The sequence below is a fragment of the Bacillus sp. ES1-5 genome (assembly GCF_022487605.1).
Taxonomy (GTDB): Bacteria; Bacillota; Bacilli; order Bacillales; family Bacillaceae_G; genus Bacillus_A; species Bacillus_A wiedmannii.
Genome location: NZ_JAKVPU010000001.1, coordinates 402,676 through 518,018 on the forward strand (window position 1 = coordinate 402,676; position 115,343 = coordinate 518,018).

The window sequence follows — 115,343 nt, forward strand, 5'->3', positions numbered from 1 at the left end:
CTGTGCTTACTGCTTAGATTTACATACATCTGATGCGCGAAAAATGGGAGAAACTGAACAAAGGATTTATTGCTTAAGTACTTGGGATGAATGTACTTTTTATACAGCAGAAGAAAAGGTCGCTATTGAACTAGCTGAACATATTACATTAATTCCTACTAAAAGAGTTCCTAATTCCCTATACAAACGAGTATGTGAACATTATGATGAAAAACAATATATTGACCTTGTCTTGATTATTAATCAAATTAATAGTTGGAATAGAGTTTCTATCGCGATGGGAAATACACCTGCTAAAAAATAAAACTGTAAGCAAAAATCTTACTTACTCTATACGTTATTTCTATATTACATACGCTCCAAAAGGTTGATTTTTATATATTACAAAAATCAACCTTTTGGATTTACATTTAACTTTACCGATGTTTTCTTATTTCTTCTACTATAACTTTCGGATAATCCCAATGTTTCGTCCTTATGCATACCTCTTACAATATTAATCGTTGTTGTACCTCTCGCATGCCAACATACTTTATTATTTATTTCTATACCAAGGCCCTTAACTCCAATCTCTAGTAATGAAGACCATCTTGTATAACCTTCTTTTCCACACAAAAAGCTGCTTTTTTGAAAGAAAAGCAACTTTTAATCTATAACATATTATAATTTAACAGCAATAATCATAAACCTTTTTGAATTCGTACGAATCCCTTTTTCAGAAGTATTTGCATCAATGAACTTTTGTAAAATAGTAAAATCCTCTTCCTCTTCCCCAAATCTAGGAATAATGGGTGTATGTTTTAACAAGAAAATAAGATTTTCAGACGTACTGTAATAATCAGTAACATCATATTCACGTACTTGCACGAGTTCAAATCCTGCATTAATAAGTTCACCCATATACTTTTCTTTTAAAGTCCCATCTCTTTCGCCTAAACATTGTCCTCTTCCAAATGCCTCTTTCAGGTTCAATTTATCATGTTCGCTAACTTGTTGTGTTAAAAACAAAGCACCTTTTTTCATTACTTTTGCTAATTCGGATGCTATAAACGGTGCGTGACAACTAGAAGCGATATCAAAATGCGCATGTGGAAACGTTAAAGCTTCAGAATCCATTTGAAGAAACTCAACATTTTGTACATCTGATTTTCTCAAATTGGAATGTGCTTTTTCAATCATTCCGTTAGAATTATCTATTCCAACTAATAATTTAACTGAAGATGCTATGTTAAGTACATTTTCTCCTCCACCTGTACCAACATCTAGTAAAATATGTGATGGTTTGCATCTTTCTTTTACCTCTCTATAAAAGTCCCATGAATCTCCTACAGTTTCACATTTTATTTTACTAAAATCCCATCCATTTAATCTTCCTACTTTATCATAAAAGTTTTTGTACTCTAATTCGTTCATTTTATTATTTCCCCTTTGTTAATATGCATAAAATGTTTAATCCTGATCATCCCCGAAATAGACTCATAGTTTATATATTCGTAAATCTCCTTTTATATCAAGTACGCATTTCTCAATCCCAAACAACTACTTACTTCGAGCTATACATAAATTCACCCCACCACAATTAAAAGATATATGTACGATAACATCATTTAATTCAGTATATTATAAAATACAAATTATCGAAATAGTAGCTTTATACATTTCAGTTTACATAATATATTTATAGTTCATCTTCATTAATATATTCTAAATGTCTTCTTCCCCAACCACACATGCTATCTAACACAGTACTTACTGTTTTTCCATGCTCAGATAAACTATATTCCACTTTAGGTGGTATTTCTTGATAAATTTCTCGTTCTATTAGTTGATCTTGCTCTAATTCCCGCAATTGCTTTGCTAACGTCCCTTGAGATATATCTGGTATTAATCGCTTTATTTCACCAAACCGTTTTGTTCCATCTGTTAATAATATAAACAAAATGAGTGGTTTCCATTTCCCACCGATTATTTGTAATGTTGCTATTACTCCTTTTAACTTCGGTTCTTGTAAATCCATTCTTCACACCTCTCCTCTGACATCACAAATCTTTTTTCACATTGCATATCCGCATGAATAGTGATTAGTACGAAATATGCGACTATGTACATAAAAAGTGCGTACTTTTCACTTGCTATCTTTTAGCGAATAATAAAGGCATAACAACTTTATTTTAACGTTTTTATTAAAGGAGTGGCTTAAATATGTCTATTACTACATTAAAAGGTAGCCGTATCGTTATCATTGGTGGGAGTTCTGGTATTGGGTTTGCAACAGCACAACAAGCAATTGAACAAGGCGCACATGTTATTATTGCAGGAAAATCCAAAGAAAAATTAATGATTGCTCAAGAAGTAATTAATAACAATCATCTTCAGACTTATGTATTGGATAACCAAGATAAAAACCAATTACAAGCGTTTTTCAAGAACATTGGGGATTTTAATCATTTGTTCACACCAGGAGCTTCTTACACACTCGGACCAATAACCACTACAGATGATATTGCCGAAAGTAGCTTTATCGGAAAGTTTTGGCCACAATATTATGCCGTAAAATATGCAATTCCTTTTCTTGTAAACTCTGGATCTATCGTATTAATGTCCGGTGCATTTAGTCAAAGACCACTTAAAGGAGCGCCTGCTTACGGAGCATGTAATGGCGCTATTGAAAGTTTAGGGAAAGCTTTAGCTGTTGAGCTAGCTCCAATTAGAGTTAATGTTGTTTCTCCCGGAACGATACAAAGAGAGAATGAACAAAATGAAAATAGACTAGCTGCTTATGAAACTTATAAATCTCTTTCTCTTGTACAGCGAGCTGGGCATAATGATGAAATTGCGCATACTGTACTATATTTAATGCAAAATAGTTTTTCTACAGGTAATGTATTGTTTCCTGATGGAGGATACACTTACCATTAAATTATGTAAAACAAAAGCCACTTATTAAGGTGGCTTTTGTTACTAATTTAGAAACTGCTGAAGCAATACAGGATCCTCTTTTAAAAGTTCCGCTAAAAACATAAGTTGCGGAAAAGGTTGTAAGATTAACTCTTTATTCATTTTTTCTTTCAGTATAGCCATTCCACCTTGTTTAATATAATCGTTTAGTGTTATTTCCTTACTACAAACAAGCCTAATATCACTTACTGAAAGCAATAATAACCCGTTCGTTTCAGAGCATGGAGTTGGTTCATTTTCTGAATGTACCATATACATAATAGATAAAGTTTCATCTGGGCTATCAATAATTAATATTGGATTGATTTCATTTTCTACTTTTACTTTCTTTGATTGTGCCTTCCAATTCTCTTTATAATATGTACTTGGTGAACTCAAAATGGTAATATCGATAGCAGCTTCTTCTTTCACCTCTCTTTTAGCAGTTTCTACTGCTGTTTCATCCCCTTCTTTATGTCCTCCGAGCCTTACTACACCTAATGTATCACCTTTATTCGTTGGACCAACTTGAAAAACAAATAAATTCTTATATATTACATACGCACCAGCTGTTCGCACATTCTTATCTATATGTATCAATATTTTCCCTCCTAACGACCTTTGAACAAAATAGTTTACTATAATTTTATTATGTATTTAAATTATCTTCAATCTAACACGCAGCATCAAGTAGGTTTTGCGCTATATACTCAGATACTATTTCTTTCCACGAATGTCTATACTTTGTTAATGAATTTTCTCCTCCTCCTGTTCGCACTTAAATCTTTTTCATAATACTGCCTTCATTTTTATTTCCTCCTTTAGATTTTAAAATACCTCTAAAAAGTAGGATTCATCTAAAAATTACAGAATTCTATATATAACAAGTATTGGACGGATGATTTTCAAATTCCTCTATAATAAAGGTGGTTCAAACAGTTGTGAAATTTATACTAGAACGCAAGCTTACCAATAAGACAACTTTCTCTAAAGAATACAGAGTTTTTATTTTTGGTTTACTCATTTCACGAATTGGGGATTCACTATATACTTTTGCATTGCCTTGGATTGCCTGTCAATTAACCGGTTCATCTGTAATTATGAATTCTTTATTTGCTATTAATGTATTGCCAATTGTTTTATTCGGCCCTTTAGTTGGTGTATTGATTGATCGATACGTTCGAAAAAAGTTACTATGGACGGAAAGATAATTATGTATGATTGGTTAATTGCAATTGAAGAACGAAAATATCCATTACACTCCGCTCATTTTGTACATTTGCAAATAAAATTGTGCTAGTAGTTGACGAATCGAATCAAGAAGTAATTTCTCTTGATATTTACGGATAAGTTGATAAATGGGTAGCGTCAGGAAAATGCGGATTTACAACGATAAGGAAATTCCAAATTAAAAAGCCCAACTTCTCTACAAATCAAAATAGAGAAATTGAGCTTTTCAGTTACTTCATTTATTTATTGAATTCATTAACTGGAAGAAGTATTCAGGTTTATGAGTCTTATTTAGATTATACCATGAATGTAATGTATCTGGTGTAAATACATCTATTTTTTTCAGTACCTCCATTGCAAATTCCAGAGGAGCTATTCCTGATGCAGTAACTAAATTCGCATCAGATACCGCAGATCCCAACTCATAAAACTTTTCTCCTTTATAGTTAGGACATACCATTTTAGTATATTCTAAGTTATTACTTGTATGCTTTCTAGTATCTAAGTATCCCATATTCGCGAGGCCCTCAGTTGCACCACAAATTGCAGCAACAATAGTACCAAGCTTTAAAGCTTGGCCAATTCTTTCCAAGATAGGTTGATGAATTTCTTCACTCCAAGTAGTCCCTCCTGGTAAAACTAAAAGATCTTTACTCTCAAGAGTACATTCATCAAGGGAAATATCTGGTTTTATGCTCAGTCCTCCAAAAGTAGTAATCATTTCTTTATTAGCTCCTACTGTAATTACTTTTAAAGGTGCTAAATCTTTTTTGAAATATCTTCCTGAGTTTAGTTCAGCAATTAAATATCCATATTCCCAATCCGACATTGTATTAAATACATATAGAAAAGCTTTTTTTGTTTGCATCCAATAACACTCCAATCACAATTTATATAGCTATTATAATATAACTTCCCTGACAGTTAACGTCAGGGAAGTTATCATACTTGATGAAATTTTATTAATTCCGAAAGAACTTCAATAAGTCTTTTCTTAAGACTTATTGGCTCAATAACTTTAATAGATTTATTGTACGGTAAAAGTAAATAAGGTACATATATATGTATTATATCTTTTTCAAGAAGAAAAACTGCTTGGTTTGAAGTCCGTTCTTGTAAATAATGTCCTAAAAACCAATGTTGGCAAATATCAGCCAATACACTTTTATCCCCATTAATAACCAAAGAAATAGTCCCTTCCTTATCTTCTATAGTTGGAAGAAGACCTTTTATAAAAAAGTCACGTGCTGAAAAATTTTCTGGTCGGTTAAACTTATTTTCTGTTAGCATTAGACTTTCAATTCGATCTACTCTAAAACTACGAATATCATTCCTAAGATGACAAAATCCAATCACATACCACTTATTATTCCAATAGATAATTTTGTACGGATCGACCAATCTATAATTTAATTGCTTTTCGCCACTTTTAAGGTAAAGAATTTTTACTGAGTACCCGTCAGCTACGGCCTGCTCCAAATCCTTCAAAAAGGGTTCCATAGAGAGTGAACTTAATCGACTTATTACTTCAAGACTAGCTAAATGTTGGTTTATCATTGTTTCCTGCTCTTGATTTGAGTATTTACTTAGTTTTGAAATAGCCCTATTTAGTGCTTCACCTCCATAATATCCGGCTTCTTCTGCAAAAACAGCAGCGTGAAATAGTGCAGTTTGCTCCTCAAAATCAAAAAAAAGAGGAGCCTCAATAAAATTGTTCAATAAAGTGTATCCACCGTTATGTCCTGGTTCTGAAATGATAGGTACGCCACTTGTTGAAATTGTATCAATATAACGATACACAGTCCTTATATTCATCTCTAACTTTTCTGAAATTTGTTTTGCAGTAATTTTTTCACCTGAACGAAGCATCCATAGAATTGCTAACATATTGTCAATTTTAGGCATATAATTCCACCTCTATATGAAATTTATTTTCTATTGTATATTTCCTATTTTTAGTATAACTCATCAACTGTTCCTTTCCGATAGCTTTCTTTATAATGAGAACCTAGACACATTTGTAATTTCACAAATTTGATTTACAGTCATATCTCCCTCTTTATAGAGCTATACTGCATAATTCATTCCTGCATAATGTTTATGGTACTTCTTTAACCGAACTTTAAACTTTCCTTCATTCTTAGCCAGTTCAATTCCTTCACGCTGCCGCATATGGATAGGATCACGTTCTAATTGGTTTAACCCACCATAACCGTAATTATTGCACCATATTTCACCTTTAGGGTGAGAATATATTAATTTATTAGGATAATATCATTTTAATTCAGAGAAAGTGATCTCATTAGATTTTTTAAGACCACTGAAACTTTCTTAACGTTGTTAAAAACGGGAGAATCGTCAGGAAAATAGGCTTAGCGTTTTAAATCCGCATTTCCGTGACGGTACCCCCCATAAAGAAAAAAGGCATATAATTAATGCCTTTTTTCTTTATCATCATTTAACTGGATAACAAACTTCTGTAACCCACTTATTAGGATCCGATTCCATCGCTGGGCTCACATGATAAATATTAAACATCGGACCTGCTAATTCATAACCTTCTGTCTCAATCCATTTTGCTGCAGCCTCATTTACAGCTGTCATTTGTTCATAACTTCCATTAACTGTTATAGACGCTACATGAGTTGATCCAATATTTTTAAATGTAACATCATTTGTATTTTCATGTTTACCTAAAATACTTAACTGTATTTCTACATCTACATCATTTTCTTTGTATTCGCGATCATGGAAAACCGCAATACTATAACTCGGATGGGCAATACTAATATCTTTCATTTGTATTTCTTGCATTAATATACCCCATAAATCTCCTTCGCGATTATAAGATGGAATAATCTTTCTAACACTAGCTACATTTCTTTCTGGAATTTCTTTTATTGAAACATGATAGTTCATCTCAACAACATCCTCTCTCATCGTTTTTATTGAGGCTTCGAGAAGACGTAATTGTTTTTGGAGGTTATTCATGTCTTCCTTAATTTGAGCACTACGATTTAAAAATTGTTCCTTTATACCATCTATATTATCGGATTCTACTATTTCTTTAATACTAGCAATATTAAATCCCATACCTTTTAACATTTGAATTCGATTTACTTTCTTTAATTGAGCTGCTGAATAGTATCGATATCCACTTTGTTCATCGATTTTTACTGGTTGTAATAATTCCACTTTATCGTAGTGCCTCAACATACGAATACTAATGGAAGATAGTTTTGAAAAATCCCCTATTTTAAACATGTTTTCCTCCTATAAATTACATCTATTTCGAAGTTCAACTTAACCTTAAACAATGACATCGTGTGAGAGTCCACTGTTTATAACGCTTAAATTATATTTCTTTAATTATTTACCTCTGTACCTTTTTCCTTCTTAAGGCTATAAAGATTGATATTAATCCGTTCACAGCTAATAAAATTACTATAATACTTATAAGTAAAGCTACATCTGCCGCAAATATTTTAATCGTATGCCATGGTGAGTTTGTACTATAAGTAAGAAGCGGGATGAAAATAATAGATACTAGTAGAAATAGACTCCCTATAAATAACCAAGTTAGTCTTTTAACTGTTTTCTTATGTTTATATTTTTTAATTAACATAATTGATGTAGTGAAAAGCGCGAATATAACTATAGACATAACAATTTGTGTAAATGGTATGTTTTTAGGGGGATCAACCGGTTCTTCTCCATTCAAAATACTAATAATCCCCTTTTTCAATACTGATAGTGCGGTTTCTTCTAATACATGATTTTTATTCGTTAAAATCACACCACTCCAGCCACTTTTATTTAAAGTAAATATTTCTGCACGAGCATCGGGCGTTGATCCTGAATGCCAAATCATCGTTTCGCTTTCATTTATATTTGTGGTTCTTAATCCAAAACCATAACTTTTTTCTGAATTTATTTGATAAAGTGGTGAAAGATAAAGATCCATGTTTTCTTGCTTTAAAAATTGAGCATCCTCTGGCCGATTCAAAAACATAATATATTGAATCATATCTTCTAAATTTGCAGTAATATAGCCATACGGTGCCCCTGCATTATCATAGGACACTACACTTTTTCTTGGTATGCCAAACCACGACTGATAACCTGTTAAATAACCTTTTTCATATGCAGTTTCTTTACTTGCTGCCGCGCCATTCATATTTAATGGCTGAAAAATATGCTTTTCCAAATATGATGAATATGTTTCATTTGTGACGGCCTCAATAAGCGCACCAAGTATTATATAATTCGCATTACTATATTGATATTTTTCACCTGGTGGAGCAGTTAATTTTACATTTGATAGTTTCATTACATTTTCTTGTAATGCTGTAGAATTTTCGGATTGCTTATCTGATAATGCTAAGCCCTCATATGTACTGATTCCGCTTGTATGAGTTAGTAGATGTTGGATTGTTATAGTTGAGGATATTTTAGGATATTTTAGTTTAAACCAAGGAAGATACCGTTGAACTGGATCCTCTAATTTTAATTTTTTATCTTCTATTAATTTCACTATAGCTAAAGCTGATAAAGATTTACTTATTGAGCCGATTGCAAATGGGGTTTTACTAGTTACCTTTTTTTCAGATTCTCCAGTAATCCCCATCGTTTTTGTGAAAAATACATCTTTATTATGTACAATTGCAACAGAAGCTCCTGGAATGTTCTGCTCCTTTATAAATTTTTCAATATACTTATCTAATGCAATTTTAATATTTTGCTGAGCATAAACTTTTGAATCTGTAATACATAACATTAATACATTACAAAGAATATAAATTAGAGACATTTTATAGATCGTATTCTTCATTATGCTTTAGACAGCTTTCGTTTTTTATAACTTACTAAACTAATAAATACTACTACAGAGAACATAAAACTAATCATTATTAATAATGAATTCCACCATTGATTTTCTGAAATACGATATAAAAGATTATACTGAAATGTATTTTTACTATTAGTTGGATTAGATGATCTAGTTAAAAATATTGTGAATGTAGTTTGCGAGATGAGGTAAGTAATAATTGCGATGAATATGCCGCGTAAGATAGATGTGTTTAATTTCCCCTTTTCATTTTTAAGTTGTTTCATTTTAACTTGTAAATCAATCTCATTTATTTCTAAATAATCTTGAACAAATAATTGAGGTGTACCTAAATCATCTATACTATCTTCACCATGTTCACGACATTCTTGAATATGTTCTAATATTTGTCGCTTAATATTTTTCCTTTCTTCTAAACTAATATCGTATTGCTTTAATTCCTTAAGTACGTCTGTTAAAAATTGCTTTTCTTTACCTATCAATCTATTCCTCATTTCAGAAGGTCTCCTTTCAAACCGCTTTTTAATAATGTTTGAATATCTGATTGCAATTCTAACCACTCATTAATTTTCTTCTCAAGACGTATTTTTCCGTTTTCATTAATTTCATAATAAATCCTAACTTTACCACTGTCTGTTACTACTTGATAAGTATTAACCCACTCTTGATTTTTCAACTTAGTTAATATGGGGTAAATACTTCCTACTCCTTTCAATTTTAAATTGTTTACTTCAAGTTCTTTCATAATCTCATAACCATAACTTTTCTTTTTCGACAAAATAGATAATACACACATTTCTAAATGACCTTTAATTAAACTTGTTCTGTCCATAGGATAAATTTAACAGAAATATATACTTCATTCAAGTATATATTTCTGTTAAATATGAAAAATCAGACAACAGAACAGAGATATTATAATCAAAATATATTACTTGCAAACTGTTTTTACCCCTACCAATCACTTTTATAATATAATAATTACATAATATATCAACTGTTTGTCCCTTTTATTTTTCTATCTCTCCTCCATATCTTAGTTGGAAATGTAGTATACGGGACATAAAAATACTAAAAAATCCAATTCCTTAATTTTCACATTAAGAAATTGGATCTTCTTTCATTACCTTGTAATACTCATACTGCGTTATTATAAACATTATAAAGAATATACGTTTTATATAAGTTATGTTAATAATACATAAACTAATATAACTTTACTGATTACTCTCAAGACATTCATAAACCGCCATCATATCTCGTTTATCCAATTCTCGAATACGATTAAAAATTGGTATTTGCGAAACAGCTTCTGTTAATAAGCTTTCATCCACAACATCACAAACTTTTCCAGTTAACCATGTTTGTACATCCACGCCCTCAACAATTTCTTTTAGTCCTTCGTCATTAATACCAGTTGCAGTACAAGTTACACATGGGATTGTTAGTTTAAAGACACCATCATGTAGATTATCTTCCGTTATAACTTTCTTACCTTTACAGAATGGACATGGATTACTTTTTTTAATTTTGTTAATTTGGGTAACTAACTTTTTGTATCCAAACGCTTCGTATACATACGTAAGTTTTTTATATTTACCATTTGTGAAATATTTATCTATAATGGTTTCTCTCGTTTCATATGCATTAGGGAAATCACAAACAGTTACTTGATTATGAACACTAATGGATTCAATATTTCCTTTTATTTCGTCCCAAAATGGTAAGACATTTTGTAACACCATTTCATAGTTTGAAAAGCTTACCTGTTCTAATTCAAACATTTTCAGTGCAACTTGTGCTTTTCTTGGCAATAACGAAACATCTTCTGTCAATTTCATATCGCCACCAACAATAGATTTCAATTTATGAAGTGCAGGTAAATCACCGACTATTTTCAACACTTCATCAACTGGTTGATTGATGATTTCACGAATATCGACGTTACCAAATTTAAGCCGTTTATGATGATTTAATACCGTCCCCTCACAAATTGGACATGTCATCATTTCTTTAGAAGTCTTAATTTCCTCTTTAATAGCTGCTTTTGAAATAACAATATATCCACCAATAATCGTATTAAATCCTACCCATGTTCTGCGTGTCTTTCCTTTTTTATCATAAAATGATTTTTCAAAATATCCGTACCAAAACGTATGCTTTTCTTCTTCTGACATATCGTTATAGCTCTTTGACAAATCGTGACCAAGCTCATTTTTAATTTCTTCAAATAGAAATTCTATTTTTTCATATTGATAAAATTTTAATACTTTCATGATTTCCGGATCAAATAAACCGTCCCAAAATGGAACGTTTTTATCTTGAATTGTAATATCTTTATCGAAAACTTCAATTTGAAGACGTCCAGAACAAGATGGACAATGGTTGTCCTGTGAATAGAAATCAAAACTTCTCGTATCTTTATTAGTTGGATGAGCAGCTACAATATGATTAATTAATCCACCAATTTCAAATAAGAAACTATATTGACTATATAAATGTCTTTCAAGATCAATAGCAACAACAGGTGCAATTGTATCAGATTCATATTCGCCATAAATTAAACGGGCCATTGATGATAAACTTTTTAAAATACCACCCTTATAAATGTTTTCCGCATTTTTAAAATACTTAATATGATTTTCTTCTAAATAGTGAACGCCTTCTTTTTGCTTAAGTGCTGAAGAAATATGTATTTGCTCAACATTATTCACACTGCTTTTTTGACGATAATAATCTTCATGACTTACTACATCAAGATGCTTTATAGATTCAAGCTGTCTTTTCCCGAAATCTACAATATAATCAGAGCTTTCTAGCATGTAACTATTATGTTCAATCATAATGATAGAGACTGATTCATCTTGCAATATCCCTCTAACACTATCTATAAATTGATTTAAAATATTTTGTGATAAACCTTTTGAAGGCTCATCAAAAATAAATAATGTATGTGGATTTCTAGTGTTTGCAAATAACTCCGAAACTAAATGAACACATTGGAACTCACCTGTTGATAATGTTTGTGTTTTTCGTTCTAACGTTAAATAACCTAGTCCTAATTTAATTAATAGACTCAAGCGTTTATACGCAATATCTTCATTTGGGAGTTCATCTATAATATCCTCAATAGAACGCTCAAAAATATCATCAATTTCTTCGCTATACTTTGTGAGTTTCTTTTTAATATCTAGGAAAGTGGCTACAGTCGATCGACTTGTAATTGATTGATTTCGATCTTGTCCGACCATAACTAATTTATCTTTTGGATATCGTTTCAAAAAATCTGTAGCTAAACATTCATTGACAAGTGTAGATTTCCCGCATCCGGATTCTCCAGTAACCGTCACAAGCCTATTTTTAGGGATTTGAAACTCCGCCATTTGGATATTACGGCAATATAATTCTTGGAATGTATAATATTCTGTTAGTACTTCTTTATTTAGATCCGACAGTATTGGTTTTGGTCTTGGCGATTCTTTCACAATTTGTCCACCATATTTACCGCTACCAGGTCCAAAGAACAATTGCTCATCTGTTGTATCCAGTACAGTATCTGAATGATCAATGAGCCAAATTTGATTTTTACACCCTAACTGCTTAATCTCTTCTAATATTTGTAATAATGTTTCATGATCAAGTCCAACTGAAATCTCATCAATAATAATTACAGTATTTTCGCTTACTGCCATAAATTCAGCCAAATAAAGTCTTGTTAACTCTCCACCTGACAACGTACCCATAATTCGATTTAATGTTAAATAACCAATGTTCATATTAATTATATTTTGCAGTATATGTTGCTTCGCTTCACTAATATTTAACTCTTCCGCTAACGAAAGAATAGACTCAACACTTAAATCATTAATATTTGAAATTGTATGTGGTTTAGCAAATAAATCTATAGTATGTTGTTCGATTTCTTCGCTATAACGTTTTCCCTTACATTTTTTACACTCAATATTTTTAGTAGTGCCTCGGCCTTTACAACCAGTACACCAACCTAACTGATTATTAAACGAAAAAACCTCAGGGGAAAGATGAAATACTTCGGCAAGTTTTTCGCGAACTTCAGTAAACACGCCAGTATGAGTACCTATCGTTGAACGTGGATTGGAAGAAATCGATGATTTTCCTAGAAAAAGAACTAAAGGCATATCTTCTATCTTAATAGCACTAAAATTTGTTTCCATGATATTAGGAAATAAATATTGATATTCAGCCTTTGGCAATAAAGAAACTAATCGTTTTTTTGATTCTTCGCCAATCGTTTGACAAAAAGTTGTTTTACCCGATCCTGATAAACCAGCGATTCCAAACGACTTATTAAATGGAATAACTGTATCTAATTTATTTATGTTATTAGCAATTAATTGATTTACTTTCATATTAACCTCTATTCTTATTTTTCATCAAAACCATTTTTACAATGTAATAATTACACAATAAATATAATCTCTTATGAAATTATCCTCTCACTTCAAGAACCTTATCCTTATATATTCCAAACCACTGTTGCCATTCATCTTTAGAAAATTCTTTTTCTTCTCCTTCTAGAACGGAAGAAAAAAGATCTAAACAAATATGCCAACCAGCTATATCTTTCGGTGTATGATCTGTTAACTCATGAATGTATTCTTTAAGAAGTAAAAGAGTACCATTTTCCTCTTTATGTATTTCAAATCGGATACGATCTTTATCCCAAGTAAATTCAAGCACTGTGTTTAGTTGACACTCTAAAATATCAATATTTATTAATGAACCGTCCATCATGTCGAACTTTATTATTCCACCTGTTTTAAGACTTTCAATTTGTAAATTAGACATCCATTTTTTTAGCTTACTGTTTTCTGTTAAAACAGACCAAACTTCCTCTATCGTATATGAAAATTGTCGTTCAAACTTTACAATATATCCATCAGTTACTTTTTCAATTTCAGCTATCATATATATTGCCCCCTACTCTTAAACAGAATATATGTTCTTCTTTTATTTTACCCGATTTTATATATAAAATAAATCTTTAATGAAGTATTAATTATCATAAATAATCTCTTACATATTACATACCAATAAAAAAAGCCGCATTTGCGACTCATGAAATTATAATATTAACCCTTGCTTTTATTGAATGACTTACCGCTTAATCGCATCAACAATTAAAGATGGAAAACCAAGTTTATCACCTTTATTTCTAGAATCATATCTTTTCGAACGGAAAATAACACCGTCGTTTGCATCCCATTCGTTGTAATAAAACTGTCCATTTTCATCACAATATTCAAGTAAAACTACCTCAAATTCAGCAATTTCAAACATTTTCGTTAATGTTTTATAATTATGAACAATTTTATGACTTGCTGCTGGATGATCTTTCGGGCCAGGTCCGCCTATTTGAACTATATTTTGGTATGCTTCATCTCGGAAGAATGCATCAGGAACACCACAACGAATATGTCCTGCTGGTTTTAAAAATTGATAACAAATTTCTGCTGCCCTTACACCTTCTTCAAATGTAAGGTGTTCCCATACATGCTCAGCTAAAATAGCTGAAATAGAATTGTATTCAAATCTTTCTTCCCACGTAGCTTTATCTAGTAAATTAAGTTCATCTTCTTGCGTTTGTAACCAACCTGGATTATTATTAAACACCCCAGCTCCGACTACTACTTTAATTTCGTCTTGTTTTATTGCCATCACTTTCACCTCGTAAACATTTTAATTATTAATATATTCTATGTTTACTATTATCCTTCCTTCTTTAACAAATTTAGTAGCATGAATCTATTACAATACCGAACTCATCCCCTAAAAACTATCTAATGTAACGATTTTTCTTACAGAAATATAGCACGCCAAACATTAGCACAAAACCAATCACGTAAAAACTTGTTGTTCCGCTGCCACCAGTATTAGGGATTACCCAATTATTTTTCACATTTTTCACTGTTAGTTTTTGTGTCCTAACCGCTTCTGTAATTTCTATTTCTATTGGATCTCTAAGTAACATATATCCGTTTGGCGCTTTTATTTCTTTAATCGTATACTTTCCAAGTACTAACTGATTGGAAATCACCTTTCCTTTTTCATCCGTTGTTAATCTAGTAACTTCTTTACCTTCTTTATCTAAAACTTGAAATACAGCACCTTTTAGTTTTAAATTAATATCCTTATCATCAACTTTCTCAATTTCAAATTGCCCAGTCGGATCTGGTAATTTCTTATTCCCTATTTTAATTTCTACTACTGTATCTTTTTCTATTTTTACAGCTATTTTATCTTTTAATAATTCATAACCTTTAGGTGCTTCTACTTCCACTAGGGTATAGTTACCTATTGGCAATTCTTTTGATATCGCTTCTCCTTTTTCATCTGTTACTAACTCACCAACTACTTTTTTATTTGAATCTTCAATATGAAACTTTGCCCCTGCTAGCTTTTTATTTTTATCTCCCGTATCTACTTTCACTAGCTTCATTTTCCCCATCGGATCTGGTAATTTCTTATTTCCTATTTTAATTTCTACTACTGCATCTTTTTCTATTTTTACAACTATTTTATCTTTTAATAATTCGTAACCTTTAGGCGCTTCTGTTTCCACAAGAGTATAGTTACCTATTGGTAATTCTTTTGATATCGCTTCCCCTTTTTCATCTGTTACTAACTCACCAACTACTTTTTTATTTGAATCTTCAATATGAAACTTTGCCCCTGCTAGCTTTTTATTTTTATCTCCCGTATCTACTTTCACTAGCTTCATTTTCCCCATCGGATCTGGTAATTTCTTATTTCCTATTTTAATTTCTACTACTGCATCTTTTTCTATTTTTACAACTATTTTATCTTTTAATAATTCGTAACCTTTAGGCGCTTCTGTTTCCACAAGAGTATAGTTACCTATTGGTAATTCTTTTGATATCGCTTCTCCTTTTTCATTTGTTACTAACTCACCAACTACTTTTTTATTTGAATCTTCAATATGAAACTTTGCCCCCATCAATTCTTTATTATCATTATTACTATCTACTTTTTTTATCTTTACTTTTCCTGTACTAGGCTTGTTCCAATGTTGCCAATTAAATTTGAAATTGTGAAATTCAAATCCACCAGTTTGTTGTACTGCACCGACAAATGCTTGTCCATTAATCGAACCGCCTTTTGTTTCTAATACAGCATTTGGAGCAAACACACTCCCAACGACACCATATCCCTCTGTTGTGATCTTTTTTGCATTAGGAAAAACCCAAACCACCTTCCCATATAACTCAGTGAACGGTGAATTAGGAGAGTAGGGTTGTGATGTAGGAATTATATCTGTAGCCCTACCAATATTGTTCGTGTCATATAAGATAGCACCATTTTTAAATGTAACCTCTATTGCATCCGAATACATAACGATAAAATCTTTTCCTTTAGCATTAGGTAAAAAGACATCTCTTATATCTAAATTGATTTTCCCTACCAGTTCTGATGAAACATAAATATTAGGATTGTTTATATCTTTTCCGATTCCATAACTCATATTTGGAATTGGGGTATTCGTTTTATATTGACCAGCATTTTTACTGACTTGGTTCACTATGTTGTGAAATTCATTAAATTTCGCGTCAATTTCTAGTTTTTCTTTATAAACGATACGATCATAAGAAGATTGTATGATACGATTTGGATCACTCTCTTTTGTCATTACGACTATTCCGTTTTGAATGATAAAAGATTCCTCTCTTGATTTTTTAAATTTTCCTGACAATAACAAGGATGGATATCCCTCATCATCCCATTTTTCCCCAACTATATTAGATGTTCCCGCTGCTGCACCTACAATTGTATAACCAGATGCATCCATATCACCTTGAACTGCAATTGCTCCTTCAATGTCTCCACCTACTGCTATATGGTTACCAAAGACAACAGCATTATAACGCGATATATCCCCTAGACCTTCTAAGTTAGTCGTGGATCCATATGCTTCTTTTGGTGCATATACGACAAAACTTACACATAACATTAACAAAACCATAAAATGAATACTTACCAACTTTAATCGTAACCTCAATTCCTTTGTCCCCACCTTTACCGTATTTTTTCTACAGTCGAATAAAGTGAAACTTTTTTCAGTGAGGATTTACTTCATCCCCTATCTACCTTCTTTGCTTATCTCTGGATTTTCGGTCCCACTGCCCATTAATACAGGATAAATAAATTCATTCTATCGAGTTAATTTTTTCTTATAAATTGCGACTAGTAACACACATAATAATAGGATTAAGACTACTACGGTCCACTTATTAAACATAAATATCTCTTTACGCATTTTTTGTTTTTCTTTCTCGTTAAACTCCACACGCCCACCTCGAACCAGTAATCTATTTGTGTTTACTCCATAAGGCGTACATGTAATTAATGTTATATAATCTTTCTTTTCCACAATTTTTAAATCGTCCGTTTCGTGTGGTAACACTACTTTAATTTGATCTACTTTATAAGCAAGAATTTTGTCTAAAGAATGAATATAAAAAAGATCTCCTTCACTCAACTTATCTAAATCTGTAAATAATTTTGCTGATGGTAAACCACGATGCCCTGTTAAAATAGTATGCGTATTTTCTCCACCTACCGGAAGTGAAGAATATTCTAAATGACCTACCCCCCGACTCAATACTTCCTCAGAGGTCCCTTGATAGATTGGCAGTTTTATATTAATTTTCGATATTTCAATATACCCCATTACATCACCTAAATTTAACGCATCGGCATATGCTTGATGATTATTTTTTTCTTCAGAAAATGGATCTGCAAATGTTTTCATGGAAGTTTGAACTTGTTTATTATATTCGGTTGCTTCTTTTTCCCTACGTTCAACTTCTTTCTTTTGTAGTGCTTTGATCTTCTTATCGTAGGAGCTAATCTCAGAATAATGTGCACGAGTCGCCAACCAATTACTAATAGTAGGATATAAAAAAATAGCTAATCCAAATAAAAAAATACCTCCTAAAACAAGATTTCGTTTCATATTTCCACCTCTACATATACTAAAATATCGAAAAGAGGGAAGCATTTTGCTTCTCCCCTTTTCACATCATTTGGTTACATGTTCCTAAAACCTTAATTATTAGCAAACTTTTTTCTAAAGAAAACAAATGCCGCTGTAGCCATTAACGCAAGGCCTAGTACAGTAAATAGAGTCGTTCCGATACCACCCGTTACAGGAAGAATCCATCCACTTTTATTATTTTCAATCGTTAATTTAACCGTTTGATTATTTTCGCTAATCTTTACATCAATAGGGTCCTTTAATAATTGATATGAAGCTTTTGTACCATCTTCTTTTGTATAAGTTGGTGCTTTCGTTTCAAAAATTTGATAGTCTCCATACGGAATGTTAGTCCATTTAATAACACCATTTTCATCTGATACACCTGTGACTTCTTTACCTGCCACAACAACTATTTTTCCATTTTTATCTTTAAGTACAAACTCCGCACCTTTTAATTTCTTCTTATCAGCACCATCAACTTTTGTTAACTCAATAATTCCAGTTGTCGGAACAACAACTACAGGTTTAGATTCCTTTTCTCCAATTACATCATTTTTATTTATAAAATCAATTTTTGCTGTATTTAAAATTTCCGAACCAGATAGTACTCCTTCTTTTACTTGTGATTTAATTTGTAAATGAAATTCTTTTTTACCATCTAACTTTGTGAAATCTTTTACTGTAGCTGTTACTTTTTGGCCTTCTACAGCTACCTCTACAATACTTGCATTTACTTCCGCTCCATCAATTTTCACGACTGGTTTCCCTTGAATCATTAAACGATTGTCTAAAGTATCTGTTACTACATATTTTTTGTATTCTTTAATGTCTTCTGGAATTAATGTTTTGATATCATAATTGTAATTAGTTAACGGATTAATTGGTAACGCTTCTAAATTGCCGTTTATCTTTTTATCAATATTTGGTTCTTCATAGTTTTGCACTTCTACTTTAACTACTGTACCAGAAGTAATTGTTCCATCTTCGTTAATAGTTCCGGAGGTCTTTATAAAAAACTCGTGTTTAGTCGGATCTAGTACATACCCTTTCGGCGCTTTTGTCTCTTGGAAATAGTATTCCCCATACTCTAATCCTTGCACGCGAATATGCCCATTACCATCTGTTGCTAACTCTTTTTTCACTTCTGTACCATCTTTTCTAAATAAAGAGAATACTGCACCTGCTAATGCTTTTTCATTTGCACCAGTCTTTACTAAATCAACTGCACCACGTTTAATCTCATTTTTCGGATACATATGAACATCATAGTTTAACACCTTACCCTCTTTATTCGTTAATGGAATATCCACTGTATACGTATTTGGATTTAGGTTAACATGCGGAGGTCCTGCCACTTCTTTCACTTCATAACGTCCTAGCGGAAGATCTTTTAATACAGCTTGTCCGTTATCATCTGTTACTGCTTGAGTTGGAGTTGCTCCCATTACAGGCTTCACATCTTCTTTCACGATTTTCCCATCGTTTGAAATTTTTTCAAACGATGCAACCCTCTTCACTTCAAACGTTACACCTTTTAACGGTTTCGCATTTGTTGGTACCTCTTGATTTGCAGAGCCATCACCTTCTAGCCCCGGTGCGCCATCTTTTTCTTGTTCATATTTATGAATCGTTAAAGTACCTTTGGATGGTGAAGCTGCCTTCACTAATACACTAGACCATGTAGAAAATGTTAAGAAAAATACTAAAAGCACACTAAATATTTTTTTCATTTCTCTTATCCCCTTTATTACTTCTATCATTTTAAAAATCTCTTTATTACTATTACCCTCTTAAAAGCAATGTGTGCCAAGTACCAGATTTAAACGAGTAACCTAAAACATAGTCGTCCAACAATCCATTGTTTACAATCACTTATTCACTCATCTTATTTTCTATTATTACGTTGTCTCTCCGTATGATATATGTAGTTTTCTCCCTAAATTACACTTATATTTCTACTTCAAAAATCGTTACATATTAACTTCTATCGCTAATTTTCATTCATTACTTAACTTAAATTCAATTCATTAATCTCTCCCTTCCTATCCATATTTAAAATCCAATCTTAATCATTTTTGATACATATAAGCAATGACCAACGAATAAGTGTAACAATTAATATTTTACGTTACTCCCTAAAACTATTACCTGTATATTCAAATAATATGTGCTAACCATGTTAAATTATGGTATTATTCTTAGAAGTTTATAATTTTTATAGATAAATTTTTTCCGTTTCTACTTATGAAAAAAAGGAATATATAAACATTCAACTATTACGCAAAACTGTAAGGAGGAATAATATGAATAAAAAGCTCAGTCTAGTTGAGATAGAGTACATTTGTAATGTGTTTTTCCAATCTTTCGAAATTCCAGTTTGTTTTTTAGATTGCAACAAAAATATTCTTTTAGAATTTACATCAAAAGATGATTCACATTCGTTCTATAAATCAAAAATAGAACAGTTACATGTGTTTTTTCAAAAAAATGATTCATTTAATTCGCCTATCTTCAGAACTCACCAATATTTAGGGCACTTCATTTTAATTCACATAAAGAGCGATTATATATTGAACGGTACTGTTATTATTGGGCCCTTGACACATGTGAATTTTTCTACAAGTAAAACGGATAGTAACCTTAATTGTATTTCGAATTATAAAAGAACAAGAGACCATTATTTTTCATTGTCAGTCAAAGATCAAAATTTCTTTGTAAATATAGCAATATTGTTCTATAACATTCTCTATAAAAAAAATTCAGATGTAAGTACCTTTTCAAATAACAGTGGCTCATTTCATGTAAGTCATAGCAATATCTTAAACGAGGATGTATATATTTCAATGCAAAAAAACGAATCTATCTGTCATAATTTGTATATAGAGCAGCAACTACTTGGAGCTATAGAAAACGGGGATAAAGAAAGCGTACTCAAATATTATTACGAATTCCAACAAGAGACTCTTTCATCCTTATCTTCATTCCATCAATTAAGACGTCATAAAAACATTTGTATTTCATCCATCACACTTGCTACTAGATATGCTATAAAAGGAGGACTTCCTTCCGGGATTGCTTACAAGATTTACGATCTACACATTCAAAAGACAGAGGATTTAAAAGACACAGAATCTGTTTGGGATTTATTAAGAAATGTTTTCTGTACTTTTGCAGACCGTGTAAAAGCACAAAAAGTACAGAAATACTCAAAGACTATCGCTATTTGCAAAAACTATATTTTTGAAAATATTTACAATCAAATATCTGTTAAACAACTTGCTAAATTTGCAAACGTAAATTCAGATTATTTATCTATATTATTCAAAAAAGAAGTCGGTATTTCATTAATTGAGTACATTCAACGTGAACGAATTGAAGAAGCAAAAAAATTATTAACTTTCACAACCTATCCCTTATCAGACATATGTGCTTCGCTCAACTTTAGTGATCAAAGTTATTTTACTAAAATTTTTAAAAAATTCACTAACGAAACACCTGGTAAATACCGAAAATCTCATGTTGTCATATAAAGTTAAACTTTCATTAAAACAAAGTGTTTTTAGTAACTTATCAATGGCAGATTAGAATTACCTTCACATCCATGACCTTTTAAATTCAGGCTATTTTTAAATCAAAAAAACACGTTACTATTCTTTTATTTGAATGAGAATAGTAACGTGCTTTATATGTAATGTAGTTCTGTAGGCAAAATAGCGTCCAAGCACAAATTTTTATAGAAGCAAAATACACTACTTAAATACTAAAATCTTATTAAGTAAAAAATTTATCTAATAATTATTGTGTGAGAAATAATCCCTACTATTATTTTTATATCTTTCTAAATTTGCGAACCAAAGTGAGTACTGTACCGACAATAATCATCCCTATGCCCATTGCTGTACTGTTCGTTTCACTTGCACCCGTGTTGGGCAGCTCTTTATATGTAGATTCTTTTTTATCAGAATTAATGCTGTTCGGGATATTACCGTTATTACTGTTATTAATAATACCTTTAGCTTTGCTAGTGTCTTTATCCTTCACCAATACTTTTTGTATTGCATGTACCTCATTACTTACAGAATCTGTGACACTATATATTATTTCAAAAGTACCAGCTTTAGAGGTATCTACATCTCCTTCATAAACTACTTTAGAAGTAAGGTCACCGTTCTCCTTATCAGTAGCTGATACTCCTACCATTGGATCGAATTGATCTCCCTCAGTAATTGTAGTTGTAGCAGGTACTTTTAGTATTGGTATTTCATTTTTAACTTCATCTCTAACTTTGACCATTACAGTTTGTTTCACAGTTACTTCATGACCTTTAGAATCTGTAACTATGTACGTTAATACGTAAGTACCGGCTTTAGAGGTATCTACTTCACCATTAAGTTTTACTTTAGAAGTAAGATCACCGTCTTCTTTATCAATAGCTAATACTTTTTCCATTGGATCAAATGAATCTCCTACATGAATTGTCGCTCCAACAGGCGCTGTTAATGTAGGTTTTAAATCTAATGTTTCTCTATTTTCCTCTACAATTACAGTCTGTGTAGCCGTTGCTTTCCCCCCTTGAGAGTCAACGACCGAGTAGTCCACAATGTATGTACCTAGTTTAGAAGTATTTACATCTCCTTTATGTTTTACTTTATTTGTTAAATCACCATCTTCATTATCAAGAGCTTTTACATTACTCATCGGGTCAAACGTATCACCAACACGCAGTGTAATTGTAAGCGGTACAGTTAATTCAGGGACTTGGTTTTCTTTCGCTGTTCCTTTAATTTTTGCTGCATCAAAAGCTTTTTGGACCGCTTCTACCTCAATTGAGTTCGCTCCATATTTGTTTGTTGCAACTTTAAGACACGCTAATCTTAATTCAGAGAAATTAGAAGTCATGTTCAACTCATCAGTATTTGCATAATAGAAAATATCAAACATTTTATCTTCACCAATACCATTTACAGTTACACCGTTATGAGTGCCACCTTGTGCAATTAAATACGCGACTTTATTAATAATACTTGAGTTGAAATGGACGCCCTCATTATCTTCTCCGTTTAAATCACTGTATTTGCTATAATCATCTGGATACGGTACTCCATCAAAAAAATTGATTGAAGATGGATTTTCCATATTACGAAGAACTGATCCGCTTTGTTCTCCTATTGTCCAATTAAATTCTCCATTATTTATATATTTCTCAATAGCCGTTCCCATAATATCAGATAACGCCTCGTTAATTGCTCCAGATTCTCCGAAAAATTCAAGATTAGATTCGCTAGATGTAACCGCATGCGTAAATTCATGGCCCGCTATGTCAAACGCTCTAACCATTGAATCACCATATATAAGCATACTAACATTGTTAACATTAGCACTAAATGCATTACCCCAATTTTTAGGATCATCTGTTTCTCCAGAATCCCATGCATGTACAACTGATACTACTTTGTTCCCCTTATTATCAAAACTATTACGCTTATATTTATCTTTATAAAAATCATATACCTTTGTTGCTAAAAAATGAGCACTTACCGCCTTTGGATCATTAAATGTTGTTGAAGTGCTAGTTGCTAATATACCAGGATAATATTTTCCTTCAAAACTAATATCTCTATAATTCACATCATATGTCTCAATTCCTTGCCCTCTTGTGTAATCTGCAAGCGCATATTTCCCATTACTTTGTTCAGAAATACCAAATGTGCGAGTTATCCCTAAATCATCTTTACCAGTTCCGGTTAATGATATGGAATTGCTTTTTTTAGTTTCCTTTAAAGATTCCACTTGCTCTTCACTTACTTTTAAGCTTGACTCTTGCACCATATTTTTCAACATATCACCATTATGAGCATTCACTAAATAAGTTCCAGATACATAGTTTGGTGTTGCAGCAGTAAATGTAACTTGATATGCATTGCTAGCCTGTCCATTATTTTCATTTACAAAAATAACTTCCTTAACTTCTGGCTCAGAAATAAATTTAATATCGTTCCCGTACTTCGTATAAATATGTTGTTTTGCTTCTTCTTTTGATAAATTACTAGCATTCTTTAAATCTTTTTGTGTTAAATTTTGTGCACTTTCTCCTGAAATACTTTTAATAATACCCTTTTTATCTACATGAGCAGTCAATTGGTGTCCATATACTTCTTTACCTTCATATATTTGTTGCATACGCACAAGTGTAGTTCCATCATAAGAACTACGTTTTTGAACAACGTTGTAATCTACTCCTTTGTCTCCACTAACTTGTTTTGGAGACAAAGCATGCTCGGTCTTGTCCTTAAGTGCATCTTTCACTATATTCTCTGGCGTCTTTTGAGATGGTTGTGTAAGTTCACCTGTACGGAACGAACCCTCTTGAATATCAACTTGCATTTGCCCCGTTTCTTCTGCATAAGCTATTCCATATGGTGTTACACTTGTTAAAACTAACCCTGTTGTTAATGCAACTATAGCTATTTCTTTTTTATTCTTCATTTTATTTTCCTCGTATAATTTCCTAAAATATGAAACTGCTTAAATGTATTCCTATCAAAAATAAAAAGCACATTACGCAAAACTGTATTATAAAAAGATGACTTTTGTCATCAACAAAAGTCACCTCTTCAATATGTCATATCCCTAATATGTTTTAATGCATACTTTCTATATGAAAAAGAAAAAGTATTCTTTAACGAGCGTTTTGCAATACTTTTATTAGGTCATTTATATTTTCAACTTTTTGCTGAAACTGATCAAGCCTGTTATGTAGCAATGAAGGATTCTTATCTTCAGTTGAAATAACTTTTTTTAATTCTTGTTCTAATTTATCATATGTATCAAAGAAATTATCAAATTCTACACTTATAAGTTCTTCATTTTCACGGTAAAATCTTTTTGCTTCTATATAAGTCATATATGACTTATTTAAAAACCCTAATGAAATTAAATATTTAGAAGTATTTTCTTGATAAATAGCAATATCACATGCTATTTTAATATCAGAATAAGTCTTTTGAACGAAACAATGCAATTCAAAAATCTTAAACTTTAAACCATTATTCATTTCATCCCCTCCCATCCTATCTATTTTACATAAAAAAAGAATATTATACAAAGTAAAATATCAATATAGCACAAAAATAAAAAGCGAAAGAATGACTCCTTTCGCTTTTTATAACAATACATACATTTCATATTGTGCTAATGAATTCTTTTCAAATCCAGTTTTCTTTAAAAACCCTTCCACTAAATTGTTGTTTGGAAACCCAATTGATAAACTTAATACATTTAAGTTTTCTCTTGCTACTTGTAATAATTTTGATCCAATACTACGATTTCTATAGTCTTTGTCTACGAAAATAAAACTAATTTTACCTTGTTCATTCATACATATTGAACCCTTTAAATCATTATCGACATATGCACCGTAAAATGTATTATTTGTTTTTTCGATATAATCCATATCATTTTGCCAATTTATATGGAAGTGTAACCATTTCTGAATTTCAACTTTAAAAGTTGGAAATTCTAATTGTTTTACTTCAATTCCCTTACAATCTTTATTTATTATTTTAGTCATATCTTTTAAATTATAATAAGATAGATCGTACACTTTTTCATAGCCTAATTTCGTATAAAAATGAATCGCTCGGTCATTGCCTACAATGACTTCAAGAAAAAGTTGCTTACACTCATTTTGAAGCGCCTCTTCTTTATGCAGTTCAAATAATTTTTGACTCACACCAATACCGCGGTAATTAGAATGAACCGCTAATGTTCCACAACGCATTGTTTTTATGTTTTCATAATCCTTTATTCCGCCAAGTATTACACCAACAGATTTGTTACCGTCTAAAGCAAGAAAGGAATGTTTTAGTGAATTCCCTTCTGGTCCCAAAAACCTTTTTATAAAATCTTCTTTTGAAACTTCCATTTTAATAATGTAATCTGAAAATCCATCTTTAAAAGCTTCATACACTAAATCTATACTTACTTCACTGCATCTTATGTATTGAATCATATAAAATTCTCCCCCACTTACTCGTGTTAAACTTAGCATTCAAATACGTAAAATGTACTAGTTCCAATCTACCCATCATTCTTTAACTTTTAATTAAACCATTTAATTTGAAATAAACGGGCACTTCCCTACATATTTCTCACTGTTAATTTGTTTTATAATAAACGGTGCAATATCCCCATTTTGTATTTTGATTCCTGGCATATCAACTAAACTCTTTTTTATATTTCCAATGCTCTTCCCTTCCATAACAAATGGTAATCTAACAATTGTCCAATCTACATCACTACCTTGAATAGTTTGCAATTCTTTATATTTATCTTGCATCATCATTGATAAAAATGCTTTAAACAAGGTAGCTCCTATTTTATTTACAATTCCCTTCTGATCTCCTGTAACATTTAAAGAACCTCCAGAAATCAGAATATATCGTTTTATTTCAAACTCCTTCATTGCTTCTAAAATATGCTTCGTTACTGTGCTAAAAATATAAGATTCATTTTTCGGTTGACCTACCGCATTAATTACAGCTCGACAACCTTTAAGTAATTCACGTATTGAAGAAAAATCACGTGCATCCCCAATAATAGTCTCTAAATTTTCATTAGTTATCGTCATATTATTAGAATTTCTCGTTAATATTTTTACTTGATATCCCTTTTTTAATGCTTCGTTTACAAGGAATTTCCCGGCTTTTCCGTTTGCACCCAGAATAGCTATTTTATTTGTACTTTCCAATATTAACCCCTCTTACTATCTATTATTTACTACATTAATCTCATACACACGTAAAAAAGCAATTAAATGCTCGCACGCTCGTTCACATGCCAACATTTTAAAGATTTTTTGTTCCTCTTTCGTTTTATCATTCGCTTGATCTGAAGCAGCTTTTAAACATAGAAAAGGCTTTTTATTGATTTGGCATACATAAGCGAAAGCTGCCACCTCTTGATCAACCGCTAAAGCTCCATATACAGTATGGAGTAAATATCTCATTTCTGAACTACGGATACGTTGATCTCCAGATAAAAATGTACCGAAATGAATCGGATCATAAGATCGTATCTTTTTTATTCTTCTTACAATTGACTTCGTTGTTTCAATAGGTGCTGTTCTACCATTATATAAATTAAAAACATCTTCTCCCGAACCAGCAGCAGTAACGTCATGTTGTATTGCATTAAGCGCTACTACAATATGACCATTTTTCACCTTATTTGATAAACTTCCGCATATCCCTGTCATAAACAACTCATCTGGCTGAAACTCACTAATTAATAATTGTACACAACTTGCACAACTTACTTTCCCAACTCCAGTTATTACGGAGATAACTTCCATATTATTAATATAATGAAAATGAAATTCCCAAGCTGCTCTTTTTTCAATGCGTTCACTTGGATAAACTTGATGCAAATACGTCAGTTCTGGTTCCCATGCGGATACGATTGCAATACGTTTCATTACACGCTTCACTTCCCCCATTGTTGTCATGTAAATAAGTTATCTATACTTTCTCGTTCATAATCTGGAATCCACTCTTTATATTTCTCATATATATTTCGTATTGTTTCTTTATTCTTCGCAATTACTTCACATCCTCTATCATCGTAAATAAACATGATAATATCTTTCGTTGCATTTATGAGAAATACATCTGGATAAGAAATCTCTTCCTTACATCCAAAACGAGGATTAAGACCTGGAAAATCTTCATGATTCGCAGCTTGAATAAGCGGTTTATACTTTATATCGCTAGCAAAACACTTTAATGAAAATTGATATGTACAATATAAATTAGCTTCTTCATCTTCAAATAGAAAAGGTAATGTTTCTTGTCTTATTTGGAACTTTAGATCCCTCTTTTTAATAAATCGATTATATACATTTATTTTCTGCGAATTTTTCACGTTTTCCTTTTTAAATCGATAAACATTTGTAACTAAAAATACTTCATCTTCTTTTGAAAATATATCTTCAAATAAGTGTTTATTATATGTATAAAGTTGAGAGAAATATTCCATATTTAAATCGTCGGTACCTTCTACATTTTGATATTTCCCTTCCCCAAAATGAAAATGATTTTCCCACTGAAAGTATATATGTGGTACTAATGTAACCCCAGGAAATGTTTGATTCATATATTCTTTTAATTGCATTCTTATACCCTTTCTACTCTACAATTTCTTTTAACTGCCAATATGCTTCTTCTAGCCACGGATGTATAACTTTCAAAGTGTCTTTTCTATCCCACAAATATGAAATATATGCAAAAACAGCATGTTCTAAAGATTTTTCTAATCCTTTTTTTACTTCTACTAAATAAGGTGGTGTCCCATTATGATCCCATTCTATTTTATCAGCAACAAATAACACTAAATCCATCTTCGTTGCATGTTTACGTAGTGTAGTATGACAATTAATTGCATTTAAAATTTCTTCATCTTCCACTCTAAATATCTCTTTTGCAATTATTCTCGACAGTTTTTGATGAATAATCATCGGGAATTCTCGTTCTTCTTGTAATATCTCTATTCTAAATTGTTCAGCAACTGCAATCCGCTCTTCATTCGGAAAGATTAAACTAATATCATGTAAATATGCTGCAATCGCTGCCTTTTCCCCATTTTCATGATACTTAATCGCAATTTTTCGAGCTTCATTTGCCACCCGAATTGAATGTTTATATGTAAGTTCTTTATTGTATTTTAATAGAAAAGCTTTTATATCATTTTCAATTTTTCCAGTTGGAGTAAATGAATAAATCTCTTTATATACCATAGCAAGTCCCCCCTTATTCTTCACTTTCAGTATAATACATTATTTAAATATCTTTCTTCTTTGTATTCGTTATGAATGTTTTAATCCCTTTTTATACGTTACATGAAATTTTATGGCAAATCATTGCTACAAAATACATAAATGTTTGATATTATAGTAATGTTAATGATTTGTTAGGAAAGGAACTACATAATGAATAAAAACATATTAATTATTGATGATGATAAAGAAATTGTTGAATTACTTGCTGTTTATTTGCGAAATGAAGGCTATAACATTTATAAAGCATACGATGGCGACGAGGCATTGCAAATGATTTCTACATATGAAGTTGACCTTTTGATTTTGGATATTATGATGCCAAAACGAAATGGATTAGAAGTTTGCCAGGAAGTTCGTGAGAATAACACTGTACCTATTCTTATGCTGAGTGCAAAAGCAGAAGATATGGATAAAATATTAGGTCTTATGACAGGCGCAGATGATTATATGATTAAACCATTCAATCCATTAGAATTAGTAGCTAGAGTGAAAGCTTTGCTACGAAGATCATCTTTCCAAAATACTACTTCTCAAAAGAATGAAGATGGTATTCTTCATATTCGTTCTGCTGAAATACACAAACATAATCATACTGTTAAAGTAAATGGAGAATATATTAAACTTACATCTATTGAATTTGATATTTTATATTTACTTGCGAGTAATACTGGAAGAGTATTTAGCTCCGAAGAAATTTTTGAACGTGTTTGGAATGAAGATGGTTATGGTTCAAATAAAACTGTAATGGTTCACATTAGTAATTTACGGGATAAACTTGAAACAGTAATGAATGGAGAGAAGTTTATTCATACTGTTTGGGGAGTAGGCTATAAAATTGAGAAATGAAGCATTTGATATATTAAAAGATATCCCTAAATGGAAGTTAATTTTTTGGTTCTCGTTAGCTATCATACTTACCCCTATAACTGAATTAATTATATATCGTCTTGTTACAAGTGTAATTGAAAGTTCACTTACGTTAAGCGAACTCGGAAAAGAATTCATTAGAATTTTTGGTTATGAAAAATATAAAGGAATAAAGGAATCTCTATGGATGATGATTGTCTCTTATTTATTTTTATTTTCTATTTTCTCATCCTACCTATACATTTTTTATCGTCATGAAAGAAAGATTTATTATGAAACTTGTATAAAAAAAATGATAGAAGAGATTCGTTATATTGCAAATGGAAACTTCAATCATAAAGTTTCTATCGTAAATCATAATTATCTAGAAGAGTTAGCGACCGGGGTTAATCAAATTGTTGAACAATTGAAAGTCTCAATTGATGAAGAGAGACAGGCAGAACAAGCAAAAAGTGAACTTATTACAAATGTATCACATGATTTACGTACTCCTCTTACCTCTATAGTTGGATACGTGAATTTAATCCACCATGATAATTATAGAGATGAAGTGGAATTACGCTATTATATACAAGTCATTTACGATAAAGTAACCCGTCTTAATGCATTAATGAATGACTTGTTTGAATATACACGTGTTCAAAATAAAGAATTAAGTTTATATTCTGTCCCCATTGATATTGTAGAGCTACTTGGACAATTAACTGTTCAATTCCGCATACAAGTTCAAGAAGCAAATATAGAATGTCGACCTTCTTTCCCATCTCAAAAACTCATGGTATTAGCTGATGGAGACAAATTAGTGCGAGTGTTTGAAAATCTTATTATAAATGCTATCGCTTATGGAAACGATGGTGGATATATCGACCTTGCTGCCTATGAAAGCAATAATATGATTAATATAGATATAACAAATTACGGCCAACCTATTCCTAGTACGGATTTACCTCATATTTTTGAACGTTTTTATCGCGTTGAAAAATCTCGCTCTACGAACACTGGTGGATCTGGACTCGGATTGGCAATTGCAAAAAGTATTGTCGAATTGCATAAAGGAACAATTGAAGTATATAGTGATGATAAAAAAACAACTTTCACTGTAAAACTACAACCATATAAATGTTAATACCACTTAATGTCAGGTCCAATTTCTTACCCTATAAGAAATTGGACCTTTTTTCCATTAAAACCCAAAATTTAATAATATTTTATAATTCTTTAGAAATTCTTTACCTTTTCTTTCTTCCTAATTAAGCATTCCTTTTTACAATATTATTATTGATGTCATAGTAGGAGGATCGCTTATGCAATTCTTGAAAAAGTTCGCAATTTTATTATTATCTTTTGTTATCACAGCACTTATCGTTTTATATTTTTACCTTTATGTAAACGGTCCAATTATTCAAGCTAAATCAGCTATTTTAATAGATGCTAATTCAGGTGAAGTTATTTATAAAAAAAATGAAGAAATTCCTATACAATCAGCTACTTTATCTAAATTAATGACAGAGTATATCGCAATGGAACAACTGAATGAAGGGAAAATACAGTTAGATGAGTTAGTAAAAATAAGTAACGAAGTTTTCCGAGCAGAAACGAGTCCTATACAAGTAACTTCGAAAGATAAAACGACGGTTCGAGATTTACTTCATGCATTGTTTTTGACAGGGAATAATCGTTCCGCACTTGCCCTTGCAGAACACATTGCTGGAAACGAAGATAACTTTACACTTTTAATGAATGAAAAAGCAAAACAATTAAAGCTATCACAATCATCCCCGTTTCTAAATGCTACTGGAATGAATAACGATACGAATAAACAATCAACTACAACAACAATAGACGTAGCTAAACTAGCAACACAATTAGTAACAGACTTTCCAGATGTATTGAATATTACGAAGCTAACCTCTTACCAATTTACCTTCAAAGATTCCAAAGTTTTCAACACTAATAAAATGATTTATTCCCTTAATAAAAACATTAAACTCCAAGGTGTTGACGGCTTGCAAACTAGTTTTTCAACTAATGGTAATTATAGTTTTGTCAGTACAGCAAAGCGAGGAGATACTAGACTTATTTCAGTAATATTAGAGGCCGATGATGAAAACAGTACTTTTATTGAAACAAAAAAGTTACTACAGTATGGTTTTGATCCTTCCTCGTACTCTGCAATCCAAGCCTTTAAAGATGCTGTTACATCTTGGACAGTTTTGCTTCAATTTAAAAATTTGATCATACAAACATTGTTGATTTTCTTCATCATTACAATTTTAATGTTTTTACATATACGTCAGAAAAAATCCGAGGATTTCAACTAGGAAATCTTCTTTTATATAAAAACCGGCTTGCATTTACAGTGCACGCCGGTTTCTAAATCTATAGTCCTCTTCCAATTAAATTCGCTGAAACAGGCTGAAGATTTAATTCTCTCGCCCATATAGATAGCTGACCGATATGGTGAATTTCATGCACAATTACATGTCTTAAAACTTCACCGTATGTATATGTTTTATCTGTCCACGAAGCTTTTAATATCTTACATTCTAGGCTAGATGACCACAACTGCAAAAAAATTTCTAATTCTCGTTTATATAAATTAGATAACGCTTTCACTTTCTGGATTGACTGATACTCTTTAAACTGCGGTGCATTATCTTCTTTTCCTTGAAGCGCACTAATCCAGCTATATTCAACATCTACAATATGAAACAATGTTTCTAAAATACTCCCAACACCACCAACACGTTTGCGGAGTAATTCTTCCTCTGAAAGTTGCTCACACCACTTAAACCAATCATCTCTTACCTGCCAATTGTATCGAAATAAAGTGTACATATTTATCTCTCCCCTACTCCAATTATCCACCTAACAGCCTCTATTACATAATGTGGCTCATCTTTTTGAATATAGTGACCGCTTTGTTCTGCAATTACAAATTTATTATTGCTTGATAATCGTAACAATTCTTCTTGCAACTGTAACCACTTCAGTTGTGCAGCTTGCGAATAAAAAGCTTTTTTACTAGCAGCTAACACGACAAGTGGAATATTTCTAGTTGACTGACAATGTTTACCTGCTTCGCCTAGACTAAACATAAACTCTTCATAAGAACTTTCATATACAAATTGTTTATAGTAAGCTTCTTGAAATTCTGGGGACATGATTGGTAGAAAATCTTCTTTATAATTTTCCGGTGTCGAATCAACCAAAACTATTCCCAACATATCTTTGGGATAAGCAGTCGCAAATAAACGTGCATTTATACCGCCAAAAGAATGTCCTACAAAAATATAAGGTGGTTTCAATCGTAGTTGCGCTAAGCAACTTCTTAAATCTTTTACCATTTCAGAACTAATACGTCGCTTGGAACTCTTCCCACTTTTTCCTAAGCCCGCTCGATCATATGTAAGTACCGTCCCATATTCCGTCAACTCTTCAGCGATATGATCCCATGTCTTTGAATAATCGCCATAACCTGCCTCCATTATAATAACTGGCTGCAGCTTCTTTCCTTGGAACTTTTTCGTATACATTTTAAAATCGTCAACTTGTACATATTCTTCTATACATTTAACCATTGACAATCAATTCTCTTCGACCAAGTTCCTCTACAGCATGATTAATTATTTCACTTACAGATAAAGAGCCATCCAATATAATATCCGAATTCGGCTTAACAGTATGGATTGCCTCTAAATAAGCTTTTCTCGCAAATGTCATGTAATGTTTCAAATCATTATGTATTTCATCTATTGTATCTTCCTTAAAATCTCGTAAAATTCTTCTAGCCATCGCTATATCTAAAGGCGTATCGATAAATATAGTTACATCAATAACTTCTCGCATTTCACTATTTAAGTATGCAAAAGGATAATCTACAATAATATAATCAAAACTACTATCTTGTATAGAACGCTGAATATCATTAATTAGCGGTGTAAGTACCCATTCATCATAATTTGCTCCATCATCAATCCATTTACAAATATCAGCAGGGCCGTTATCAAAGTTATAGCTATCAAAATACAATGCTTTTGAATTTGTTAACTTTTGACTTAATCTTTCTGTAACAGTAGTTTTACCCCCTCCTGAAACAGCTGCAACTGTAATGATTTTCATTTTTTTATTCATAATTTCCCACCATACCCCTTTTAATTAACATAACATAATTATAGAAAACTATTATTTTTTATCGCTCCATTCATATTCTAACATACTCATTTCCCATAAATTCCAGTATGTATCTCCTACTTTTTTTGACTCTCTTAATAAACCTTCTTTTACAAATCCTATTTTTTCATAACATGCAATGGCCGATGTATTAAAATCATAAACACCTAGAGTTACTCTATGTAGTTTTAATTCTTCAAATGCAATTTGTAGTACTGCTTTCATCATATGTTTCCCTATAGAACGCCCTCGCATTTTCGTATCACCAACTAGCACTTTTCCAATCCTTGCAGATTTATTTATATTGTCAATTTGTCCAAGTGAGATATGACCAATTACTTCTTTAGTCTCTTCATCTATTACTTTGAATGCTAGAGTATTTGAGCTTTCTATATATTTTTCTAATTGCTGTTCATTTAAAGGATATGTAAATGCATTTCCCGACCATTGTATTAGAAATTCTTCGAAATTAATCCAATTTATTAATTGTTTAAAATCAGATTTTTTAAAGGTTTCTAGTTTAATCACTTCCATGCTCCTTTCGTACATCATACTTTATAACCTCAAACTTATTTCTATATAAAGAATATATTCTCCTGTTATATGAAATTAAAATAAAGCCATTCATTTGAATGGCTTTACAAAAAAGAAGCATAATTATGCTTTGTTTGCTACATCAATACCATTAAAATCAAAGTCAGCAGTAATCGTTGTAACCGGTGGGAAAATTGCTTCAATTTTGCAAATGGAAATAATTACTCCAACCGATCCAGGAATAGCTGCCAGCTTAACTACATCACAACTTACAGACGCAACAGTACCTACATAAGTACGTCCCTCTGTGTTAATTTGAACTGTTCGATTAATTAATTTCTTAAGTTCATCTCTAATTCCTTGTACACAAGAATTATCACATTTCTCATGCTGTTCTTTTTTACACTCTTCGAATACTTCCCAACAATCATCCTGTTTACATGTACACTTCTTTTTACAATTATTAAATCGAGAACCCAATACCTCACCCCCTAATCCTTTCTATTAGTAAAGTATGTCCACTAACTTAAAAGGGTACGAGGCAAACACATAGAAAGAAAAAAACAAACGATTGTACTAAACTTTTCTTTCATTATTAACTATAAAAACATACCTCGCCTAATTAAAAGCTTGTTTGATGAGAGGCCTTGGATTTAGTCCTACCTCATTTAATATTTAGACACCACTTTCTAAAACAAATCTTTTTTCTTTTAAATAAGTCGCCCCTTAAAGATGCACCAGATTTCCCATCGCTTCACATATACATAGACTTTTTTTGCGCTAATATAGTATGTTTTTCCTTCGCTATTGTGAAATATACATTCAGAAAAGCGTACTCCAAAATAAGATATTATTTATAATCAAAACGTTTTCTTCAACAAGTGTTTATTGAACAATATCATAAATAATAGTTCTCTCTACTATCTCTTGAAAATTAGCATAGTTTGTATGAACTCTATATCAAGTAGAAAGCACTCTATTATATAAAGGTAAAATAGTAGGTTAATAAACAAGCCATTTTTTTATTAAAACATAGAATAATATGAATCCTATTGAAAGGAGGTAGAAAAGGATGTCCTGGAAAAATGATTGCTGGAGTTCTCAGAAAAATCATTGTTGTGATGACTGGTGGAAATCTAAAGAAAAATCTCATTGTAATGATGATTGGAGTTCTAAGGAAAAGCATTGTAATGATGATTGGTGGAAATCTAAAGAAAAGCGTCATTGTGATGATGATTGGAGTTCTAAACGAAATAAGTGTCGTTGTAAATGTTTCTTTATTTGTTGCCATTGTAAAAGGAAAAATTGGTAATGTTTTCAATGTCAACTTAAAGGAAACAATATGTCTTTTGGAACCGATAAATACTAGAATGTATTACACAAAAAGCTGACTGAATATAGTCAGCTTTTTGTCAATGAACACGTAAAGATTTCAACAGGTATATATTTACTGATTGGGTGAAGTATTAAGAAAAAACAAGCTGACTCTTATAAGTCGATTTTTAATTACTTCACATACGTATAAAGCTTTATATGCTCTCATTAATTCAGCGAATTTACCAGTATTTTCACCAAAAAATTCATGGAATCTTTAATTAGTCGCGTACTTTCATTGTCTTCAGGGGCCCCACAGACAATCAGGGTTTCTTTTATTTAAATAAAGGTTTTATTTAAACTTTACAAAACTCACCTATATTAAAATATCTTCTAAAATCTCTATTGAACATTTATAATACTTTTAAACGTTTTAAATTCTACAATCAGTAATGGAGGCATTTTAATGGGAATCATCCCAAAAGTATCATCACACCAATCAAATTCTAATATACTCTCACAGCAAGTGAACCTTAATACCCAACAAGGTAATATAAAAAAACAAGACGCCGTATTATAACTACATTGGCTTTTATATTACCTATAATTTTTGTCCTTCAATATTCTTTGAATAACCAACAAGAAATGATTAAAGAAAAACAAATCATGCTTAATACGGAGCAACAAAAGTTATCTTCTGTAAAGAAGGATAGTCATTCCCTTAAGGATGACGTTAAGGCTTTAACAAGTAGTGAAGAAGAAATTTTAAAATTCGCAAGGAAACTGTATGGATTTTCTAAACCGAATGAAACTATATTTCAAATAACTGAATAAAATTACACTGCATTACCCAAAAGGCGATTTGAAGATAATCGCCTTTTTATATTTAATTTCTAAAGGAATCATACTAATCTCTCTTTCTATCATATAACTATTTTATTTAATTTGTTAAAATACAACCACTTGTCCATTTCACTTTGCTCTATCATTACATTTACTATTAGTAATACGATTTATAGAGGTGATAAATAATGGACGAGTTTTTATCTTTTGCTGCACTTAATCCGGGTTCTATTGGACCTACACTTCCACCTGTTCAACCCTTCCAATTCCCTACCGGTCCCACCGGTTCTACAGGAGCTACTGGATCAACTGGACCTACTGGGCCAACCGGACCTACTGGATCAACCGGACCTGCTGGGTCAACCGGATCTACTGGATCAACCGGACCTGCTGGGTCAACCGGACCTACTGGACCTACTGGGCCAACCGGATCTACTGGACCTACTGGACCTACTGGGCCAACCGGATCTACTGGACCTACTGGATTTAATCTTCCTGCTGGGCCTGCATCTATTACCTTGACTTCTAACGAAACCACAGCATGTGTATCCACTCAAGGAAATAATACGTTATTTTTTTCGGGTCAAGTATTAGTAAACGGTAGTCCTACTCCAGGGGTAGTGGTCAGTTTTTCATTTAGTAACCCCTCTCTTGCTTTCATGGTTCCTCTTGCTGTCATTACCAATGCTTCAGGTAACTTTACCGCTGTATTTCTAGCCGCTAATGGGCCTGGAACAGTAACCGTTACTGCTTCACTTCTTGATTCTCCTGGAACAATGGCTAGCGTCATTATTACCATTGTGAATTGTCCGTAATGATTTTATTTTTAAGAGCTAAACAATTTCTGATAAGATGAGCACTGATTTGCAGTGCTCTTTTTTATCATTAGGATGTTACTTTCAAATGAGTTTTCGTAACACCCTACTAAAATAACGTTTTTATTAAGAACTAATAATCTTTATATTTCTTAAACTTGTCATCACAAGTAATTTTTATAATTAGTTATATTCTCAATATATTTTATGTATATAATTCCATTCAAAGATACATAATACCCACGTAACTACTTAAAAACACTTCGTTTTATATCTAAGTTAAAAAAGGAGCTACATAACATGGATAAAAAAGATCTATTAAGTCAACAACTTGAACATGTGTCATCAGATGCGTTGAATACTCCTAGTAAGGCCCAAGAGCAAATGCAAGAAGCATCTCAGCAGGCACATACTTTAAACAAAAAGGACAGTACTCAATCTTTACATGTTGAAGATTTACCACATTAAAACGTATATAGAACAACGAACAAATAGTACATGTTAAGGGGAAAGATCTTAAGAACGAGTGAACTTAATTTCTTCCCTTTTTCTATTAAAAATCACTTTAATAGGAAATCTGTACACATTTTTGACATATCCACTATTACAATCCCCTGAAAATTTACGATGATATCATCTCTCTTAGTGAATACCTGTCCCCCGGGGATTTCTCTTTTTATTCATTACTTTTCGCTTCACTAAATTTCATCCTTAACAAAATTTAATTACTCCAATGAATAAACATGACACAATATCGTATTTTGATAAAAACTATAAAACAGACATACTTAACACTAATAGTAAAATTTTGTTACTTCAATTTTACTTCTTTCCTCGTTTCTTTTATAAACATTAAAAATGAGCTCTATTTACATAGAGCTCATTCCTCATTTTATAATTTACTAGACTGTAACCCCTGAATAAACGGAACTACTTCAGGATTTACAAGCGATGATAAATCCCCTAATTCTTTTCCTAAGTAAGCAGCTTTAATGACGCGTCGCATTACTTTAGAATTACGTGTTTTTGGTAAATCTTCTACAACGTGAATATCCTTTGGACACAATGCTTTTCCGATATGAGAGTTTACTAAACTCATTAATTCTTTCTTTAACTCTCCTGTGAATGTTACATTGTCCCTTAATACTACAAAACAATGACAAACTTCACCTTTTACATCATCAGGTACACCAATCGCGGCAGCTTCTATGACATCATTATGCTTCACAAGAATAGATTCATATTCTGCAGGTCCAATTCGTTTTCCAGCAATGTTTAACGTATCGTCTGAGCGTCCTGTAATAATATATTGCTCACCATCATAAATCACCCAGTCACCATGAACCCATTTATTTTCAAAACGTGACCAATACGTGTTCACATAACGCTCATCGTCTTCCCAGAAACTTTTCGTCATACCAACCCAAGGTTTCTCTAAACATAATTCTCCAACTTCATCACGAATTGGATTGCCTTGATCATCGAGTACAATCGCTGCCATTCCTGGTAAAGATGCGTTAAAACTAATCGGTGCAATCGGTTTAATAAGGACGTTTCCGAAAATCCCACCAGAAATTTCAGTTCCGCCTGAATAGTTACAAATTGGTACATTATTTTTCCCAACTGTTTCAAATAGCCACATCCAAGGATCTGGATTCCACGGTTCACCTGTTGATGCGAATACTTCTAAACTCTTGAGCGAATGTTTATTTACATACTCATCACCCTTTGCCATTAACGCACGAATTAATGTTGGTGATATACCGAGATGTGTAATTTCATATTTATCAACGGTCTCCCATAAACGATCTGCTTCTGGGAAATCCGGAACACCTTCGTACATAACCATCGTTGCTCCATTAATGAGAGAGCCGAATAATAAAAACGGTCCCATCATCCAGCCCATATCAGTTACCCATAATACGCGGTCACCTTGTTTGATGTTCATTCCAAATCCTGCATCAAATGCAGATTTCAGAGGGAAACCAGCATGTGTATGTACTGTTCCTTTCGGTTTCCCAGTTGTACCTGATGTATAAATGAGCATTAACGGATCATCACTATTCATCTCTTCAGCATGTGTAAATGGTTTTTCTTTTTCTAACGCACTCCATGGGAAATCATAATTATGTGGTGTAAAATCATTTCCTGCATGACGAACAATAACAACTTTTTCAACAGTTGGACAATTTTCGCAAGCTTTATCTACTTCGTCTTTTAATGAAACAACTTTACCTCGGCGTGAAAAACCATCTGCAGTAATGATCATTTTTGATCCTGCCGCTTGTACACGAGTCATGACTGCATCAGACGCAAATCCTGAGAATATTGGTGAAATAATTGCTCCGATTTTCATAACAGCTAACATTGCAACAACTGTTTCTGGAATCATCGGCATATAAATTGTTACACGGTCACCTTTTTCAATACCCGCATGTTTCAAACCGTTTGCAACGCGACTTACCCAGTTGTCAAGCTCTTCATATGTAAATGATTTTGAAGTTCCATTTTCTCCCTCGTACTGTAGTGCTGGTTGCGTTCTTGTTTCATCATCTGCAAGCCAGCGTGATAAAACTGATTCTACAACGTTACATGTTCCGCCATTATACCACTGTGCAAACGGCGTACCATTTTCTAAATCTAGCACTTCTGTATAAGGCTTCATCCATTGATAGCCAACCGCTTTCTCAGCTTCTCCCCAAAACCAATCTGTTTCTTCAATAGATTTATTATAAAACGTTTCATAATCTTCATATCCCAATGATTTCATCCAACCATATAAACGCGTTTTTTCTTTATATTCTTCTGTTGGAAACCAAACTGCTTGTTTCAATGTTTTCCCCTCCTTGACTTTTTGAGCAAGAAAGCCCTAAATAGGGCTTTTAAACTGGATAAACAGGATGTTTACGATCTGTAAATACTTGATATTTACTCATATACATTTCGAAGCGTCCTTTTAACTCTTCTCTTAAATTGTTTGGATGAACAATACCATCAATGACCATCTCTGATGCCAAATGGTAAATGTCAATATCTTTCTTATACTCTTCGCGTTTTTCAGCAATGAAGCTATCACGTTCTTCTTCTGGTAAAGCTGCAATCTTATTTGCATATACAGCATTGACTGCCGCTTCTGGACCCATTACTGCAATAGAAGCTGTCGGTAATGCTAGGCAGCAATCTGGTTCAAAGGCTGGACCTGCCATTGCATATAAACCAGCACCGTATGCTTTACGAACAACGATAGAAATTTTCGGTACAGTTGCTTCACTCATTGCAGAAATCATCTTTGCACCATGACGAATAATACCAGCACGCTCTACTTTTGTACCAATCATAAATCCAGGTACATCTGCAAGGAATAACAATGGAATATGATATGCATCACATAAATTAATAAACTTCGCTGCTTTATCAGCTGAATCGTGGAATAATACGCCGCCTTTCATACGCGGTTGATTTGCAATAATACCAACTGGCTTACCATCAATACGTGCTAAGCCTGTAATTAGTTCTTGAGCAAATAATTTTTTCACTTCATAGAAAGAACCTTTATCAATAACTCTATTAATGAGATCTTTCATATTGAAAGGAGCATTTTGATTTTCTGGAATGATTTGTTCTAACGTTTTTTCGAATTGTTTCGGTTCTTGAGGTGTAACCAATGGAGTCTTCTCTAAGTAGTTGTTTGGAAAATATGAAATGTATTGTCTTGCTTGTGTAATCGCATCTTCTTCTGTTTTACATAAAACATCTCCGCATCCTGATACAGAGCAATGCATACGAGCTCCGCCCATCTCCTCTAAAGTTACCTTCTCGCCGATAACCATCTCCGCCATACGAGGAGAACCTAAGTACATAGATGCATTTCCTTCTACCATCATAACAATGTCACAAAAGGCTGGAATATATGCGCCACCAGCTGCCGAAGGTCCAAATAATAAGCATACTTGAGGAACTTTACCTGATAATTTCACTTGATTATAGAAGATTCTTCCTGCACCGCGGCGCCCTGGGAACATTTCTACTTGATCTGTAATACGCGCTCCAGCAGAGTCAACTAAATAAAATAACGGAACACGTAATTTTTCTGCCGTTTCTTGAATACGTAAAATCTTTTCAACTGTACGTGCGCCCCATGATCCAGCCTTTACCGTTGAATCATTTGCCATTACACATGCAGTACGACCATGTATTTTACCTGTTGCCGTTATAACACCATCAGCAGGTAATCCTGTTTGTTCACAATTTGCAAATAATGCATCTTCTACATATTCACCATTATCAAATAAAAGAGCTAAGCGATCTCGAACGAATAGTTTTCCTTTTGCTTTGTTTTGTTCATGATACTTTGGTGCGCCGCCTTGTTTAATCGTTTCAACTCGTTCTTCAAATGTATTCGATTGTTGTTTTTGGTCTAACATATTTACTCCCCCTTATACATTGGTGTGCGTTTTTCCTTGAATGCTTGTAATCCTTCTAATCTATCTTCCGTATGGATTACACCTTCATACGCTTGTTTTTCCATTTGTAATCCGGTATGTAAATCAACTTGAATACCGTTTGAAATTGCTTCTTTTGCTAATCGAACAGCAATAGGGCCATTACTAGCAATTTTCTCTGCTATTTCAATCGCTTTCTCTTCAAGTAAATGAGCTGGTACAACAAATTCTACTAAACCATATTCTTTTGCTTCTTGCGCTGAAATACGTCTGCCTGTATAAATTAATTCTTTCGCTCTACCAACACCAATTAATCTTGGTAAACGCTGCGTACCACCTGCTCCTGGTATAATTGCAAGTGTAGTTTCAGTAAGACCAAGACTTGCAGATTCAGCCGCAATTCTAAAATCACAAGCTAAACTTAATTCCGTACCGCCACCAAGGGCGATTCCATTTATAGCAGCAATAACTGGCTGTGGTAATTGTTCAACCATCTCCATAGTAGTACGAATCATACTAACAGCATGGCGAACTTGTTCCTCATTCATACCAGCACGTTCTTTTAAATCAGCACCAGCACAAAACGCTTTTTCACCAGCACCTGTTAAAATAACTACACGAGTATTGGACTCTTCACTTATTTGAGTTAATATATTTTGTAACTCTTCTAATAACGCTAAAGATAATGAGTTTGCTTGTCTTTCACGATATAACGAAATCTTTACAACGTGAGGTGTTACATAATTAACTAAAATATTTTGTAATTGTAGCATCTTCTCACCTACTTATCGTTTTATGTTGAAGCGCTCTATACACATGACTCGGTAATTGGATATTTAATTTACTTTGAATGAATTGACTCGCTTTCAATAACTTCTCTTCATCAATATTCGTTTGGACCCCTAACTTATGGAGCATATGAACTAAGTCATCGGTTGCAACATTGCCTGATGCTCCTGGTGCATATGGACATCCACCGAGACCACCACAAGAACTATCAAATGTTGTAATACCATATTCTAATGACTTAACTACATTCGCCAGAGCCATTCCATACGTATTATGGAAGTGCATTGCAAACTGCGAAGCATCATATTTCTTTAATAAATGCTCTAATACTCGCTCGACTTGTAGTGGATTTGCTACACCAATCGTGTCACCAAGAGATACTTCATAAATGCCGTATGAAAATAGTTGATTACATAATTCGTCAACTGCTGTGGCACTTATATCTCCTTCATAAGGACATCCAAATACAGTAGAAACATAGCCTCTTACCTTTTTTCCTTCGAATATTGCCTGTTTTGTTATATCTTCAATTACAACTAATGCTTCTTTAATTGATTTATTAATATTACTTTTATTATGAGATTCACTTGCTGATAAAAAAACATTCACCTCATCTACATTTTGCAAAAAAGCTCGTTCCAAACCATTTTGATTTGGAACAAGCGCTGCATATGTAACATTTGGATCCCTTTTCAGCTCAGAAAACACATCATTTGCATCTGCTAATGCAGGGACCCATTTAGGGTGAACGAATGAGGAAACTTCAACGTACGATAATCCCGCCTCTGTAAGTAGTTGAATCCATTTTACTTTATCTTTTGTGCCAACAATCTTTTTTTCATTTTGTAAGCCATCACGTGGCCCGACTTCTTTAATGACAGCAAAATTAGGTAGTTTCAATTCGCTTCCCCCTATATCTCCCTATTCAATTTCTAGTAATACATCTCCTTCATTTACAAAATCGCCTTCTTGCACATTAATTTTCATAACTGTGCCAGCTTCTTCTGAAATGATTGGAATTTCCATTTTCATAGATTCCAAAATGACGACATCCTGCTCTTCCTCTACTGTATCTCCTACTCCTACAACAATCTTCCATACATTTCCTGCCATCGATGCATATACCTTCGTCATCATTTTTTCCCCCTTAATATTGTTAAATCTTATTTTTTAACGAGTTGTTTAGTTACAAAACCCGTTGTATAAATACCACTTTTAAACACATCGTCTTCCAATACTTGAAGTAGCATTGGCGTGTTCGTTTTAATACCTTCTACTTTTAATTCTTCTAAAGCATCATGTAATTTTGAAATGGCTTCTTCACGAGTTTCACCATGAGCAATGACTTTCGCAATCATTGGATCGTAGAAAGGTGTAATCGTTACTTGATTCTCCAAAAAGTGATCAATACGTACATTTGATGGAAGCGTTAAATCTGTAATTTTCCCAGGTGATGGGAAGAAAGTTTTCGGATCCTCTGCATAAATACGTGCCTCAATGGCATGACCACTACGTTTTATATCATCTTGTGTAAATGATAGTTTCTCACCGTATGCAATTAGAAGTTGTTGTTCTACAAGATCTAAACCAGTAATTTCTTCTGTAACTGGATGCTCTACTTGTAATCTCGTATTCATCTCTAAGAAATAAAAGTTCTTCTGATCATCTACAAGAAATTCAACTGTACCTGCATTTGTATAGCCTAGAGCTTTGGCAGCTTGTACAGCAACTTCCCCCATCGCTTTTCGCGTACCTTCATCTAAAAATGGTGAAGGTGCTTCTTCAATTACTTTTTGATTTCGGCGCTGCACTGAACATTCACGCTCCCATAAATACACTGTATTACCATGTGTATCTGCTAAAAGCTGAATTTCAATATGGTGTGCATCTGCAATATAGCGCTCCAAATACATTTCTCCGTTACCAAAGAAGTTTTGTGCTCTTGTTTTGTTACTTTCAAATGCTTTGGTGAGCGTTTGCTCAGTTTCCATCAACTGCATTCCAATGCCTCCGCCGCCTGCGGATGCCTTCAGCATTAATGGATAACCAATTTGTTTTGCAATTTCAATTGCTTCTTCAGCAGTTTCAATATTTGTAGTAATACCTGGAACTACTGGGACATCTGCAGCTTGCATTGCAATACGAGATTCGATTTTACTTCCCATCTTCGTAATAATTTCTTCAGATGGACCGATAAATACAATTCCTTCTTCTCTACAGCGAACCGGAAAAGATGGATTCTCTGATAATAATCCATATCCCGGATGGATTGCTTCAGCATTTGTCTTCTTAGCTATTTCAATAATTTTTTCAAGGTTTAAATAGCTTTCTTGGACACGCGGTCCACCTACTAAGTAAGCTTCATTTGCCATTTTTACATGTAGGGCATTTTCATCAGCCTCAGAATAAATAGCAACAGTACGAATGCCAAGTTTTTGACAAGTTTTCATAATACGAACTGCGATTTCCCCGCGATTAGCAATTAATATTTTTTGAAACATAGTGATTCCTCCTTTTTATCTACATCCTAAATGTCTTGCAATTACGAGACGTTGAATTTCAGAAGTTCCTTCACCAATTTCTAATAGTTTTGCATCACGAATATGTCGTTCCACTTCATATTCACGCATATAGCCGTATCCACCGTGAATTTGTACCGATTGATTTGCAATACGACTAGCAGCTTCAGATGCAAATAACTTTGCCATGGCCGCTTCTTTACCGAAAGGTTTATCATTATCTTTTAACCAAGCCGCTTTATGTACTAAATTACGTGCAAGTTCTACTTCAGTCGCCATATCAGCTAATTTAAATTGAATCGCTTGGAAATTAGAGATTGACTTTCCAAATTGTTGACGTTCTTTCGCATATTGCAGCGCACGTTCAAATGCAGATTGTGCAATACCTACTGCTAATGCTGCGATTGAAATACGTCCTCCATCAAGTGTATATAAGAATTGTTTAAATCCTTTATTTACATCACCAAGAATATTTTCTTTCGGTACACGTACACCATCAAGTACGATTTCACATGTATTAGAAGCACGAACACCCATCTTATCGTAAGGACTTGAGATCGTTAATCCTTCACTTGTAGTCGGTACGATAAATGCCGAAATACGTTTTCTACCATTATCTTCAACACCGTTGATAGCGGTTACAATAATTGTATTTGCATACTCTGCATTTGTAATCCAACACTTTTCACCACTAATAACATACTCGTCCCCATCTAATACAGCTTTCGTTTGTGTGCCGCCTGCATCAGATCCAGCGTTCGGCTCAGTTAAACCGAAAGCACCTAATGTTTTACCTGACGCCATTGGAACTAAATATTTCTGTTTTTGTTCTTCTGTACCGAAATAATAAATTGGAGAAGCACCTAATGAAATTGTTGCAGCATAACTTAATCCTGTCCCACCACAAGCACGACCAATTTCTTCAACTGCTAACGCGTACGATACAGTATCGCCACCTGAACCTCCATACTCTTCAGGGAATGGGATGCCTAATAATCCTAGTTCGCCCATTTTTTGAAATGTTTCATATGGAAATTCCCCAGTTTTGTCATAATACACAGCTTTCGGTGCGATTTCCTTTTCAGCAAAGTCACGTACCATTTCTTTAATCATTTGTTTTTCGCGAGTTAGAGTAAATTCCATTCCGCTACACACCCCTTATCGAATATTGAGTTTCGACAGCGTGCGAGTTTCTACTACAAACATTGCTTCTTAAAAGAAATGAATATTAGTTAGACAATTGCTATAATTCTGTCATAACTTAATTTTAAAACAGATTCTGTACCAATGCACAAAAAAATTCCTACATTGTTCTACAACAACATAGGAAGTTTCGTGTCGAATTATGTAATTTATTGTTTAATAATCTCTACCTTTTCCCGAATCAGAAATTTCAACTAAAGCTTCAGGGTATGGTTCAAAATATGTTTGTCTTAATAAATACTTCTCGTCAAATCGAATGGCCCATGATTTTAAAATTGTAAGTAAGCTACTAAGCGGGACTTTCTTTTCTATATACTTTTGTATCAAGTCTAAAAAATGATCTTTTTCTTGTTTTTTCAAATTTGTTTTAAAATATCCAAAAATATGCTCACATACATTTACATTCGATGTATAGCGGGGGGTGCGCATAAATAATTCATATAAAGTCTTCTCATAGTTTTCAAATACCACTTCAATCGTTTCATTCTTTTGATTTGCAATAATACGCCCCAATTCCTTTTGTTTTACCTGATTATATGCCATAAATAAATATTTATTGTCTGACTGAAATGATACAAGGTCTTTCATATTTTTATTATGTTTAATCATTTTGTAATATGCGATTGTAAATAACCTTGTAAAGAAATGTTCTCTAATAATAAAATTCGACAATCTACCCTCTTCTTCAATTGGAAGATGCGAAAATTTTTTTATTACTGCTCCGCCAAATAAGCCAGATCCCTTTCCTTTTGCTGGTGCTTTTTCAAAACCAGAATAAATTTTCACATCACGCGTACCACAACTCAGCGAACGATTCTTTAAAATAAAACCATCCACATCAGATATCGTTTGTAAAAAGACATTTGAAAATTGCTCCATTTTTTCAGTTACATCTTCTCGTGTCGACGGTTGCACAAGTCTATTTATGCCATTTTCTTCTACCATTCGTATCGTTTCGCGAGGTACTCCTAAACCAATTTCTACTTCTGGACAAACCGGGATAAATGTAACAAATGGTTGCAAATTTCTTATTGTTGCATCTGGAATCATCTCTGCATTATAACGACAGGCATCAAATTCTAAACATTTACTTACAATAATTTTCGGTTTAGCAAATTGGCGCATCACATTACCTCCGTGGTGTTAATCCGTACAATATAAATTGAATCGTATTTTCAATTTCCACTTCATCATCCCATTTTTCTTCAGGCAATAATAAAAACCTTGTTAATAGTAAACCTAATACAGCTGATAAAGTAAGTCGTAAAACAGAAGAAGGGGGCATTTCAATAATTTCCCCTTCTTCTTGAAACTTTACAATCAACTTTTTAAAATGTGAAAGTAACTCTGTTTCTACTAAATGTTGTATTTCATTTTTCAGTTCCGGCTGAAATGGCACTTCTTGAATTAATATTTTTATCATTGGAAAATGCTTTTTTGCAAATTCAAATCTATTATGAATAACAACTCTTAGCAGCCCTTCATACGATTCATACTCCGATTTAAATATTGCTTTCGCAAAGGCTTGTACAAAAAATGGTGCAGCAAACTTTGTTAATGTTGGCATGACGACTGCTAACAATAAATCTTTTTTCGTTTTATAGTAGCGGAATATCGTTCCTTCCGCTACACCAGCACGCTTTGCAATTTCACTTGTAGAAGTTGATGCATATCCTTTTTCTCCAAACATATCAACAGCTGCCTCTAAAATACGCATTTGACGTTCATTTCGTTTATCCGTATTTGTTGCGGCAATTAATTCATCCAGCCAATCTTTCTTCATCTATAATGCCCCTTTGTATCATCATTATATTTTTCGATGTTTCTTTAATGCAAATACATTTCCTATTGCAAATAATAGAGAAAAGAGTAGTAATACAGTAAGATCTAATGCAATCTCTGTAAATCCTTGATTTCGAATCATCACTTGTCTCATTGCGTCCGCTCCATATGTGAGCGGAAATAATTTCCCTAACATTTGGAGCCATTTATTCATAGATTCAATTGGAAACAAACCAGAAAAGAAAATTTGTGGCACAATGACAAGCGGTATGAACTGGATCATTTGAAATTCATTATTTGCGTATGCTGATAAAAACGTCCCTAAAGTTAATGCCGTTAAAGAAAGCATGCATGTAATAAGTAGCGTTAGCCATATGGAACCAGCTACATACAAATCTAAAATATAAACTGAAAAATTCACGATTATAATTGATTGTATAAATGCAAAGATTCCAAAACCAATAATATATCCTACAACTATTTCCCATCTTCTCACTGGAGTGGACAATAACCTCTCTAATGTACCACTTAAACGTTCTCTAACAAAGGAAACTCCAGACAATATAAATACAAAGAAAAATGTAAAGAAACCAATCAATACGGGACCAAGCCCATCAAACATTGTAAAGTCTTTAGAGCCATGTAAGTAATTTACTTCAGGCTTCATAACTGATACTTCATTCTTTTCTGTACTCTTTTGTAAAACTTGAAGTACAGCACGATTTTTTGATGAATCACTTCCTTCTAATAAAAGATTCATTTTCCCATTCTCTAAATAAATTACTGCATCTACCTTTTGCAGTTCTAACTCTGAAATTGCTTTCTCTTTGCCGTATTCATAAATTGAGGCTTCTTCAGTTTTCATTGTTTTTACAATAGGAGCAGGCACATCAACTACAGCAATATGCGGTACATAGTCTTTTTGTGTAAACACTAGAGACAATAACCAAAGTAATAACATAGGTGCCCCAAACATCATCGCTAACGAACGTTTATCTCGAAAAAATTGGCGAATAATACGAATGATTACACCAGTAACTCTCATGATAGGGCCACCTCTTCCAACAAAAAGACATCTTCAATCCGTCCTGATGATACCCGTTTTTTCAATTCTTCAGGTGTTCCAGTCGCAACTAGCTTTCCTTCTCTAATCAACCCTAGACGCTCACAAAACTCAGCTTCATCCATAATGTGCGTCGTTACGATAATAGTTGTGCCTTTCTTTTTCAAATCATAAAACTTTTCCCAGATTGTTTTTCTAAGAAGTGGATCTATCCCCACTGTTGGCTCATCTAATATTAATATTTTAGGTTCATGAAGGAGTGCTATCGCTAATGATAAACGCTTCTTCATCCCACCTGAAAAATGCTGCACTTGCTGTCTTATATGTTGTGATAATTGTACAAGGTCAAAAACCTCTTCGATTCTTTCTTTTTTATGTTTTCCCTTTAATCCATACATCGTTGCAATAAAATCTGCATTTTCATATGCTGATAGTTCTTCATATAATGCATCAGCCTGAGCCATATAACCAATTCTTTTCATTTCATTTAAATTAGGCATGTTCGTGTTGTATACAAGCACTTCACCTTTCGTTGTCTCATTAATACCTGCAATCAATTTAATAAGAGTCGTTTTCCCTGAACCTGAAGGCCCAACTAAACCAAATATCTCTGCTTTTTCAACTTGCAATGAAAGATTGTGTAACACTTCTTTTTTCCCAAAACTTTTTGATACGGTCCGTAAAATAATGGCAGGTTGCTGCACGTATTCTTCCCCCTTTTCTAAAATGAGTGAGTACTCACTTTTATTTTACTCTTGCGTAATTATATGTCAAACTTCATTGATTAGTATGTATTTTCAATCTTAAACAATGAAACAGAGTCGACATTAGAATACCATTTCTTAAAGTCGACTCTGTTTCATTTAAATTATATATTTTATATTACGTTTTTAAATTCATATATTTCCTAATTCTAGCAACATCTAAAGAATATTCGATAACTAATTGCTGTAACGGTAAAATAACTGTGTCCGGATATAAATGTGCATATTGTAATGTTTCTGCATATTTTTCTAACCTTTTTTCTAAATACTTTATAATTTGATCAGGATGACTTACTAATAAACATTTACAATAATAATGTATTTGTTCCTCAATTGCCGTATACTCTTCAATTTCATATTCTTTATGCATGTGTACACCCCTTTAAGTTTTTATATAGATTCCTTATCACACTTTTCACTCGACTAATTTTTAATTTTTTTGATTATTTACACTATAACAAACTCTACGGGTCAAATTTTGTTACTTTATGTAACGTAGAAAATTTTTAACAAAATTGTAATGTTAACTTGTATAAATTACATATGGCTTATTTTTCTATACAAAAAATCGTACAGTTCAATTTAACTGTACGACTACAAGTTCTGGTCTATTGAAAATCCTTTGCGGAATGATACTATTACCTAGTCCTCTACTTACTACGATAGACGTATTTTGTTTTTCATATAAACCTGCTGTATATGTGGGGAGAATCCCTTGATTTGGAGCAACTAAACCTCCGATAAATGGTAATCTAACTTGCCCTCCATGAGCATGCCCTGATAACACTAAATCTATTTGCTTATCAGCATACTCTGTTAAAAATTCAGGCCTATGGGATAGTAATACATTATATGTATCCGGCTGCATTTCAAATTTCGCTTTTATAATTTCATCTTTTACAACATTTCCTTCATCACGGTTTCCAGTAACAAATTCCGGATCATCAATACCAAGTATATGTATGTCTTGTCCCCCTATTTGAATAGTTACATGTTCATTTCTTAAAACAGTAACATGATGTTGCTTCAACTCTTTCTCTAAATCATTATATTTTCCTGACCATTTTTCATGGTTTCCTGTCACAAAATAGACAGGATACTTCTTTACAAGTTCTCGGATTAGTTCCATACTAACTTCCGGATCGTATGATTTACTGTCAATTAGATCACCCGTAATAGCAATAATATCAGGATTTATGCTTTTTACTTTTTGAATTAAAGTTTCTTGATTGTCCCCAAATTTTTTATTATGTAAATCTGAAATTTGTAGAATTTTAAAACCTTTAAAAGCGGAGGGAATTTTACTGGAGGTTATTTTAACCTCAGTTATACTTATTAAATTGTTCTGTAAATATAAAAAGATACTACTACCTACTAATGTAGCAATAAGTAATATAATTCTTTTAGCCTTCTTGTTCATATTTCCTCCTAAAATTTTGTTCAGTACTACAATTCTCAATAAACATTCCGTGCCCTTCGAATTCAGAATAACTGAAACTTTTTAATTGATTTGAAGTATTTTCATAGTGTTATACGTCTCTAATGAACACTTAGCTGTTTTCCAATCCCATTCGTATTAACTGCTATAAAGTGGAGCTTTAATATCCTAGGTTTCCTTCATGAGTGTATGATATCATGCTCATTTTCTAGTGAATTTATAGCGAATCGCTGGAAGCTCTTCATCATATTATCATTTATCTTACTTAGTTTAATAACGATATAATGATAATTCCTATAGTTTTTTATAAAAAAATTGTGTATTTTTCTCGAAGCATATACGAGATTTGCTTGCAAATATATTATTACCACTACGATTTTAATTTATTTAAAACGTACATAGAGAGAATTGAAACACTAAATTCACTTATGAAAAGTGATTATTGCAATATTAATTAGAAAATTGAAATAATATGTGTAGATAGATATCATTGTAAATGCATATATAATTGATTTTAATTTTCTGACATATTTCCACATAATTTTCAAACTAATTTTTGTGTAAATTATGAAATAAAATAATGCACCGTGTCAGTCTTTAAAAGATTATATATCATAACTTAAAAGGAGGAAGAAAACTATGAAGAAGAAAAGAAAAATCATGATGACAACAGCACTTGCAGCTACATTAGCAACAGGTGCACTACCTACTACATCAGTGTTTGCTGCAGAAAAAGAGGCTTCTATCCAACAACAAGAGGCACAAATGAGTATTCAACCATTAGCACAAAATAATTTAGAAACAGCTGTTAATGCTGCCTTAAATGGTCCAGAAGTCAAAAAAATAAAAGTGTTTGAGCATGAATTTAACGTAAAAGAAATAGAAGTAGTAAATCTAGGTGCAGGAAAAAAATATGTTAAGGGACAAATTTCACATCATTTAAGTTTCCGTCCAGATGATCAATTTTATTATGAGTTTACTGTGCAAGATGGAAAAGTAGTAGATAAACCTGTATTTAATATTGATAGAGGTGGTTGGACACCATTTGCTGCTCCGCTTTTATCAATTCTTGCTGCGTATAATGGGATTCCAGTTAATCCAAATGATTTAAATGCACTTGGTCAACAGATTGGAAAAGTTATAGATGGAAGCTGGGAACATGCAGCCCAATCTATCGCAACTGTAGTTAGTTTAAGTTTTAATGAGTAGAATTTTTCAATTTTTATTAGCCTTGCAGAGGCCCATTTTTCGTAGGTAGCCTTGTTATAAGAGATTCTGAAACAGCTATAAATAGATTTTTACCACTCAGTCACATTATCTTGATTTGTTAACCACCTTATCATTCATTATATGTCACAAAATAGAAGTCTTTTTTAAGACTTCTGTTTTGTTTGTATACAGTACCGCGAAAAATTTGTTTTTCACCTATCTATGCTTCTATTCTTTAAGAATCCGTTTGGCTATTAGATACAATTTATTACAACAAACTATTAAAGTTTCAAGTAAATTACTACCTCTATTTTTAATTTTTTCAATCACAAAAATTCATTACTTTAAGAATAAAAACAATAAATATAATAAAAAATCCTTTTATTATATCTATTATTTAAAAGTCAGGAGAGATAAAATGAACAAAATAAAAATGAGAAATTTCTTTAAAATTAGCATCCTCACTTGTTTTACACTAGCAAGTTTAAGTACACCGTCTACTATTTTAGCTGATAGTCATCCAGGTTATTCCTATGAATCCAATATAGGATATCAAAATCCATCGTGGATGTCGAAGGTAGCAGATTCAACAAAATTAAGTGAAATATCTATTCCAGGTACTCACGGTACAATGGCTTTACATGGAGCAAGTTTTCTTGATGAAAATCTGACAAGAAATCAAACTATGAGTCTACCCCAACAATTAAATTCTGGAATTCGATATGTAGATATGCGTGTTAAACGTGTAAAAGATTCTTTTGCAATGTACCATGGGATTGTAAATCAAAAAGCAATGTTTGAAGATGTATTAAAAGAGGCAATTCAATTTTTAAAAGATCATCCTACAGAAACAATTTTAATGCGCTTAAAAGAAGAAACTACTCCTGAAAGCGGCTCACTATCATTTGAAGAAATACTTAAAAAATACAAAGACCTTAATTCCTCCTATTTTTGGGATCCAAGTTCTGTACCAACTTCAAAAAGAAATAATCCTACTCTAGGCGATATCCGAGGGAAAATTGTAATCTTACAAAACTTTACAGCCTCTCAGCAATATGGCATTAATTACGATAGCTTAAATATACAAGATACATTTGAAATTGAAAACGGACCAGACGGAATGTATGAAAAATGGAATGCGGTGAAAACCCACCTTCAAAATACAAATAATAATTTTAACAATGATAAAATCTATCTTAACCATTTTAGTGGCACAGGTGGTGCTGCTGCATTATTAAATAATGTTTATCCTTGGTTTGTTGCAAGTGGTAAAGAGAGCAGAAATACTGATAGTAACTCCAAAATGATTCAAAAAGCTATAACTAATGCGTGGGAAGATTTCCCTCGTGATATAAATGGTCAAGTATTTTATGGTGGAATGAATACACTTGGCACTGAACTCTTACAACAAGGTGGAATTAAACATACTGGTATCATTGCAGCTGATTTTCCTGGACCAGGTTTAATTGATAGTATCATTAAATTAAATGGTATACATTCGATTGAAAAAGAAATATTAATTTCGCAAATTTCATCTGAGTCTAGTCCTTTATCCGGACAAAAAAATCGATCCAGTCAAAACTTTAAAATTGATAGCTTACCTATAGGTACCAAGGAATTAAAATGGGTTATTGAGCCTTCAGAAAAAGAGCATCCTTCTACTATTTCTTTCAATGTAATGATTGATGTTTCTCTAGGTACCGATTCTATCCGTTGGAAAAACATTTCACATGGATCTAGGACTGAAGCTTACACAAATACTAAATATTATATTGCAAATCCAAATGGTGCCACTAACAAATTTACAGTGAAAATATACGCTATTACAAATTAGAAAATAAAGAATCCCAATGAAATTCCATTGGGATTCTTTATTAATTTCATTTCGTATATGTTGAGATGGAGATTAAAAACTTCACCCCTGTTTCGGTATTGCACATAGAATTAGTGATAACTCCCCTTCCCCGCTTATCATTTATTCAAAACTGGCTTCCAAAGCGATAGGGCAAAAATCCAATTTGAGTCGCCATTTCCTTGATGATTTTGAACCGCTTCATACACTTTTCCTTCATGTACTACTCTATCACCTTTAGTATATGCCTTTCTTGCATCCCATTTTTCATATGTGGAATCCTCTGACTTTGTCGTTACATTCAAAACATCACTTCTACTAGATTCATTTCCAGCTAAATCAACCGCCGTCACTACATACTTATACGATGTATTAGTCTTCAAATCTTTATCCATAAAGGATGTATTATCAGCTGCCCCAATTTTATTCATAACCCCAGCGCTTTCTCTATATACAATATAATGGTCAACACCTACATTATCTTCAGACGGACTCCACATCAAATCAACAGTTGTCGCTGTTGTACTCATACTATGTAATCCTTTCGGTTGAGTCGGAGCTTCTGTATCGGGAGTTTCATTTGTTGTCTTAACCTTTAGTTTTTCACTTTCTTTTGATATGTTTCCAGCAGAGTCTAATGCCTTTATAGTATAGGTATATTCCGCATTTGCTTTTAGTTTTTTATCAGTAAAAGTTGTACCTGGTACCGTATCAATTACTTCTCCATTGCGTAACACTTGATATTCTTTTACACCTATATTATCAGTAGAGGCCTTCCATGTTAGTGCAACACTATTGGCAGAAACTTTAGACGCATTTAATCCAGTTGGTTGACTTGGAGCTACTGTATCGGGAGTTTCATTATTTACTAGATTTACATCAATTACATTATAAAACGCATTTGACGTATCTGCTACATCCCATACAGCTAAAATAACATGATAACCATTTCGATCAGTTGGTACATTAATTGTATGTGTTAAATTATTTGATGCGGCCGAACCGTCATGGTTCACAGTTCCAATTGGTTCTAATTCAGCACGTGTTAATGGTTTATTAGGATCCCATCCCTTTTTTGTAATGTAATAATGCCATTTACTTGTAGAATGTGCCGCTGTGTATTTCCATGTAAATGTATTTGCTCCCCCCTTTATTGTGTTTTTGAACCAGCGATTTGATGTTTGTTGGTCAAGAACCCCTCCAAACAGGCCTCCTGCCGAAGCGATTTTCCCATTAATCGGTCCACCCTCTGGGAATCCTTTAGGCGCTTCTAGACTTTGAGGTTCGTACATTACATTTCCACAATTTAAATTTAATGCTCCATAATTCTGACTACATAAAGCAGAACGACTACTTGGTTTTTCAACAAACCCATGTGCATATGTACTTTGAGGAATCATTGTAATTGCCGTCACCCCTGCAGCTAAAACACAAGCTCCAATTCCTTTTTTACTTTTTCTTAATCTTTCTAATTTAGATGTTAATTTCAAATTCATTCTTATCCCCCCAATATATTGTTTACGCTAATATAATAGCAATATAAGAATAAACGAACAAATTACCTACTAATATATTAATAGTTCAATAACATAAACACATTTAGTTTATTTATTGACTTGCTATAGGGCTAAAATTAGGAAAATTAATTCTATTTTGTAACATTATGTAGTAAAGAGTTTATAAAAAAACAATAAAGATTCACAAAAAATTCAAATTTTGATTACGAAATTATTTACAACCACATCCGACACAATAACTACATTATTAAGCATTATTCATGATTTATAAGCGTATTTGTTGTTTTTCAACAAGCTCATAAATCAATATTTATTACACTCTCTCACTACCTGACAAAATCAGATCAAAAACATATCTCTGCATATTATCTATTAGTTTAACCACATCTGGATTTTTATCTTTGCTAAGCGACCAATTGATTGACACCATTGCGTTTGCTGTATACAACTGAGCTACAAAGTCAATCGGCACACTTACTACCACCTGCTTCTCTTTCAAATAGGAATAACAGGCATTATATAAAATGGATTCTAACTCTAAACGTAAATCCGCTGATGGAACACGTACATGGAGTAAAGTTGCAATCTCTTTTTTTCGCGCTGAAACCTTATCGGTTATCATATTGATAACTTGAGCCACATTTCCATTCTCTATTAATGCGAAACGTAATTCAATTTCTTCCTTGAACCAGCAAACATAATTTTGCACTATTTTTTCCAAAAGATCATATTTATCTGCAAAATGGCTGTAAAATGTGGACTTACTCACCAAAGCATGTACGCAAATATCTTTAGTTGTAATTCGACCAAACTCTTTTTCGTTCAAGAGGGTAATAAGTGTATTAGAAATATTTTTCTTCGTTTTATAAACGCGAACATCCTCTCCCATTAATAATCAATCTCCTTCCCAAAGTTGCTTATCGAACCGTTTATATCCTTATGGTTCGATTTCGTACTTCTTACCCTTTCCTGCTTGTTGTTTCTTTAATATACTTCTCTTATCCTTACCTTGTAGCCAAATATAAGGAGGGATTTTGTGTTTAAACAGTATGTAAACAACGAACAGTTCAATTTGCAAATTAACCGTTTTTTCAACGATTTCCATCAAGACGATGAGCGGGCAAATCAGGATTTGCTAGCCATCATCCCAAAACTTGCAGACACGGACAGCTGGTATAACACTTGGATAGAATATGCAACGATGCGGGAGCACCATAAAGACTTCGATCTGGCTTCGGTTTATTATCAAGCTGCCGAGTTTTATATGGAGTCATCCGATTCAAAAAAAGAAAAAGTGTACCAAAAATACCGTGAAACCTTTTATAAGAGTTTTCATGACTTTGAGTATGAAACCTATCAAATTCCTTATGATGATTCCTATCTTCCTGCAATCAAATTCATGAATCCAGGCGCATGTAATACACTACTTTTCTTTGGAGGCTACGATTCCTACATGGAAGAAATGATGAAGATGCTAAACTATCTCCAAGGAATCAATTATAATATTATAGTGTTTGATGGACCTGGACAAGGAACAGCACTGAAAACCGGCTTGAAATTTATCCACAACTGGGAGAAGCCTGTTTCCACAGTCATTGACTATTTCAAACTTGACCGTGTTAGTATTCTCGGAGCTTCTTGGGGCGGCTACTTGGCAATGCGTGCCGCCGCTTTTGAAAAACGAATCGACAAAGTCATCGCCTTTAATATTTTTTATAGTGGCCTTGATGCACTTAAAATGCGCATGCCGGATAATATTTGGAATAAATTGACCACGCTTCTGGCTACTAATGAAGCTGACAAAATTAATACCATGTTTAAACAAATGATGGCCACCAGCATCGACCTGAACTGGAAAGTTAAAAAGGGTATGGAAAATACAGGCGAAAAAACGCCATTTAACTTACTTAAAAACTTTGAAAAGCATACGATGGCAGGAATCGGTCAGTTCATAAATCAAGAAGTATTGCTCCTGGCTGGTGAAGACGATCAGTACGTTCCAATTAGCCGATTACCGCAAATCGAATCAGAGCTATGTAATGCAGCCTCCATCACTTCTGTAGTTTTCACTAAGAAAACTGGCGGTGAACAACATTGTCAGGCCGGTCATCGTCACTTAGCTTTTGATGAAATCAAAAAATTTTTGCAACATAAATTATATTGAGAAATATGAAGCGTTTTAGCACTTTCAAAATTTTTCTTTTACTAGCACATTAGAACATGGTGGCACTCTCACCCTTCTTATAGTGTTCATGGTGACCATTGTGCCACTCCTCAAAAAGACTGATATTATTTTCATAAAATAAATCCCCCACGTATTTGTGGGGGATTATTCTGCGTTTACTTATAATGAAATGTGTGAAGTTTTGTTTATTTACAAACCTAAAATTCCAACAATCTGAATTGCCTTTAGATTAGTAATATAATAGTACATCTCTAAACCTTTTTTTAGCCTTTAGCACCTTACCCCCCATTTTCGATAAATGTTGTGAAACAGTGGATTGTGGAATTTTTAAAAGCTTCGTCAATTGTGTAACATTACATTTTTTATACTGAATTAACTCGTTTATAATTTTTCTTACTAAATCAAACAAAAAAATTTGAGTAGCCCTCTATTTATTGCACTAATTATAACTAGAGCTAGCCCTTTCCTTTTCTTTAAATTCCTACTTTAACTAGAACATACGGACGTTAAGTGATAAATTCATTTTATACTGGGGGAATTTTTTACCTTTTCTAAACAACTTATTATATTATTTTTATCTAATAAGGCACAGAAACAAATTGAAAAACTTTAGTGCTCCTGAGATAAATCTCTTGAGGAAAAACGTTTTTCAGGGTACTTTTATACTGACTCTTTTCCTTAAAATGTTTCTGTGCCTACTATTTAAATTAACTTATGTCAAAATATTTCGCAATACAAGTGCTAAATGCTACATGGATATATAGGAAATGACACTTTTTATAAGCATACCCCATCAAATACTTATATTAAATATAGAAAAGTCACCTTACTATTATTAAATTTGTTAAATTAAATAATGAAAATGGAGAATACTAACTTTATAATTGTCACAATTTAATTTATATATCTACTCTTTTATTACTCGTAAAAATCATTTGATAATTCCTTCAATATTAATTTATGAAATGCAGAGACCATCTAAAGTAACCATTTTCTTATGTTTGATTGTTTTTCTATCTAATTTTTTTGTCGAAAAAAGTCGATATTTTCATATTTTTTTCATTTAATTATTGTACATTTGTACATTTAATGTTAGGATTATGCCTATTCAAATTAGATCCTATTGATTCCTCTTTAAGATTTCTTTATTTTATTTATGAAAATTAAATTCCCAGCAATAATACAGCAAACTACACTAATAATAATTTCTATCTGTGTATATTCATTCTTTATTCAAACATAATTAATTATAAGTTCTAACTCGTTAATCAAATTTAAATAACAATTTTAATTCTAAAATAAGTTCAAAATCAAAATAAATATATTGTTATTTTAAAATAATGTTGTAAAATATCTTTAGAATGGAAAGATTTATGTAACAGCATGTTAAGGGGTTACAGGGGGAATAAAAATGAGAAATTTTTTCGATGACAAGTATAAAAATATTGAATTAAAAAGGAGACTATTAAATATAATCAGTGAAATTAGTGAATTAAAAGGAAAATTAGCTGCTTATCAGGAACAAAATCCTGATATATTTACTAGCTTAGAAAAAACCATACCACTTCATTACATAAAAAACTTTACTACTACCTATGAAGATATAAAAGTCCCAAATAAAAGATTAAAAGAACTTATTTTAGATGATATAGTACCTCAAAATATCTCGGAAGATGCCATCTTTTGTTTTTATCAAACACTTACTTTTGTGCATAAGAATTCCTGTGATTTATTAATCAATCCGGAGACTATACAGGAATTACATTTTCAATTAATACATTACATTACCTCTGACAGTGCCAAATGGCGCGAAAAACCGTTTACTATTCCAGGTATTCCTGAAAACGGAATGCACTTAAATAGTTACCGCATTCTTCCACATGAGCTTATTCCACAAGTAATGGAACAATTATGTGATCAATATAACTCATTAAATTCTAGTAAGGGCCATCATTCACTTTTATTAATAGCTCGTTTTATATTTAATTTTTATTGCATAGTCCCTTTTAATCAGGGTAACGGCAGATTGGCACTTATGTTAATGCAATTGCTATTAATTAAGAGTGGAAATACATTTGTAAAATATGTATGTCTGGATAAATACATTAAGAAAAATGAATCTGAATATTACAATTCAATTTATAAATCTTCGGTAAATTGGTACTGCGAGGAACATAATAGTAGCTTTTGGTTAAAAACGTTTTTAACTATTATATTAGAGGCGTACAAAGATCTTCATAATACAGTTCTAGATTCTATATGTAAGCATACTAAAGTAGAGAGAATTCAGGATTTTATCCTTAAACAAAAGCACCCCTTTACTAAGGAGTGTATTCGTAACACATATCCAGACATAGCAGAAAGTACAATCAGTAAGGCTTTAAATTCCTTACAATTGTTTGGCCATATTAAGCTAGTGACAAAAGGAAGAAATGCTAGTTGGATTAAAGTTTAACTATACTTGTAAAACACTTACAGTTCAAAAAAGAAAATTATAACTTTATCATTTAAATTCATGCCTTTGAACTCTTATTCATTGAATTTCACTTTAATATATTAAGCTATTATTACTAATTTAGTTATTTCTAATTCCTACAAAACGTTTTATAGGAATATTTGTCGAAAAAAGTCGCATTTTAATGTTTTTTCTTTATTTTCTGGTTGTAAACGTTTCATTTTCGTGTTACCATCTTAATCAAACAATAGATGGTAATAAAAATGAAAATATTTCTTTCCCTTTGAAACATATAAACGTACGGTCCTATCAAGAAAATAAGGCCAAAGAAATATTTGATACCTATCCAAATTACCAATAGGAATTTTGCCGCATTAACTTTCTGTTATTTCAGAATAAAACTTCACATTTTGTCCCTAAACAAAATTTGTTAGCGTGCAAAATTCACATACACTAAAACACCCAAATAAATGAAATGTCCTTTTTTATTGAGCATTGAGGTATGAAAAAATAATTCTTCCTACAAAATTCAGCTGAGTAACATAAAGACATCTAAATTACTACCTTTATCGCCATCTATTGTTGACAACATATTTACCAACTATTAAAAAGAACCTATCAAGGGTTCTTTTTTATTATAATCATTCAAATTTCACTTCTATCTTGATACTTAGATTTCTACACAAATTACATCTACTTTTTTACTCTCAATTATTGAATTTATAATATAGTACTTCAATTTTAGTTATTCTTGATCTCAATCCGTTTAAATTAGTGAATAAAATTCAAACATATAAAAATAATAACTACAACTAATCGTTATATATTAAAGAGGTGTCAATTTTGTCTTTAAATGAAAAGACCCTAGAAACAAAGACAGATAAAACCATTGAAAAAATCCAAACAAGTAACTTAAAAGAACTTAAAAATACATTAGATAACATCTTCGATATTAGTGCAGATTTGATTGAACATCCTTTGCAATTAAAAACAAACACGAATATTTTACTATATTATTTTGAAGGCCTTACAGATGGTGTTGCATTAAAAGGAAATGTTGTTACACCATTATTACAAGAAGTGAATGAAGACAGTCAAATATTTAATTCTAATATTATTGCTACTCATACAAAAATAGTATATACATGGAATGAAATTAAAGAAGGATTACTTGAGGGTCAATGTGTACTATTTATGGAAGGAGAAAATCGGTCACTTCTAATAAATACAAAGGGCTGGGCAGAAAGAGCCATTCAAGAACCAATTTCAGAAGTTACTATTAAAGGCTCACATGATGGTTTTATTGAGAATGCCACAAAAAATATAGGCCTAATTCGTCGATATATTCCTTCTACAGAGTTAAAAATCAAAAAGCTGACAATTGGAGAACGAGCCACTTCTTTAGTCTATTTAATTTACTTAGGTGATGTAGCAAACTCAGATGTAGTCCAAGAAATAGAAACTAGAATCTGTAAAATTAAAACAGATGCGGTATTGAGTATTGGGGAACTATCTAATTATACAAAAGATCAAAATTGGACTCCTTTCCCACAGGCTTATTTAAGCGAACGCCCAGACGCCATTGCAAATCATATACTTGATGGAAAAGTAGCAGTGTTAATGGATAGATCCCCTGGTGCAATGGTTGTTCCAATGAATTTAATTGGATTTTTCCAAACTCCAGATGACTATAATATTCATTGGCTCATTGCATCATTTTTTCGTTTATTACGATTTGCAGGATTTATTATTGCTATTTTTTTACCCGCATTTTATATTGCTATAGTCTCTTTTCACTTTGAAATCATTCCTATAGATTTATACACTTCTATTGCAACATCAAGAGTCAAAGTCCCTTTCTCTCCCTTATTGGAAGCTTTTATAATGGAAATTACACTAGAAATGCTACGTGAAGCTGGTATTCGCTTACCACAACCCATTGGACAAACCATTGGAATTGTTGGAGGGATTGTAATTGGACAGGCAGCTGTTCAAGCTGGTCTTGTAAGTAACGTTATGGTTATTATCGTATCTATTACAGCCATTGCATCATTTATTGTTTCTAATTATGATTTATCAAGTTCTATACGCCTTATTCGTTTCCCAATGATGTTATTGGCATATTTTTATGGGATTGTAGGTATTGTTAGTGGATTAATGCTCTTATTTGCTCATTTTGTTTCACTAACTTCCTATGGTTCACCATACGGATTGCCAATCGCGCCATTTCGGCTCCAAGAGTTAAAAGATTCTTTTGTAAGATTTCCTATTTCTATGATTACCACCCGCTCGAGTACAGGGCAGCCGAAACAAAAAAAGAAAAAAGAAGGTGGTTCGCATGGGGAATCTTAAATTTCAAAACATAACTTTATTCGAATTTATTATTTTCATTCACTCACTGCAACTTGCATCAGGTATGTTAATTATGCCAAGCCCACTTGCTACTACTGCTGGCACTGATGGCTGGATTTCAATCATTCTTGGATGGATAGTTACTTCTATAATAGGCATATTTATTATATTAATGTTACAAAAAAATCCTAACAAAAATTTCTCACAAATCTTAAAAACATACTTCGGGAAATGGATAGGGACAATTCTTTTTCTTTTATATGCCTTTTATTTATTTTTTGCTGGCTTTAATACTTTATTAAAGGCAACTGATATTGTAAAAGTGTGGATATTCCCTTCCACTCCTGCTTATCAAATCACCATATTATTACTATTACCTTTTATTATTTTAGCTCTGAGTGGGTTAAGGGCTCTTACTAGTTATTCTATGCTTGTTTTCTTCTTCACTACTTGGATGCCACTATTTCTTCTTTTTTCACTAAAGACTAACTACACCCCTTTACACCTACTACCTATTTTTAAAGATGGATTATACCCTATTGTAAAGGCAACAAAAGAAACTATTACTCCTTATGCTGGCTTAGAAATTGCATATTATATATACCCGTTCTTACAAAAAAAACAAAAAGCCATAAAAGGACTACTAATAGCGAATACTGGAACCATGTTTTTCTATCTATATGTGACTATTCTTTCTTATATATACTTTAGTCCAGAGGGGATAAAAGACGTAATCTGGCCAGTATTTCATCTATTAAAAGGGGTTCGTTTTTCTTTCATGGAACGATTAGAAATTATATATATCGCTTACTATTTAATTGTATTCTCCACTACGATATACCCGTATTTATTTTTCAGTTTTGAATCTGTGACCATTTCACTTCAAAAAAACGCCCGCAATTGGGCGCTGGTTGCTTTTATATTATTTATTGTTGGCTTATTTATTTTCCTAAATCCCGATGTGGATCAATATTTATTTATATATTCTCTTATGGATATCTTAAATGTCATTTTCTTTATTCTATTACCAATCTTATTTTTCGCTTACAGTATTCTTTTTACTTGGGTTACTAGGAGGAGACAACATTGATTCGAAAGTGGATATGGATTGTAATTTGTTGTGTATATTTAATTGGTTGTAGTCAGAGAATTCCTCTTGAGAAGGTTTCATTAATCCTGTTAATTGGCTTGGATAAGGCCCCTAATGGAGACATAAAAGTTGGCACAAGCATACCACTGTTTCATCATAAACAGCCAAAAAGTACTATAGAGCATTGGACACAAGCGTCAACTGTATATACCGGATTCAGTAAGATAGATACAAAGTTAACGGGCTATATGACAGCCTCCAAAGCTGAAATTATTTTAATCGGGAAAAAATTAGCAAAAGAAGAGAATTGGTTGCAGGAGCTTGATTCTTCTTACCGTGATCCTTACGCTACCATTAATGCTAAAGTAGTACTTGTAGATGGCCCAACAGAAGAAATTTTTAAAATTCATAAGCCTAGTAAACCATCACTACCATCTTATATAAATGGTGTAATCGAATCCTCAATTCAAAATAACCAATCCATCTCTTCTACAATTCAACAATTAACGAGAGAACAAAATGAAGAAGGAATGACGCAAACTGTTCCAGTTATCAAAAAAACAAAGAATGAAATCGACACAGTAGGAATTGCATTTTTAAATCGAAAAGGGAAATTTTTAACCCATATCTCTAAAAAAGATGTTAAATTTTTCAATCTTATAAATAAGCCAAAAAGTAACGGCCGAATGATACTACACCTTGTGCTTCCTCCTAAAAAATCCAACAAAAAAACAAACACTTCTATCTTCGTACAGAACGCGACAAGGAAGGTAAATGTTAATTTTCAAAACGGAAAGTTTGTATTTAATTTCAATATATATGCTAATGTAGCTTTAATAGAAAAAACCAATGCGGATTTAATTAAGGGGCATTATGATAATAAAAAAAATATAAATAATTTAGAAAGCGCTATTCAAAAAGAAATTAATAGTAAATTACAAAATATGTTGCATGACATACAGCAGAATAAAATTGATCCAATCGGATTATCTTTATATGCTAGAGCTTTTCAATATAAAGAGTGGAAAAAACGAAAAGGAAATTGGCTGCAAGCGTTAGCAGAGGCTAAAATAAATGTAAAGACACACGTCAAAATAAAAGATACTGGGACCATTAGAAATTAGACTAGCCTATTCTTGTATTTGATAGCATTTCTCAGTGGAATTTCCCTTTCTCAATAATTATTATGTAAAAGATGCTAACTCAAAGAAAAATTTTTCGGTTCTTTTAAAAGGACAACAATTTAACTACGGTAATCAAGTACAAGTTTCTAATTTAAGGAATTAAAGAACTTATAACTCTAGTGCAGTATATATGCCAGATTCCATTCCAATTGTAACTCCATGAAATAGCATCAAAGCCGAAATTCCTAAATTAAGGAATTTCGGCTTTTTGATTTCGTAAGAATATCTTAGTTTTTGTTTTATCTACCTTGATAGAATAGATACACATCAACATATTTGTGCATAATATTTTCGTTTTATATGGCTTTAATAAATCATTTTTAGTTTAAATATCTTATACTGATACAAATGGAATTTTATTACTTATCCCTTTAGATTATTTCAAATTTCTTGCTTTTCTATATCAATAACTAATTATTATCAGATATCATATCTATAAAAAGTTACAAAAAATAATAATCTATTATTAAAAAACAAAAAATACTGCCCTTATGCCTTACTGTTGTCCCCCTTATTACTTATCAGATTTCTATCTACATGTGGGTTTCATCTTTTTCAATAATCAACTTTGTATAAAATATTTAACTTGGTTATTACCCTTAATGAATATCTTGCTTTTTAAAGTTTCCGCCTTTTACTTCCGCAACATCATATACAGTGACAAAGGCATTTTCATCAATTTCATGAATAAGTTCCTTCATTTTATTTTCTTCTAAACGACTGATAACACAGCTAACTTCTTTATAAGCTTCTTTCGAAGAGCCACCATACATTTCGTTATAGATTGCATTTCTCCCAAGACGTTCCCAAATTGTATCTATCATTAATTTAGGTTCTTTTGTAACAATTTTAAATGTTTTAGAGCCACTTAATCCTACTTCAATAATATGAATTACTTTAGAAGCAATAAAGTAAGCAATCGCTGATAAAATTCCACCCTGAAGACCGAATACTGTTGACACAAAAATAAATACGAACATATTTAAAAACAAGATAAGATCACTTGTGCCAAACGGTAATCTTCTAGACAGCAATACCGCTAGCATATCAATTCCATCTAACGCCCCACCATTACGAAGTGCCAATCCCATACCAAAGCCGATAATCACACCACCAACAACAGTAACTAACAATGTATCTCCTTCAATAATGGTAGGCACATTATGCATAACCACAGTACCTATTGCAAGTGATACAATACCAATAACTGAATAAATTGCAAATCCTCTACCGATTTGTTTATAACCTAGCCAAACAAATGGAATATTAATAAATCCAATTAAAAGACCTAATGGTAACTCAAATAGCTGAGAACTAACGATACTTATACCTGTTACACCACCATCTGAGACATTATTAGGAATAAGTACAGCCTCTAATCCATACGCGGTTATAAATGCTCCAATAACAATCAAAATTGCTTGTGAAAATTTTTTCAATTTATTTACATTTTTCTTTTTTGCACTTACCATCTCAATTCCTCATTTCACACATTTTTCTCTTTTTATCTTTTCATGATTACATCAGATTCTATATTCTTTGTGTCGCACCTACTATGTAACTTCTCTCAAACTATAACTTCCTATACTTAATTAGAAGGTATTAACAAGCTAAACTGTATGTGTATGGACTGTTATAACTAGAATCTAATCATGAGCTGCACTATTAAATTCTTCTTTACCAACCACAAACATATAAATTCCTATAAGAATAATTGGTTAAATTAAAATCTTTATTGTTTAGACTGCTTTCCCCCCCAGTATAGAGATTTACACTTCTTTTGGCTCTGTTGCCAATGTAAAAACGTTTATCTAAATTAAATGTCACTTTTCAATAGATTCCCTCTAAATCTAACTGCAAAACATGCGACACCTAGAACTGTCGCTTCATTGAATATTTAACACTCTTCAGAAACATATAAAATATCCATCACATAGCCATTACATTTCAAAATCTACTACGAAAATATTTCCTCCTAATACGTCTTCGCTTTACCATTTAAACACCTTGAAATTATTGTTAATAGACCACACACAGAAACTACTGGATTTCCACCCTGTTTATAGGATTCAGATCATTTTTAAGAAGTAAAACTCTGTCAATTCCTCAAAGCTCAAATTACTTCCGTCCATTCATCAATTGTAAAATATCAAAACAATTGTTTGTGTAATCCTTTCCATAAACGTAGTGAGTATAACTTTACAAGTTGCAATTCAGTACTAAATGACCGTTATGCTCATTTAGTCATTTATACTATACCTAAAACTAAAATAATATTCCATTCGATAATATTATTTCTTCCTATTAATTTCAGCTTCGTATTGTATGATTATTTAAGATTTTATAAAATAAGTAAGTTTTACAAATACCTGAGTTCTCAATGTTTTCATAAAGTGAAAACTATTTATAATAACTTTGATCGAGGGTACTTTTTTCTATTTATTCCCCCTTTTCTCCCTTATATTTTATCTTCATTCGTGTATTATATGATGAAAGAATCTTCACAAGAAGAAAACTAGTATCAATGAGGTGTATCATATGGAGACAAATAATAATGTTACAATTGGTTCTTACGTACAATTTCCCTATCGTAATAATTCCTCCTTACAATTATCAGGTTATGTAGTAAATATCTTACAGAACACGATTGTAGTTGATATTGCTGCAATTGCTGAAACACATGCTATAGACGAAACTAGGCAAGTTGTAAAACATGGTTATTACCACAAGATGAAGTAAAGTGATAACATATAAAAAGATCCAAGTACACACTAGGATCTTTTTATATGCCGTTGTTTTTATAGTATTTTAATTTACACCCAACATACTCTATTTCTAAATTTGATAATTATGTCGCGTCCTTCCATTTAGACTTCAATATTGAATATTGATATTCATCAATCCACTGCCCTTTTAGCATGTAATTCTGCAATAAATGACCTTCTCTCCTTATCCTCACACGTTCCAGCACAGAAATAGACTTGTTATTTCGAACATCCGAAAATGCAATCACTTTATGTTTCCGTAATATTTGAAGTAGCATTTCATGATTCTCCTTACTGTTAATATGCCTTGAAAAAGAACCCTAGAGGGTTCTTTTTCTTCTCGTTACATCCTTAGCAAGTCCCTCTTTAACATACAAACAGGACTACCAATTACTTGCAGCCCTGTTTGCACGTTAATATACACTCTTATTAAGTACTTACCACTTTATTTTGCTAAGAATTCACACCAACTAAATATGCCAGTATCACTTAGATATATAACACTTCAAAATTTAAAGGTATACAATAACAAATCTTTCCCAGGTTCCAACTATATAACTATTAGCTGCTAATTCTCTACCACCATTAGCTGATATGAATCTACCATTACTGAGTGCTTGTAATACATATATCCTATTGTCTCCACCATTATATAAAATAAACTTTTCCCATGCCCCAATTGATGTACGAGCTGCTACTACTCTACCATTTGGTTCAAAAGAAACGTATTTCCCATTACTTTTTGCTTTTAAAGCGTACGTATATAATTCCCCAGTCGGAATTAATTCGAATTTCTCCCATTCATTAACTGCATTACGGTTAGCTATCACATTTCCCGATGGCTCAGCAGAAACATATTGTAAATTTGCTGCCTGTATAGCAACTGTCCAACTTCCATTAAATAAATTCACTCCTTTTAGTGCACCAGCATTTGATTGATTGGCTGCCAATGCATCATTCGATGGCATTATCATCAATATAATTAGAACTATTGGCAACACCATTAGAACTAACTTTTTAAAGATTGTATTACCATTTTCATAAGTTATGAACCTCTTCATTCCCATTCCTCCTTTAATATACATAGCACTCATGTACACTATACCAAATATGTAAAATATTGTAACAAACGAGGCGATTTATCAACAAATACCTTATTATTCTGTTTCTTTTTTCTCAAATTTATAGCACCTAGACATTGCTCTATTCTCCAACATATTTTTAGCTATTTTTCCTCTTATAAATTCAGTTTCCCCCTATGTATCTATCCAAACTTAACTAGTTTTATATTTATCTAAACCAACTATCCGTTTAATTCCCTTTTGTTTTATAACAAACAGCTTCAAACTTTAGCATTTTATTTGTACTACTTCGTTTTTTTGGAAAGAATCCTCCAAATAATAACAACATCCATGCCTGTATGAGCATTATATTTATTCTATTGCTTGCACTTAAACTTAAAGTGCTCCAAAAGCCAAATAGCCGTTCATAATGAACGGCTATTTGGCTTCTTACTAATAATTTGAATGTTCTTCATGTTAATCTATTTTGTTTAATCCCGTTGAAGTAACTTGATAGGTTCTTTTTTTTCCTATATATTCTTGTTTATTATTCTCAAGGTTAATAAGTGTAGCGCGTGTCTTTTCCTTTACTGCTTCCCCTTCTATATGGGTAAACTCAATGTAATCTCCCACTTTTAAGGGCACCGTTTGGCTTTCGGCAGTTTGTTGTCTATTTCCCACTATTTCCTTATTGTACACAACACTACCGGATGAATTTTGTACTTTAATACTTGCATACGTATTATTAAAGTAAGAATGTGGTACGCCTGATTCTAACTTCACCTGCATTTTCTCAGTTGCCCTATTATAATCTACTTTTGCGATTTCTCTATCACTATATCCTTTTAAAGACCAGCCAAATTGATTTCCGTCTAAAACCGTTGTTTCTGGCATTTTTTCCACTTTCTTCATGCCTTCTTTTGTAACTTCGTACATGACTTTTTTTCCAAAGCTTTCTTGTTTACTGTTGTCTACATTTGTGAAAGTAGCTCTATGCACACCTTCTAAATGTGTTAACTCAATATAATCGCCTACTTTGACTGGAACTTTTTGCGATTCAGCATTTTGTTGTTTGTTTCCATAAATGTCTTTCTTGTATACTACTTTTCCTGTTGCATTTTGTACTTTAATACTCGCATATGTTTCATTAAAATAATGATGCGGTACGCCTGCTTTTAAGTCAACTTGCATTTCTTCTGTCGACTTATTAAAATTGATTTTAGCAAACTCGAAATCGCTAATTCCTTTTAGTGACCATGCAAACTGGTTTCCTTCTAAAATATTAGAAGAGTTCGGTATATCTGGATTAAAACCTAAGTTATCTAATATAGATTTTAGATCAGGTAAAACACCTATTCTATCATTCCATGGATCTTGAGATTTTGTTCCTGTATTTGGATTACTTAAGATATTTCTTAATTCGGCTGGTGTATAAGGAGAACCTCGGTGTTCTTTAGCAATACCTTGAATCGAAGTTGCTGCCCCAGCAATAATTGGTGAAGCACTTGATGTTCCACTAAATGTTGATGTATATAAATTTGTAGTATTTTGACTTGGATTTGCTGACGTTGTATCAACATTTTCTCCCCATCCATATACATCTAATCGACTTCCATAATTTGAAAACCATAAACGTTTATGTGGAACAGTTGATGATCCCGCCCCAACCATAATAGCACCTGAATCCTTGAAGTCTGGACTATTTCGATTTAAGATTTTTTTTCCATTACGATCTTTAAAATTATCCAAGTCGTTTGAACCATTTGCGCCAGCTTCTATAATAATAATCCCTTTATCTGCACCAACACGAATTGCATCAAAAATATCTGGATGTACTTCTACAGGTAAATATTTATCCCCATACCCATCATACGAAGCTTGTGCCTCTAATAAAAGAATATCTCCCGCTTGTAAATTATGTACAGCACTTAAAATAGCATCCGCTGTATTATAAATTCCGTTATCCCTAATCTGGGATATTACTTTTACATTTGCTTTTGGTGCAATTCCAATATTTCCAATTTGATTATCTTCAGATGAAACAATTCCTAATACAGAAGTACCATGAGCTCTATGCTGGCTTATATTTTGTCCCGACATAAGCTTAATATTTTTATTAACTAAATCCTCATGGTTCAATAACCATCCATATTCCATATCCACAAAAGTTGTATCCTTCCCGTCACCACCTTTAATGCTCCAAGCATGCGAGGCATTAATTCCCTTCGGTGCCGCTTCAAGATATCCTTGATTTTTAAATCTAGGATCATCGTACGGATTAACAGATAAATTTGGTAACTGTATTTCAGGGGGTGTCAAAATTTGTTTTTCTTGTATATAAGCCTCCTCTACAAGAGGAGATGTTTCAAATTTTTTTAGTAATAATTCTATTTCTATGTTATTAGGAGCTTGTACAATATAATAATTTAATAAATTATTAGCTGATTCATTAGCAACTGATTTAGATTGTACTGATAACTTTTCAATCTCTATCGGATTTACAGATGAGAACAGACGATTCAAAGTAAGTTCTGTATTTTCGGAAAATAACTTCTTTAAATTGTTATCATAATCCCCATTTTTTATTCGTTTCTCAATACTATCTTCATAAGGTAAGTCAATTTGATTTTTAAACTTTACAATTAATCTTTCTTCCTGTGAATCTCTTTCTTTGTATGTGACATTATTAGATTCAGCGTAAACTTTATTATGAATACTATCATTTTGTAGGATTAGATCTGTTCCTACAAATGTGGTCATTGCAATTGATGCAATTAGAAAATCTTTGAATATGTTCATACTATACCCGCCAATCTATTTTCTCTTGAGCATTTTTAATGCGTATAATAGTTAAGATTTTTATATATTATATAAATCAATAATTTAAGTTTTGTAGTGAAATCTATGACTTTATTAATAATCCCATAGAGGTAACCTGATATATCCTTTTCTTTCCTATATATTCCTGTTTACTATTCTCAAGATTAGTAAGTGTGGCACGTGTCTTTTCCTTTTGTGCTTCTCCCTCTGTATGAGTAAACTCAATATAATCTCCTACTTTGACTGTAACAGTTTGGCTCTCAGCAGCTTGTTGTCTATTTCCTACAATTGCTTTATTGTACAAAATATTGCCCGATGAGTTTTGAACTTTAATGCTTGCATACGTACTAGTAAAATAGGAATGGGGTACTCCCGCTTCTAATTTAATCTGCATTTTTTCTGTTGCATTGTTATACTCTACTTTTGCGATTTCTCGATCATTATATCCCTTTAACGACCATGCAAATTGATTTCCATCTAAAACTGTTGTTTCTGGCATTTTCTCTACTTTCTTCAGGCCTTCTTTTGTAACTTGATACCTTGCTGTCTTTCCAATGGTTTCATTTTTGTTATTTTCAAGGTTAGTTAAAGTTGCTCGTGTTTTCTCCTTTGTTGCTTCTCCTTCTATATGGGTAAATTCAATGTAATCCCCTACCTTGACTGGCACAGTTTGGCTTTCAGCATTTTGTTGTTTATCTCCCACGATTTCCTTATTGTACAAAACATTTCCAGAAGAATTCTGGACCTTAATACTCGCATACGTACTAGCAAAGTAGGAATGTGGTACACCTGCTTCTAGTTTTATCTTCATCTCTTCTGCCGTTTTATCGTAATCTACTTTTGCAATTTCGCTATCACTATATCCTTTTAATGACCATGCAAATTGATTTCCATCTAAGATTGTTGCTTCTGGCATTTTTTCTACTTTCTTCAGACCTTCTTTTGTAACTTCGTATATGGCTTTTTTTCCAAAACTCTCTTGCTTACTATTATCGACATTTGTGAAAGTAGCTCTATGCACACCTTCTAAATGTGTTAACTCGATATAATCTCCTACTTTGACTGATACCTTTTGTGATTCAGCATTTTGCTGTTTGTTTCCATAAATCTCTTTGTTATAGATCACTTTACCTGATGTATTTTGCACTTTAATACTTGCATATGTACTATCAAAGTAGTCATGTGGTACACCTGCTTTTAAATCAATTTGCATTTCTTCTGTTGATTTATTTAAATTTACTTTCGCAAATTCAAAATCTCCAATCCCTTTCAGCGACCATGCAAATTCTTTACCTTCAAAAATGCTTGGAGATTCATTTTTGATTTGTACCTTTTTCTCAACAGTTTGATCAAATAAATCCGTTAATACAATTTTTGCATAAGCATTTGTTGATAATGATAAAGATTGACTGATTCCATTTTGATAAGATTTAATATCATCAATTACGTTAATAGGTTGACCCGTCATATTTTCATTGTTATAAATTTCAATTTTCCCCTTAAATTGCGGTGTACTATTTTCTTTTAGTTTCCAAGATATATTTAATTTTTCATTTTCATAATATATAGATTGGATATCAAAATCTAGTTTTCCTATTTCAGGTTGAGTAGGTTGATTTAGCGTGAATATTTTTCCTGATCCAATGGTAGACTGCGTATTACCTCCTGCTTTGACCCATACATATTCTGAAGTGGCTCCTCCATCATATTGATAAGTATTATCATGCGTCCCTGAAATTTTTTGATTATTCCAATAACTCCATTGTTTATCTACTAACTTTCGGCTATAACCATTTTTCAGGCGCGCTTCTCGAACATTCTGTCCACTATCAGCCCAGTCTTCTTGAAACATTCCTAATCCATGATTAAATGCAACATTAGCAACAGGAAAATCCATAATTGCAATTTGATGCCATTTATTATTTGTTACATCTTTCAGCCATTGTCCAAATTTAGTATGACCATTTTCTTGCCATGAACGCATTGTCATTCTGTACCAATTGTAGTCTTTCCAACCATAAGTTGTTTGAACCTTCATTCCTGTTCCTTCCCCTCCAAAGGGCCCAGCTTGCGAATTCGGAGATAAGTATTCGGCCTTTATTGCTTCTTTAGAGGAAATTGGATCCCATAAAGCAAAATGTAAAGTACGTTTTCCATTTTCATCAAACCCACTTTGTTGTTGAAAACCAGCATATCCTCCAGCTTCACCACCTGCATTCCAGTTGTGTACAGCCCAGTACGTATAAGGTGGAGTCTGAACTGGTGACCAGTCTATACTAATAATATCTGAGACAGGTATATTTTGGGGACTGACATAAACTGCTGGAGCAGCTGAATGTGTTGCAGCTTTAATGTGCGAAATAGACGTTCCAAACATAGAAAACATGCTACATGCTGCGGTAATTATAATAACTTTATTAAACCTTTTCTTTGTTTTCTGACTCATCACTAATCTACTTCCTTTTCTTATTTTTATTTTTGAATACTAACTTAATAGAGAAATCTATCAAAATTCAAGCAACATCCAGTAATTCTTTAAAATACTGCCCCCATTTATGTTGTTCTATCTTCACATCTAATTCTTACATATTACTTGATTGTAAGTAGTTTCCATAACGATAAAGCAAATATCCAATTCGAGTCACCATTTCCTTGATGATTTTGAATAGCTTCATACACTTTCCCTTGATGTTCTACTTTATCTCCCTTTGTATACGCCTTCTTTGGATCCCATTTCTCATAAGATGTATTTTGATCTTTTGTTTTTACCGGAAGAATATTACTTTGAATTGATGTATTTCCAGCTGCATCTACGGCCTTCACTGCATATTTATATTCCTTATTAACTGTTAAGTTTTGATCAGTATACGTTGTTCCTTGTACTGTTTGAATCAATTGTCCATCGCGTAATACCTGATATTCTTTTACACTTACATTATCTGTAGAAGGATTCCATTTTAGCTCTACACTGTTAGAAGTAAGGTTGCTTGCATATAATTCTTGTGGCTGTGTCGGAGCCTCTGTATCTGGTTTCGGATTAACAATTTGATTTACTGTTTTCAGGCCATCCTTTGTAACTTCGTATATGGCTTTTTTTCCAAAGCTCTCTTGTTTACTATTATCGACATTCATAAAAGTTGCTCTATGCACACCTTCTATATGTGTTAACTCAATATAATCTCCTACTTTGACTGGAACTTTTTGCAGTTCAGCATTTTGTTGTTTGTTTCCATAAATGTCTTTCTTATATACTACTTTTCCTGATGCATTTTGTACTTTAATACTCGCATATGTTTCATTAAAATAATGGTGCGGTATGCCTTCTTTTAAGTCGATTTGCATTTCTTCTGTCGACTTATTGAAATTGACTTTAGCAAACTCGAAATCACTAATTCCTTTTAGTGACCATGCAAACTGTTTTCCTTCTAAAATATTATTTACATTAGGTATATCTGGTTTAATTGGATTAGAATCTGTCCCCTTCCAAATCTCTGCTGTTAAAGTTGGATACCCTAATGCAGCTACTTTTTGAATGGTATCGTTATTTGGACGTAATCCCCACTTCTCAAAGAAAGGTATCAAATTTTGTTTGGCTACTTTTGATGCCGAAATCATAAATAATTGTTTTTTATTTTCATCAGTTTGTGGAAGTTCACTTGAAGACATGTCTCTATACAATTGATGCAATTTAGGATAGAAGTCCTCTCCATATGCTAACTGTAGTTGCCAAAGCATAACAAGCTTAACAAAAACATCACTAACTTCGTCATAATTTTTATTAGGTTGTTCTAAGTATTGAAATGCCTTAGTATAAGCGCCCTCCTGTTGCAATCTAAAAGGTTGATTAGATGTAAATGCTTTTTCTACTGCAAGGCTGTATATATTATTTTGTACTTCTGTCATATTATAAAACTTCCAAGGTGATTGCTGTCTCAAATGCCCTGCCTCATGCCAAGGACCCCAGCCATCTTTTATAAATTTATTAATATCTAACACGTATTGGATTGCATCTCCTACATATGCGGTTCTATAAGAAGTTGCATACATATAATAATCGGGAGAATGATTTTCTTCTACGTAATGAATATAATGTTTATCTACTTGTTCCTCGGATAAACCAGCTACTTTGTCTTGAATTCGAGTAGCTTCATCCATCTTTTTTAAGAGTTGTACAGGATCTGTATTAGAACCTAACAAATATTTCTTAACACGTGCAGGGCTGGCCGTAATTAATACACGTTCTCCTTTTAACTCCACTGCATGTGCATTGGGATATTGGTCCAGCATGTTTATTAAATCTTGTTTCGTATGCTTTCCCAGTTCAAAAAAAGGAGTAGTCGTTCCACCTGTTGTGACTGTTGTTCGAATAGTGCCACCTTGTTGTTTATTATAAAAATAAATCATCCCCCCATTTGGAGATTGGATTGTGTTTATACCAGGTTTTAATGTAAATGATTTTATTTTAGAATCTTCTCTCCAAGAAGCATCATACGAATACGTTCCAATGTATGCTTGAATATTTTGATTTCCTTCTACATTAATCGTTATTTGTTCATTTGGCTTTGCATATAAACCAGTGGGTTCATATGGACTAAATGCCATACTTTTTCTTTCCTGTTGTTTCAGTACCTCAACATCCCCTTTTCCTGGGACTGTATATGTTCTATTTTCTGATTTAACTGACTTTTCTTCTTGCAGTGATGTCGATAAATTGTTTTGCTGCTGCCTTTCCTCTGCAAAGACATCTGATGAAGAAACCATTCCAGTCGTAAGCATAGTTACTGTAGCAGTAGCTGCAAGTATTTTTCTAGTTTTATATTTTAAGTTATTCCCCATATTGTCTCCCTCATTTTCCCTTAGTACATGTAAGGATTATTATTTTATTTATTACGTTTTTACACTAAAAATTTTTTACGCTATTTATGTTGTATCTAATACTCTATTTTTTCTCATAATAGTCTCCTTTTCTTTATTTCTAATTGTTTATAAATGTTATTTGATGACACATAAAATAACAACTTTGCGATAAACTCCTCAATAACAACCTAATATGTTTTGATTCAGTGTTATTAACTTCCATCTAATTGTATAAAAGTATTCAATTAGGAAAATAAGAATATAAAACTCACTAATCATAGATTAAGTTTTATGGAAAAATTCACAAAAAATCATTCACCTTAAAAATTTAAACTTGTATAACTACTTTCTACATATAGGATAGGATGGAGTTATACATATATTTATTTACTCTTAATATAAGAGACTTCACTACACTAAAAATTATTTCAATAAAAATAGAAGACAGAGGCCTTATTACACCTCTGTCTTTTCAATTTATAAAGAACAAAAAATCATTTTATGACTGTTTAAATGCCATTGTAACAAAAACCGTATTCCCCTATTTTTTTGAAGAAACGGGATTCATTTTTAATGTTTTTATTCCTTCTTTTAATGTAAACGCATCTGCTCTTAACGTTTTCCAACTGTCTTTCGCTGCATTCAGGTTAGGTTTTAAGAATTTAAATTTATTTTGATCTGCTTTTTGGGACGCTTTATCAATATGACTAAGCACTCCTGAATATTGAGAATCTAAATCATGCCATTGTGCAGACATATAGGTAAGAGCATTAATAGCTGATCCAATTGCATCGTGCATTTCATTAATATTATTATACGCAACACCAACTACACGGTTTAACGTTACTTTATAATCTATAGTCTGACGTAATTGTGCTAATAACGGCTCTAACGTACCTAAATTATTTCTTGCTACCCCTATCATTACACCACCAGCAATCCACGTAGGAATTGAGGGAATTGATACAGTTATTATCCCATCTGATTCTACTTGTTTAAAATGTCTTACTTGCTCTAAAACTTCATTTAAGCGCTTTTCATCTTCATCAATTCCAGATGCTTGGTTTTTCAGAATTGAATGCAAAATATCTTTATGACCTCCAAATGCCCGGACATCTTCTCCAATACTATCTCTTAACTTAGCTAGTTCTTGTATTAAATTCTGTGTATATGCTTGATTTTGTTTAATCTCACCTTGTAAATCTGTAATGCCTTCTTTTAATGTGTCTGCATCCCCTTCATTAATCGCTTCTACTAATGTGTCATAATAATTGTCGAATTTAGTATCATACTCTACAATCCCCGTCAGTGTATCTAAAAGTTGTTTTTTTATGTGTGAATCCCATTTCGTAGCATGCTCTCTTGCATTCTTTTGATCTTGTAGAATTTGACTAGGTAGATTTGTATATCCTTTAATGTCAATTCCTTCAAAGTTAACATCTGGGTTTTTAATTAACAAATAAGAGTAATCATTCATAGATTTTGCAAATACTCCAGCATCTTGCAAAGCTTTTTTCATCTTTTCGCTGTTTACAGAAAGAGATATATCTTCGGTACTAGTTTGTTCCATTTTACTTTCACTTGCGAAGGCTGCCACTGGAGAAACTACAGTAGTTGTTGTCAGAGTTAAAAACGTCGATACAGCAAGTAGTTTATAAGGAAAGTTTTTATTCATTTCAATTCCTCCTATACATATATATTGATTTTTAATTTGTTTTTTCTTGTTTAAAAGCAATGTCTTTTGAAATGAATTCTGCATCCTTATGAATATCATTCCAACTTTGTTTTGCAGCCTTTAAATCATCAGGTATTAAAGAAAGTTTATGTTCTTGCATTTGGTCGATATTATCATATAGATCTTTATAATTCGCTCCCATCGTATTCCATTGTTGCTGAATATTCGTTAGAGACATGATTGCTTGATCCACTGTTTGATACAAATATGTCAACGTGTCTTTTGTATTAGTAAGTGAAATAACTGCTTGGTTAGCAAGATCGGCTTTCATACTTAATTCTCCGATTTTATTAGAAATTTCATTATAAGAGTTCATATGATTAGATGCCGCAACACCAGCTGCTGTTCCTAAGCCGATACCAGCTGCCCCTAGAGCTGTTAGACCACCAACAACAGCTGGTGTCGCTGTGCCACCGGTCACAACAATTACTACCGCTCCTGCAATCGTTCCAATAACTAAAATAGCTGCTCCTAATCCACCACCAATTGACCAGGCTAATACATTATCAAAATGTGCTTTCTGCGTAGAACGTAAATTCTCAATTTCGGCCTGAAGTTGTGGGACTAGTGCTTGTTTTCCCGCTAATATAGCCGTTAATCCCCCTTGTCCATCTGGACTTCCAACATTATTTTTAAAATCTACAGTATTTGTATACAACTTTGTTTTGAAAGCTTCTAACATCTTAATAACTTCCGTAACTTCATTTGAATTTGTATGAATTGTACCGATTAAATCCCCTATTCCTTCTTTGAGGCCTGCCTTATCTTTCTTTTTTACAGTATCTACTAGTGTGTCGTAATAATTTTGAAATTGTTCATCATAATTTACAATATTACGTGCTGTCTTTTGAATGTTTGGCTTCGCTGTATCTAACCAGTAATTTGCATTGATTCGTGACAGTTCCTGATTCAGGTGAATGTTTTTGATTAATTCTCCCCCTCCTGAACCTAAATCAACGTTGGATAAATTTACATTCGGTTGCTTAATCATTGTTTTTGCGTACAAATCCATTACAAGAATATGAGAGCCTGTTTCAGCCAACACTTTCTTTAACCCTTCAGGTCCTAACGCATAATTTTCTATTTGCTGTTCTTGTGCTGTCTGTTCTTGTGCAAGTGCATGAATAGTACTACCATTCGTAGCAGTTATAACCGTTGCTAAAGTGGCCAAAGTTATGACCTTAAATGGAAATTTCATTATTTGATTCTCCTCCTTATTTTCAGTTGCATTATAATTTTTTATTAAACTTAATTTCTTAATATTAAAATTTATTAACTTGCTCTTCGAGTTGATTTGTTACATTCTTTAGTCGTCTTAATGTATCTTTTTGAGACTGAGTGTTATTCGTATCAACTTCATTCGATAATTTTGTAATACTATTATTTATTAAATTCAAATCCTCTTTATAACGTTTCATTAGCTCAATCTCTCCATCTACTTGATTAGCAAATGTATGCAAATCATTTTGCATGAAAAGAATCATTGATTTTTGTAAATCTGCTACTGTTAATTTAGTTGTTAAGTCATATAATTTTTGATTTTGTTTCTCTAAATCATTTAAATATGCTCTTTGCTCTGCTGTTAGTTTATTAATTTCGGCAAAGGTACTATATGTTTTTTTTATTTTTTCAGGATCAATCACTTTCATAAGATCATACTCTTTCGTTTTTGTAACTGCAGCTGCAGCAATTTCACCTTTTTTACTTTTCTCTATCGCTTCACGTGCTTCTTTTTTGGCAGCTTCAATTTCTATAACTGATTTTCCCTTTTCTGTTGCTTCTTGCTCTGCTTTCTTCTCTGCTTCTACAATAGCATTGTTTATTTCTTTTCCTTTGTTATACGCCACTACTGCGGTTTGAGCAGCCGGTTCAATGATATCTTTTGATAGACTATAAATTTCTTGGAATACCTTTAGCCCTTGTTCATTTAAAGCTCCCGGTAATAATGCTATTTGCTGTAAATCATTTTGAATTGATTTTTTTGTATTTAGCATTTCATTTTTTAACTTGTCTATTTTTCCTGTTCCCTCAGAACTAAGTACACTCTGTGCTTTTACCACATCTGTATCAAGATTTTTCAGTTTCTTATCTACCTGTAGTTTAAGATCTGTTAACTCATTAATCTGACGTTGCACGTTTTCTTCGTTTGTTATAGTCATATCTTGAAGAACTTCCAGTCTATCTAAAAACCCTTCTTTATCTTCCTTATTATCTACAAATCCTTTTAATGTTGGATAATAGCTATTAAATTTGGTTGCAAATCCTTTGCTTTTTGAATTTAGTAGAATTAATTTTGGATATAGTTCTGATGACCACTCTTTCATATCTTGTTTAATTAGAAATTGAGTTGTATTTAAAGATGGAACTTCTTCAAGTTGCACATTCGGACTTGCTAAGGCTCCATCTATAAAGGTTTGTGTTAATTTGGAGTGTGCACCTATTTTTCGTAATGCTGAGGAAATATCTATATTACCTTGTTTCGTTTCTGCCTGAACGATTGGCATTGCGAGAGTATTGATAGGAATAGTCGCTCCAGTAACGATTGATGTTATTAAAAATCCTGTCATAATTTTATTCTTCATTCCGTACACCTCTTCACTATTGTTTTTTACAGTTTTAATCGTAAATGTTGTACAACCTAACGTTAGGATTTCATCACACACACTTGAGGAGAGAAATTTTTTCGATAGAGTAATCGTATCTCGTTTTTTATTTATTTTTGATAGAATATAAGGACCTTACTTCCCCCTCATTTTAAACACTATGTTTTTCATAAGTAAACCTGAAAATCACATTGATTAAATTTGATTTTTCAGATATTCATTATTCGAATTTAAAAATATTATATTTAAAAAAGTTAAATACAAATTTCATTTCATAAAGTGAAATAATTATACTATGATAATTAAACATAAAAATTCTTTGATTCCCTTAAATCTATATGAATCCCCTTACCTAAAAATGATTTTAATATAATTTAATAGTGATTAGCACATATGTGTCTTTTATATGGATATGTAAAATTACATATCCATATAGGAGTATCTAACTTAACTACTCCAAAATATTATTATCGTATACATAATAATATTGTCACTACGAACACCACAGGAGAAAACTCCCCTCATGCACTCTAGGGGATAGAATGTCTATGTAATAAAATTTTTTACTTATATACTTACTATTTATTATAGAAATACAAAAAAGCGATTCTTTTCACATGAAAAGAATCGCTTTCTAGGTTCATATTTTCAATTACGTTACATAAAGAATTGAGGAATTATCATTTAAGAGCCTTAACTATCATTTCAGTTGCCTCTGCAATTAGTTGATTATCATAGGTAGCCTCTTTCTCATCTTTACTAGATAAAATTGCGATGATAATGGGTGCTCTATTTGGCGGCCAAACGATAGCAATATCATTTCGTGTCCCATAACTTCCAGCTCCTGATTTATCTCCAACTATCCAATCAGTTGGTACGCCTGCACGAATAAGTTTGTCTCCTGTAGCATTTCCTTTCATCCACCCTGTAAGAATGTTACGTTTATGAACCGGAAGCGCATTTCCGACCGTAAAAGCTTTCAGATTCGTAGCAATTGCTTTCGCTGTACTAGTGTCACGAATGTCTCCTGGAATAGCCTCGTTTAATTCTGTTTCAAAGCGATCAGACATAGTAATCCGATCACCCATCTGTCTTAGCGCTTTTTCATATCCTCTTGGTCCGCCTATTTTGTTAAATAAAATGTTCCCTGCAGTATTATCACTGTTACGAACAGCAGCCTCAGCAATTTCTCCTAGTGTCATTCCAGTATCTACATGTTTCTCAGTAACAGGTGAATAATCCACTAAGTCTTCTTTCGTATAAGTAATAACTTCATTTAATTTCTCAGTAGAGTTTTGCTGTAGTAATACCCCTGCCGCTAACGCCTTGTATGTTGATGCAAAGGCAAACCTTTCGTTAGGTCGATAAGAGATTGTTTGATTTGTACCAGTATCAATTGCATATACACCTAATCGTGCATCGAATTTTTTCTCAAGTTGAGAGAATTCTTTATACGTCGCCTGATGTTTATGCTTCACTTGTCCTGTCTTTTCTTTCGCCTCAACTTGCAATGCCCCTCCTGTAAAAGTTTCTAGGCTTGTAAGACTTATACCTAATATACCAATGCATATTCCTATTTTTAGCATCCTCTTATTTTTCAAAATCATCATTCCTTTCAAATTTTCAATACTGAAAACAAGTAGTAAATTCAATACAATGTATCTATTTGAATACCTGTTTTTATACGTACACATAATAGACCATCTAAGAAACAAGTTTGTTCCATAAATTTAAAACCTTTTTAATTAGTAACCAAAATATTAACAAAAATAAGAGATAGCAACTATGATAGCTACTAACTCTTATTTCAAATCTTACTTTTTCTTTAACTTATAAAAGCTTTTATATAAACAGGATCTCTTCCCCTGAGAAAAGTACACAATTATTAATGATTTTGATTCGAACTCTCTGTACTAGCAGTTTCACCTTGTATACGTTGCTTTTTCAAATCAAAGTATACATCTAAAACTTCCTTTCCAATTATAGAATTAATACCATTTTTATCATCATGAAGCCATGGGACTACTACTGAGAATGCTACTTCTGGATTATCATATGGGGCGTATCCAACTAACGTTAAGTTGTAACATTCCATACGTTCCCCTTTCGCATTTCTACCAATTGGATCATCCCCACCATATACAGTTTGAGCTGTCCCTGTCTTTCCTGCTGGTTTATATGGAGCATTTTTGAAATATTTCACGCCAGTTCCATCACCTTCTTGGAATACCCATCTAAACCCTTCTTTTATTCGATCAATATATTCTGTCTTCATATCAATTCGATTTAATACGACAGGCTCTATAGAGCGTATAACTTTACCAACTTCTTCTTTTATTGATTGCTCTCGTATTTCTTGTACAATTTGAGGTTGCATTCTATAACCTCCATTAGCAATCGTTGAAATATATTGCGCCAATTGCAACGGTGTATACGTATCATACTGCCCGATAGAAAAATCTAGTAAAAACCCAGGCTGACTATCTACTTTTCTAGTTTGTCCAACTATTTCATTCGGTAAATCAATACCTGTTGGAACTCCTAATCCAAATTGTTTAAAATAATAGCGCATCGTATCAAATGCTCCTTGTTTTATATCCAACGAACCATTTGGTACGTAATTAACTCCCGCAATTTTTAAAGCTGTCTGGAACATGTATACATTCGAAGATACTTGTAGCGCTCGTAAATCATTAATATTACCAAATCCGGATACATTCCACGATTTCTTAGCTTGTGTACCTTTAAATTTCATAGGTGCATCATAAAATTGATCTCCTGGCTGTATTGCCCCTGTCTCATATCCAGTTAATACAGTTGCACCTTTTACAGCTGACCCTAGCTCATACGAAGTTGTCATGTTACCTAATGCCAAATCCTCAATCTCTATTTTCCCTTCTTTTTCTACAATCTTTTTGCCTGCCATAGATAAAATCTGTCCGTTATTTGGATTCGTCATGACGACAAAAGCTCGGTCCAACAGTGGCTCTGAACTCTTAAACGCTCTCAAATTTTTCTCTATACTTTCTTCCACTTTCTTTTGTAATTCCATATCAATCGTTAATGTTAAACTATTACCACTTTTTCCTTTAGAGATGATTTCTGTGTTTATAATGTTTCCTGATTTATCAGTAATATTTTTCACTTCTTCTTTTGCACCGTGCAAGACATCTTCATATCGTTGTTCAATATAACTTTTTCCTACACGATCATTTCGGTTATATCCACGTACCAAATAAGAATCTAAGTTTTCTTTCGGTAATCCTTCTTCACTACTCGTAATATTACCTAACACGGAACGAAATAAATTACCATTTACGTAATTACGTTCCCAATCAACCGTTGCATCTACTCCTGGGAACTCCATAAGCTTTTCACTTATCCGTGCATACTCTTCATCTGTTACATCTTTTTTAATAATTTGTGGTGTCAGTTGATAACCTGAACTCATTTTACTTTTAATAGCTAACACCTTTAAATCTTGTGCTGTTAATTCTGCCAATTCTACTTCTGTAACGCGACTTCGTCTTAAGTCTTCTATTTTTTTATCTAACTCTTTTCCCTCTATTCCCTTTTCTTTAAACTTTTCTATATCTTTTTTAGTAATCTTTGTCTCCGCACGTTTCGTATTCAACTGCATCCAAAAATCTTTTTTATCGATTTCAGTTAACTTATTTATATCTTGTTCGGGCATTTCAAGTACTTTCGCTAAGTCTTTTGCTGTTTTTAAAATATCTTCACTCGTAATCCCTTTCACCCTTGTATACGTAATTGTGCGAAGAGATTTATTATTAACGACTGCTTTCCCTTCTCGATCTAGTATTTGTCCACGTGGAACTGGTATACTAGTTGTTTCATTTTGACTGCTCTCCACTTGGTTCTTATAAGCCTCTCCCTCAACGATTTGTACTTTTCCTAGCTGCATAATAATGGCTGAGAATAGTAGAAATATGCAAAGGAACATTATATTTAATCGAATAGATATATATGTCTGCTGCTTTTTTTCTTTTTGTTTTTTCATAAATCCTCCATATAATTCTTCCGGAACTCCTCACTAATACTTAGTAAATAAATACGTTCCCTATATATTAGAAATCACCATTCAGTTATAAATAGTGTCTTATCTTTTTTTCTACATCCTTGTAAGCATCAAGCCTTCTTCGTTTAGCCGCGTAATTGATAAATCCCCTTTCCTGTTTTTCTCTCTATTTTTTTATTGCTTGCATTAGAAATGCTAAACTGTATAATGACTCATATTAAGCTTACACATAGACTTGCTAGTAACTTTTCATACTAATTATTCCTTTCTTCATGCTGTTATACTTAATAGACAACCTAAATAATAAAATTGTTCCACATTTACAAAAAAAATAATTAACTATAAGATGAAATAGGCTACATAAGGGAGGGTTATATGTTACATATAAAAAGATGGAGATTTTTTGCGGTTCTTTCTATTGTAGGTTTGATTTTACTAATTTTATTAAAAATCAACTTCATCTCAATTACTATCGCAACTTCTTCAGTTGAAAGAGGAAAAATTTCCGATCAAAATGGTGTAATACTAGCTACAAATAAGAAAGTTAAGTCTCTATATTGCACTTCTAATGATGAAAAGGTATCGAATCAAGATACCTTAAACACATTAGCTTTTTTTAATCAATTTTCAAACGAGTTTCAACATGACATTTCGGCAGAGGACATAAAATCACAATTACAACAATCTTGTAAAAAGCAGACTATGAATGATTTACCGTTATACTCTGACATAAATGAGAGTGAACTTACATTCATAAACAAGAACAAACCCAATAATGTAATAATTAAAGATGAATGGATTCGATATTATCCTAAACACGAAGTTGGTTCACAGCTAATTGGGTATGTAGAAAATGACCTTAATTCTAAGTATGGACCTGTTGGAAAAAGTGGGATTGAGCTTCAATATGAAAATGATTTAAAAGGAAAACCCGGAAAAACACTGATTTTTAAAATGAATAATAAAAAATTCTTATGGAACATTCAAAAAGTTCAAAAAGGAAAAGATGTCCAGCTAGCTTTAGACTCTAAATTGCAACAAAAAACAGAGGAAGCATTAAGATCTCAAATTAAGAAAATACGTGATGCTAAAGCTGGTTATGTTGTAGTAACCGATGTAAAAACTGGCGCAATTTTAACTATGGCCAACTCGGCAGTGTTTGATCCAAATACATTAAATACACATGTATCATCTAAAAACGAAAACATTAAATCACTTTCGCAAAATAAAGCAATTCAAAAATTAAAGTATGGTGAATCTTATGTAAATATGGCCTCAACTATAAAGCCACTTACTATTTTAATTGGATTAAACGAAAAGCTTTTTCAACCTGAAGATACTTATTTAGATAAAGGTACTTTTCAATATGATAATCAAAATAACATTACGAATGCACCTGGAACCCCAACAGGTGAGATTACACCAAGGCAGGCTATCATTAATTCATCTAACACATTTATGACAGCAAAAGTAGCTCTACCCTTATTCAACCAAAATAATGGGAATATAGAAAAAGTTGCACATATATGGACAGAGTATTTAAAGCAATTTGGCCTTCGTTCTAAAACCGGGGTTGATTTACCTTTTGAAGAAGACGGACAATATGAATTTCATCCAACAAACAAGTTTGAAAATGGTATCTCCGCCCTATTAAATGCCTCTTGGGGAGGAAATGAAGTACACACTCCTCTTCAACTTGCTCAATATGCAGCAACTTTAGCAAGTAAAGGTGATAAATATAAACCTCAAATCGTAAGTGCTATTATTGATCAAAATGGTAAGGAAACAAAAAAGTTTAAACCAATTTTAGAAAGTTCAAATCGTTACCCGGTGAAATTTTGGAGTGTCGTGCAAGGTGGGATGAGCCAAAATATAGAGGAAATTAAAAACTTACCCTTCCATGTCGCAGGTAAAACGGGTATTACAGGTTTTCCGAATGAGCAAGAAAAAATGATAAATCATTCTCTTTTCATTGCATATGCTCCTACCGAAGATCCACAAATCGCCATTTCTGTCGTTATTCCTGTTAGTAATTCAGAAAAAAACATCGCTGCTCTCGTTACATCGGAAATTTTAAAGTCTTGGCATACACTTCAAAAAAAAGATAATAACAAAGAGGAAGGTTCATTAAAATGAACCTTCCTCTTTTACCATATAGAATCTATATTTATTATTTTCCAATCACCATTATCATTCTTTTCGAACATAAATGAATACTTAATATCAGTTAAAACATACTCTTTTTGTACATATCCAGTATTACCGTTAATTGTCGATATTTTTATATATCCATCATTTTGCACTTTTTCTGGAATCCAAGCTTTTACCATTTCATTAGATACTTCATATAAAACTTGTGATTCTCGCTTTGGTTCAGCTAAAATTTTCGTTTTATTTCCAGTAACAGTTGCATATATAAAATGCGCTTGCTTTGGTTGGTTACTTTCTGTCAATCCACTTGGTACTTTGTATACTTTTTTTGTATCATTTGCAAATTCTCCCCCCATTGTAAGAGCGACTTGCAACTCATGAAAAATATCTTCATCAAACTTCAATTCATCCTTCTTATAACTCTTCCCTTTAAATAGAACTTCATCATTTAACGCTCTATACAAGTCATTTTCATTTTTTGAATTTGTACTTTGATATAATTCATTCATAAATTGTTTTAATGTTGGATCTTGAGCAGACTCATCTTTAGTTTTAGGCTTAATTTGTGTACTACTTTGGACCGGTGATTTATTATCATCAAGCCATGGTTGTTGAACGATAACAAATAACATTGTACAAACCAAAACAACTACTATAGGCAATGCTCTTTTACGAAACGGTCTTTTATGTTTTACAAGATCCGCTTCATTATTTTCATATATAGACTGCTTTATTTTAAAAATAAACTCTTCTTCATCTTTACGATTCTCCATTGGGCCTTTTTTTAATTGTTTATACCAGTCAGGATTTTGTTTATTGTTCATCACTACTACCCTCCCCTATTAATTTTGAAACCTTACTTCTCGCTCGGCTTAATCTAGATTTTACAGTTCCAATGGATACTCCTAGTGTTTCGGCCATTTCTTCATAAGATAATTCATATTTCGCGTCTAAAATTATTATTTCACGGTGTTTTTTAGGTAGTTTTAATACAACATCCCACACTTCATTCATTTCCTCTTGATTAAAAAATTCTTTTTCTGCCGATGGAGATTGCTTATCATCACTAAAAAAACCTACTAATGATATCCTTTTAAAATAGGAGGATTTCAAATAGTTTATTGCTGTATTTCTTGTAATTTTTAATATCCACGTTTTAATAGATGACTCCTTTCGAAATGAATTCCAATTTTTAAATACCTTTATAAATACATCTTGCGTGATATCATCTGATAAGTGTGGATCTTTCGTAATAATAAATGAATAATTCCATACATCTTGCCAATAGTCTTTTATAACATAGTCAAGCTCATCATGAATACACTTTTCAATAAACGTCTCTTCCATTTCCACACCTCGAACTTATTTGAATAAAGATAAAACTGCCCTCACTTTTATTATGGTTTCAATATATAGACAAGATACAAGTTTCATTTGTTCCATTGTTTATCTTTTTTTGATAGAAAAATCCTCCTAAAAATGTAAAGGTGTGCAATTACTTTCATAAAATAATCATCTATATATTCTTTTACATGACAGGCTCCTAAAAACAAGTAAAGCATACAATGTTAAAAATACACTCAAAAAAAATCTGATTATTATTTTTACATTTCACGCAACACTCCACTTGTATCACCTTTTTTCTTAGAGCATACTTATTTGTGTGCTCTATTTATGTTTTACTACATAACTGTTTTGTTACAGTTTATAATTCCCCCTCACTTGTCCCTTTCAATTTGTTTTACTCTTCTATTTACTATTAGCAATACCAACCTTTCAAAGATGAAAACAAAGATGAGTTATCATCTTTATTCAGCCACAACAAAAAAGCATTCTCAATTAAGGAGAATGCTTTTTCGAAACTTAATTGTTCTTTGTATTGCTCAATTTATACCTTCGTGTTAAGCAAACAATGAATGTAGTAAAAGATTTTACCTTATAGTTACGTATTATTTCTGAAAAACGTGTTTTACTTTTTCACCTGGAACGTTACTCCCCCCTCTTCCTTTTACATCTTCAATCATCATGGTTACAATCATGTCTGGCTCATTTGCATCAAAAGCCGCAAACCATCCAAGTTCTTTTCCGTCTGCTTCTTTCGACTCTTTCAGTTCTGCTGTACCAGTTTTACCAGCAAGAGTTACACCATCAACTTTAGCAATTCTCCCCGCGCCATCAGGGTCATTAATGACTTTTATTAATGCACTCTTTAATATCTCTTGATTCTTTTTAGAAACGACTTTTTCTTTCCAATTCCCCGCTGCTTTTGTTTCTTTTAAAAGATGAGGCGACGGGATATTTCCCTCATTCACAATCGGTGCATATGTTAGTGCTAAATGAAGTGGTGTCATTAATACTTGTCCTTGTCCATATCCCGTATCTGCAAGTTGAATATCATTTTTTATTCCATCTCTTGCAATGATTGAAATAGGGAATTCGTATTCGATTGGTAATTTTTCATGAAATCCGTATTTCTTAAATTCATTTACATACTGATCTTTTCCCATTTTCAAAGCTTGTTGAGCAAAATAAATATTATCAGAGTACTTCATTGCCTTATCAAAATCAATTGGACTAGCTTCCTTCACACGTGTTACATAATAATTTCCCCAAGATGAATCTTTTGTCCACTTTAATCCTTGAATTTTAAATTCTTCCTTAGGGTTTATTGTGTTTGTTTCCAAACCAATTGCACCTGTAATCGTTTTAAATACGGAACCTGGTACAAATGCTTGTGTAAAACGATTCATCATTGGTAGTTTCGAGTCGTTATTCCATGCTTCTCGTTGGGCTTTTGATGCGCCTCTAACTATTGTATTTGGATTATAAGCAGGGCTACTTACAAGTGCGATAGTTTCACCCGTTTTAGGATTGACCGCTGCACTTGATCCTGCTTCATTTTTCATCTCATTAAAGATTTTTTCTTGAATTGCAGCATCAATTGTTAACGTAACATTTTCCCCTTCTTTTGCTTCTTTTTTTGCTACGTTTTTAATCTCTTTCCCGTTCTCGTCTTCCATAAATACGCGTCCACCCTTTTCACCACGCAATTTATTCTCTAATACCTTCTCTAAACCAGTCTTACCCACTAAATCATCTGCTTGATAACCTTTTTTTTGAAGCGATTTTAACTCCTCTGCATTCACCTTTCCTATATATCCAGTTAAGTGTGCCGCCGCTTCTCCTAATGGATACGTACGAATATTTACTGGACGAGAGGAAACTCCTTCTAATTCAATATAATCATTCTGTCTGGTTCCCTCTTTTAAAATACCAATGGGTACAAAGGAATCTGGTTTTATCCATTTTGCTGCGAGCTTCTGATCGACCTCTTCTATAGACATATCAAGTAATTGTGCTACTATTTCTTTCGTTTGCGCTGCCATTTCACCTAGTTTCTCTGGAATAATTCCAACCTCAGACGCTTTACCATTCGTTACAAGCCCTTTTCCATTTCGATCATATATTTCTCCGCGTTTTCCTTGTTCTATTTGCATACGTACTTTGTAATCTTTTTTCATACCTGGAAAAATGAAATCTGGTGTCCAATCTATTTTCCAAGATTCTTTTTCTTTCACAAGTTTTGCTTCATGGATAAATGAAACTGTTCCTCCATCCGTATCCATCTTAACTTCAAAAAGAAAAAGCTCTTTATCTTTAGCATTCTCTCCTTTCGTTTTAATTTTTAAATTCTTAACGCCAATACCCTCATAGATTTTTTGATATTTCTCTGTAAAATCCTTTTTAGAAATCGTTTTTTTGGCACGCTCTGATAAATGATCATACATATTTGCAAATTTTTTATCATTCCATAAATTGATATATTCTTCAAATGTTTGTTTTGGCGGTTCGTTTTTATTACATCCTACAAACATAACTGCGAAACAAACGAAAAGCAGCATCCATAATTTTTTCAATTCAATCTTCTCCCTTAGTTAAAAATATTTATTCCTTTCTTGATATATTAAATAAAAAATGTTGTAACGCTTAATAGACAGTGTAAGTAATGAGATTGTTCCACATTTACAAAAGAAATTAATTTATGGTTCAGTTGCATTCGAAGAGGAAGATTTTAAAATTCTTGCAAATAAAGCGGATCTATTTAGCAATCGGTTTCATTATTAGTGCTGTTTTAACAATTTCATTTAAAATACCTTTTAGTTTGAGTTCTCCGCTCTTACCTTTTTTGTAGATATTTAAAACAAAAAAGACCCCTTATACTAAGGGGCCTACAACAGAAAATAACTAAGTATAAACAATATAAAGAATTAATGAAAGTATAATTTATAGGTGCTGTATATCCTTCTATTTCGCATCAAAACCTCTACACTGTACGCGAAAGGAGATTCGTTCACTCTAAAGCTTATTTAGAAGAGTCATGCACAGGTAAACTATTATGAATTAATTCAGCAACTTTTACATACCCTTTTGAATTTGGATGAATTAAATCCGCAGACCAAAGCGTATTGTCATTAACTAAAGGATGACTCCAAAAGTCAACATGATGAATCTTATACTCTCTACTCAGTGAACGTATAACATCATTTACCTCTAATAATTGTTCCTTTATTCCTTGTTTTTTTTCAGAAGCGAAAGGAAGCCTTACTGTAAAATCCGGAAGGTTTGCTATAATAATATCAGCTTCTGTTTTACTTAATTTATCTATCATAAATTCCATATCATTCTTATATGCTTGATGATTCCAACGTCCTTTTAATACATCGTTTGCACCCGCAATTAGACTAACCAAATCTGGATTAAACGTTAATGCCTTTTCCAATTGCTGTGAGCGTATTTCTTTCGTTACTAACCCCCGTTTTGCAAAATTAACATATTCTATATCGTTTACAGACAGTTGAACAAAATGATCTACCCAGCTTTTTAATGCAATTCCCTCAACTTCATCCCCTATCCCCTCTGTAAAACTATCACCAATCGCTACAAATCGCTTCCACATATGTATTCCCCCTTTAGTATTAACTATATCTATACTATACAATAGCTCACAACGTAATTGTTATTTCTAAGCGGTTTTCGATTTCAATTATATTCCACTTTACTATATTTACATTTAGAATCCAAAATTGACCGATTCCTAAGTATGCTTAGGAATCGGTCATATTCGTATATTTACTAAAGAAATAAAACCTCTCTAGGCATTATACTTTTTTCAAAAAATTTGTTGTTCTTTGTTTTGCCCAATTGATACATTTCTTTTCGATTAAATGATACGAAACTATAGAAAAAAGTAGTGTCATTGTAATGCACAAAATAAGAAGGAATAAGATAGGTATCTTTGTATACAAAAGTTTAAATAGTACCATCATGATTGGAAAGTGGCACAAATAGATACTGTATGAAATTTCTCCTAAGTATACAAACACACTCTTATTTAAAAATGCTTTTACTTTAAGGTTACTCATGGCCATTATAATAAATATACTAACACCCATTACGACACCCCAATCTTTTAATAAGAAAGTAGTATCATTACGGGAAATACCATAAATTAAAATGGAATATAAATATAAAATAATCCCTAGTGCAATAAGAAATCCTTTATTAAATTTTTTCATATTCCTATATGAGTAGATAAGTTTTTCCTGATGCTTAAAAAGTAACATCCCAACCATAAACATAGATGTAAAATGCAGTGTATCAGCATAGCCATTATAAAACCCCTCAGCTTTCCCAATATGCAACATATTAAGAAAAACACTAATGAAAGAAAAGCTCAAAGCAAATAGTATCGTTTTCTTCCAACTCAGTTTATAAAAAAGAAGGAATAAGAAAGGAAACACAATAGATATACGTATTTCTTGAGCCAATGACCAGATAACTGGATTATAATTTTCCGTAAAAAAGTTAGTAAGAAGCACAAAATGGTTTATAATATCTAATTTTGTTATAGATCCTTGCCACCTATCATAGAACCAATCACGTAGTCCTACCACTTCATACGGCGAAAATAAAATAAATAAAGCAAAGGTAACGATTATCCAAAAATAATAAGGAATATAGATTCTTACAAATCTCTTAATTAAATATCCCCAATAATTTGTTTTTGAATGATAAAGTGCCATAGATAACACAAAACCACTTAGTACATAAAAAACGATAACAGCTTCCCCACCCGCCCATAAAAACCTAAGCGGGGAAAATTTAATAGAATTAGGCAACGATGGTAGCATTAAACAAAAATGTCCAAATACCACAGTAAGTGCTGCTAATCCTCGTATGGAATCTAATTCTTTTATCCTCTTACTCATAAAATGTTCTCCTTGTAAATTGTTCTCCTTGTAAATTGTAAATTTTACTGTTCATAAAGGCCACTATACGAATGTAGTGGGAGAATTGTACATATTGTTTCTTTAAATTCCTAATATAAGCAGTACAGAGTTAATTTGACCTCCATTTCTTTATATACATAATTTAAAACAAAATATTTAATACAAAGAAAAGATTTTATTAAATTTTTATAAAATCTAATTACAGAAATACGTACCGGATATTAATTTTTTATTGTCATTTGATAGAATAGTAGGTGGTTTTTCATCATGTAACTTTATGAAACTATCTTTGCACCAGAACCCTTTAAATCAAAAGATTCATAATAAACGCCATCCTTTCTGCATATTTCTACAAAAAGAATAGCGTTTTTTAATTTATGGACACAAATTTATGCTAGTTTTTTACTATATCAACCGCACTATCCCACATACCATTAAAGAAAGATCCGATTTTACGCATAAAACGTGTAAACCAATTTGCTTGTTCTACATCAGATTTTGTTACAAGGTCTATTTGTAATGATTTACCTAATAAGAACCCAGGATCTGTATTATCTTTAGGCGAGATAATCATTTTACTTATTGTTACACCTTTTTTAATAGGCGCTTCTTGTTCTTTATTCGATACTTTAAATTCTTTTTTATAAACATCTTTATTGCCCTTTGGCATTGGAAGTGAAACAGCTTGCTTCGTTTGAACTACTACATCTTTGTCTTTCGCATTTGCAACTCGCACTGTTTCATGCCCTTTTACTACTGAATCTTTTCCGTAGATATTCTTCACTTCAAAATTCGCAAATCCATAATCATATAATTTCTTTGTTTCATCAAAACGTGCTGTATGAGAGTTTGCTTTTATTACTACAGAGATTAGACGCATACCGTTTCTTTCTACTGTACCAGTGAAGCAATCACCGGCTTCTGGAGTAGTTCCTGTTTTCAACCCATCTACACCTTCGTATTGCTTAATTAAACCTTTTAACATCATGTTAAAATTCACCATATCAATTGGATACTTGCCATCCTTTTGGAATGTTTTTTTGGGGATTTTTGCTGTATCTAATATTTTCGGAAAATCTTGAACGAGACGTTGTGCTAAAATCGCACAATCCCTTGCGGACATTTTATTTTTCTCATCTGGAGTTGTCCCTTCTGGATGATGTCCTTTTAAATCATAGTTTGTTAAGCCTGTAGAGTTTACAAATTTGTAATTTTTCATTCCAAACTCTTTTGACTTATCATTCATCATTTTCACGAAATCTGCTTCTTTTCCAGCAATTTCTTCAACTAAAGCAATTGTTGCACCATTTGCAGAGTAAATTGCCATTGCCTCATATAACTCTTTTACTGTATAAGAGCCACCATTTTCTAATGGAACGTTTGATAATGAGCGATCTTGTGAAATCTTATATGCGTATTCAGAGATTTTAACTTTTTGATTCCATTTAAGTTTTCCTTTATCCACCGCTTCATGAACTAAGTACTCACTCATCATTTTTGTCATACTAGCAATTGCTAGTGATTCATCCGCATTTTTTTCATATAAAATTTTTCCGGAATTTGCTTCTACTAAAATTGCTGATCCTGCTTTTACGTCTATAGCAGGAACTGTTTCCGCTGTTGCTCTTCCAGATGTAACAATTATGCTACAAAATAGTGTAAACACTGTTACTATTACAATGAATTTTTTGTAAAACATACCTTTCAATTCTCTTACCTCCAATATCTTTTTACTCAAAAAAAACGTTATTCTAGCATAATCCCTATAAAAATAGATAGTTTTATCAAATTCTATATACATATAAGACGTTAGGATCGCTTTCATATAGACCATTCCACCCTGTTAGGCGCACCGATACGTAGTATCATACCCTTGTATTATTAAAAATGATCCGTAATTTCATATTTTTTAGGATTACAATGAGTAGACAATCTAAATAATACATTTGTTCCACATTTTCAAAAAATAAAACCAGTGTGTCCCGATTAAATATCGAGACACACTGGTCTTATTAGCTATCAATGATTTTAATTATTGAATTTAGCTATTTACTATACTCATATCAGAGATGAATTTTCCTTAGTCTAGACTATTAATTTTTTATACTAAAAAACTACATCCTATATAGAATGTAGTTTCCCTCACAGATCTATCTATTTTTTATTTCCTTGTTATAAAAATCATATAATAATTCAATAGATGAACTAGATAAAAGCGGCATTGCCTTCTCAACTAATTCTCTATCCCAATCAAACCAACGCATTTCCATTAGCATATTCATTTCTGTATCAGTGAATCGTTTCTTTATTTCCTTAACAGGATTTCCACCAACTATTGTATACGGCGGAACATCTTTACTTACGACAGATCCAGCTGCAACGATTGCACCTTCACCGATTGTAACGCCAGGCATAATAATAGCATTCATTCCAATCCAGGCATCACTTTTTATAATTGTATCACCCTTCGGTTCATATGAATGTTCAATTTGTTCAGCGAATGGATATACTGTAATCCATTCTGAGTGATGATTATGATTACCACCCATTAAAATGATTACTCCACTCGCAATACAAACATAGTTCCCAATAATGAGTTTATCAAGATGCCATCCCATCTGTTCAATTGGATTGAACAGCGCTCGGGACTTAGCATCCCCCCACAAATACCTTACACAGCCATCTTCAAAATTTTGATGACCATAATAACCTGAATAATAGGAGTACTCTCCTACCTCAATAAGTGGATTTGTTACTATATCTTTTATATACTTTGTTTCTGACCAATGATTAAATAATGGATGCTTCATAACTTTATTCCTCGCTTCTAAGTATTGTAGATTTTTGCAATTTACTTAGAAGCTTACTACGACTGCTACATTTTTTAGCTTTCTCAAACGACGAATCATTATATTCAAGCCTTTCTTTTATAATAAAAAAATCATAACGTGATAAATTACATAAGTCAAATTATAAAATTATGTACTAAATTGAATTGAAATTTCAGCATTAAAACAATCGAGTTTTCAAATAACAAATCCCAATTACATATAATACAGATTTCTTAGCTATACATCTCGCTTTTTTCTTATATTAGCCTTAGCTCCCCCGGTATAGTTTTATTATTTATCGATTTGTCTGATAAATCAATAAATGTTAATATGATTATAGAAGATATTATCATCCATTAGATTTCACAGCTAGTTTTTCACAAAAGAGATTTCTGAATCCTTTATTAATTAGGAGGTCTAGAAGATGAAACATTTAAGACAATCAACAATTATTGGTGCATTGACTGTTGGAGGATTTTTATTTTCGAATACAATTGGTACGCTCCCACCTGTGTCTGCTGAATCGCAACTTACACAAAAAGAATCAAGATTTTTAGATAATTGGCGGTGGCAAAGCTATTTTTTATTACATCATAATGCAGATTTTATAGAAGAGTTAGCAGTTGGTGACTTAAAACATGGAGATACATTCGATGTTACTATATATACTGGTGGTAAAGATACTGGTATTGTAAAAATATATCAATTGAGCGGAAATGAAAATGATGCAATAAACTTGCATAGATATAAAACCATTTATGACTCAGGTTTAAAACATAATTATGGTAGATTTGTAACACCTATTACTAAGGCTTATAATCCAGGAACATATGTAGCTGTTATGAAACTTGGAGAAAATTATTATTATGGGGGCAGCTTTAAAATCTCAAAATAATTTACGTTTATCTCACCAGTAAATAAATATTGGATACTATTTTTTTAAATAAAAACCATTTTAAAAGCTCCTCTACCTTATATAAGATAGAGGAACTTTTTAATTGTTTGCCCTTTTTAAGGTTTAAAAAAATCCTTACTTTCTTTATAAATTATCATTTTTATTCAATAACTGTTTCCACTTCTATAAGTTTTACCATTCAATATGCAATATTGCATATTCTATATGTTCACTCTTTAAAAATGCGATAATTTGTTTATAAAAATATTTAAAAATAATATTGAAAGGAGAATGTTACATGTCTTTCTTTTCTTGGTCTCCTCTTATTTTCTTAATAGTTGTTGCAATTATCATTTCTATTCAAAAGGCTAAGAAACAATAATTTATTATTTGGAGGTGTAATAATGTCATTTGCAACATGGAGTGCAATTTTTATGACTTTAATCGGAGCAATATCAGGAGCAATCTTTGGTACAATCTCCTCTAGAAATAAGAACAAAACTATCAACAAAAAAACTCATAATAAAGATCAATACAAAAAAGTAGCCTATAAAGTTTTATAGGCTACTTTTCATTTCATCCATATTATTTAGCTAATTCTTTCGTACCCTTCATTACATCAACGAAGAATCCCCAGTTATTCACAACAGAAGAAATACTAATATGTTCATCTGGAGTGTGAACGTTGAAAATATCTGGACCGAATGCAATTGCATCTAAGTCAGGCATCTTTTGAACGAATGCACTACATTCAATACCTGCATGTACAGCGAAGATTTCAGCATCTTTATTGTATTTTTCTTGATGCACTTTTTCAAATAAATTACGAATTTGTGAATTCGGGTTGTATGGCCATTCTGGATACTCTGACTCTATTTCAAATGTTGCACCAACTAATTCGGCAATACATTTAATTTCATCTGCAACATGTTGTTTTAAACTACTTACAGAACTTCTCACTTCGTTACGTAATTTAATTTCATCTTGCAACGTTTCAATAACGCCTAAATTTGTTGAACTTTCTACTAGGCCTTTAATATCCATGCTCATACTTTGAATGCCATTCGGAATTAAGAATAATGATGAAATAAGTTGCTTTTGTGTCTCTTTAGCAAATACTTTTTCTACTTTCTCATCCAATTTTGTAAGTGTTACATGAACATCTGGATCAACAGCACGCATTTCTTCTTGTAATACTCTTGTCCATGATTCTAGTTTTTCTTCTACTTTCTCTACATCTTCCGTACGTAATACAATAGTAGCTACACTTTCACGCGGAATTGCATTTGTTTTTAATCCGCCGTGAACCTCGCTTATATCAAATTGGATATTTGCTGATAAATCTCGTAATACTCGTCCTAATACTTTGTTCGCATTACCTCGTTGTTTATCAATTTCCATACCAGAATGTCCGCCTTTTAAACCACCAACATATAGACGGTATGCATCCGTATTCACTGGCGCTTCATCCCATATTACTGGAATTGTTTCTACGGCTTTCGCACCACCTGCGCTACTTACAAGTAATTTATGATCTTCTTCAGAATCAATATTAATAAAGATTTTTCCTTCAAAATGATTTGGGTCAACAGCGAAAGCCCCACCCATTGTCGTTTCTTCCTCAGTAGTAATAACTACTTCAAGTGCTGGATGCTGAATATCTTTTGAATCTAATAATGCCATTGCATATGCAACAGCAATACCGTTATCAGCACCTAAAGTCGTTTGATTTGCATATAACATATCCCCAATAATTCGTAATTCAATTGGATCTTTTTCAAAATCATGTACGGTTGCTTGATTTTTTTCACATACCATATCCATATGGCCTTGAATGATAATAGCTGGTACATTTTCATAGCCAGTAGTTGCGTCTTTTTTTATAATGACATTCATTGCTTCATCTTGAATCACTTCTAAGTTACGCTCTTTTGCAAAACCAACTAAATAATCACTAATTTCCTTTTCATTACCAGATCCTCTAGGAATCTTTGAAATTTCTGCAAAATGATAAAATACAGGGTGCTTTGTTAATTGTTCTAAAGTAGAATACATTTTTAAGCTCCTCTCAAAATGAAAAAATAATATGTAAGTCTTTAATCATTATACCATGATTCATTATTTTACCTTTCTTTTAACTTTTTAATATATTGTTCATTTTATAGACAATACCCTTACAACATTGTAATGGTGTTGTAATCTATATTGATTTTTCTCATTTCATAATAGCTGTATACTGTGTAAAGAAACAAATTGAAGGAGATAAAGAAAATGAAAAAGTTTTTATCAATTATTACACTATGTTTATTATTTTCTAGTATTACTATTGGGTGTGAGCGAGCATCACTAAATCGAATTGGTAAAGATGTGTATTATGTGCAGATAAAAGGCGAAGGGACGATCGAAAAAGTAGAAGGTAAAAACTTACGAAATTACACGTTGCCCACATATGACGAAGACGGAGTAAAAAAACAAATTACATTTAGAAGTAAAAAAACATCAAATGATCATAAATTAAATGAAAATGCATTTTTATGTCTTTATGTAGATCAAGATGATAAGAGCAAAAATGAAATATCATCAATTGAAGTGAAGTCATATGAAGAGGTTCAAGAAGCTGACTTACCTGCAAAAGTAAAAGAAAAGTTAAATGCTAAATAAAAAACAAAAGAAAATGCACTATGCATTTTCTTTTGTTTTTTTCACTCGTATATATTTTGAACTGCTATTATTCATCAGTTTCTCTAACCGATTTATATTTTCCGTTAATGCACCTTTCACAAGAGAGAAATCTGTATTTGCTTCTTCTTTTTTTTCTTTAAAAAATGAAGACTTTTGTACATTACTTCAGCCATCTCTTCTCCCCCTCTTCAAAAAGATACAATCTTCTATTTATATTATATCGCAAATGTAGAAAGAGTGTACACTTATGATTTTCTTTTTAATTCTTCTTCTAATTCTTCTACTTGCTGTAATGTATCCCCTTTTATTAAAGAAAAATCTGTTGTATCTTCATTATCTTCTTTAAAAAAATCATTGTCATAATCTTTTATCACTACAATCACCTCTACGTGCTAGTGTAGGAATGATTGTCCGATTTTATACAAGTTTGTCTAAATTCGCTTTACCTTTATGTATAAGTGAAAAGGACAGAAGAAAATCCTGTCCTTATTTACTAAAATAACTATGATGTATTGTTAAATTATATACATTTTCAAAATCTCGATCTTGCAGGTTATTTTTCTTCCCATCAATAACAATGAAAACATCACTCACAGTTTTTGCTGGTATAATTCCGACATTTTCTACTTGTACCGCTTTCTGCTCATTCAATTGCTCAATGTGTTCTAACGGAACGATAATACTAAATTGAGAACGGATACCGCGAAAGTTAGTATTTAATTCCTTTGCCGCTTCAAATACAACAATTTTCGCTCCAATCTTTTCTCCATACGAATCTAAAAATGCGTTTAGGCTTTTTGTATATTCCTCTTCCGTATGCCATTCCATTGTACCGAACATTGCTGGATTGACATTTTGAATAATTGTTGTATATATTTCTCCTCTTGCTTTAGAAGCAATTAATGAACGTTTTATCGATTGAACTGTTTTGCCAATATCGCTAAATTTCGCTCCCCATATTTCTGAAATATTAGGTGTTAAAATAAATGCGATATCAACGAAAATAACCATTGCAGTGAACATTAAAAGGTTTTTCCAGAGGGTTAAATCAATTCCTTTTATCATGAAATACACGGTGACTGATATTATAAACAATCCATACCAAGTCTTTCTAATACGTTGCTTTTTCTCCTCGTACAACTCTTCGTTTCTCCAGTAATAGAACACAAGAACGAAAAAAACGATTGCTAAAATAAATAAGCCGATTCGAATGTTAGAGATCACCAATGACATCACCCTCCATTCAAAAACTACTCACGATATCATTACATGCACAAGCAGCCCTCTTTATGACAAAAGACGTGGACAAGCTTCTAAATTTAGCAATATCGCATATACATTAGAAGGTGCCACGTCTTTTATCATGAATCTACATTGTATATGTAGACAAGCATGCGTTTCAAATTTTCATGTTAAAAAGAAATATGTTTCGGAATTTCCCCTTCTGGTACTTCTCCGTCCATACTTAAGTAATAATGACGAATCGGACGTAAATCATCGTCTAATTCATAAACGAGTGGAATGCTCGTTGGAATATTTAATGAAACAACACCATCGCTTGAAAGGTTATCTAAGTATTTCACTAGCGAACGAATCGTATTACCGTGTGATGAAATAATTACCTTTTCACCACTTTTTAATGACGGCGCAATTTCTGAATGCCAATAATCAAGTACTCTTTTCTCCGTATCCACTAAACATTCAGTCAATGGAAACTCACCTTTTTTAAGTGTTTTATATTTTGGATCATTCATTTCATATCTAGGATCATCCTCAGTAAGAGCAGGTGGTCTTACATCAATACTTCTTCTCCAAATATGAACTTGCTCCTCACCATACTTTTTCGCAGTTTCATCTTTATTCAACCCTTGCAATGCACCATAATGTCTTTCATTTAGCTTCCAAGATTTATGTACTGGGACCCAAGCAAGATCCATCTCATGAAGTACAATCCATAACGTCCGGATTGCTCGTTTTAATACAGATGTATAAGCAACATCAAAAGTATATCCGTTTTTCTTTAATATTGCTCCTGCTTCTCTTGCCTCACTTAGTCCATTCTCTGATAAATCTACATCTGTCCAACCAGTAAATCGATTTTCAAGATTCCATAAACTTTGTCCGTGACGAATAAGTACAAGTTTTATCATAATAATTCCCCTCTCGGAAATGTGAATTTTATTGTTCCATTGCGTACACGTATAAAGTATCTAGTAATGTATCTTTTTATCCATTCACTCTATGACCAATTCATAGTTGCCAAATGTATGGATAAAATTTGTTCTTTTTCAAACTATAAATACAGATATATTTCTTATTATTTTTGATCGATTACAACTTCTCGTTTTGATATCCAAGCATCAAAACCTGATCGACTATTTGCCATTTCATTCATAACTTGATGCCAATTTTCTTCACACGATTCACCAAATTTTGAAAAAATAACACTCATTTGTTGTCTTTGAACATCGCTCAGTTTTTTCTCTAAATCTACACCTATTTCTGTTAAAGATAACTGTTTCACACGGCGATCATGTGTAGCTTCATTACTCTCAATTAAGCCCTTTTCCACAAGTTGTCGTAGTGGTCCGTGAAGAGCTTGTTTACTTATTTCTAGCAGTGATAATAACTCATTTACACTTATCCCTGGAAATCGTGCGATAAAAAATAAAATTCGGTGATGTACTCGTTGTATGCCATACTCTTTTATAATTTCATCTGGCTTTTCAGTAAATGTTTTATATGCAAAGTAAAATAATGCTAATGCTTCATTCATCTGTTCTTCTTTATGTTGTGTCATCTACTTTCCCCCTATATGTAAATTATACCACAATCCAGTAATCAATATTTTATAGAACGCATTGGAACTTCTTTAGTCTATTGAAATGTTCATTGCATAATTAGGAGATGATTCACTTGAAAACGCAATATACTGTAAGTGCATATTTACTAGATCGACTAAGAGAATTAGGAATTGAGCATATTTTTGGTGTTCCTGGTGATTATAATTTAGCTTTTTTAGATGATATACTAACACATGAAAAGCTAGAGTGGGTTGGCAATTGTAATGAATTGAATGCGGCATATGCTGCTGATGGATATGCTCGTATAAAAGGAATCGCCGCTCTTATTACCACTTTCGGTGTTGGAGAGTTAAGCGCCATTAACGGCGTTGCTGGCTCATACGCAGAGAACGTACCTATTATAAAAATCACGGGGACACCAACAACAACAGTAATGGAAAATGGAGCACTCGTTCATCATACGTTAGGTGATGGAAAGTTCGATCATTTCTCCAATATGTATAGAGAAATCACAGTAGCACAATCAAAATTAACACCTGAGCATGCTGCTGAGGAAATTGACCGTGTGTTACGTGCATGTTGGCATGAGAAACGCCCTGTTCATATTCAATTACCGATTGATGTGTATAATAAACCAATTAATAAACCTACAGAACCAATTTTACATAAAACGATTTTAAGTAATATAGAAACGCTGGATAAAATGCTTCTACATGCAACTTCAAAAATTAATAGTGCCAAAAAACCTGTTATTTTAGCTGATTTTGAAGTGGCTCGTTTTCACGCGGAAGAATATATGCATCAATTTGTAGAAAAAACTGGGTTTCCTATCGCAACATTAAGTATGGGGAAAGGAATATTCCCTGAAAAACACCCTCAATTTATAGGAATTTATACTGGTGATGTTAGTTCTCCCTACTTACGAAAAAGAATTGATGAATCTGACTGTATTATTAGTATTGGCGTAAAATTAACTGATACTATTACCGGCGGCTTTACACAAGGTTTTACGAAAGAGCAAGTTATAGAAATCCATCCCTATACTGTGAAAATTATAGATAAAACATATGGACCCGTTGTAATGAAAGATGTTTTAGAACAATTAAGTGATTTAATCGAACATCGCATAGAGGAAACACTTGAAATTAAGCCCTTTATTTCAGAATCACTATCTATGACAGAAGAGTTCAATCCAAAAGCTCAAATGGTTACACAAAAACGTTTTTGGCAACAAATATACCATTTATTACAAGAAAACGATGTTTTAATTGCAGAGCAAGGAACACCTTTCTTCGGTAGTGCTACTATCCCTTTACCGAATAACACAACATATGTAGCGCAACCATTATGGGGATCGATCGGCTATACATTACCTGCCCTACTTGGTACACAGCTCGCTAATTTATCGCGGCGCAACATTTTAGTTATTGGTGATGGTTCTTTCCAATTAACTGTCCAAGAGTTATCGACTATACTACGGCAAAATTTAAAACCGATTATATTTTTAATCAATAACAACGGATACACTGTTGAACGTGCAATTCACGGCCAAAATCAACCGTATAATGACATACAAATGTGGGATTACACAAAACTAGCGAACGTATTCGGAACAGAAGAAAAAAGCCAAACATTTAAAGTAGAAAATGAAACAGAGTTAAAAGAAGTCTTAACTAAAATAAGTATTGATAAGAATCAACTTACCTTTGTTGAAGTTGTAATGAGCCAAGGGGATCAGCCTGAATTGTTAGCTAAACTCGGTGAAAGATTCGGCAAGCAAAATTCTTAAAAAGAAAAAGCGTAACTATAAATAGGCTACGCTTTTTCTTTTTAAATTTTTATTCCGCAAGCGTTAACTGCCAAGACACACCATATTTATCATTTAACCAGCCAAACTTTTTGCTAAATGGATAAGAACCTAAAGGCATTAGTATGGATCCATCCTGCGATAGTTTATGAAAAACCGTTTCAATTTCTTCTTCTGTCTCACAAGTTACATAAAGAGACATAGATGGTGTAAATGTAAAACCATGCTTTACATAACTATCAATGCACATGAATTCTTGGCCATTTAACGTAAAAGTTGCATGAATGACAGAACCCTCTTTACCAGGTCCATTTTCATCATAGCGAGAGATACTTACAATTTCTGATTGATCGAATAGCGACGTGTAAAAATTCATCGCCTCCTCAGCTTTACCTTCAAACATTAAAAACGTAGTGATTTTTTGATTTGTGTTACTCATATAAAGACAGCCCCTTGTTATGTATTTATGCGAAACATACATCAGCCAACAAAAACCGAACATATATTCCCATAAATATATTGTCTATAAAAACGATGAGTTTGTCAATTATCTACTTATTTATTTCTTCTTAAATAATGCTGTCCAAAGAAATGATTCTCCAAACATAGTATTTGGTTGTTCAATCTGTTTCATTTTTCTAATTTCAATCACTTCAAATTCTTTAAATATCTCTTTTAATTTTTCTTCAGAATATGCAAGACCACCTTGTAGACTCCATCCTCTATATACGTCCCAATCTGTTAATTCTGATCCATTTCTCTCATCTAAATCGCCTGCTGCAAAACATGTTACTCCAAAATAACCACCCGATTTCAATGAGTTTTTAATTAAATCCACATAATGTATCCTTCTATGTGGTGGAATATGATGTAAACAGCCCGAATCGTATACAAAATCAAAATCATTTTGACCCTTTAAATTAAAAATCGAATCACAAATAAAATCAATTTCTATTCCTTTTGCTAACGCCCTTTCTTTCGCCCAATTAATGCCCTCTATAGATAAATCCACTGCTGTTACTCCAAATCCTTCAATCGCTAAATAAATAGCATTTCTTCCTGGACCGCATCCAAGTTCCAGCACTTTCCCTTTGGAAATCCATCCTGTTTCTATATATGAAACTAGATTTTCATCTGGAACATTTGCAAAAAACGGAACATCTTTTTCTCTATTCGCATAAAATTCATTCCAAAATGGTTCTGCCGGTCTTAATAATAAATCAAGCATTTTAATAATGTCTTCTTGCTTGTGCAACGTTTCATTTTTCATATGTACTCCTCCAAATTTTAATAGTCAGAAAATTATTATATATCTTTCAGAACTTTCATACAAAGAAAAACTCCTACATTTAATAGGAGTTTTTCTCTTTAAAATCCAAGTACAGCTAACCATTTTAATAGATTCTCTTCTCGCACTTTCAACTCATCATTCCTAAGCTTACCTAATTGAATTTCGCTAACAAGTTCTCCATCCAACATAAAAAGAACTCTTTCTGTTTTCGCTGCTACCTTTACATCATGAGTCACTAACATAATAGTAGTTCCATCACGATTAATATTTAGTAATATTTGCATTACCTCTTCTGTTGATTTTAAATTTAGAGCACCCGTTGGCTCATCAGCAAAAATAACATTTGGATTATTGATAAGCGCTCTACAAATAGAAACTCTTTGTAATTGGCCTCCAGATGCTTCGGTTATATAATGAGACGCTATATCACTTATCCCCATTTTCCTCATTAGCTCCAGAGCACGTTGATTTACTGTTTCCTTACTCTCACATTTCGCTAAATATGCTGACAAGATGATATTATCAAATAGATTCAAGTTTCTTAGAAGGTTGCTCTGCTGAAAAATAAATCCTATTTCAGTAAGGCGCAATTTGGCTAACGCTTCTTCTTTCATACATGATATTTCTTTACTATCAACTTTCACACTTCCTGATGACATTTGATCCATTCCACTAATATTATATAGTAACGTCGATTTCCCAGAACCAGAAGGCCCCATGACCGATACAAACTCTCCCTCGTAAATCTCTAAATCTATATTTTTTAGTACATGATAAATTGTATTTCCATCTATTGAATATTTTTTGTTTAATTGTTTAACTTCTAAAATTTTGCTCAAGTTACACACCCCTACTCTCCATTTGGCTTTACATCGTTTGTTTGTTTCATAGTAAAACTACTGAAAAGTGTTGTTGCGGCCACAGATATAAATAATATAGCTGGACATATTACATAAGAAACGATAGGATTCACGACAAACTTTATATGAGCTGCTCCCATAAATGAGCCTAACCAACTTACTAACATTTCACCAAACGTAGCAGCTAGTAATGTCCCTGTTACAATGCCTATTAATACAATGACAATAGAACGAGTTATATACTGTATACGAATATCTTTGTAAGAAAAGCCTATACTTTTCATAATTAATATTTGCGAAGAGTCTTTTGCCAATAACATTTTAAAAAACATTGTAGTAATTAAAACTGATATCAATATTGCAATCAAAATTGCCACTTGCGTCACGAGTCTTAATTGTTTCATTGTCTCTCCTAAAGTTTGCGTTAAATAATCATCTGTATCTGTTATTTTTGCAGAACTAAAATTATGTTTATACGCCTTCACTTTTTCTTGTAAATTCACAGTAGGCTTCATATCTACATTTACTACATACCATACTATATTTTCGCTATTATAAGAGAAGCTCACTTTAGCTGTTTTCCCACCATTCGTTACATCTTGATATATCCCACTAATAGTTAGTGTTTTTTCTTTTCCTTCTACAAATAAAACGATTTCATCCCCTACATTCTTTTTTAATTCATTTGCGTTCATATAAGATAGAGCAATCTCTTTTTCATTTTTTGGTGCTATTCCTTGAACATAATCTAATGGAAATTGAGTGAAGTCTCCTACTTCTACATTTAAGTTTTCATGTGTACCTTCAGCGTTCACCATTTTAAATGTACTCGTTACAAATGCTGCATATTTTTCTACCTCTTCATCGTTTCTGATATACGTTATAACGTCATTAAACCGCTTTTCTATATTTTCAGATTGCTGTAAATCTATTCGAATATCACTTTTTCCTGTTCCCATGTAATTTACAAACTTCGGTGACTGAATCGTATACAAAAAGTTAACAGGTACGACAATCATGAACACGGCTATGATTAAAACGATACTTAATACGCGATATAACTTAAAGCGTTTTACGACATCTTGTATACCAATAAATATATTTACATTTATAATTTTAGTTTGAGAGAGAGAAAAAGAACTTTTCACCTTCCCCTTTCCTAGATTATCTCTTGATCGTAAAGCATCTATTGCTGTAATTCTCCTGAAATTCCGCAAAATAATACGACAGAAAAGGGTAACGACTAAAAATAACAAAGTTGTGACTATTATTGGCACAACAAAATGTAAAATACTCGTATTTGCTGTTCCCATATAAAGTGAGATATTAGAGGTAAATATTTTTGTAACAAATAATGAAAGAATATATCCACATATACACCCGCTAGCAGCCATAACAACATATTTTGTTACATATAATTTTTGGATCTCTTTGCTTGTAATGCCGATAGCTTTCATTACACCAATTTCCCGATAATCTTCTTCCATAGAAGTCATAATCGTAAATCTTATACATAAACTTGCGATTAACATTAATAATGTACTTATCATGATAAGTACTGCAGCTATTATTCCATCTGTTAATGAGTTGAGTGTTTTAAAGAGTGAATACGTAATAGAGGGACCTTTTTGAGGTAAGTTCGATGACTGGTATAGATTTTCAAATTCATTTATTTTATTTACATCTGTTAGCTGGAATTCAATAAGATATTCACTTTCTCCAAAATTCCCCTTTATTCTTTCAAAGTCTTCATCGCTTATTACAAATCGTTTTGAACTAACAAGTGATGGGTTCATTTGAACATCACGAACAAATGCCGAAATAGTCAATGCTAATTCATTATTATTTTTAACAACCCATATTTTATCTCCAATACGCAAATTATATTTTTGCATATAATAAATTGGTACACCTAGTTCCCCTTTCCTAACATCGATCACTTCATTATTTAAATCTAATAAAAAGTCAAAATTACTATTTTGTTTAACGAAGCTAATGTCCATTACACTATTATGTTCCGCTTGATTTTTCTTCTTTATAAAAATGTTAGACCCACCTATTTGAACCATCTCAGCCGTTTGCTGCTTTTTTACAAAAGGAGTTTTCGCTACAAATGAGTCGATTGACTTTTGATTTATTTCTCCGGCATGCATTTGTACGAAGTGCGGTGCGCTTGATACTTTAAACAATTGATCCATCGAGTTCAATAGATTTATAACATTACTTGAAGCACTAGCCATTAAAAGGCTTGATAACATGATAAACATAAATAAAATGGTAATTATCAATTTATTTTGAGAGAAATCTCTTTTTAACATTCTCCTAATCATATTAAGCTAGTTCCCCTCATTCCATAATATTTTCTTCGTCACTATCGCTATTATTATCATTATGAAACTAATAGCTAATATAGGTAAATAAATTTTCATATTGAATTCTTCAAACATAAAACCATAAATGACTTGCCCAATTGGTGCCATACATTGAGATACCGCTGTTATAATTGCCATTACTTTTCCTAGGTTTTCATTCGGTGTTTTCTTTTGGACTACAGTAATTACATAAATGGATACAATTGTCATGATCATTGCAATTAGAATAGAAGAGAGTATAAAGAGGATAAATGGTGGATAGTATCCTAAATTAAGAATAACTGGCGTAACGGATAGTGCCATTGGTATTACTAATAAAGCTATTAACAGCATCCAGTAATACAATGTTTTCATCTGTAGCTTTTTCGCAAAAAAACCTATTGATAATGCACCTAAAATAGTAGCAAAATCGATCAATCCCATTCCAATTCCGTATAACGTGTCGCTACTTTCCATCGTTACTCGTATAATAATTGGAGCACCAACTACAAATAGTGGTGTTAGTATTAAATTTAGTAATGCAGCTAAAAGCATAGATTTCAAAATAAATAGTTGTTTTAAAACGAATACGAAGCCATCTTTCATATCCTTTACAATTGTCGGTATAATATGATTTTCTTGTGCTCTTTTTATAAAAGGTATTGTAATAAACATTTCTAAAATCGCAGATAAAAAGAAAGCAAGGCAACTTATTATTACAAGTATTTTCAAACCAATTATGCCGTACAACATTCCTCCTAATACAGGAGCTACTATATTAGATAATGCTTGCACACCATTTACGATACCGTTCGCTTGTTCTAACTTTTTCTCTGGAACTAATTGCGGAATACTCGCCATTACAACTGGTGAGTACATTGCACTAATGACTGCAAGTAAAAACATAATAGTTCCAATCAATATAATAGATACAGATCCAGTAAATAATAAAACTATAAAGATTAATACAATCGCAGCGTTTATAAAATCAAAAATAACCATTAAATTACGACGATTGAAACGATCTGCTATCGCTCCGCCAACAGGAGCTAACAAAAACGGAATACTTGTAACCGCATATAATCCTGCAAATATATCAGCACGCCCTGTTATATCTAGCACATATAACGACAGAGCAAAACGTAAAAGTGTTGATCCTAAAATAGTAATAATCTGTCCACTTACCATTAAGTGAAAATCTTTCATAGAAGATTTTATACTTGCTGGCATCTTCATCACACCCTTCATTTAATTTAGACCGACTGCCGGTCTGTAATAATTAAACAGAAATCATCATTTTTGTTTAATTAAAACCTCAACCATATAATCAAAAGATCCTTCTTTCGCTCCAACAGATACTTCCATCATTTTAATATACGCTTTAGCTCTTCTAATCATTTCTTCCGGCTTCCACTGGAATAAACCTTCATCAAATATGACTTGTGCTGAAGAGAGTAATAATTCAATCGTTTCTTGTGGGTATGGTGTAGAAAATATGCCTTCATCGATTCCTTGTTCTAAAATCTCTGCTAAAACAGGAGATAAATGAATAATGGATTGCACTATACTTTTTTGATGCATTTCCGCATTATTTGGCTGATGAAATTGTTCAATCATTTTATCTTTAACATCTCCTGATTTTGGTGATTGCGCCATTAAAACTCGAAATAACTTTTCTAAAACTGGGATATTTGGATTAGAGACGATTGCTTTCGCTTTAGCAACATCATCTTTAATGATCTTCATAATGATTTCATCCATCACTTCTTCTTTCGACTTAAAATAATGATAAAACGTCCCCTTTGCTATCCCTATCTCTTTTAAAATGTCATTTACTGTTGTTTTCGTATAACCTTTCGTAATAAATAAACGTTCAGCAGTTTCTAAAATTTCCTTTCTACGCTCCTCATACTCCTTTACAATTCGCATTCAAGTTCTCCTTCCCACCAGACCGACTGTCGGTCTACTTAAATTATATGTTTAGTTAGTAAAAAGTTTCCTATTATCGTACATATACACCATCTTACTTTCCATTTCCTTTATGAATTTAAAATTATTTAATACGGTAAATGAAATTTTAAAGGTTGTTTCTATGCAATCACCCTTGTACTTATATCGACTTCGTTGTATAAAAACAAAAAAGAGCCGCAACACTTTGCGACTCTTTTTGAATAATAACTATTTAACGGCCACGTCTTTGCTGACCTTGCTTTGTACTACCTTGTTTATTACTTGGCTTATTGAATGATCGATTGTTATCATTTCTTGAACTATTTCTTGAATCACTTCTTGAGCTATTTCTCGAATCACGTCTTGATTCACTTCTTGAACCTTCACGGCTATCTCTTTGACGATATTGATCTGATTTCTTCGGAGCAGGCTTTGGTACCGGTTTTCCATTTTCATCTACACGTTTTATCTTCGGTTGTTCGATTATTTGTCTTTGGATTGGTGCACCAAGTGTTTTTTCAATTTCTTCTAAATGTTTTTCATCTTTCGCTGCAACGAATGTAATTGCAAGACCTGATCCACCTGCACGTCCTGTTCGGCCAATGCGGTGAATATAACTTTCTACATCTTCAGGGATATCAAAGTTAAATACGTGCGTTACACCATCTACATCAAGTCCACGTGCTGCTACATCCGTCGCAATTAAGTACTGAATTTTAGCTTCGCGGAAACTCTTCATAACTCTTTCACGTTTCGCTTGAGGTATATCACCATGAAGTTCAGCACAATTATAACCTCGTCCTTTTAAATCATCATACAGCTTACTTGCTCTAACCTTTGTACGACAGAAAATAACTGCTAAAAATGGCTGATCACGATCCATAACAAAACGAAGTGCATCTGGCTTTGCACGATCTGTCGTCTCAATGACACGCTGCTCAATTGTATCTACCGTTACTTCTTCACTTTGTACTTGAACCATTTGCGGCTCATCCATATAACGCTTCGCCAATTTTTTAATATCTTTTGGCATCGTTGCTGAGAATAACATCGTTTGTTTACTACCAGGTGTCTCATCTAAAATATCTTCAATATCATATAAGAAACCGAAATAAAGCATTTGATCCGCTTCATCTAGTACAATCGTTGAAAGATTACTTAAATCAATTGTTTCACGTCGTATGTGATCTAATAATCGTCCTGGTGTTGCTACAACAATATGTGTATTACCTTTTAACTTTCTCAATTGTTGTGCTACATCTTGTCCGCCATATATCGCTAGTACATTAATATCTTCTCTTTGAACAAGCATTTTTTTAATTTCAGTTGTAATTTGCAGTGCTAGTTCCCTTGTTGGCGCAACAATTAAAGCCTGAACATCACTAGACTCTGGATCGATTTTTTCTAAAATCGGTAACACGAATGCTAACGTTTTACCCGTTCCTGTTTTCGCCTGCCCAATAATATCTTTACCTGACATAATAACAGGAATTGCCTGCTCTTGAATTGGTGTTGCTTCTGTAATTCCATTTTCACGTAATGTATGATTAAAAGTTTCACTAATTCCTAATTCTAAAAAGTTTTTCAAATTGACCACTTCTTTTCCTTATTTTTCACATTAGCTTTCATTGTACCATTTGTTTCGCCAAATATGAAAAATAAAAAAATTCTTATCTTCTTTTTTTATATTCATCGTGTACTAGATGAACAAATTCTTTTTGCTTTTTCTCGGATTTTATTAATGCTTCCATATTTGCCGAATTCAAAATATACTTCTTAATTTTTCTATTACTCCAAATTAATCTTGTATACTTAGTATCTTCGTGTAGCCTTCGAAACCACTCAAATTCACTTAATTTGGCAATATGATGTTTTAATTTCATGTCATTTCGAGGATAAAATAAAATCATATCCATTATTATATCAAGCAATAAACTCATCTTCTCCGCTCCTATACATATATATTTCAATGTTACGGAAATATAGTTACAGGGTGATAAAATTGAACACTACATTTATAAAGATATTTTGTATATTTTTCTTACTATATTTCCAATCGATCTCAATTATTATGGCAAAATCTCAAACAAATGTGATAAGTGAATTTAAACAAGCTTTACTCAAAAATGATAAAAAATTAATGCGGTCATATGTAACAGAAGGGGTTGAATTACCTACTTTGCAAACAAATAAACAAATTCATGAAATTAAAATAGTACCGTCTCCAAAAGAAGATACCACAATTTTTATTTCTTATTTCAAAGACACTGATGATGGATTTACTATCTGTTGCATTTTAGAAATAATAACAAAAAATAATAAAATATCTCGAATTAATCAAATTTATGATGGAACGAATCCACTTATGAAAGAAGCTACCATTGTAAAAAAATATGAAATGAAGTGTAAGGAACATATACTTACTCCTACAAAATTCCCATTCGAAATTCACGAATTTCAAGGGTATATCTATAACGATTACTTAGAACTACGATACTACAATGAAGATATTAATGGGATTTTTAAAATCACTGTTTCACCAATTCAAAACAAATTAGACCTATATGTACATAAGGGAGCTAAGTTCTACAGTTTAAAAAATAATATAAAAGCATTATATAACCCTCATTTTGATTTAGCATATGAGCTTATCTTTCAGAAGAATGGTTTTCAATATACAATTGCAATTGGTAACAAACGCTATATAAAAGGAACATATAACGTAAAGGATTTAATTCGAACTGCAGAATCTATGAATTAAAAAAACCGATCTTTTCGATATGGGAAAGATCGGTTTTTTATTATTTTATAAAGTAAGCTTTCCTCCATGATAGCAATAATACTTTACGGCTTTAAGGTTTTTAATTCTCTTTAAAGACTCTTCCGCTTTTTCTAAATCTAAGCAAAAATTCGGGTTAGCTATTACTAATTCACAATTTTCTTGAACAGCCGCATCCCCTGTAATTACACAGTTTAAATTCGGAAAATATAATGAAATATGCCCCAAAGTATGTCCTGGTGTCGCTACAATTTGACATTTATCATTCAAAATCATTTGACCATCATATACTTTTTCATCGACGGAAACATGTCTTATATTTTTTAATTGTTGTATAAACCACTCACCAAATTCTTTCTCTTCAATTGGCATACGTTGTAACATGTCTTCAGCTTGAACTAATCTCTCTGATTTTATATCACCATTAATGTAGTTGGATTCAATTTCACTAGCAATAATATTAACGTGAGGATACTTCACTTTGAAATCATTTAAAGATCCTATATGATCGTCATCATAATGAGTAATAATTATATTTTTTAAGTTTTTCATCTCATACCCATGTTTTAAAATTGCGTCCTCAATTAAAGGTAAAAAATTGATATAACCCGTATCCACTAAAGTTAATTCATTGTTTATTATAATTAAGCTCGGATAAATACATTGTTTTGCCCCGTTAAATTCGAATTCAATTGGTAATTCTATTATCTTCATTTTTCTTCCCCCATACCGCTTATTAAATGTTTAATAATAAATAAATCCTCCACATACATTTTACTGTACATACTTATGTAACGAAACAATATGAGTCGTTACATAACAAACATTCTATTATTTTGAACAGGTAATTCGTTATTTTTATGGAAATATACAATAAGATAAATAATAAAATTGATTATTCCTTCACTTTTTTGTCTATCCTTTTAAAAAATCTATGTTTTTGTAATAGGAGTGTTTATATGGAGAAACAGACCCTTTGGAAAAAATTCAAAAAAAGCTCAGCAAACCTCGGGAAATCTAGCGTATATGAAAGTATTATTTTATACTATACAATGAGAAAAAAAGAGTTACCTACTAAAGCGAAATTTATAATATTAGCCGCCTTATCTTATTACGTATTAACTATTGATTTCATTCCAGATATAGCTGCTATTATTGGGATTGGCTTATTAGATGATGTTTTAGCAATCGCTATAGCGCATAAATTTGTAATGCGCCATGCCGACGCTGAAATTCGAGAAAAGAGTAAAATAAAAATGGAGTCATTATTTACTTCAGCTCAGGCGTGACTTAAAATAGTTAGTCATTTACTTACCTTTTCTAGTTTCAACCAAAACGAATCTTTAATTAAGGTAAATTCTATGCCCCCACTGAATATTATCAGAAACAACAGATTTTTTCTTAACTCACAAACTGTAAACAATTAGGGTGCCAGCACTTGTTCCTAAGTTCTGACACCCTATTATTTATTCTTATGTCTATCTGTGATGCAGTT

General features: G+C 32.4%; 98 protein-coding genes and 8 pseudogenes (1 of these 106 running past the window's edge). 26 read left to right on the top strand and 80 right to left on the bottom strand.

The window, feature by feature from the left end; genetic code table 11:
- A protein-coding gene (locus MKO96_RS02220) for a carboxymuconolactone decarboxylase family protein (protein WP_240586524.1) crosses the window boundary here: on the top strand, positions 1-304 show its 3' portion. Its footprint begins 140 nt before the window's first position; only the last 304 of its 444 coding nucleotides appear in the window; its start codon lies off the left edge, out of view; its stop codon occupies positions 302-304.
- A 146-nt stretch (positions 305-450) separates the two neighbouring features.
- Here MKO96_RS02220 and MKO96_RS02225 read toward each other — a convergent pair.
- From MKO96_RS02225 to MKO96_RS02235, 3 genes and pseudogenes are all read right to left on the bottom strand, one after another.
- Positions 451-618: pseudogene (locus tag MKO96_RS02225) on the bottom strand (alpha/beta hydrolase); the annotation flags it as partial.
- A gap of 42 nt (positions 619-660) precedes the next feature.
- The gene (locus MKO96_RS02230) at positions 661-1,413 is read right to left on the bottom strand and encodes a class I SAM-dependent methyltransferase (RefSeq protein WP_240586525.1); all 753 of its coding nucleotides are present in this window, start codon (positions 1,411-1,413) and stop codon (positions 661-663) included.
- A gap of 265 nt (positions 1,414-1,678) precedes the next feature.
- Positions 1,679-2,017 carry a winged helix-turn-helix transcriptional regulator gene (locus MKO96_RS02235; RefSeq protein WP_240586526.1) on the bottom strand — a complete coding sequence of 113 codons (339 nt, stop codon included), beginning with the start codon at positions 2,015-2,017 and terminating at the stop codon, positions 1,679-1,681.
- A gap of 185 nt (positions 2,018-2,202) precedes the next feature.
- Here MKO96_RS02235 and MKO96_RS02240 point away from each other — a divergent pair, with 185 nt between their 5' ends.
- Positions 2,203-2,919, top strand: coding sequence for an SDR family oxidoreductase (locus MKO96_RS02240; protein ID WP_240586527.1), 717 nt, complete (start codon positions 2,203-2,205; stop codon positions 2,917-2,919).
- Between the two features lie 42 nt (positions 2,920-2,961).
- On the opposite strand, the gene MKO96_RS02245 is transcribed toward MKO96_RS02240, so the two are convergent.
- Positions 2,962-3,537, bottom strand: a complete 576-nt coding sequence (locus MKO96_RS02245; RefSeq protein WP_240586528.1) for an NUDIX hydrolase — start codon at positions 3,535-3,537, stop codon at positions 2,962-2,964.
- Between the two features lie 341 nt (positions 3,538-3,878).
- On the opposite strand from MKO96_RS02245, the pseudogene MKO96_RS02250 reads away from it, so the two are divergent.
- Positions 3,879-4,136: pseudogene (locus tag MKO96_RS02250) on the top strand (MFS transporter); the annotation flags it as partial.
- 266 nt (positions 4,137-4,402) lie between these two features.
- Here MKO96_RS02250 and MKO96_RS02255 read toward each other — a convergent pair.
- The 13 genes and pseudogenes from MKO96_RS02255 to MKO96_RS02315 all read right to left on the bottom strand — a co-directional run bounded on the left by MKO96_RS02255 (position 4,403) and on the right by MKO96_RS02315 (position 19,783).
- Positions 4,403-5,035 carry a type 1 glutamine amidotransferase family protein gene (locus MKO96_RS02255; protein WP_240586529.1) on the bottom strand — a complete coding sequence of 211 codons (633 nt, stop codon included), beginning with the start codon at positions 5,033-5,035 and terminating at the stop codon, positions 4,403-4,405.
- Between the two features lie 74 nt (positions 5,036-5,109).
- Positions 5,110-6,072, bottom strand: a complete 963-nt coding sequence (locus MKO96_RS02260) for a helix-turn-helix transcriptional regulator (RefSeq protein ID WP_240586530.1) — start codon at positions 6,070-6,072, stop codon at positions 5,110-5,112.
- Positions 6,073-6,162: 90 nt separating this feature from the next.
- A pseudogene (locus MKO96_RS02265) lies at positions 6,163-6,372 on the bottom strand (helix-turn-helix domain-containing protein); the annotation flags it as partial.
- Between the two features lie 249 nt (positions 6,373-6,621).
- The gene (locus MKO96_RS02270) at positions 6,622-7,431 is read right to left on the bottom strand and encodes a MerR family transcriptional regulator (RefSeq protein WP_087980495.1); all 810 of its coding nucleotides are present in this window, start codon (positions 7,429-7,431) and stop codon (positions 6,622-6,624) included.
- Between the two features lie 109 nt (positions 7,432-7,540).
- Positions 7,541-8,998, bottom strand: a complete 1,458-nt coding sequence (locus MKO96_RS02275; protein WP_240586531.1) for a serine hydrolase domain-containing protein — start codon at positions 8,996-8,998, stop codon at positions 7,541-7,543.
- Positions 8,998-9,510, bottom strand: coding sequence for a DUF1700 domain-containing protein (locus MKO96_RS02280; protein WP_140386764.1), 513 nt, complete (start codon positions 9,508-9,510; stop codon positions 8,998-9,000). The genes MKO96_RS02275 and MKO96_RS02280 overlap by 1 nt, the downstream gene beginning before the upstream one ends.
- A complete protein-coding gene (locus MKO96_RS02285; RefSeq protein ID WP_000338007.1) occupies positions 9,507-9,812 on the bottom strand; it encodes a PadR family transcriptional regulator in 306 nt (101 codons plus the stop codon). Before MKO96_RS02285 ends, MKO96_RS02280 begins: the two co-directional genes overlap by 4 nt.
- A 421-nt stretch (positions 9,813-10,233) precedes the next feature.
- Positions 10,234-13,404 carry an ATP-binding cassette domain-containing protein gene (locus MKO96_RS02290; RefSeq protein WP_240586532.1) on the bottom strand — a complete coding sequence of 1,057 codons (3,171 nt, stop codon included), beginning with the start codon at positions 13,402-13,404 and terminating at the stop codon, positions 10,234-10,236.
- Between the two features lie 79 nt (positions 13,405-13,483).
- Complete coding sequence (locus MKO96_RS02295) at positions 13,484-13,963, bottom strand: SRPBCC family protein (protein ID WP_087980492.1); 480 nt, start codon at positions 13,961-13,963, stop codon at positions 13,484-13,486.
- A 189-nt stretch (positions 13,964-14,152) separates the two neighbouring features.
- The gene (locus MKO96_RS02300; protein ID WP_087980491.1) at positions 14,153-14,713 is read right to left on the bottom strand and encodes a class I SAM-dependent methyltransferase; all 561 of its coding nucleotides are present in this window, start codon (positions 14,711-14,713) and stop codon (positions 14,153-14,155) included.
- Between the two features lie 118 nt (positions 14,714-14,831).
- Entirely contained in the window at positions 14,832-17,072 is a 2,241-nt protein-coding gene (locus tag MKO96_RS02305) for a SpaA isopeptide-forming pilin-related protein (protein ID WP_240586533.1), read from the bottom strand.
- A gap of 153 nt (positions 17,073-17,225) precedes the next feature.
- Positions 17,226-18,029, bottom strand: a complete 804-nt coding sequence (locus MKO96_RS02310) for a class C sortase (RefSeq protein ID WP_087980489.1) — start codon at positions 18,027-18,029, stop codon at positions 17,226-17,228.
- Positions 18,030-18,121: 92 nt separating this feature from the next.
- Positions 18,122-19,783: a SpaA isopeptide-forming pilin-related protein gene (locus tag MKO96_RS02315; RefSeq protein WP_240586534.1), complete on the bottom strand. Its 1,662-nt coding sequence runs from the start codon at positions 19,781-19,783 to the stop codon at positions 18,122-18,124.
- A gap of 573 nt (positions 19,784-20,356) precedes the next feature.
- On the opposite strand from MKO96_RS02315, the gene MKO96_RS02320 reads away from it, so the two are divergent.
- A complete protein-coding gene (locus tag MKO96_RS02320; RefSeq protein ID WP_240586535.1) occupies positions 20,357-21,583 on the top strand; it encodes an AraC family transcriptional regulator in 1,227 nt (408 codons plus the stop codon).
- A gap of 298 nt (positions 21,584-21,881) precedes the next feature.
- On the opposite strand, the gene MKO96_RS02325 is transcribed toward MKO96_RS02320, so the two are convergent.
- The 7 genes from MKO96_RS02325 to yqeK all read right to left on the bottom strand — a co-directional run bounded on the left by MKO96_RS02325 (position 21,882) and on the right by yqeK (position 28,845).
- Complete coding sequence (locus MKO96_RS02325) at positions 21,882-24,539, bottom strand: M4 family metallopeptidase (RefSeq protein ID WP_240586536.1); 2,658 nt, start codon at positions 24,537-24,539, stop codon at positions 21,882-21,884.
- Positions 24,540-24,732: 193 nt separating this feature from the next.
- Positions 24,733-25,107, bottom strand: coding sequence for a hypothetical protein (locus tag MKO96_RS02330; protein WP_001059012.1), 375 nt, complete (start codon positions 25,105-25,107; stop codon positions 24,733-24,735).
- 108 nt (positions 25,108-25,215) lie between these two features.
- The gene (locus MKO96_RS02335; RefSeq protein ID WP_240586537.1) at positions 25,216-26,064 is read right to left on the bottom strand and encodes a GNAT family N-acetyltransferase; all 849 of its coding nucleotides are present in this window, start codon (positions 26,062-26,064) and stop codon (positions 25,216-25,218) included.
- 102 nt (positions 26,065-26,166) lie between these two features.
- The gene (locus tag MKO96_RS02340) at positions 26,167-26,802 is read right to left on the bottom strand and encodes an SDR family oxidoreductase (protein WP_240586538.1); all 636 of its coding nucleotides are present in this window, start codon (positions 26,800-26,802) and stop codon (positions 26,167-26,169) included.
- Positions 26,803-26,817: 15 nt separating this feature from the next.
- Positions 26,818-27,558: a phosphorylase family protein gene (locus MKO96_RS02345; protein ID WP_240586539.1), complete on the bottom strand. Its 741-nt coding sequence runs from the start codon at positions 27,556-27,558 to the stop codon at positions 26,818-26,820.
- Positions 27,555-28,223 (bottom strand): DUF3885 domain-containing protein, encoded by a 669-nt coding sequence (locus MKO96_RS02350; protein ID WP_240586540.1) that lies wholly within the window; start codon positions 28,221-28,223, stop codon positions 27,555-27,557. The genes MKO96_RS02345 and MKO96_RS02350 overlap by 4 nt, the downstream gene beginning before the upstream one ends.
- A 13-nt stretch (positions 28,224-28,236) precedes the next feature.
- Complete coding sequence (yqeK, locus tag MKO96_RS02355) at positions 28,237-28,845, bottom strand: bis(5'-nucleosyl)-tetraphosphatase (symmetrical) YqeK (protein ID WP_240586541.1); 609 nt, start codon at positions 28,843-28,845, stop codon at positions 28,237-28,239.
- Positions 28,846-29,037: 192 nt separating this feature from the next.
- On the opposite strand from yqeK, the gene MKO96_RS02360 reads away from it, so the two are divergent.
- The 3 genes from MKO96_RS02360 (at position 29,038) to MKO96_RS02370 (ending at position 32,075) form a co-directional block, all read left to right on the top strand.
- A complete protein-coding gene (locus MKO96_RS02360; RefSeq protein ID WP_063224878.1) occupies positions 29,038-29,733 on the top strand; it encodes a response regulator transcription factor in 696 nt (231 codons plus the stop codon).
- Positions 29,723-30,880: a sensor histidine kinase gene (locus MKO96_RS02365; RefSeq protein ID WP_087980484.1), complete on the top strand. Its 1,158-nt coding sequence runs from the start codon at positions 29,723-29,725 to the stop codon at positions 30,878-30,880. The genes MKO96_RS02360 and MKO96_RS02365 overlap by 11 nt, the downstream gene beginning before the upstream one ends.
- Before the next feature lie 178 nt (positions 30,881-31,058).
- Positions 31,059-32,075: a D-alanyl-D-alanine carboxypeptidase family protein gene (locus MKO96_RS02370; protein ID WP_087980483.1), complete on the top strand. Its 1,017-nt coding sequence runs from the start codon at positions 31,059-31,061 to the stop codon at positions 32,073-32,075.
- A gap of 58 nt (positions 32,076-32,133) precedes the next feature.
- Here the strand turns inward: MKO96_RS02370 and MKO96_RS02375 are convergent, their stop codons facing one another.
- From MKO96_RS02375 to MKO96_RS02395, 5 genes are all read right to left on the bottom strand, one after another.
- Positions 32,134-32,592 carry a DinB family protein gene (locus tag MKO96_RS02375; protein WP_087980482.1) on the bottom strand — a complete coding sequence of 153 codons (459 nt, stop codon included), beginning with the start codon at positions 32,590-32,592 and terminating at the stop codon, positions 32,134-32,136.
- A 2-nt stretch (positions 32,593-32,594) separates the two neighbouring features.
- The gene (locus tag MKO96_RS02380; RefSeq protein ID WP_087980481.1) at positions 32,595-33,335 is read right to left on the bottom strand and encodes an alpha/beta fold hydrolase; all 741 of its coding nucleotides are present in this window, start codon (positions 33,333-33,335) and stop codon (positions 32,595-32,597) included.
- Positions 33,328-33,888, bottom strand: a complete 561-nt coding sequence (locus MKO96_RS02385; RefSeq protein WP_240586542.1) for a nucleoside/nucleotide kinase family protein — start codon at positions 33,886-33,888, stop codon at positions 33,328-33,330. Before MKO96_RS02385 ends, MKO96_RS02380 begins: the two co-directional genes overlap by 8 nt.
- A 51-nt stretch (positions 33,889-33,939) precedes the next feature.
- Entirely contained in the window at positions 33,940-34,479 is a 540-nt protein-coding gene (locus MKO96_RS02390; protein ID WP_140386758.1) for a GNAT family N-acetyltransferase, read from the bottom strand.
- A 105-nt stretch (positions 34,480-34,584) separates the two neighbouring features.
- Positions 34,585-34,941, bottom strand: coding sequence for a hypothetical protein (locus MKO96_RS02395; protein ID WP_046955923.1), 357 nt, complete (start codon positions 34,939-34,941; stop codon positions 34,585-34,587).
- 605 nt (positions 34,942-35,546) lie between these two features.
- On the opposite strand from MKO96_RS02395, the gene MKO96_RS02400 reads away from it, so the two are divergent.
- The 3 genes and pseudogenes from MKO96_RS02400 to MKO96_RS02410 all read left to right on the top strand — a co-directional run.
- Complete coding sequence (locus tag MKO96_RS02400; protein ID WP_087980479.1) at positions 35,547-35,852, top strand: hypothetical protein; 306 nt, start codon at positions 35,547-35,549, stop codon at positions 35,850-35,852.
- Positions 35,853-36,241: 389 nt separating this feature from the next.
- Positions 36,242-36,609 (top strand): annotated as a pseudogene (locus MKO96_RS02405) (FtsB family cell division protein).
- A 197-nt stretch (positions 36,610-36,806) separates the two neighbouring features.
- Positions 36,807-36,863, top strand: a pseudogene (locus MKO96_RS02410) (exosporium leader peptide-containing protein); the annotation flags it as partial.
- 8 nt (positions 36,864-36,871) lie between these two features.
- Here the strand turns inward: MKO96_RS02410 and MKO96_RS02415 are convergent.
- A complete protein-coding gene (locus MKO96_RS02415; RefSeq protein ID WP_240586543.1) occupies positions 36,872-37,156 on the bottom strand; it encodes a hypothetical protein in 285 nt (94 codons plus the stop codon).
- Between the two features lie 45 nt (positions 37,157-37,201).
- Positions 37,202-37,417, bottom strand: a complete 216-nt coding sequence (locus MKO96_RS02420) for a hypothetical protein (protein WP_240514096.1) — start codon at positions 37,415-37,417, stop codon at positions 37,202-37,204.
- A 316-nt stretch (positions 37,418-37,733) separates the two neighbouring features.
- Between MKO96_RS02420 and MKO96_RS02425 the strand changes: the two genes are divergently transcribed.
- On the top strand, positions 37,734-37,901 hold the full coding sequence (locus MKO96_RS02425) for a hypothetical protein (protein WP_176373337.1): 168 nt from the start codon (positions 37,734-37,736) through the stop codon (positions 37,899-37,901).
- 424 nt (positions 37,902-38,325) lie between these two features.
- Here the strand turns inward: MKO96_RS02425 and MKO96_RS02430 are convergent, their stop codons facing one another.
- From MKO96_RS02430 to MKO96_RS02490, 13 genes are all read right to left on the bottom strand, one after another.
- Positions 38,326-40,266: an AMP-binding protein gene (locus MKO96_RS02430; RefSeq protein WP_240586544.1), complete on the bottom strand. Its 1,941-nt coding sequence runs from the start codon at positions 40,264-40,266 to the stop codon at positions 38,326-38,328.
- Positions 40,267-40,315: 49 nt separating this feature from the next.
- Positions 40,316-41,857, bottom strand: a complete 1,542-nt coding sequence (locus MKO96_RS02435) for an acyl-CoA carboxylase subunit beta (protein ID WP_240586545.1) — start codon at positions 41,855-41,857, stop codon at positions 40,316-40,318.
- A 2-nt stretch (positions 41,858-41,859) separates the two neighbouring features.
- Positions 41,860-42,648: an enoyl-CoA hydratase gene (locus tag MKO96_RS02440; RefSeq protein ID WP_240586546.1), complete on the bottom strand. Its 789-nt coding sequence runs from the start codon at positions 42,646-42,648 to the stop codon at positions 41,860-41,862.
- 4 nt (positions 42,649-42,652) lie between these two features.
- Positions 42,653-43,564, bottom strand: coding sequence for a hydroxymethylglutaryl-CoA lyase (gene mvaB, locus MKO96_RS02445; RefSeq protein WP_046955915.1), 912 nt, complete (start codon positions 43,562-43,564; stop codon positions 42,653-42,655).
- A gap of 21 nt (positions 43,565-43,585) precedes the next feature.
- Complete coding sequence (locus MKO96_RS02450) at positions 43,586-43,801, bottom strand: acetyl-CoA carboxylase biotin carboxyl carrier protein subunit (protein ID WP_001987345.1); 216 nt, start codon at positions 43,799-43,801, stop codon at positions 43,586-43,588.
- Positions 43,802-43,827: 26 nt separating this feature from the next.
- Complete coding sequence (locus tag MKO96_RS02455; protein WP_087980475.1) at positions 43,828-45,165, bottom strand: acetyl-CoA carboxylase biotin carboxylase subunit; 1,338 nt, start codon at positions 45,163-45,165, stop codon at positions 43,828-43,830.
- 15 nt (positions 45,166-45,180) lie between these two features.
- A complete protein-coding gene (locus tag MKO96_RS02460; RefSeq protein WP_076537766.1) occupies positions 45,181-46,326 on the bottom strand; it encodes an acyl-CoA dehydrogenase in 1,146 nt (381 codons plus the stop codon).
- A 216-nt stretch (positions 46,327-46,542) separates the two neighbouring features.
- Positions 46,543-47,511, bottom strand: a complete 969-nt coding sequence (locus MKO96_RS02465) for a YbgA family protein (RefSeq protein WP_240586547.1) — start codon at positions 47,509-47,511, stop codon at positions 46,543-46,545.
- A gap of 4 nt (positions 47,512-47,515) precedes the next feature.
- A complete protein-coding gene (locus MKO96_RS02470; RefSeq protein ID WP_240586548.1) occupies positions 47,516-48,169 on the bottom strand; it encodes a TetR/AcrR family transcriptional regulator in 654 nt (217 codons plus the stop codon).
- Between the two features lie 24 nt (positions 48,170-48,193).
- Entirely contained in the window at positions 48,194-49,213 is a 1,020-nt protein-coding gene (locus tag MKO96_RS02475; protein ID WP_098128511.1) for an ABC transporter permease, read from the bottom strand.
- A complete protein-coding gene (locus tag MKO96_RS02480) occupies positions 49,210-49,935 on the bottom strand; it encodes an ABC transporter ATP-binding protein (RefSeq protein ID WP_240586549.1) in 726 nt (241 codons plus the stop codon). The genes MKO96_RS02475 and MKO96_RS02480 overlap by 4 nt, the downstream gene beginning before the upstream one ends.
- 178 nt (positions 49,936-50,113) lie before the next feature.
- Positions 50,114-50,365: a hypothetical protein gene (locus tag MKO96_RS02485; RefSeq protein ID WP_000548621.1), complete on the bottom strand. Its 252-nt coding sequence runs from the start codon at positions 50,363-50,365 to the stop codon at positions 50,114-50,116.
- Between the two features lie 207 nt (positions 50,366-50,572).
- Positions 50,573-51,415, bottom strand: a complete 843-nt coding sequence (locus MKO96_RS02490) for a metallophosphoesterase (protein WP_240586550.1) — start codon at positions 51,413-51,415, stop codon at positions 50,573-50,575.
- A 657-nt stretch (positions 51,416-52,072) separates the two neighbouring features.
- On the opposite strand from MKO96_RS02490, the gene MKO96_RS02495 reads away from it, so the two are divergent.
- Positions 52,073-52,642 carry a methyltransferase gene (locus MKO96_RS02495; RefSeq protein WP_087980468.1) on the top strand — a complete coding sequence of 190 codons (570 nt, stop codon included), beginning with the start codon at positions 52,073-52,075 and terminating at the stop codon, positions 52,640-52,642.
- Between the two features lie 418 nt (positions 52,643-53,060).
- Positions 53,061-54,476, top strand: coding sequence for a phosphatidylinositol-specific phospholipase C (locus MKO96_RS02500; protein WP_240586551.1), 1,416 nt, complete (start codon positions 53,061-53,063; stop codon positions 54,474-54,476).
- Positions 54,477-54,613: 137 nt separating this feature from the next.
- On the opposite strand, the gene MKO96_RS02505 is transcribed toward MKO96_RS02500, so the two are convergent.
- Together MKO96_RS02505 and MKO96_RS02510 are read right to left on the bottom strand one after the other, a co-directional pair.
- Entirely contained in the window at positions 54,614-55,990 is a 1,377-nt protein-coding gene (locus MKO96_RS02505; RefSeq protein WP_240586552.1) for a lytic polysaccharide monooxygenase, read from the bottom strand.
- 334 nt (positions 55,991-56,324) lie between these two features.
- A complete protein-coding gene (locus MKO96_RS02510) occupies positions 56,325-56,900 on the bottom strand; it encodes a TetR/AcrR family transcriptional regulator (RefSeq protein ID WP_240586553.1) in 576 nt (191 codons plus the stop codon).
- A 147-nt stretch (positions 56,901-57,047) separates the two neighbouring features.
- Here MKO96_RS02510 and MKO96_RS02515 point away from each other — a divergent pair, with 147 nt between their 5' ends.
- A complete protein-coding gene (locus MKO96_RS02515; RefSeq protein WP_240586554.1) occupies positions 57,048-58,175 on the top strand; it encodes an alpha/beta fold hydrolase in 1,128 nt (375 codons plus the stop codon).
- A gap of 210 nt (positions 58,176-58,385) precedes the next feature.
- Here MKO96_RS02515 and MKO96_RS02520 read toward each other — a convergent pair.
- A pseudogene (locus tag MKO96_RS02520) lies at positions 58,386-58,611 on the bottom strand (helix-turn-helix domain-containing protein).
- Positions 58,612-59,607: 996 nt separating this feature from the next.
- On the opposite strand from MKO96_RS02520, the gene MKO96_RS02525 reads away from it, so the two are divergent.
- From MKO96_RS02525 to MKO96_RS02540, 4 genes are all read left to right on the top strand, one after another.
- Positions 59,608-60,651 carry a Fic family protein gene (locus MKO96_RS02525; protein WP_087962701.1) on the top strand — a complete coding sequence of 348 codons (1,044 nt, stop codon included), beginning with the start codon at positions 59,608-59,610 and terminating at the stop codon, positions 60,649-60,651.
- Between the two features lie 843 nt (positions 60,652-61,494).
- On the top strand, positions 61,495-63,003 hold the full coding sequence (locus MKO96_RS02530; RefSeq protein ID WP_240586555.1) for a spore germination protein: 1,509 nt from the start codon (positions 61,495-61,497) through the stop codon (positions 63,001-63,003).
- Complete coding sequence (locus MKO96_RS02535; protein WP_240586556.1) at positions 62,990-64,093, top strand: GerAB/ArcD/ProY family transporter; 1,104 nt, start codon at positions 62,990-62,992, stop codon at positions 64,091-64,093. Before MKO96_RS02530 ends, MKO96_RS02535 begins: the two co-directional genes overlap by 14 nt.
- Positions 64,090-65,217, top strand: a complete 1,128-nt coding sequence (locus MKO96_RS02540) for a Ger(x)C family spore germination protein (RefSeq protein ID WP_240586557.1) — start codon at positions 64,090-64,092, stop codon at positions 65,215-65,217. The genes MKO96_RS02535 and MKO96_RS02540 overlap by 4 nt, the downstream gene beginning before the upstream one ends.
- Positions 65,218-65,876: 659 nt before the next feature.
- On the opposite strand, the gene MKO96_RS02545 is transcribed toward MKO96_RS02540, so the two are convergent.
- The gene (locus MKO96_RS02545; RefSeq protein WP_240586558.1) at positions 65,877-66,749 is read right to left on the bottom strand and encodes a YitT family protein; all 873 of its coding nucleotides are present in this window, start codon (positions 66,747-66,749) and stop codon (positions 65,877-65,879) included.
- A 1,066-nt stretch (positions 66,750-67,815) separates the two neighbouring features.
- On the opposite strand from MKO96_RS02545, the gene MKO96_RS02550 reads away from it, so the two are divergent.
- Positions 67,816-68,016, top strand: a complete 201-nt coding sequence (locus MKO96_RS02550) for a DUF2187 domain-containing protein (protein ID WP_240586559.1) — start codon at positions 67,816-67,818, stop codon at positions 68,014-68,016.
- 109 nt (positions 68,017-68,125) lie between these two features.
- On the opposite strand, the pseudogene MKO96_RS02555 reads toward MKO96_RS02550, so the two are convergent.
- From MKO96_RS02555 to MKO96_RS02600, 10 genes and pseudogenes are all read right to left on the bottom strand, one after another.
- Positions 68,126-68,305: pseudogene (locus MKO96_RS02555) on the bottom strand (GNAT family N-acetyltransferase); the annotation flags it as partial.
- Positions 68,306-68,554: 249 nt separating this feature from the next.
- A complete protein-coding gene (locus MKO96_RS02560; RefSeq protein ID WP_240586561.1) occupies positions 68,555-69,103 on the bottom strand; it encodes a fascin domain-containing protein in 549 nt (182 codons plus the stop codon).
- Between the two features lie 477 nt (positions 69,104-69,580).
- Positions 69,581-71,902, bottom strand: coding sequence for a putative mucin/carbohydrate-binding domain-containing protein (locus MKO96_RS02565; protein WP_240586562.1), 2,322 nt, complete (start codon positions 71,900-71,902; stop codon positions 69,581-69,583).
- Positions 71,903-72,005: 103 nt separating this feature from the next.
- Positions 72,006-74,372 (bottom strand): putative mucin/carbohydrate-binding domain-containing protein, encoded by a 2,367-nt coding sequence (locus tag MKO96_RS02570; protein ID WP_240586563.1) that lies wholly within the window; start codon positions 74,370-74,372, stop codon positions 72,006-72,008.
- 140 nt (positions 74,373-74,512) lie between these two features.
- Positions 74,513-76,759, bottom strand: coding sequence for a M60 family metallopeptidase (locus tag MKO96_RS02575; RefSeq protein ID WP_240586564.1), 2,247 nt, complete (start codon positions 76,757-76,759; stop codon positions 74,513-74,515).
- Between the two features lie 562 nt (positions 76,760-77,321).
- A complete protein-coding gene (gene hblA / locus MKO96_RS02580) occupies positions 77,322-78,455 on the bottom strand; it encodes a hemolysin BL binding component B (RefSeq protein ID WP_240586565.1) in 1,134 nt (377 codons plus the stop codon).
- A 31-nt stretch (positions 78,456-78,486) separates the two neighbouring features.
- A complete protein-coding gene (gene hblD, locus MKO96_RS02585) occupies positions 78,487-79,716 on the bottom strand; it encodes a hemolysin BL lytic component L1 (protein ID WP_240587372.1) in 1,230 nt (409 codons plus the stop codon).
- 61 nt (positions 79,717-79,777) lie between these two features.
- Positions 79,778-81,097: a hemolysin BL lytic component L2 gene (gene hblC, locus MKO96_RS02590; protein ID WP_240586566.1), complete on the bottom strand. Its 1,320-nt coding sequence runs from the start codon at positions 81,095-81,097 to the stop codon at positions 79,778-79,780.
- A 701-nt stretch (positions 81,098-81,798) separates the two neighbouring features.
- Positions 81,799-82,725, bottom strand: a complete 927-nt coding sequence (bla, locus tag MKO96_RS02595) for a class A beta-lactamase Bla1 (protein WP_483298318.1) — start codon at positions 82,723-82,725, stop codon at positions 81,799-81,801.
- Between the two features lie 278 nt (positions 82,726-83,003).
- Positions 83,004-85,139: a peptidoglycan D,D-transpeptidase FtsI family protein gene (locus MKO96_RS02600; RefSeq protein WP_240586567.1), complete on the bottom strand. Its 2,136-nt coding sequence runs from the start codon at positions 85,137-85,139 to the stop codon at positions 83,004-83,006.
- Between the two features lie 393 nt (positions 85,140-85,532).
- Between MKO96_RS02600 and MKO96_RS02605 the strand changes: the two genes are divergently transcribed.
- On the top strand, positions 85,533-87,293 hold the full coding sequence (locus tag MKO96_RS02605) for a peptidoglycan D,D-transpeptidase FtsI family protein (RefSeq protein ID WP_240586568.1): 1,761 nt from the start codon (positions 85,533-85,535) through the stop codon (positions 87,291-87,293).
- An 11-nt stretch (positions 87,294-87,304) separates the two neighbouring features.
- Here the strand turns inward: MKO96_RS02605 and MKO96_RS02610 are convergent, their stop codons facing one another.
- The 7 genes from MKO96_RS02610 to MKO96_RS02640 form a co-directional block, all read right to left on the bottom strand.
- Positions 87,305-88,132, bottom strand: coding sequence for an SH3 domain-containing protein (locus MKO96_RS02610; protein ID WP_001060749.1), 828 nt, complete (start codon positions 88,130-88,132; stop codon positions 87,305-87,307).
- Complete coding sequence (locus MKO96_RS02615) at positions 88,122-88,655, bottom strand: RNA polymerase sigma factor (protein WP_000393076.1); 534 nt, start codon at positions 88,653-88,655, stop codon at positions 88,122-88,124. Before MKO96_RS02615 ends, MKO96_RS02610 begins: the two co-directional genes overlap by 11 nt.
- Before the next feature lie 602 nt (positions 88,656-89,257).
- Positions 89,258-91,225: a penicillin-binding transpeptidase domain-containing protein gene (locus MKO96_RS02620; RefSeq protein ID WP_240586569.1), complete on the bottom strand. Its 1,968-nt coding sequence runs from the start codon at positions 91,223-91,225 to the stop codon at positions 89,258-89,260.
- Positions 91,226-91,671: 446 nt separating this feature from the next.
- A complete protein-coding gene (locus tag MKO96_RS02625; RefSeq protein WP_240586570.1) occupies positions 91,672-92,265 on the bottom strand; it encodes an SGNH/GDSL hydrolase family protein in 594 nt (197 codons plus the stop codon).
- A 202-nt stretch (positions 92,266-92,467) separates the two neighbouring features.
- Positions 92,468-93,577, bottom strand: a complete 1,110-nt coding sequence (locus MKO96_RS02630) for an acyltransferase family protein (protein ID WP_240586571.1) — start codon at positions 93,575-93,577, stop codon at positions 92,468-92,470.
- Positions 93,578-93,992: 415 nt separating this feature from the next.
- Entirely contained in the window at positions 93,993-95,306 is a 1,314-nt protein-coding gene (locus tag MKO96_RS02635; RefSeq protein ID WP_276314050.1) for a D-alanyl-D-alanine carboxypeptidase family protein, read from the bottom strand.
- Positions 95,307-95,748: 442 nt separating this feature from the next.
- Positions 95,749-96,408: a CatB-related O-acetyltransferase gene (locus MKO96_RS02640; protein ID WP_240586572.1), complete on the bottom strand. Its 660-nt coding sequence runs from the start codon at positions 96,406-96,408 to the stop codon at positions 95,749-95,751.
- Positions 96,409-96,853: 445 nt separating this feature from the next.
- Here MKO96_RS02640 and MKO96_RS02645 point away from each other — a divergent pair, with 445 nt between their 5' ends.
- Positions 96,854-97,324, top strand: a complete 471-nt coding sequence (locus tag MKO96_RS02645) for a DUF5065 family protein (RefSeq protein ID WP_240586573.1) — start codon at positions 96,854-96,856, stop codon at positions 97,322-97,324.
- A 404-nt stretch (positions 97,325-97,728) separates the two neighbouring features.
- The gene (locus MKO96_RS02650; RefSeq protein WP_240587394.1) at positions 97,729-97,887 is read left to right on the top strand and encodes a hypothetical protein; all 159 of its coding nucleotides are present in this window, start codon (positions 97,729-97,731) and stop codon (positions 97,885-97,887) included.
- Positions 97,888-97,909: 22 nt separating this feature from the next.
- Here MKO96_RS02650 and pepD read toward each other — a convergent pair whose 3' ends face one another.
- Positions 97,910-99,379, bottom strand: coding sequence for a beta-Ala-His dipeptidase (pepD, locus tag MKO96_RS02655; protein WP_240586574.1), 1,470 nt, complete (start codon positions 99,377-99,379; stop codon positions 97,910-97,912).
- Between the two features lie 216 nt (positions 99,380-99,595).
- Here pepD and MKO96_RS02660 point away from each other — a divergent pair, with 216 nt between their 5' ends.
- Positions 99,596-99,985, top strand: a complete 390-nt coding sequence (locus tag MKO96_RS02660; protein WP_240586575.1) for a YxeA family protein — start codon at positions 99,596-99,598, stop codon at positions 99,983-99,985.
- Between the two features lie 18 nt (positions 99,986-100,003).
- Here MKO96_RS02660 and spoIISB read toward each other — a convergent pair.
- From spoIISB to MKO96_RS02685, 5 genes and pseudogenes are all read right to left on the bottom strand, one after another.
- Positions 100,004-100,168, bottom strand: a pseudogene (spoIISB, locus tag MKO96_RS02665) (stage II sporulation protein SB); the annotation flags it as partial.
- A gap of 83 nt (positions 100,169-100,251) precedes the next feature.
- Complete coding sequence (locus MKO96_RS02670) at positions 100,252-100,380, bottom strand: hypothetical protein (RefSeq protein WP_029438356.1); 129 nt, start codon at positions 100,378-100,380, stop codon at positions 100,252-100,254.
- 112 nt (positions 100,381-100,492) lie between these two features.
- The gene (locus tag MKO96_RS02675; RefSeq protein ID WP_140386792.1) at positions 100,493-101,230 is read right to left on the bottom strand and encodes a type II toxin-antitoxin system SpoIISA family toxin; all 738 of its coding nucleotides are present in this window, start codon (positions 101,228-101,230) and stop codon (positions 100,493-100,495) included.
- A 188-nt stretch (positions 101,231-101,418) separates the two neighbouring features.
- Complete coding sequence (gene gpmA, locus MKO96_RS02680) at positions 101,419-102,156, bottom strand: 2,3-diphosphoglycerate-dependent phosphoglycerate mutase (protein WP_240586576.1); 738 nt, start codon at positions 102,154-102,156, stop codon at positions 101,419-101,421.
- Between the two features lie 167 nt (positions 102,157-102,323).
- On the bottom strand, positions 102,324-102,806 hold the full coding sequence (locus MKO96_RS02685) for a MarR family winged helix-turn-helix transcriptional regulator (protein ID WP_000191899.1): 483 nt from the start codon (positions 102,804-102,806) through the stop codon (positions 102,324-102,326).
- Between the two features lie 107 nt (positions 102,807-102,913).
- On the opposite strand from MKO96_RS02685, the gene MKO96_RS02690 reads away from it, so the two are divergent.
- Entirely contained in the window at positions 102,914-104,599 is a 1,686-nt protein-coding gene (locus MKO96_RS02690; protein WP_240586577.1) for an alpha-keto acid decarboxylase family protein, read from the top strand.
- A 49-nt stretch (positions 104,600-104,648) separates the two neighbouring features.
- Here the strand turns inward: MKO96_RS02690 and MKO96_RS02695 are convergent, their stop codons facing one another.
- From MKO96_RS02695 to MKO96_RS02730, 8 genes are all read right to left on the bottom strand, one after another.
- Positions 104,649-105,056 (bottom strand): VOC family protein, encoded by a 408-nt coding sequence (locus tag MKO96_RS02695; RefSeq protein WP_240586578.1) that lies wholly within the window; start codon positions 105,054-105,056, stop codon positions 104,649-104,651.
- 120 nt (positions 105,057-105,176) lie between these two features.
- The gene (locus MKO96_RS02700; RefSeq protein ID WP_240586579.1) at positions 105,177-105,887 is read right to left on the bottom strand and encodes a class I SAM-dependent methyltransferase; all 711 of its coding nucleotides are present in this window, start codon (positions 105,885-105,887) and stop codon (positions 105,177-105,179) included.
- A 98-nt stretch (positions 105,888-105,985) separates the two neighbouring features.
- Positions 105,986-106,747, bottom strand: coding sequence for an ABC transporter ATP-binding protein (locus tag MKO96_RS02705; protein ID WP_240586580.1), 762 nt, complete (start codon positions 106,745-106,747; stop codon positions 105,986-105,988).
- 11 nt (positions 106,748-106,758) lie between these two features.
- Positions 106,759-109,098, bottom strand: a complete 2,340-nt coding sequence (locus tag MKO96_RS02710) for an ABC transporter permease (protein ID WP_240586581.1) — start codon at positions 109,096-109,098, stop codon at positions 106,759-106,761.
- A 6-nt stretch (positions 109,099-109,104) separates the two neighbouring features.
- The gene (locus tag MKO96_RS02715) at positions 109,105-110,367 is read right to left on the bottom strand and encodes an MFS transporter (RefSeq protein WP_276314051.1); all 1,263 of its coding nucleotides are present in this window, start codon (positions 110,365-110,367) and stop codon (positions 109,105-109,107) included.
- 45 nt (positions 110,368-110,412) lie between these two features.
- Positions 110,413-111,048 (bottom strand): TetR/AcrR family transcriptional regulator, encoded by a 636-nt coding sequence (locus tag MKO96_RS02720; RefSeq protein WP_240586582.1) that lies wholly within the window; start codon positions 111,046-111,048, stop codon positions 110,413-110,415.
- Between the two features lie 253 nt (positions 111,049-111,301).
- On the bottom strand, positions 111,302-112,666 hold the full coding sequence (locus tag MKO96_RS02725) for a DEAD/DEAH box helicase (RefSeq protein WP_240586583.1): 1,365 nt from the start codon (positions 112,664-112,666) through the stop codon (positions 111,302-111,304).
- A gap of 73 nt (positions 112,667-112,739) precedes the next feature.
- Complete coding sequence (locus tag MKO96_RS02730) at positions 112,740-113,009, bottom strand: hypothetical protein (RefSeq protein WP_240586584.1); 270 nt, start codon at positions 113,007-113,009, stop codon at positions 112,740-112,742.
- 29 nt (positions 113,010-113,038) lie between these two features.
- On the opposite strand from MKO96_RS02730, the gene MKO96_RS02735 reads away from it, so the two are divergent.
- A complete protein-coding gene (locus MKO96_RS02735; protein WP_240586585.1) occupies positions 113,039-113,830 on the top strand; it encodes a hypothetical protein in 792 nt (263 codons plus the stop codon).
- Between the two features lie 45 nt (positions 113,831-113,875).
- Here MKO96_RS02735 and MKO96_RS02740 read toward each other — a convergent pair whose 3' ends face one another.
- On the bottom strand, positions 113,876-114,562 hold the full coding sequence (locus MKO96_RS02740) for an MBL fold metallo-hydrolase (RefSeq protein WP_240586586.1): 687 nt from the start codon (positions 114,560-114,562) through the stop codon (positions 113,876-113,878).
- Positions 114,563-114,807: 245 nt separating this feature from the next.
- Here MKO96_RS02740 and MKO96_RS02745 point away from each other — a divergent pair, with 245 nt between their 5' ends.
- Positions 114,808-115,137 (top strand): YkvA family protein, encoded by a 330-nt coding sequence (locus MKO96_RS02745; protein WP_240586587.1) that lies wholly within the window; start codon positions 114,808-114,810, stop codon positions 115,135-115,137.
- Positions 115,138-115,343 lie beyond the last annotated feature (206 nt).

Excerpts from the sequence above, each read along its gene's own strand:
- MKO96_RS02230 (WP_240586525.1), bottom strand. The coding sequence starts at position 1,413 with ATGAACGAATTAGAGTACAAAAACTTTTATGATAAAGTAGGAAGATTA.
- MKO96_RS02235 (WP_240586526.1), bottom strand. The coding sequence starts at position 2,017 with ATGGATTTACAAGAACCGAAGTTAAAAGGAGTAATAGCAACATTACAA.
- MKO96_RS02240 (WP_240586527.1), top strand. The coding sequence starts at position 2,203 with ATGTCTATTACTACATTAAAAGGTAGCCGTATCGTTATCATTGGTGGG.
- MKO96_RS02255 (WP_240586529.1), bottom strand. The coding sequence starts at position 5,035 with ATGCAAACAAAAAAAGCTTTTCTATATGTATTTAATACAATGTCGGAT.
- MKO96_RS02260 (WP_240586530.1), bottom strand. The coding sequence starts at position 6,072 with ATGCCTAAAATTGACAATATGTTAGCAATTCTATGGATGCTTCGTTCA.
- MKO96_RS02270 (WP_087980495.1), bottom strand. The coding sequence starts at position 7,431 with ATGTTTAAAATAGGGGATTTTTCAAAACTATCTTCCATTAGTATTCGT.
- MKO96_RS02275 (WP_240586531.1), bottom strand. The coding sequence starts at position 8,998 with ATGAAGAATACGATCTATAAAATGTCTCTAATTTATATTCTTTGTAAT.
- MKO96_RS02280 (WP_140386764.1), bottom strand. The coding sequence starts at position 9,510 with ATGAGGAATAGATTGATAGGTAAAGAAAAGCAATTTTTAACAGACGTA.
- MKO96_RS02285 (WP_000338007.1), bottom strand. The coding sequence starts at position 9,812 with ATGTGTGTATTATCTATTTTGTCGAAAAAGAAAAGTTATGGTTATGAG.
- MKO96_RS02290 (WP_240586532.1), bottom strand. The coding sequence starts at position 13,404 with ATGAAAGTAAATCAATTAATTGCTAATAACATAAATAAATTAGATACA.
- MKO96_RS02295 (WP_087980492.1), bottom strand. The coding sequence starts at position 13,963 with ATGATAGCTGAAATTGAAAAAGTAACTGATGGATATATTGTAAAGTTT.
- MKO96_RS02300 (WP_087980491.1), bottom strand. The coding sequence starts at position 14,713 with ATGGCAATAAAACAAGACGAAATTAAAGTAGTAGTCGGAGCTGGGGTG.
- MKO96_RS02310 (WP_087980489.1), bottom strand. The coding sequence starts at position 18,029 with ATGAAACGAAATCTTGTTTTAGGAGGTATTTTTTTATTTGGATTAGCT.
- MKO96_RS02315 (WP_240586534.1), bottom strand. The coding sequence starts at position 19,783 with ATGAAAAAAATATTTAGTGTGCTTTTAGTATTTTTCTTAACATTTTCT.
- MKO96_RS02320 (WP_240586535.1), top strand. The coding sequence starts at position 20,357 with ATGAATAAAAAGCTCAGTCTAGTTGAGATAGAGTACATTTGTAATGTG.
- MKO96_RS02325 (WP_240586536.1), bottom strand. The coding sequence starts at position 24,539 with ATGAAGAATAAAAAAGAAATAGCTATAGTTGCATTAACAACAGGGTTA.
- MKO96_RS02330 (WP_001059012.1), bottom strand. The coding sequence starts at position 25,107 with ATGAATAATGGTTTAAAGTTTAAGATTTTTGAATTGCATTGTTTCGTT.
- MKO96_RS02335 (WP_240586537.1), bottom strand. The coding sequence starts at position 26,064 with ATGATTCAATACATAAGATGCAGTGAAGTAAGTATAGATTTAGTGTAT.
- MKO96_RS02345 (WP_240586539.1), bottom strand. The coding sequence starts at position 27,558 with ATGACAACAATGGGGGAAGTGAAGCGTGTAATGAAACGTATTGCAATC.
- MKO96_RS02350 (WP_240586540.1), bottom strand. The coding sequence starts at position 28,223 with ATGCAATTAAAAGAATATATGAATCAAACATTTCCTGGGGTTACATTA.
- yqeK (WP_240586541.1), bottom strand. The coding sequence starts at position 28,845 with ATGGTATATAAAGAGATTTATTCATTTACTCCAACTGGAAAAATTGAA.
- MKO96_RS02360 (WP_063224878.1), top strand. The coding sequence starts at position 29,038 with ATGAATAAAAACATATTAATTATTGATGATGATAAAGAAATTGTTGAA.
- MKO96_RS02370 (WP_087980483.1), top strand. The coding sequence starts at position 31,059 with ATGCAATTCTTGAAAAAGTTCGCAATTTTATTATTATCTTTTGTTATC.
- MKO96_RS02375 (WP_087980482.1), bottom strand. The coding sequence starts at position 32,592 with ATGTACACTTTATTTCGATACAATTGGCAGGTAAGAGATGATTGGTTT.
- MKO96_RS02380 (WP_087980481.1), bottom strand. The coding sequence starts at position 33,335 with ATGGTTAAATGTATAGAAGAATATGTACAAGTTGACGATTTTAAAATG.
- MKO96_RS02385 (WP_240586542.1), bottom strand. The coding sequence starts at position 33,888 with ATGAATAAAAAAATGAAAATCATTACAGTTGCAGCTGTTTCAGGAGGG.
- MKO96_RS02390 (WP_140386758.1), bottom strand. The coding sequence starts at position 34,479 with ATGATGTACGAAAGGAGCATGGAAGTGATTAAACTAGAAACCTTTAAA.
- MKO96_RS02400 (WP_087980479.1), top strand. The coding sequence starts at position 35,547 with ATGATTGCTGGAGTTCTCAGAAAAATCATTGTTGTGATGACTGGTGGA.
- MKO96_RS02420 (WP_240514096.1), bottom strand. The coding sequence starts at position 37,417 with ATGGTAATAATGACGCTAGCCATTGTTCCAGGAGAATCAAGAAGTGAA.
- MKO96_RS02425 (WP_176373337.1), top strand. The coding sequence starts at position 37,734 with ATGGATAAAAAAGATCTATTAAGTCAACAACTTGAACATGTGTCATCA.
- MKO96_RS02435 (WP_240586545.1), bottom strand. The coding sequence starts at position 41,857 with ATGTTAGACCAAAAACAACAATCGAATACATTTGAAGAACGAGTTGAA.
- MKO96_RS02440 (WP_240586546.1), bottom strand. The coding sequence starts at position 42,648 with ATGCTACAATTACAAAATATTTTAGTTAATTATGTAACACCTCACGTT.
- MKO96_RS02450 (WP_001987345.1), bottom strand. The coding sequence starts at position 43,801 with ATGATGACGAAGGTATATGCATCGATGGCAGGAAATGTATGGAAGATT.
- MKO96_RS02455 (WP_087980475.1), bottom strand. The coding sequence starts at position 45,165 with ATGTTTCAAAAAATATTAATTGCTAATCGCGGGGAAATCGCAGTTCGT.
- MKO96_RS02460 (WP_076537766.1), bottom strand. The coding sequence starts at position 46,326 with ATGGAATTTACTCTAACTCGCGAAAAACAAATGATTAAAGAAATGGTA.
- MKO96_RS02465 (WP_240586547.1), bottom strand. The coding sequence starts at position 47,511 with ATGCGCCAATTTGCTAAACCGAAAATTATTGTAAGTAAATGTTTAGAA.
- MKO96_RS02470 (WP_240586548.1), bottom strand. The coding sequence starts at position 48,169 with ATGAAGAAAGATTGGCTGGATGAATTAATTGCCGCAACAAATACGGAT.
- MKO96_RS02475 (WP_098128511.1), bottom strand. The coding sequence starts at position 49,213 with ATGAGAGTTACTGGTGTAATCATTCGTATTATTCGCCAATTTTTTCGA.
- MKO96_RS02485 (WP_000548621.1), bottom strand. The coding sequence starts at position 50,365 with ATGCATAAAGAATATGAAATTGAAGAGTATACGGCAATTGAGGAACAA.
- MKO96_RS02490 (WP_240586550.1), bottom strand. The coding sequence starts at position 51,415 with ATGAACAAGAAGGCTAAAAGAATTATATTACTTATTGCTACATTAGTA.
- MKO96_RS02495 (WP_087980468.1), top strand. The coding sequence starts at position 52,073 with ATGAAGAAGAAAAGAAAAATCATGATGACAACAGCACTTGCAGCTACA.
- MKO96_RS02500 (WP_240586551.1), top strand. The coding sequence starts at position 53,061 with ATGAACAAAATAAAAATGAGAAATTTCTTTAAAATTAGCATCCTCACT.
- MKO96_RS02505 (WP_240586552.1), bottom strand. The coding sequence starts at position 55,990 with ATGAATTTGAAATTAACATCTAAATTAGAAAGATTAAGAAAAAGTAAA.
- MKO96_RS02510 (WP_240586553.1), bottom strand. The coding sequence starts at position 56,900 with ATGGGAGAGGATGTTCGCGTTTATAAAACGAAGAAAAATATTTCTAAT.
- MKO96_RS02525 (WP_087962701.1), top strand. The coding sequence starts at position 59,608 with ATGAGAAATTTTTTCGATGACAAGTATAAAAATATTGAATTAAAAAGG.
- MKO96_RS02535 (WP_240586556.1), top strand. The coding sequence starts at position 62,990 with ATGGGGAATCTTAAATTTCAAAACATAACTTTATTCGAATTTATTATT.
- MKO96_RS02545 (WP_240586558.1), bottom strand. The coding sequence starts at position 66,749 with ATGGTAAGTGCAAAAAAGAAAAATGTAAATAAATTGAAAAAATTTTCA.
- MKO96_RS02550 (WP_240586559.1), top strand. The coding sequence starts at position 67,816 with ATGGAGACAAATAATAATGTTACAATTGGTTCTTACGTACAATTTCCC.
- MKO96_RS02560 (WP_240586561.1), bottom strand. The coding sequence starts at position 69,103 with ATGAAGAGGTTCATAACTTATGAAAATGGTAATACAATCTTTAAAAAG.
- MKO96_RS02565 (WP_240586562.1), bottom strand. The coding sequence starts at position 71,902 with ATGAACATATTCAAAGATTTTCTAATTGCATCAATTGCAATGACCACA.
- MKO96_RS02575 (WP_240586564.1), bottom strand. The coding sequence starts at position 76,759 with ATGGGGAATAACTTAAAATATAAAACTAGAAAAATACTTGCAGCTACT.
- hblA (WP_240586565.1), bottom strand. The coding sequence starts at position 78,455 with ATGAATAAAAACTTTCCTTATAAACTACTTGCTGTATCGACGTTTTTA.
- hblC (WP_240586566.1), bottom strand. The coding sequence starts at position 81,097 with ATGAAGAATAAAATTATGACAGGATTTTTAATAACATCAATCGTTACT.
- bla (WP_483298318.1), bottom strand. The coding sequence starts at position 82,725 with ATGATTTTGAAAAATAAGAGGATGCTAAAAATAGGAATATGCATTGGT.
- MKO96_RS02600 (WP_240586567.1), bottom strand. The coding sequence starts at position 85,139 with ATGAAAAAACAAAAAGAAAAAAAGCAGCAGACATATATATCTATTCGA.
- MKO96_RS02605 (WP_240586568.1), top strand. The coding sequence starts at position 85,533 with ATGTTACATATAAAAAGATGGAGATTTTTTGCGGTTCTTTCTATTGTA.
- MKO96_RS02610 (WP_001060749.1), bottom strand. The coding sequence starts at position 88,132 with ATGAACAATAAACAAAATCCTGACTGGTATAAACAATTAAAAAAAGGC.
- MKO96_RS02615 (WP_000393076.1), bottom strand. The coding sequence starts at position 88,655 with ATGGAAGAGACGTTTATTGAAAAGTGTATTCATGATGAGCTTGACTAT.
- MKO96_RS02625 (WP_240586570.1), bottom strand. The coding sequence starts at position 92,265 with ATGTGGAAGCGATTTGTAGCGATTGGTGATAGTTTTACAGAGGGGATA.
- MKO96_RS02630 (WP_240586571.1), bottom strand. The coding sequence starts at position 93,577 with ATGAGTAAGAGGATAAAAGAATTAGATTCCATACGAGGATTAGCAGCA.
- MKO96_RS02640 (WP_240586572.1), bottom strand. The coding sequence starts at position 96,408 with ATGAAGCATCCATTATTTAATCATTGGTCAGAAACAAAGTATATAAAA.
- MKO96_RS02645 (WP_240586573.1), top strand. The coding sequence starts at position 96,854 with ATGAAACATTTAAGACAATCAACAATTATTGGTGCATTGACTGTTGGA.
- MKO96_RS02650 (WP_240587394.1), top strand. The coding sequence starts at position 97,729 with ATGTCATTTGCAACATGGAGTGCAATTTTTATGACTTTAATCGGAGCA.
- pepD (WP_240586574.1), bottom strand. The coding sequence starts at position 99,379 with ATGTATTCTACTTTAGAACAATTAACAAAGCACCCTGTATTTTATCAT.
- MKO96_RS02660 (WP_240586575.1), top strand. The coding sequence starts at position 99,596 with ATGAAAAAGTTTTTATCAATTATTACACTATGTTTATTATTTTCTAGT.
- gpmA (WP_240586576.1), bottom strand. The coding sequence starts at position 102,156 with ATGATAAAACTTGTACTTATTCGTCACGGACAAAGTTTATGGAATCTT.
- MKO96_RS02685 (WP_000191899.1), bottom strand. The coding sequence starts at position 102,806 with ATGACACAACATAAAGAAGAACAGATGAATGAAGCATTAGCATTATTT.
- MKO96_RS02690 (WP_240586577.1), top strand. The coding sequence starts at position 102,914 with ATGATTCACTTGAAAACGCAATATACTGTAAGTGCATATTTACTAGAT.
- MKO96_RS02695 (WP_240586578.1), bottom strand. The coding sequence starts at position 105,056 with ATGAGTAACACAAATCAAAAAATCACTACGTTTTTAATGTTTGAAGGT.
- MKO96_RS02700 (WP_240586579.1), bottom strand. The coding sequence starts at position 105,887 with ATGAAAAATGAAACGTTGCACAAGCAAGAAGACATTATTAAAATGCTT.
- MKO96_RS02710 (WP_240586581.1), bottom strand. The coding sequence starts at position 109,098 with ATGATTAGGAGAATGTTAAAAAGAGATTTCTCTCAAAATAAATTGATA.
- MKO96_RS02715 (WP_276314051.1), bottom strand. The coding sequence starts at position 110,367 with ATGAAGGGTGTGATGAAGATGCCAGCAAGTATAAAATCTTCTATGAAA.
- MKO96_RS02720 (WP_240586582.1), bottom strand. The coding sequence starts at position 111,048 with ATGCGAATTGTAAAGGAGTATGAGGAGCGTAGAAAGGAAATTTTAGAA.
- MKO96_RS02730 (WP_240586584.1), bottom strand. The coding sequence starts at position 113,009 with ATGAGTTTATTGCTTGATATAATAATGGATATGATTTTATTTTATCCT.
- MKO96_RS02735 (WP_240586585.1), top strand. The coding sequence starts at position 113,039 with ATGTTACGGAAATATAGTTACAGGGTGATAAAATTGAACACTACATTT.
- MKO96_RS02740 (WP_240586586.1), bottom strand. The coding sequence starts at position 114,562 with ATGAAGATAATAGAATTACCAATTGAATTCGAATTTAACGGGGCAAAA.
- MKO96_RS02745 (WP_240586587.1), top strand. The coding sequence starts at position 114,808 with ATGGAGAAACAGACCCTTTGGAAAAAATTCAAAAAAAGCTCAGCAAAC.